Here is a 115,343-nt window from a genome sequence, read left to right as displayed (position 1 = left end):
AAGTGATCGTAAACGATCCAGAAGTGGATATTGTCGTTGAGGTTATGGGCGGGATCGAGCCTGCTTATACCTTTGTAAAAAGAGCTCTTCAGGCAGGAAAGAGTGTAAGCACATCCAATAAGGCCCTGGTAGCCAAATATGGTTCCGAGCTTATGGAGATCGCCAGAGAAAAAAATATCAACTTCCTTTTTGAGGCAAGCTGTGGCGGCGGTATCCCGATCATCCGCGCACTGAATTCCTCACTGACAGCAGATGAGATCGATGAGATCACAGGAATCCTTAACGGAACAACCAACTACATGCTTTATAAGATGAGCACGGAGAATTGTGATTTTGACACAGTTCTGAAAGAAGCCCAGGCGAAGGGTTACGCTGAGGCAGATCCGACTGCAGATGTAGAGGGCGCTGACGCATGCCGCAAGATCGCGATCCTTTCCTCACTTGCATACGGAAAATTCCTGAATTACGAGAATATTTATACAGAAGGAATCACAAAGATCACACCGGCAGACATGGAATATGCGAAAGAACTTGGCATGACCATTAAACTTCTTGCCACAAGCCGCAGAGTTGGAGATTCCTTCTATGCGATGGTAGCGCCGTTCCTGGTAGGACAGGAGAGGCCGCTCTACAGTGTAAATGATGTATTCAACGCAGTATTTGTACACGGAAATGTTCTCGGAGACGCCATGTTCTACGGAAGCGGAGCAGGTAAACTTCCGACCGCAAGTGCTGTTGTTGCGGATGTTGTGGATGAGGCAAAACATCTCCACAGAAATATCATGACAAACTGGAACAGCCATGCCCTGGAGCTTATGGATGTGGATGACGTAGAGGGACGCTTCTTTGTACGTGTGTCTGATACTACTATGGACGAAGTAGAAAAAGCTTTCGGTGATGTACAGACTATCGAGCCGGATGACCTTCCGGACGAATTCGGATTTATCACACCGGTGATGAAGCAGGCTGAATATAAAGAGAAGATCAGTAAGCTTACCGGAAAAGTACTGGCAATGATCCGCGTGAAGGATTGATGCCTGAGGAGAAATAAGAACATGTTAATCGTAAAAAAATTCGGCGGTACTTCTGTGGCAAACAAAGAGCGTATCTTTAATGTTGCCAGAAGATGTATCGAAGATTATAAAAAAGGAAACGACGTGGTGGTCGTGCTTTCCGCAATGGGTAAATATACCGATGAGCTGATCACCATGGCGAAAGATATCAACGACAAACCTCCGAAACGTGAGATGGATATGCTTTTTACCATCGGAGAACAGATGTCGGTAGCACTGATGGCCATGGCTATGGACAGCCTGGGAGTACCGTCAGTTTCCCTGAATGCATTTCAGGTGGCTATGCACACAACAAGCGCACACAGCAGTGCCCGTCTGAAAAAGATCGATGCCGCACGTATCCGCAGAGAACTGGATAACCGCAGAATTGTTGTGGTTACAGGATTCCAGGGCATTGATAAATATAATGATTACACCACACTTGGCCGTGGAGGTTCGGATACCACAGCCGTAGCTCTTGCAGCAGCGCTTCATGCAGATGCCTGTGAGATCTATACCGATGTGGATGGCGTTTATACTGCTGACCCCCGTAAGGTTCCGAAAGCCCGCAAGCTTAAGGAGATCACTTACGATGAGATGCTGGATCTGGCAACTCTGGGTGCGGGAGTGCTTCATAACCGTTCTGTGGAGATGGCGAAGAAATACGGTGTACCGCTGGTGGTACGTTCCAGTCTCAACAACAGCGAAGGAACTGTGGTAAAGGAGGAAGTAACAGTGGAGAGAATGCTGATCAGCGGTGTTGCTCTGGATACAGATGCAGTACGTATTGCTGTGATCGGACTTAAAGATTCACCAGGAGTAGCATTTAAGCTTTTTGATACCCTGGCCAAGAAAAATATCAATGTGGATATGATCCTTCAGTCTATCGGCCGTGCCGGAACCAAGGATATTTCCTTTACTGTTGATAAAAATGATCTGGACGATGCAATGGCAGTCCTGGAATCCAACCAGGCACGCATCGGCTATGATGAGCTTCATGCGGAGAAAAACATCGCCAAACTTTCCATCGTGGGAGCTGGTATGATGAGTAATCCGGGTGTTGCCGCAAAAATGTTCGAGAGCCTTTATAATGAGGGCGTGAACATCAATATGATCGCGACATCTGAGATCCGTGTGACTGTTCTCATCAATGAGAAAGATGGCGTACGTGCCATGAATGCGGTACATGATGCGTTTAATCTTGCAGATTAACCGGATAAACTGCGAAGCAGTTAATCGGTGTAGAGCTGCGTAGTGAATGCGGATTGCGAATTGCGAATATCCGTTTGACATTGCAGAAAAATGATCTGGCGTGCAGTTATGCAGCATAAGCAGCAGGATATGCCAGAGCGAAAATGAGAAATGACGGGGCGGAGGCTTGGTATAAGTCTCCGCCTTCTATAACGGAACGGTGCGTGCATTCGGGCTGTCCGCCGGAAAGATGTGGCCGTTCATAAGGAGAGAATTTTTATGAGAAAAAATCTGAAGGGCTGTAAGAAGCTTGCAAGGGAAACGCTGACTGGTAATTTTACGGTTCCGGTGATCGGCAGTATTGCGGTTGCGGCGATGAGTGTGGTTTCAAGCTACATTTCCACAGCACTTTTTCCGGGAGATTCCGCGTACGCGATCATCGGAGGAGAAGTATTCAGCTTTATCCTTTCTCTGGTGATCTGCGTTTTTTCCGCAGGACTTTACCGGATCTACCTGAATATTTCCAGAAGGGAAGCATATTCTTTTGGAGATCTTCTGTACTTTTTCAGCCACCAGCCAGACCATGTGATCGTGGCATCCTTTGTGCTGGCACTGATCAATCTGGTGACATCACTTCCACTGGCGTGGTTTTCGTTCACAAGCGATATGGGAAATACAGTGGAAGAGCAGATGAACTGGGCAGTGACTTATATGCTGCTGACACTTCTCGGGTTTGGGCTGAACCTGCTGATAGCCATGCCTTTCACCATGAGTTATTATATTCTGTCCGATAATCCGGACATGAAAGGAACACAGGCACTGAAAGCAAGTGCGAAACTTATGAAGGGGCACTACTGGGAGTATTTGAAAATGCTCTTAAGTTTTATACCGTGGATTATTTTTTCCATGTTTACGCTTTATCTGGCACTGATCTGGCTGGTGCCTTATATAGAAACCTGCATGGCAGTTTTCTATCGGAATATTTCCGGAGAATTTGATGAGCCACCGGCGGAGCCGTATCCCCCGGTGACACCGGTTCCTCAGTTTCATGATGAAACCGAAGCCTGATGCCTCCCGGCGAGGGCGCCTGGATGCGGCGGGCATCTTCTTTCCGGAGGGGATACTAGAGGCGTAGACTTTTCCTTTCCAGGGAGGATACTAGAGGCGTAGACTTTTCCTTTCCAGGGAGGATACTAGAGGCGTAGACTTTTTCCTTTCCAGGGAGGATACTAGAGGCGTAGGCTTTTTCCTTTCCAGGGAGGATACTAGAAGCGTAGGCATTTTTTCCTTTCAGGGGGACCATTTTGGCATGGGCAGGTACGAGGGGGAAAGCACTCAAAGTTGCGAAGCCCGCTTTTCCCCCTCGAGCTCCCCCTTTCCGGGCACGCAGTTGTTGTAGGCTGTGAGAATGTGTGAAAGTATTGGCGGGGCGATGGATTCTACTGTGTCGGCTGCGGAAAGTTGAGCCGATTTATGCTGACGTAAATATATTGACGAAGTGTTTTTTATTCGCTCCGTACAAAAAGCGGTCTGCGAAGCAGACCTGTTTCTGAATAACAGTGAAATAACAGCCATACAAGTTATACGCTGTAATTCAGGGAACAGGCCTGCTACGCAGGCCGCTTTCCCGTCCGCCCTGAACCAACAATCGGCTCAGCCTGACACTGCCAGTACAGCAGAATACAGGACTGAGCCGATAAAGTTACACATTCCATAACGCATCACAGCGGCGTGGCAGGAGGGGAAGAGCGCGAGAAGGGGAGACGGCCTTCGCAACTATGAGTGCTTCCCCTTCTCGCAAATTTCCTACTTTCATAAAGTAAAAACTATAATCCCAAAAAGAAACACACACACTTCAAAAATCCACTTCACAAAGTAAAAACCATAATCCCAAAAAAGAAACACACACACTTCAAAAATCCACTTCATAAAGTAAAAACTATAATCCCAAAAAGAAACACACACACTTCAAAAATCCGCTTCACAAAGTAAAAGCTATAATCCAAAAAAAGAAACACACACACTTCAAAAATCCACTTCACAAAGTAAAAGCTATAATCCAAAAAAAGAAACACACACACTTCAAAAATCCACTTCACAAAGTAAAAATCACAATCCAAAAAAGAAAAACACACAAACATTACAGATTCAAAGGAAGTCGTCCCACAACTTCCTTTGTCAAAACACCTATGAGAATCCCCGCCAGGACCCCGGCCACCAGCAGTGCCGGTGCATAAACCATCAGACTCGTATTACTCACCACGATCATGGCAACGATCAATTGCCCAATATTGTGCGTAACCCCACCAGCCACACTGATCCCGATCAGACTAAACCCGGAATGTTTTTTCAGCAGATTCATCACAGTCAAACTAAGCGCGGCGCCAGCCATACTATATAAAATACTGAACAGATTTCCAAACATAAACCCAATCACAAGTATCCTGACAACGGACACAAGAGCCGCCTCTTTCGCAGAATACCGATCCAGGATAAAAAGCACTGCCAGGTTTGCAAGTCCGAGCTTGATTCCCGGAATTCCTGCAAACACAGGAATCAGGGACTCCACATATCCCAAAATGATCGCTACTGCGGAAAATAATCCAAGATAAGCTGTTTTTCGTTTCATAAATAAACCCTTTCATTTGTTACAGATGTGCCCCGGACCAAATGTCATCTGTCGGAGGAGAACTGCATGGCGAACGCACATTACGCATATATTCCGTAACATCTTCATCTTATGTCACCGCATCAATCTTCGGTGAACTCTTCGAATCCGAATCCTCCGTGGTATTTTCTCCTTCTATCACCACTTTGTTAGGAAGACAGATAATAGAACCGCCATGTTCATCCACAGCTTTCTGTTTCATACAGTAATGATCCGGACAGGTTGCTTCGATCATGGTAACTTTTCCGTTTTTGATCTCGCAGACATTGGTGTCTCCGATATGTATGACCTGATCCTGGGAAAGAGAATAAGTTCCGAATTCTTTTCCGTCAACGGTAATACGGATCGTATTGTGGGAACGTTTCCCTGTGATCTGAAAACCAAGCCAGAGAACCCCGGCCAGAATCAGGATCCCGGCAATAAAAATCACTTCTTTTTTCTTCAAAATAAAAACTCCGTTTCTGTCACAGATTCAGAAAAAATCATATCATACTCCCATTCAAAAGGCAAATATAAGTTAAGGATATCTAACCAATATCTGGAAAAGTTACAGCAAAAATTAAAGATACGGAGAAAAAAGTTACCGCGTACTAACAAAAAGTATAGACAAGAAAAAAATCAGGTGATATAATACCTAGCTGTAAGTTAGCAATATCTAATTAAAGAAAAATGATTAATTAGAACTAATCTATAAATATGAGTAAAAGATATATAACTTATTCAAAAAACGGTTATGTGCAGATGATAGGAACGGACTGTGAATATCTGACTGACTAAATACAGGGGAGAAAAGAGATGAAAAACCAGAATTTTTATATGAGAGTGATTTCTTTACTGCTGGTAGTTCTGGCTGTGCTTTTTTATAACAGCAGTATGAAAGCCCAGGCAAACGAAAAAGAAATTTCGGCTCTGACAGATAAGGTAGACACGCTTCAGGAGCAGCAGAATGAACTTCTCAGTGCACTGGAGACAAGCTATGCAAACCGTATGCAGAATCAGGCAGCATCCACAGGAACTGACAGCAGTAATGCAGATTCAACAGACGGTGACAAGGCAGCAGACACTTCGGACGGCAAGACATCCAATGCAAACGCGGAGGACACAGCAGCGCCAGATTCCGATAACGTATATAAAGATGGAACTTACACAGGAGAAGCTGATGGATACGGCGGAACCATTCAGGTGGAAGTGACACTTGCCAGTGATGAAATTACATCCATTAATGTGGTCAGTGCACCAGGTGAGGACAGCGCATATCTTTCACAGGCAGAGAGTGTGATCGATTCCATCTTAAGTGCGCAGAGTACAGATGTGGATACTGTATCAGGAGCAACTTTCAGTTCTACAGGAATCCTGAATGCGGTGGATGATGCACTTGGAAAGGCGGAAAATTCATGAAAAAAAGACAGCGGGAAGTAAGGCTGATGCGTGCGGGGATACAGCTGGCATTTTTTATTGCTGCCCCGTCTCTGTTTTCCACAGCTTTTGCGGGAATCAAATCAATTTTTCTCGCCATTGCGGCCGGTCAGCCGGTAGAGTGGAACTCCTTTCTGACTGTAACAGCAGTGCTTCTGATCTTTACGTGTTTTTTCGGAAGACATTTCTGCGGATATGCATGTGCATTCGGATCTTTTGGAGATGCCGTGTATGAAGGTTTTTCTCTGATCTGGATGAAATGTTTTCATAAAAAAAAGAAACCAGCTCTTTCTGAAAGAATGGTACACAGACTTCAGAAAGTCAAATATATCGTACTGGCCCTGATTTTACTTTCCTGCCTTACAGGAGTATACGGAAAGCTTACAGGAACCAGCCCGTGGGATGTTTTTTCCATGATTACAGCAGGACGTTTCCCTAACAGTAAATATCTGGCGGGAATCGTGATTCTGGTTCTGATCATGGTGGGAATGTGTACACAGGAACGTTTTTTCTGCCAGTTTCTCTGCCCTATGGGAGCGGTTTTTGCATTAATGCCGATCCTTCCGGGAGCACTTTTTCAGAGAAACCGTGAAAAATGTCCGCCGAAATGCGGTCTCTGTAAAAAAAGATGTCCGGCTCATCTGGATATTGACGGCGACACGGCCAGGTCCGGCGAATGTCTTTGCTGCCACGCATGTGCGGCAACCTGTCCGAGAAAAAATATTCACATTGGAACAAATGAGGGAAATTAATCTATGAGATCTCATGCTCTGAAAAAGAAAGCTTTTCTGGCAACGGCTGCAGCTGCAGGAATTACCATGGTTTTTCCTGTATTATGCGTAGCTTCGGAAAATGACATACAGACATATACCAATACAGATTTTGCCATGGATACTGTGGTATCAGAAACACTTTATACCACAGGAGACGATATAAACAGTAAACTGACATCTGTACTGACAGATGTGGAAACAAACCTTCTTTCATGGACCAATGAAAGTTCCCAGATTTACAAGGTGAACGCAGACAGCGGAAAAGATAAGGAGATTTCCGATGAACTTTCCGGATATCTGGAACGCCTTCTGAAAATTGCGAAAGATTCTGACGGAGCTTTTGATCCGACCATCGGAAAACTGATCCGTCTGTGGGATATTGGCGGGGAAAATCAGAAAATTCCTGAAGAAGCAGAAATCAAAAATGTTCTGAAAGATTCCGGATATCAGAAAGTTTCTCTTGACGGAACGACGATCCGCATGGACGAGGGATGTTCGCTGGATCTTGGTGCAGCCGGAAAAGGAATTGGCTGTGACTCGATTCTGGAATATCTGGAAACACAGAAGGATGTTTCTGCGGCACTTATGAACCTTGGGGGAAGCAGTGTCATGACCTATGGAAGCAAACCGGATGGTTCTTCCTGGAACGTGGCAGTGACAGATCCCCGTGCTGAAAATGACGACGATTATCTTGGTGTGGTTGCTTTAAATGGCACAGAATTTCTTTCCACATCCGGAGATTATGAGAAATATTTTATCGAAGATGGTGTAAGGTATCACCACATTATGGATCCGTCCACCGGTTATCCGGCAAAAAGCGGAGTGACCGGAGTTACGGTAGTCTGCGACACAGGCCTTGAGGCAGACGCACTTTCCACCGCATGTTTTGTGCTGGGGGTGGAAAAAGGTGCCGAACTGTTGAAAACTTACGGTGCGGACGGACTCTTTGTGGATGAAAATCACCATGTGTATCTCACTGAGGGGATGAAAGAGCGGTTCAGCCTGCTTGCGGATTCCTACAGCGTGGAGGATATCATCGAATAAACGTAAGTTTCAAAGCAGTTTGACGGTATTTACGGTAGTAACCCCTGGAAAGGTTTCTATAAATATTTCATATTTTTAGGAGGAATAAGTAATGCATAAGTGGAATTTACTGAAAAAAACGGCTCCCTGCATCTTAAGTCTTGCAGTGGCAGCAACAAGTTTTCCTACAGCTGTAATGGCAACAGACCTGGACAGCAGCATTGTAGCAGACGAAACCGAGCAGAGCGATGAGGAAGAGATTGCTGAGGTTTCCGATTACGAGGCAGCTGCGGGAGAGGCTGCTGATGCAGAAGAAATTGCGGCAGAGGACCAGAGCGCTGATGAGATCACAGAGGAAAGCGCAGCAGAGAATACGGAGGAAGAAGCTTCCGGTGCAGACGAATTTACAGCAGCAGAAGATGAGACAGAGGCATTTGCGGATTCTGATGAACTTCAGGGAGAGTATCAGTATGTGTATGCAGGCCTGACCTGGGCAGAGTACTGGGCATCTGAAGGTGTGTATGCAGCAGGAGATACAACTTCTTCTGAGGAATTGGACGGCCATAAGGAATTTGACAAAGGTGCTTTTGATACGGTAACAAGAGCAACTACAAACCATGGACTTCACAGAGGAAGCTTCCAGACAGAGACAACTATCGTGGCAGAGGACGGAAGCAGATATCCGATCGCAACATGGGTGGATCAGAATACTATCAAGCTGACAGACGGAAAAACTGTAGGATTTAAAAAAGGAACCATTACAAAAGCAGACGGAACAACCGTAGATATGGATCATTATGAAGTATATGGCCTGAAATACGTTCCGGTTGCTGTAAGAACAGAAGATTATGCAGCATTTTGCCAGAAATACAACGTAGTTACCAATGATGGTGTACTGGAAGGTGGATATGGTGAGGTACAGCTGAGCGCCTATACAGCAACAGCAGCAGTAACAGCAGATACCAACGGTCTGAAATATGCAGTGAAAAACGGCGACAGCTTTACATTTGAGGCAAGAAAAACAGGAGCAGATTCCGGAATCAAGGATCAGGCTCAGAAAACAGCGACAAATGTAACACCGACTGTAAAAGATGCAAGCGGAAGCTACGGAGAATTCCTCCGTGTAGATATTACAGGAGACGGATACGGAGATCTTGGAGCAAACATGCAGGCAGTACGTTGGGATTACTGTGGAGATGACGCTACAGGAACAAAGGTGCTGAGATCTTTCGGAACCAAGTTTGCGGCAGATAACTGGATGCATAAAGCCATGGGAATCCAGCTTGGACTTACCGATTCTTTAAGATGCCAGCTTCCGGAAGGAACAGACGGAACCGGATACTGGAGACTGACCGTATATGCACTTGGCTATGCAGACTACAGCTTTGTAGTACAGGCTACAGATGCAAATATTGTAAAACCAGCGGAAGATCCGGCAGACACAACAGCTCTTACAAAAGAGGTCGAAACAGCAAAAGCACTTGCGGAAAACGATTATACAAAAGAATCCTGGACAGCAATGCAGACAGAGCTTCAGGAGGCAGAGGAGCTTCTTGCAAGAGAAGACGCAACACAGGCAGAGGTTGATGAGGCACTTGAGCATCTTAAGGCAGCAGAAGCAGCTCTTGTAAAAGTGACAGTTGCTCTTGACAAAACATCTGCAACCATTTACACAGGAAAAACAGTTACTCTGAAGGCAGCTTCAAATGATACAGCTAAGACAGTAACATATACAACCAGCAACAAAGCAGTAGCAACAGTATCAAGCACAGGTGTTGTAAAAGGTGTGAAAGCCGGAACTGCAGTGATCACTGCAAACTGCGGAAACGCAACAGCAACCTGCAAAGTAACTGTAAAAGCTCCATCTGTAAAATTCGCAAAGAAATCTGCAGTTGTTTACAAAGGAAAAACAGCCACTGTAAAAGCAACACTGGCCGGAGTATCCTCTGTAACATATAAGAGCAGCAATACAAAGATCGCAACAGTAAACAGCAAGACAGGTACCGTAAAGGGAATCAAAGCCGGAACTGTAACGATCACAGCAACAAGCGGAAAACTGAAAGCAACCTACAAGCTGACAGTTAAGAACCCGACCTTTACACTTACAAAATCCTCTGCAACAATTGCAAAAGGAAAAACAACAACCATCAGATCCAAAGCAACACCAGTATCCACTGTTACATACACAAGCAGCAACAAGAAAGTTGCAACCGTAACAGGCAAAGGTGTTGTAAAAGGAATCAGCAAAGGTAAAGCAACCATCACAGTTAAATGCAACGGAATTACAAAGAAATTTGTGGTAACTGTTAAATAATACAACGGTTCATCAAAGAGTAGGAACCTCTGCCGCAGGTATACGGAAATATCTGCGGCAGAGGTCTGCTCATTTTCTGTGGCGGTTCGGAAAATGACCGGAAACGCCGTAAAGAGCATATACCTGACAGAAGCCGCACAAAAAGAGGGGAGAAAAAGAATTATGGAAAAAGATTTAAAAGACAAAAAGCCAGCTGAAAATGGCACACCCAAAGTACCCTGGCCAAAGCTGATCCCTGCAGCTGCTGTCATTGCGGCACTTGTATTTTCAGGTATAAAAGCACAGGGCTCTGATGCAAATACGGAATCTGTCCAGAAAGCAGACACAACGGTCATGTCTGCTTCTGAACTGGAAAAATATCTCGGATATGAGGAGACTTCCGATTCAGCAGACAGCAGTACTGCAGCAAAAAAGAGCAGCACGTCCAAGAAAAGCACATCTAAGAAAAGTACGAAAAAAACAGCAGCAAAAAAGAGCTCAGGGAAAAGAACCGTATCAGAATCAGCCAGAAATAATGCCAGTGCAGCCGGACAGGGCTCTACCCAGACTCCTGTAGCAGATGTTCCGGCAAATGGATATAAAGACGGAACCTACGAAGGCTCCGGAACCGGATTCGGCGGAACCATCCGTGTTCGTGTAACGGTCAGTGGAGGAAAAATTGCAGCTATTGATATCCTGGACGCTTCCGGTGAAACGGCTTCCTATTTTGCATCTGCCCAGGGAGTGATCAGCAAAATGATTGCGGGAAATACACCAAATGTAGACGCAGTCAGCGGAGCAACCTATTCTTCCAACGGAATTATCCAGGCAGTCCAGAATGCATTATCCCAGGCAGCGGCAGATGGAAGCAGCCAGCAGGTCACCCCTGCACCTGTGGCAACCTCCACACCAACGCCAACAAAAGCCCCTTCAAAGAAACCAAAGCCAACCGCAAATCCAGATCCTGACAGCCCGAAAAAGTATCTGGATGGTACATACAAAGCATCCGCAAAAGGTTACAGCGGAGATGTAAAAGTGACTGTAACCATCAAGGATGGAATCATCACAGCGGTAAAACAGGAAAACTCAGATACTCCGATGTTTTTTGAAAAAGCGTGGAGTGTGCTGGAAGAGCAGATTGTGGGAACGAATTATGTAGACGATATTGATACCGTCAGCGGAGCAACCTACTCCTCCAACGGAATTCTGAATGCTGTGAAAAAGGCTCTGAAGTCTGCGCTTAATCCAGAATATGGAAAGAAAGTAACTCCAACTCCGACAAAGAAACCGACACCAAAGCCAACGGCAACACCGAAACCAACGGCAACGCCGAAGCCGACCGCAACTCCGGTTCCAACGGCAACACCGGAACCTACAACCGATCCGGATGACCCAAATGTAACACCGACTCCAGATCCGGAGAATCCTGATGTAACACCGGAGCCTACCGAAGATCCGGAACCGACCCCTGCAGGAATGTATAATGACGGAACTTATCAGGGCTCAGCTTTTGGATATGGTGGCAAAACAAGACTGACCGTAACCATCTCAGGAGGTCAGATTGTTGAGATTACACAGACGAATAATGATACTCCGGAATTCTTTAATGAGGCATGGAATACCATTTATCCGCAGATTATGGCAAACCAGACTGCAGATGGCATTGATACTGTCAGTGGTGCGACACTCTCATCCGAGGGCATTCTCGGAGCAGCGCAGAAAGCACTTGCACAGGCAAAAAAATAACCGAATTAACTGCAAAGCAGTTATTCGGTTATGAGCAAGTAGCGAATGCGGATTGCGAATATCTGCTTGACTATAACCAACACTCTTGATCTAAGTCAAAGTCCCCGGGAACTTCACAAAATCCAGGAAGTTCCCGGGGTTTTTATGTTCATGTATAAGGAGATATTCTACCTTTTTACCCTTATATCGACAAAAAAATAACAGATCAATACACAGAATAATAAAAAAAAAGACAGAATATATAAAAAGAAATTTGAATTACATCAATAATTAACGCAAAACATCCTGGAAAATACAGCCATAATTTTATTGCATACAACTATATTTTATGTTATGTTTGAATGTGTGTAATTAAAATTGTTATTTATGTGACAAACAACGCTGAAAGGAGAACAAACATGAGCAGTAAAATTACGATCATCGGAGCAGGAAGCGTAGGTGCAACCATCGCCTACACCTTATCACAGAAGAGCATTGCCTCAGAAATCGTCCTGATCGACATCAACAAACAGAAGGCAGAGGGCGAGGTCATGGACATTGACCAGGGAACCAGTTTCCGTGAACCGATCTCCATCGTGGCAGGAGATTATCCGGATGCAGCTGATTCTGATATTGTCATCATCACTTCCGGTATTGCCAGAAAGCCAGGACAGACACGTATCGAGCTGACACAGACTAATGTCAACATCATGAAAAGTATCACTCCGGAGATCGTAAAGGTGGCTCCTAAGGCGCTTTATATTATTGTAAGTAATCCATGTGACATTATGACGTATGCATTTGCAAAAATTTCCGGTCTTCCGGAGCGCCAGATCCTTGGTTCCGGAACTGCACTGGACACTGCCCGTCTCCGCTGCAGACTTTCCCAGCACTATGGCGTATCGGAGAAAAATATTCACGCCTATGTATTCGGAGAGCACGGAGATACCTCCTTTGTACCGTGGTCAAGAGCCTTTGTTGCAGGTGCGACCCTTGATGAATTTGACAAGATCGTTCATGAGGATCAGAAAGATCTGCCGCCACTTGACAGAGAGGAAGTTCTGGAGTATGTTCATACTTCAGGATCAACTGTTATTGCCAAGAAAGGTGCCACATTTTATGCGGTAGCCGTATCTGTCTGCAGACTTTGCTCGCTTCTTCTTGCAGCATCTGATACAATAGTCAGTGTATCAACCATGCTTCACGGAGAGTATGGCATTGAAGACGTATGTCTTAGCACTATGGCTTCCATCGGACCGAATGGTGTGAAACGAATTGTCCGCGTTCCTCTGACCGAGGAGGAGACAGAGAAGCTTCACGCAAGCGCTAATGCTCTGAAAGACGTGATCGCACAGATTGATCTTTGATAAATGTCAGAAGCTGTGTAAAGAGGGAAATGCAGCCTCAGGCAAATTTGAAACAACGGGAGAAAGATAAAAATGGATATTATTCAGGTAATTACCAGAGAATTGAACGTTGAGAAATGGCAGGTCGAGGCAGCAGTCAAACTGATCGACGAAGGCTGCACCATTCCTTTTATTTCCAGATACCGCAAAGAAGCAACCGGTACACTCAATGACGAACAGCTTCGTAACCTTAACGAAAGACTTGCCTATTTAAGAAACCTTGAGGACAAAAAAGCCCAGGTTCTCGGAAGCATCGAGGAACAGGGCAAGCTGACTCCGGAACTGAAGAAACAGATCGAGGCAGCGCAGACACTTGTAGTGGTAGAAGATCTTTACCGCCCATATCGGCCGAAACGCCGTACAAGAGCTATCATTGCCAGGGAAAAAGGCCTGGGACCGCTGGCGGATATCATTCTTCTTCAGATGACGAAGAAACCTCTTGAGGAAGAGGCGAAAGCATTTCTTTCAGAAGAGAAAGAAGTCAAAACTGTGGAAGAAGCCATCAGCGGCGCCAGGGATATCCTTGCGGAACATATTTCTGATGAGGCAGACTACCGTATCAGCATCCGTAAAAGAACCATGGATAAAGGAACGATCTGTTCCACTGCGAGAGATGAGAAAGAGCAGTCCGTATACGAGATGTATTATGATTTCGAGGAGCCGGTGAAGAAGCTTGCCGGCCATCGTGTCCTTGCCCTGAACCGTGGTGAGAAAGAGAAATTCCTCACTGTAAAGATCCTTGCACCTGAGGAAGAGATCATCCTCTATCTGGAGAAACAGGTGATCGTCCGCGACAATCCCAATACCACACCGGTGCTGAAAGAAGCCATTGAGGACAGCTACAAACGTCTCATCGGACCGGCCATTGAGCGTGAAATCCGAAGTGCCCTTACAGAGGCAGCAGAAGACGGTGCTATCCATGTCTTTGGCAAAAACCTGGAGCAGCTTCTCATGCAGCCTCCAATTGCGGGGCAGGTAGTTCTTGGATGGGACCCGGCGTTCCGTACGGGATGTAAGCTTGCAGTGGTAGATCCAACCGGAAAAGTTCTGGATACTACAGTGATCTATCCAACAGCGCCTACCAACGAGAACAAGATCCGTGCAGCCAAGGAAACCCTCAAAAAACTCATCAGCAAATATCACGTGACCCTGATTTCCGTAGGAAACGGAACCGCATCCAGGGAGTCCGAGCAGATCATCGTGGAACTTCTTAAGGAAATCCCGGAAAAAGTTCAGTATGTGATCACCAACGAGGCAGGAGCTTCCGTATATTCTGCAAGCAAGCTTGCAACAGAAGAGTTCCCGAATTTCGATGTGGGACAGAGAAGTGCCGCATCCATCGCAAGACGTGTTCAGGACCCGCTGGCAGAGCTTGTAAAGATCGACCCGAAATCCATCGGTGTGGGCCAGTATCAGCATGACATGAACCAGAAGAAGCTTGGCGAAGCATTGAACGGCGTTGTAGAAGACTGTGTTAATAAAGTCGGCGTGGATCTGAATACCGCATCCGCATCCCTTTTGGAATACATTTCCGGAATCAGCAAAACCATCGCAAAAAATATCGTCACTTACCGTGAAGAAAACGGCCGTTTCCAGACAAGAAGAGAACTTCTGAAAGTTGCCAAGCTGGGACCGAAAGCTTTTGAGCAGTGTGCAGGTTTCACACGGATCACAGGGGGCAAAAATCCTCTGGATGCAACCAGTGTCCATCCGGAGAGCTACGACGCAGCCAAAAAACTCCTGGAAAAACTTGGCTACACACCGGAAGATGTGGCAGAGCGTAAACTTACTGGCATTTCCAGACAGATCCGCGATTACGGAAAACTGGCAAAAGAGTTGGAGATCGGTGAGCCGACTCTTCGTGATATCGTAAAAGAGCTGGAAAAACCGGCCAGAGATCCACGAGATGAGATGCCGAAACCGATCCTCCGTACCGATGTCCTGGATATGAAAGACCTGAAAGAGGGTATGGTACTGAAGGGAACTGTCCGCAATGTTATTGACTTCGGTGCTTTTGTAGATATCGGAGTTCATCAGGACGGTCTGGTCCATATTTCCGAGATGAGTGAGAAATTTATCAAACATCCGCTGGAAGCAGTCAGCGTGGGAGATATTGTGGATGTCCGTGTTCTTGGCGTGGATCTGAAGAAGAAGCGTATCAGTCTTTCCATGAAGGGAATTAATAAATAAAGAGAAACATTCAGTAAGGCGCAGCGGGCAGGAATGCTTCGCATTGCATTACGAGACAAAATATAACAGAATTGCGATACAGATGCAGCAGTGGTTTATACCCTATACTTTATGGAACCGGAGAAATCGGTTTTACAGGGAAAAACCGCTGCTGTATTATTATATTACCAGATGCGGATTATAGAGAAGATTTATATCAGGATAAACAATGAAGAGATGATGAGAACGTGATGCACCCTGAAAACCATATTTTGATCCGTACATATTGAGTGATCGATCAGACAGGAGGGATTTTATTTGGACAGTACTGTACAGACAGTGCAGGAGGTAGGAAGTCAGGTAAGCCAGTATAAGCAGATGTTTGAGAATTATCTTCCGGACATCACAAAATTTGGAATCAAGGTTGTCCTGGCTATCGTTGCTTTTTGGGTAGGAAGCACGGTGATCAAATGGATCGTAAAGTTTGTCAGAAAATCACTGACAAAATCCAGACTGGATACAGGAGTGGCACAGTTCATGTCATCTCTGGTCAAGATCGTGCTTTACATACTTCTGCTCTTTAACATATCCATAAGCTTTGGCGTAAAGGAATCATCCCTGGCAGCACTTCTTGGAACTGCCGGTGTTACTTTGGGTCTTGCACTGCAGGGCGGACTTTCCAACCTGGCAGGAGGTATGATGCTCCTTCTGTTCAAACCTTTCCAGGTAGGTGATTACATCATCGTCAACGGACAGGATGGAAGTGAGGGAACCGTATCCAAGATCGAGATCTGTTACACAACGCTTTTATCCATCGATAATAAGCACATCGTAATCCCCAACGGTACGCTTTCCAATACGACCATTACCAATGTAACAGCCAGAGACCAGCGAAGACTGGAGATCAAGGTAGGAATTTCCTACAATGCAGATATCCAGAAAGCCAAGGAAATCCTGGAAGACATCCTCACCGATGATCCGGACACCAGAGAGGACGAAGAGATGGTAGTATTCGTAGACGAACTGGCAGAAAGCTCCGTGATCATGGGCTTTCGTGTCTGGGTAGACACCGACCGCTACTGGGATACCAGATGGAGACTCAACCAGCGGATTAAGGAAGATTTTGATTATTACGGAATTGAGATTCCTTATAATCAGCTGGATGTGCATCTGCATAAATAAGAACGAAATTATTTTTGAAGAAAAAGCTCTTTTATATGGTAGGAAAACTGCTGTATGAAGGGGCTTTTTGTGGCTTGTATTGCGGACTTTTTTGTGTGAAAATAGAATATAAGAAAAAACAGGGGGATGGCAAATATTATGAAGATTATTAATTTTGGTTCTTTAAATATTGACAAGGTCTGCAGCGTGGAAGAGTTTGTTCAGCCTGGAGAAACCATCATGGCAACAGGATACAGTGTCAATGCCGGCGGAAAAGGACTGAACCAGTCAGTAGCAGCTGCCCGTGCGGGCGCGCAGGTACTGCATGCGGGAGCTGTTGGCAGTGACGGACTTTTTCTGAAAGAAATCCTTGCAGATGCTGGTGCGGATGTTTCCTGTCTGCGGGTCATGGATACAGAAAGCGGCTGTGCTTTTATTGAAGTAAACAGTAAGGGACAGAACCGTATTATTGTCAGTGCGGGAACAAACCGTATGTATACAGAAGAATATATCAAAAATGTGCTGGAAAAGGCAGAAGCCGGAGATTTTGTGCTTTTGCAGAATGAGATCAATATGGTTGGGGAAATTATCCGACTCAGTCATGAAAAAGGCTGCAGAGTTGTTTTTAATGCATCGCCGATTCCCGGGAAGCCGGAGGAACTTCCTCTGGAACTGGTGGATATCTTTATGGTAAATGAACTGGAGGCAGCAGCTCTGGCAGGGACTTCCACAGAAGGGGATTTCCGGGATATTCTGAAAGCACTTCAAAAGAAGTATCCAAAGGCAGCCATTGTTATGACACTTGGAAAAGAAGGGGTTTTCTACGGATATAAAGAAGAATTTTATTCCCATCCGATATTTAAAGTAAATGCTGTAGATACAACTGCGGCAGGAGACACTTTCTGCGGATATTTCCTGGCAGCACTCTGTGCGGAAAAATCAGTGGAAACAGCGTTGAGAGAAGCATCGGCAGCTTCCGCGATGGCAGTTTCGGCCAAAGGTGCGGCACCTTCCATTCCGGTACACAGTGCGGTGGAAGAATGGCTTTGTGGCAGATCATAGCAGCAGTTTTTATTGACAAACCAGTGCCACAATGCCATAATACCCCACAGAGATAGTATTTGGACTCAAAACTATACTCTGGCTGAAATCACTGGAATCTTATATAAATAACCAGCCGGAACCCGGGAAACGGGAACGGACGGATATATGAAAATTATAAAAGATACGAGCCTGTATCGATGATAACGAAGGTGTTACAACAGTTATGGAATTTTGAGAAACTGTTGAAGATCATGCTTTTCGTGTACAAAAAACAGGACTCAATATACAGGGAATCAATCAGAAGCGTTTCAGGGTCGAAGTGTATCCTGGAGCGCCTTTTTTGTGTCACAGAAAATCATTCCCTGCAGGAAAGGACTTATATAAGATGACAATAGAGATGTTAAAAGGAAAGATCCACAGAGCAACCGTTGTCCAGGCGGAACTGGATTATGTGGGAAGTATCACTGTGGATGAAGAATTGCTGGAAGCTGCCGGAATACTGGAATATGAAAAAGTTCAGATCGTAGATGTGAATAACGGCAGCCGTTTCGAGACATACACCATCTGCGGAGAACGCGGAAGCGGTATGATCTGCCTGAACGGAGCAGCAGCAAGATGCGTAAGCACCGGTGACAAGATCATCATCATGGCTTATGCAGGGTACGATCCGGAGGAAGCACGTACCCACAAGCCTGCAGTTGTATTTGTAGATGAAGAGAATAAGATCAGCAGAGTGACCAATTATGAAAAACACGGACTGCTGAAAGATATGGCCTGACAGAATTTTGTAACAGAAGAAATCAAGACACATACAGAAGTAAGACGAAGGTGAATTCAGAAAAGAGGCTATCTCGAAATCTATAAGGAAAACCGGTTCAGAACCGAGAAAGAGGAGAGAACAATGCAGGTAACAAAAACAGTAGAAGAAACAAGAAAACAGATTAAAGCGTGGAAAAAAGAAGGAAAAACAGTAGGTCTTGTGCCAACCATGGGATTTCTCCATGAAGGACATGCAAGCCTGATCAGAAAGTGCAGAGAGCAGAACGATATCGTAGTAGTATCGGATTTTGTCAATCCAACACAGTTTGGACCGACGGAAGATCTGGAAGCCTATCCGAGAGACTTTGAGCGTGACAGCAAACTCTGCGAAAGCCTGGGAGCAGACCTGATCTTCTGCCCGGAACCTTCCGAGATGTATCACGATCCCCACGCATTTGTAAGCATAGACACCCTGTCTGAAACACTCTGTGGAAAAACACGCCCGATCCATTTCAAAGGTGTATGCACGGTTGTGACCAAACTGTTCCACATTGTGGCACCGGACAGAGCATATTTCGGACAAAAAGACGCGCAGCAGCTGGCGATCATCCGCAAGATGGTGCGTGACTTAAACTTCGACATTGAGATCGTAGGTTGCCCGATCATCCGTGAGGAGGACGGACTTGCAAAATCCTCCAGAAATACATATTTAAGCCAGGAGGAAAGAAAAGCAGCACTCTGCCTGTCAAAAGCAGTAAAACTGGGACAGGAAACCATTCACACAGGAATCGCCGCAGAAGAACTTCTGGGAAAAATGAGAGCAGTAATCGAAGCAGAGCCTCTTGCAAAAATTGATTACGTTTCCATGGTAGACGCACTTACCATGCAGCCGGTTGAAAAAGCAGACCGGGATGTTCTCGTAGCAATGGCTGTTTACATCGGAAAAACAAGACTGATCGATAACTTCAGCTACGAGGTATAATATATGGAAAAAATCTTAAAAAAAATCGGAACCATCAGCAGCTTTGCATCCAGATATATAGGGATCATTATCATCGTTTTCTCCTGCCTGGCATTTTTCTGGCGGGATAGATTTGCCTGGATGACGAATTATACGTCGGTATTTCTGGGCGTGATCATGTTTGGAATGGGACTTACAATACGGATGGAAGACTTCCGGGCTATTTTTTCCAGACCCAAGGAAGTGGTGATCGGTGCGGTGGCTCAGTATACCATTATGCCGGTGATCGCCTGGCTGCTGTGCAAAGTGATGAACCTTCCGGCAGATCTGGCCCTGGGAGTGATCCTGGTAGGTTGCTGCCCGGGAGGAACGGCCAGCAACGTAATTACTTATATCGCAGGAGGAGATGTGGCACTTTCTGTGGGAATGACCATTGTTTCCACACTGGCAGCGCCACTGATGACGCCGTTTCTTGTGTATGTTCTGGCAGGCGCCTGGGTAGAAGTCTCTTTCTGGGCGATGGTACTTTCTGTGGTAAAAGTAATTCTGGTCCCGGTCCTTCTGGGAGTCTTTCTCCGAAGTCTTGCGGGAGAACATGTGGATAAGGTATCGGATGTTATGCCGCTGGTATCGGTTGTGGCTATTGTCATGATCATTGGAGGGATCGTGGCAGTAAATGCAGAAAAGATCGTAAGCTGCGGAGTTCTGGTGCTTGGAGTAGTGGCGATCCACAATTTCTGTGGTATGATGCTGGGATTTCTGGCTGCAAAAATCTTCCATGTGGAGTATTCCAGAACAACTGCTATAGCTATAGAGGTAGGCATGCAGAACAGTGGCCTTGCTGTCTCACTGGTAGCAGCTAATTTTGCAGCCAATCCGCTTGCAACACTTCCGGGCGCGATCTTCAGTGTATGGCACAATATTGCGGGTTCCATTTTTGCGGGGATCCGCCGTGCAGGTGCAGAAAACCTTGCAGAGCTTGACCGGATCAGGGAAATCGACTGCTGTAATTGCGAAAAGCAATAAGCAGTGAATGCGGATTGCGGATATCCTCCTGACGGGGAACAGCAAAGCTGTGGAAGAATGTCTGTAAAGAAAGATCGGGGGGAGTTTGAGAGATAAAATGGCAGATTATGTCGAAAGAAAAAGTCATAAAATGCAGAATTGTGGTTTACAAATTTTAGCCGGTATACTATAATAACCACATGGACGAACAAACGTCCCCAACATATGAAAACCGGGGGGCCCGCTGAAGCGAGCTGAGAGTAGACTGTAAATGTCTTGACCCATAACCTGATTTGGATAATGCCAACGTAGGGACATATGCACGAAGGATTCTTAAAGACACAGAAGATCAGAGAGTACAGAAGAGATCAGAAGTACAGAAGATTTTCATTAAGTACGTAAGATTAAGAGCCGGTTGCCGTGATGCGTATGCGTTGCAGCAGCCGGTTTTTTGTTGTATAAACACAAAGAATTTATGGAAGGAGATTTTTTTTACATGAGAAATTACAGTACACAGATGGAGGCAGCCCGTAAAGGCATCATCACACCTGAGCTTGAGATCGTAGCTAAGAAGGAACGCATGACAACAGAGGAACTGCTTCCGCTGGTAGCCTCCGGTAAGGTGGCGATCTGTGCAAATAAAAATCACAAATGTATCGATCCGGAGGGCGTAGGTTCCATGCTCCGCACCAAGATCAATGTAAACCTTGGTGTATCCAGAGACTGCAAGGACTACGATGTAGAGATGCAGAAAGTAATGGAAGCTGTAAACATGGGCGCCCATGCTATCATGGATCTTTCTTCCCACGGAAATACCATTCCGTTCCGACGCAAGCTGACATCCGAGTGTCCGGCAATGATCGGAACCGTTCCGGTTTATGATTCCGTTATCCACTATCAGAGAGATCTTGATACGCTGACAGCTAAAGATTTTATCGATGTAGTAAGACTCCATGCACAGGATGGTGTTGATTTCGTAACTCTTCACTGCGGAATCACAAGAAAGACGATCGATCAGATCCGTAACCATAAGAGAAAAATGAATATCGTTTCCAGAGGAGGTTCCCTTGTATTTGCATGGATGTGCATGACCGGTGAGGAGAATCCGTTCTACGAATACTATGACGAGATCCTGGATATCTGCCGTGAGTACGATGTGACGATTTCTCTTGGAGATGCCTGCCGTCCGGGATGTCTTGCGGATGCTACAGATGTATGCCAGATCGAGGAACTTGTACGTCTTGGTGAGCTGACCAAACGTGCCTGGGAAAAAGATGTCCAGGTTATGGTTGAGGGACCGGGACATGTGCCGCTCGATCAGGTTGAGGCTAATATGAAAGTGCAGCAGTCTATCTGTCAGGGTGCACCGTTCTATGTATTAGGACCGATCGTAACAGATGTTGCACCGGGATATGATCACATCACATCTGCAATTGGCGGCGCGGTAGCTGCCATGTCCGGAGCCGCATTCCTCTGCTATGTGACACCGGCAGAGCATCTTGCACTTCCGAACCTTGAGGATGTAAAACAGGGAATCATGGCCTCCAAGATCGCTGCTCATGCGGCAGATATTGCCAAGGGTGTCCGTGGGGCCCGTGAGATCGATGACAAGATGGCAGATGCCAGAAGAAAGCTCGACTGGGAGGCACAGTGGGAGTGTGCCATGGATCCGGAAACAGCGAAACGTATCTGGAACGAACGTAAGCCGGAACATGAAGATACCTGCTCCATGTGTGGTAAATTCTGCGCAGTACGAAGCATGAACAAGGCACTTGCAGGAGAGCATATCGATATCCTGTAAGGAAAAGCGAAAAATTAAGGCTTGTAATTGAAAAAAGAGTGAGTTATAATGAACTCATAAAAGAAAATTTCTTCGGGGCAGGGTGCAATTCCCTACCGGCGGTATAGTCCGCGACCCGCTTCGGCGGCTGATCTGGTGAAATTCCGGAACCGACAGTAAAGTCTGGATGAGAGAAGAACGCGCAGTATTTCATGAACGTGCTCAGTGCCCCGGGAAGAAGTTCCCGGGGCTTTTTATGTGAGGAAATATTTTTTCGCATAAAGATTTCTTGTAGAAATTTTCTTTGAATATTTCTAAAGAAGGAGAGAGAATTATGAGTGAACAGGTATTGCAGAGAGGAAATGCCGTGGAAAGGAGCAGAACAAGGACCATCGCGCAGGTAGCCATGCTTGGTGCTGTGGCAGGAGTATTAATGAATCTTGAGTTTCCGATCCCGTTTCTTGCACCGTCTTTTTATCAGCTTGATTTTTCCGAGGTACCGGTTATGGTAGGAACCTTCGCTATGGGACCTGTGGCAGGTATCCTGATCGAACTTGTGAAGATTCTCGTACATCTTGTGACTAAGGGGACCATGACTGCCGGTGTTGGTGATGTTGCCAATTTCCTGTTTGGATGTGCCTATGTGGTACCGGCCGGACTGATCTACCGTTTCCATCACAAGAAGAGCAGAGCACATGCTGTTGCAGGCATGGCAGTGGGTACAGTTCTGACAGCAATTCTTGCATGTTTTGTTAATGCTTTTGTACTGCTTCCGGCTTACGGTAAGGCTTTTGGAATGCCGATCGAGACATTTATCCAGATGGGAAGTGCGGTACACAGCTCCGTAAACGGACTGCTTACTTTTGCGCTGCTGATCATTGCGCCGTTTAATATCTTTAAATATGCACTGACATCCCTGATCGTATTTGTAATTTATAAGAAGATCCGTGTTGTACTGAAGGGTGACTGATCGTAAGCAGTTATCGGAAGATGACAGAGAAGATCAGGAAATAATGTCTTCGGATGAATATCTGAGGATGTGAAAAATGCCATGTAATATATTGCCGATGGGCAGTAAATTACATGGCATTTTTTATGTTATAGGAAATTACTCCGTAATGTTCCTATAACATAAAAAAGCCCTCCGGGCAGGATCGCACTGCGACGGAGAGGAATAATGTCGCTGAAGCGACCCGTCGCAGGCGGAGAATCCTGCAAGCAGGATTCTTTCTTGTGTCAGGCGTTTTGTTCTGCAGCTTTCATGACTCCAAGCTCACGTCTGGCAAAAACAACGGCCAGCACAAATGCAGAGGTATCTGCAATTGGTCCTGCGTACATGACGCCATCGATTCCGAAGAAGACCGGGAAGATGACAATCAGAGGCAGCAGAAAGAGCACCTGCCTTGTGAGGGACATAATCACACCAAGCCTAGCTTTTCCAATGGAGGTAAAAAATCCGGCAGACATAGGCTGGATCCCGTTGGCAAAGGTCATCAGCATGAAGATCCGGAGATATTTTTCCGCAAACTGAAAGTACAGGTCGCTTCCGTTTCCGAAAATGCTTACGATCTGGTGAGGGAAGAACTGGAAACAGATAAAAAATACGGTTGCGATCACAGTACATAAGGCCACGGAATAACGGTATGTCTGACGTACACGGCTGTATTTTTCGGCACCGTAGTTAAAGCCCCAGATGGGCTGGGAACCCTGAGAGATTCCGATGCAGATGGCCATAAATACCTGGTTGACTTTGGAAATGATCCCTGCACAGGCGATAGGAATGTCACTTCCGTAAGCGGAGAGCGCACCGTAATGGCGAAGTGTATTGTTCATGACGATCTGCACTGCGGCGATAGCGATCTGATTGATACAGGATGCCATTCCAAGGGAAAAAATAGCGGACAGGTTGCGGGTTTTCGGGATCAGCATGGAACGGTCCAGATACATGTTCCGGAGTCGGGCAAAGTAAAAAATAATCAAGAGTCCGGATACAACCTGACCGATCACCGTTGCCCAGGCTGCACCTTTGATGCCCCAGCCGAATCCGAAGATGAAAAGTGGGTCCAGTATGGTATTGATGATGGCGCCGGCCAGGATACAGGTCATGGAATATGTGGGACTGCGGTCTGCGCGGATCAGGTGATTGCCGCCGGTGCTTAAAACGTAAAAGGGCAGGCCGATAGCGGTGATTCCCATGTAATCAATGGCATAGGGCATAACATCTGCGGTTCCGCCGAAAAAATGGAGCAGTGGTTTCAGGAACAGAAGGACGATGACAGTGAGGATCCCGCCTGAGATCACCAGTGAGGAGAGGCCGGTTCCTGCAATGGAGCTGGCTTTTTTTTCGTTTCCTGCGCCCATTTCCAGGTTGTAATTGGAGGCGCTTCCGATTCCCAGGAGCAGTGCGGCTGCAGTGGATATGATGGTTACAGGAAATGCGATGTTTGTGGCCGCGTTTCCAAGCATTCCTACGCCCTGGCCGATGAAGATCTGGTCAACGATGTTGTAGAGTGCGCTGACCAGCATGCTGATGATGGCGGGAATGGCGAATTTGGCGATCAGGCTGCCTATGGGGGCGGTTCCCAGAGGGTTTTCGGCCTGGGCAGTGGTGGTCTGGTTTTTCAATGGGGTTTCCTTCTTTCTTGTTTTTTGTTTATGGGAGTTACTGGTGATGGTTGAAGTTTGAATTTTATAGTGGGTAATTATTATAACATTATTGTGGAGGGTGTGTAAGTATAAAAAATTGACCTTTGGTTTTGGATGGGATAAAATGTTTTTAGAAAAAATTTTCGGGAAGGAGCTTTTCAGATGGGTAAGATCAACAGTGTGAAAAAACTTACAGATAATAAGTTTGTGAATCTTTATGGGGTGGATGCGACCAGTGTACATGATACGCCGGTTTCTTATTTTGTGGCCTCCAGGGCGAAGTGTGTGGAGGATTTGAAGCTTTCTACGGGGGAGAATCATCCGGATGGGGTGATCATTTACAGTGTTTATGGAGAGAAGCGGGATAAGGTTGTGCTGATCCGTCAGTATCGGTATACGATCGGCGGATATATTTATGAGTTTCCGGCGGGGCTTGTGGAGTCTGGGGAGGATTTCCATGAGGGTGCTGTGCGTGAGATGTTTGAGGAGACCGGGTTGAAGCTGGAGCCGATCAAGGTTGCGGAGGCTTTTGAGAAGCCTTATTTTACAACGATCGGGATGACGGATGAATCCTGTGCTACGGTTTATGGGTATGCCAGTGGTGAGGTTAGTAAGGCTGCTCAGGAGGATAGTGAGGAGATTGAGGTTGTGATCGCTGACAGAGATGAGGTACGAAGAATCCTGAAGGAAGAGAGAGTTGCTATTATGTGTGCTTATATGTTGATGCATTTTTTGAAGGATGAGGAGCCGTTTGGGTTTCTTGGGGAGATTTAAGTGAGATGGAATAACTGACGGACGCCATGGAGGGGCTTCTTTCCAGGCGGGGGCTTCGTCGGGGGCTGGCTTCTAAGGTGCCGGAATTCTGCTAAAACCGCTTCAAAAATTCTCGAACTCGCGTCTGAAGCCGCTCAAACAGCGAGATTTTTTGAAGCAACGCAGAATTCCGCCACCTAAGAATCAGCTCCCCTCCTGCAGGGTCAGCCTGGAAAGAAGCCCCTCCATGGCTGTGCGTTCAGTGCGGTTGGATTAAATCTCGGGGGCGTGTTGGTAGTGTGGCGGTCGACGGGAGTTGGATGAGCCGTCAGCGCTGCGCTGGACGGCTGGGAGGAAAGGCTGAGTTTCCTTGTGTGGTTTGCTGGGAGGTTGAGAGCCATCGGCGCTGCGCTGGATGGCTGGGAGGGAAGAGTGAGAGTTGTCGGTGTTGCGCTGGATGGCGGAGTAAAAGGGGAATCTGCGGTTTGCGGATTCCCCTTTTGTGATTAAGAGATTAAAGTTCTGTGAGTTTGCCCAGGTCTTTGTTGTATTTGCAGTATTTGCCGTTTTCGGAGATGAATGGCTGGTAGGTGTCGGTTCGGGTGTCCTTGATGTAGACGATTCCTGTGGCGATCATCTCTACCAGGGAGAAGCGTTTGCTTAAGCTGGAGATCCAGCGGTAGGTCTTCTGATTGCCGTCATCTGCCATGAGGAGGTTGTAGCCGCCAGGACAGGCCTCCAGGGTGAAGTAGACCTTCTGGGCCCGGATGGAGGTGTTGAATACCTGACCGGTGATGTAGGTGGAGAAGTTGTTTTCTACAAATTGGCGGAAGGTGTAGAGATCGTAGATCACGCCGGTGGTCTCATCTTTGATCTTGTCGCCGCGTTCGATGCGGGCTTTCAGGAGCTTGAGGACTTCGATGGTCCAATTGATGAAGGAGATGCTGCTGTAGGTCATGCTTTCCTGAAGTTGATCGACCAGCTGTTTTGACAGGATGTTGGATTTTGATGCTTCATTAAAAAGTTCTTCGTTCATAAGGTTCCCTCCAGTGTTGGATTTTTATATGGTTTTCGCTCTTTTTTTGTATCTTTTATTATAAGTCTGAATTATATATAAAGCAATAAAAAATGCGTAAAATACAAAGATGATTATCGGGAAATGATATATAATTGACGATTATGTTTTGAAAATATCAGTGCTTTTGAGGGCTGGGTTAAATGTGGACTTTAAATATCGAGTTAATTTGGATAACTATAAATAATTATAAGGAAGAGTTTTACCAAATATTCTCATTTTATTGATAAAATTTTGTTGTATATCTCCCTTGACATAAAGCCTTCCTCCGGGTGTATCATATGCAGTGTTAAAGGAGGTAGACTATTATGTTTGAGACATTACAGGAAAAGACAGAAGAGAAAGCAATGGTGCAGTTCCTTGAACGCTTTACAGATTATCCATTTCTGGTAAAGTTCAAGAATTCCGAGTATCATATCGGAGAGGGTGAACCTACATTTACGGTGAATTTTAAGAAAGCGATTCCTCTTGCAGATCTGATGAAAAGTACGTCCCTTGCGCTGGGCGAGGCGTATATGAGAGGGGATCTGGATATTGAGGGAAATCTTTATGAGGCACTGGATCATTTTCTGGGACAGATGGGGAAATTTTCTACCAATGAGTCTGCTCTGAAGAAGATCATGTTCAGCTCAACATCCAAGAAAAACCAGGAAAAGGAAGTAACCAGCCATTATGATATTGGCAATGATTTTTATAAATTATGGTTGGATGAGACGATGAGTTATTCCTGTGGATACTTTATTCATGAAGATGATACATTGTATCAGGCACAGGTAAATAAAGTTGATTATATTCTTAAGAAATTACATCTGGAAGAAGGCATGAGCCTTCTGGATATTGGCTGTGGCTGGGGTTTTCTGCTGATCGAGGCGGCGAAGAAGTATAAGATCCACGGTACCGGCATCACTTTAAGCCATGAGCAGTATGCGGAATTTCAGAGAAGGATCAAAGAGCAGGGACTGGAAGATTACCTTACCGTAGAGCTGATGGATTATCGTGATCTTCCCAAGAAAGAGTATCAGTTTGACCGTGTTGTCAGTGTTGGTATGCTGGAGCATGTTGGCCGTGACAATTATCAGCTGTTTCTTGATTGCGTGGAGAAAGTTCTGAAACCAGGTGGACTGTTCCTGCTTCATTTTATCAGTGCCCTGAAGGAGCACCCGGGTGATCCGTGGGTTAAGAAATATATTTTCCCGGGCGGAACCGTTCCGAGTTTACGTGAGATCCTGAACCATATGGCAGAGGATAATTTCCATACTCTGGATATCGAGAATCTCCGTCTGCATTACAATAAGACACTGCTTCACTGGGAAAAGAATTTCCGTGATAACATTGAAAAAGAGAAAACCATGTTTGACGAAGAATTTCTGCGTATGTGGGATCTCTACCTGTCTGCATGTGCGGCAACTTTCCATAATGGAATTATCGATCTTCATCAGATCCTTATGACAAAAGGAATCAACAACGATCTGCCAATGACACGGTGGTATTGATCTTCCCTTAAGCAAGATCAAAATCAGTATCCGAAAAATAACATATATGAATATAAAAACCTCCCGGAACAGTCAGCAGTTAAAAATGCTGTACTGTTCCGGGAGGTTTTTTATCATAACAGATTGCTTCGGAGAAATGAGAGACTGACATCATACCCCCGGTGCAAGGAGCAGCTTTTCAAAATCTTCCTCACACATAGGACGGTAATACAGGAATCCCTGGATCTCATCGCAGCCTTCTTTTTTCAGAAATTCGGCAATATCTTCTGTTTCCACACCTTCGCATACAATGGATTTTCCCATGCGTTTCAGCATATGGAAGACTTCCTGAAGAACGATCTTTGCATTTTCCGTAAGGGAATCGCCAAGGAATTTCCGATCGATCTTTACTTCATTGAACAGCAGATCTTTTAAGGTATTCAGGGAAGAATATCCGGAGCCGAAATCATCCATGGAAATCTGAATATTATGCTGCTTCAGGCCACGGATCACACGGTTGACGGCCTCGGTATTGTTTACATAGGTGGATTCCGTGATCTCAAAAGTAAGGCGTGAAGTGTCCACCTGATAGGTGCGGATCAGTTCGCAGATCTTTTTGACAAAATTTTCCGGTTCCTCAAAGTGCAGTGGAGAGACATTCAGGGAAATGCGAAAATCTGCCGGAAGCTGAATGGAAAATTTCTGAAGCCATCGGAAGGTTTTTTCATAAACATAATAATCCAGACTGATGATAAAACCATTCTGTTCAAATAATGGAATGTACACAGCCGGGGACCAGAGCGTTTTTTCGTCACGGAGCCAACGGACGAGGACTTCCGCACTGGAGATTTTTCCGTTGGTGGGAGATACTTTGGGCTGAAAATAAATCTGAAATTCTTCATTTTTCAGAGCCTGATGGAAGGAATGGAGAATTTCTGCCTGCATTTTTTCCTGCCGGTCAATTTCCCTTGAATAGATGCAGCAGGGCGGAATCATTTTTTTGGAGAGCCGCCTTGCCACATTTGCACAGGACAGTACGGTTTCCGGTGAGGTTTCGGCATCCGGGATAAAGCAGATTCCGGAGTTTGTGCGGAAGAAATTAACGTGGTAGGTATTGCGGATGCGCTGGCTGATCTGCTGATCAAGTTTTGCGATCTGGGACAGAAGCGCTTCACTGGTAAGGTCCGTAATATCTGCAATGCTGACAAATACATCGGAGAAAAAGCGGGTGGTAAGGATCGTGAAGGAAGCACCAGCCAGTTCTTCATAGACAATGTTCAGGATTTCGTCTCCAAGGGAATATCCGTATTTGTCATTGATGTAATGAAAATTTTCTATGTCTGTGGAGATCAGGGCGATGGAGAGGGAACTTCCGGTACTTTTCTGGATCTGCCGGATCTTTTCAGAAAGGGCTTCCGAAGAGATGGCAGGGATTACCGTATTGCGGGAATGGGTGGAAGGGGCAAGTTCCCGGATAGCAGCAATTTTTTTGCTGGCTTTGTCCTGGTACATTTTTTTGTCTGCGGCATTGATCAGATCTTCCATCATAAAATAGTGATTCTGGAAACTGACTTCATATCCGATGGCATAACTTAAAGGCAGTGTAGTTCTGGTGTTGTATTCCTGAACAAGGGAATCCAGTTTCTCTGCCATATGCTGAAGCTCGGAGAGGCTGGTGTTCTGCTGGATCAGGATGAACTCATCTCCGCCATAGCGGGCCAGAAAACTGTCAGAATCCAGGATCCGGGTGAGACAGTAGGTGAAGGTCTGGATAAATTCATCGCCTTTTTCATGTCCGTAAGTGTCATTGACATATTTCAGATTGTTCAGATCAAACATCATGACGCCAACGCCAAAAGTGCTTGGGCGGTTACTTAAGTCCTGAACCAGCTTTTCCAGGGATGTTTTGTTGTGGACACCGGTGATATCCCGAAATGCCTTTACGATAAGACGGGAGAGAAGTTCTCTCTGGATCAGGGAAAGCGCCAGGGTCACAACCAGAAGTGCCAGAGCTGCTTCCATAAGATGAAGTATGGGATAGTAGGATACTTCCGGATCCTGAAGAAATTTCAGAAGATAAAGATCCATAATCAACAGGATCACAAGCGCAAGCAGGGTGCCTTCGCAAAGATGAAGTACACTTTTTTCTTTTTTCATGGGTAAAATAAGTCTCCTTGTTTATTGATAAATAAAATTGAGCAGGCTTTTTCAGGCCTGCACGATGATCATTTTTGTAAAATCCTGACTGATACCGATTTTGCTTTCCTGTATGCGGACGATGTAAGAGCCGAGAAGGATTGATACGATCCGTACAGTTGCGCCTTCGATAAACCCCAGGGTTTCCAGATAATGGCGGTCCCCTTCATTCCCGCATATTTTCTGAATGATATAATCGGTGTTGATATCAGCTAAATTCAGTGGCATGATTCCTCCATAAAAAGCTGTATGTGAACAGTGAAAGCGGAAAGATATCCGCCAACATAAATTAGTTACAACTAACATTATAACGCGCAGAGATTTTGTGTCAATGGTTTTGGAAAAATAAGAAACATTTTGTCATACAGGACGACAGGTGAAGGTGTTTGTGTTATGATAAAAAAGCATAGAGAAGATCCAATGCAGATAAAAAATAAGTTTAGAAACTGTTTAGTTTTTTCCGCTGTTGCTGTTTAGAAAAACGCTGTATAAGGAAGATGAACAAAAGCGTTTTGCGTCAAGCGGATATTCGCAATCCGCTTCGCTGCGTAGCTCTACACCAAATAACTGCAGGAGGGTGAAAACATGGAAAAGGGAACAGTAAAAAGAAGGATTTTTCTTTCAAATGCACTGATGGTGCTGGTGACGCTTCTGATCTTTCTGGCTATTAATCTGGCAGTGGTGAAGATTTATGCGGAATCAGTGGAAAAAGAACTGAAGACATCTATAGAAGACCTTATTGATGGAAGTGGCACATCGAATTTTTCGGATTCTGACAATGTAAAATACCAACATAAGGATGACCGGGAACTTCTCGGAGATCTGGATGATTTTCTGGAAAGCTGGACAATCCACAGAAATGAGTTTATCCTTTTATTTGGAGCAGATGGAATTATCTGTATCCTTGTACTTTTGCTGATCAGCCAGATTTTCACACGGAATCTGGAGAAAAATATTATGGAGCCTCTGGACCTTCTGGCACAGGGTGCAGACCGCATCCGGCACAACGATCTGACAACGGAGATCCGGTATGTGGGAGATGCGGAATTTGAGGATGTGTGCATCACCTTTAATCATATGCAGGAGCACATCTTGCGGGAGCAGGAGAAGAACCGGAAATATGAGAAAGCCAGAACAGATATGATCGCCGGAATCTCCCATGACCTGCGTACGCCGCTGACTGCCATCCGGGGAACGATCAAAGGACTTATGGACGGCATTGCGGCAACTCCGGAAATGCAGGAGAAGTTTTTGCAGGCTGCATACCGTCGGACCGGAGATATGGAAGGACTTCTGAACCAGCTGTTCTATGTTTCAAAGATCGAAACCGGAAATATGCCCCTTTCTGTTCAGAAAATAGAGATTGCTGATTTTATCCGGAATTATGTGAACGGAAAGCAGGAACTTCTGGATAAGGAAAAAGAGCAGATGCAGGCAGAAACAGGGGATATTCACCTGGATGTCGATGCAGATCCGGAACAGCTGCAGCGTATTTTTGACAATCTTCTGGAAAACAGCCGGAAGTATGCAGAACGTGATGTGCTGAAAACAGAACTTTCCCTGAAAAGAACAGAAGGTGGCGTGGAGATCTGTTTCCGTGACAATGGTGTAGGTGTTCCGGAGGAAAAACTGCCCTATGTATTTGATGAATTTTACAGAGGCGATGAGTCCAGAAACAAAAAAGAAGGAAACGGCCTTGGATTGTATATTGTGAAATATCTCGTGGAAGCAATGGGAGGAAATGTCCGCGGTGAAAATGCGGACGGTTTCGTGGTACGCATGGAGCTTCCGGCAGCAGGAACTCTGTCAGAAGTGCAGAAGGGAGAAAAAAATGGCGTACAATAAAAAAATCCTTATCATAGAAGACGATCCGGATATCAGTATGATCGAAGAAGCCTATCTTCAGGCGTCCGGTTTTGAGACAAAGATACTGGCAGATGGAATGGACGCGGCGCAGATCGCAGAGGAGGAGCAGTTTGACCTTGTTCTTCTGGATCTGATGCTTCCCGGAAAAAGTGGTTACCAGATTTGCCGGGAGATCCGTGACAAATTGGATATTCCCATTCTTATGGTAACTGCCCGTACAGAATCCGTGGATAAGGTGCGGGGCCTTGGACTGGGAGCCGATGATTATATTTCGAAGCCTTTTGACCCGGCGGAGCTGGTGACAAGAGTGAATGCAAATCTGCGCCAGTACCAGCGGATGGTGGAGAAATTTGCCAACAAAGGACCGGATGCGTCCGAGGAGATTCAGGTGCAGGATCTCCGGATCCGGGCAGGATGGGACAGGAACATCCGGAAATGTTGTAAATTCGGATGGAACAGAACTTACACAGACAAGAAAGGTCCTCAGTACCCAGGACTGGCATAAGAAATTTGCGGACAAATTTACCGATACAGTGGTTTCTACAGATACATCATACACAAGTCCCAATCTGTCCATTCAGATTTCTCATCATCAGTACGATTCCGGAACTGTGGATAACACACACGGTGGCAGTTATGCAAAATACGGAAGTAAAATTTCCTATGTGCTGGCGGATATTTATATTGGTGATATTACCTGCTTCCAGACTGCGTTTGCACAGGATACCTATGGAATTGGCTATACGGAAAAACTTACGGATATGTCTGCAAGAATGAAATCCATATTGTCGGTCAACGGAGATTCCTACAGCAACAACCGTCATAAGAATAATGGTACGATCATACGAAACGGTGTGATCTACCGCAGCCAGCAGTCCGGTGAGGAAACCTGTGTTCTCAACTGGGACGGAACAATGGATATCTATCAGCCGGGGCAGCTGGATGAGCAAAAACTGATCGGCAGAGGTGCTTATCAGAGCTGGATCTTTGGGCCAAGTCTGCTGGATGCAAATGGAAAGGCGAATGATAAATTCTGGACCTGGACTTACATTCGCCGGTCTCATCCGCGGACTGCCATCGGGTATTTTGAACCGGGACATTACTGCCTGCTTCTTGTGGACGGGCGGCAGCAGAACTCCAGGGGAATGTTCCTGGATGAGATGGCAAAGGTGTTTGAGGATCTTGGCTGTAAGGTGGCTTATAATCTTGACGGCGGCCACTGTTCTTTTATGGAAATGAACGGAAAAGTGGTCAATGATCCTTACAAACCGGAGCATGAGATCGAAGATGGAATTTTTATTACGGAGGGATCTTTATAAAGATATTAAGCACAATAAGAAAAATGCTCCTGCATGTCTGTGTTGTATGCAGCCTGGTTTCCATAACAGCAAAAATCCTGGACTGGTATAATCCGTATATGGATTTTTCCGGACATGTGGGAGGGCTTCAGATGGTGTTATATTTTGTGGTGATAGTGCTGGCAGTGACAGAAGGCGGAAGTATCATTTCAGGAAGAAAATCCCGCAGACATGTTGAAGAAAGAAGGTTGCATAATCATTCCGAAAGATTTATCATAAATCCTATGTAGAGTATCAGGGCAAAATTTCGTCCCCGGTATTCCTGTGATTATAAATACAAAGAAGATCAGGTTTCGGTTTCTCTGACATTTTCCTGTATGTCAGAAATCGGGGCCTGATTTTTGGCGTATGAGGATGATGGAGTGTAGCAAAATGTATTATGATCTGACAAAAGGCAGGATCGGCAAATGTCTGATCCTGTTTGCGCTGCCTATGATCGCGGGTAATCTTCTGCAGCAGTTTTATAATATTGCGGATACCCTGATCGTAGGACGTGTGCTTGGAAAAAATGCGCTGGCAGCCGTTGGTTCTGCCTATACTTTGATGACGTTTCTGACATCTGTTTTTCTGGGACTGAGTATGGGTTCTGGTGCTCTTTTTTCGATTTATAAGGGAAAGGGCAGTGACCGGGAGCTGCGGCTTTCTGTTGTCCATGCTTTTGGACTGATCATGGGTGTAACGGTGCTGTTAAATGTGCTGGTGTACCTTTTTACGGACCCGATCCTCTGGTTCCTGCGGGTGCCGGAAGAAGTGTACGATGGGATGAAAACATATCTGCTTGTGATCTTTGCAGGGCTTGTGGCAACATCCCTTTATAACTTTTTTTCCTGCCTTTTAAGGGCTCTTGGTAATTCCACGGTGCCTCTTGTTTTTCTGGCGGTTTCCGCTGTCCTGAATATTGGACTGGATCTTTTGTTTGTGGCGGTTCTTTCCTGGGGGATTGCAGGTGCGGCCTTTGCTACGGTGATCGTTCAGTATGTGTCAGGAATCGGGATTACCATTTATGTGCTGCATTCCTGCAAAGATCTTCTGCCTGGAAAAGAGGAGCTTTGTTTTGACCGGGGGATTCTTGGTGAGATCGTGAATCTTTCTTCTCTGACCTGTCTGCAGCAGTCAGTGATGAATTTTGGTATTCTGATGGTCCAGGGATTGGTGAACAGTTTCGGGGCTACGGTGATGGCTGCTTTTGCGGCTGCTGTGAAGATTGATACTTTTGCCTATCTTCCGGTTCAGGATTTTGGAAATGCCTTTTCTACATTTGTGGCGCAGAATTATGGTGCCGGGAATCAGGAGCGTATCCGCAAGGGTACCAGGGTGGCTTTTGCCATGAGTATCGGGTTTAGTGTGATGATCTCAGTGCTGGTGTGTCTGTTTGCCGGGCCGCTGATGAAGATTTTTGTCAGTGGGAAAGAGGTGGCCGTGATTGCTGCGGGGGTGAAGTATCTCCGGATCGAGGGTGCGTTTTATCTTGGGATTGGCTGTCTGTTTCTGCTGTATGGTTATTACCGGGCGATCAAGCGGGCGGAGATGTCGGTTGTGCTGACGGTGATCTCCCTGGGACTTCGTGTTCTGCTGGCTTATGTTCTTTCTGTTGTGTTCGGTGAGGTGGGAATCTGGGTGGCGATTCCCATTGGCTGGGTGATGGCAGATGTTACGGGGATTGTTTATATGCGGCGGACGTGGTAGTTATTTGTGGCCGTTGTCGTATAGCTGCTGGATGTCTTTCGGGAGGTTGTCCGGGAGCATCTGGCGGATCTTGTCTTCGTTTCCTTCTTTCATGGCCTGGTCGTAGTACCAGCATTTGTATTTGAGCATATCGAGGGTTTTATTGAGTCGTAGGATTTCCTGTTCTACGGCTTTTTTTCTTGTCTCGAAGAGTTCTTTGCGGTTCTGGTAGGTGCTGCTTCCCTGGTTGCACCATTCGAAGAATTGTTTGATGCCTTTGATTTCCAGGCCGGAGGCTTTGAGGCATTCGATCATGCGGAGGGCTTCCAGTTCGTGGTCGTTGAATTTGCGGATGCCGGATTCGCGTTTGAGGTTGGGGAAGAGGCCTTCTTTGTCGTAGTAGCGTAGGGTGGAGACGGGGAGATGGAACATCTCGGATACCTGGCCGATGGTGTACATGGGGATTCCTCCTTTGGGTTTTTGTTTTTATTTTATGATAAATGGTGGGGGGATGCAAGTATAGGACGTGAATAGGACGCCGTGGAGTGTGCATCGGTTCTGGCTGGGGCTTCGTCGGGGGCTGGCTTCTAGGCTGCCGGGAATCTGCTAAAAGCGTTTTACAAAAGTCCGAACTCGCGTCTTGCAGCCGCTCAAACAGCGAACTTTTGTAAAACAACGCAGATTTCCGCCAGCCAAGAATCAGCTCCCCTCCTGCAGAGTCAGCCAGAACCGATGCACACTCCACGGCTGGTTATTCAGGGCGGGAGGGTTGGGTGGCTTTCGCGGTTGGGTGTTCAGGTTGGGAGATTTAGGGTGGCTGCTCGGAAATTTGTATGGGAAGGTTAGGTTGAGTGGCTGCTCGGGGGTTGGATGAGGCATCAGCGCTGCGCTGGATGCCTGGGTGGAAAGGCTGAGTTTCCTTGTGGTTTGGCGGGAGTGGATGTCGGATTATGGGATAATTTTTGGAATAGTTTTGGATGATTTTTGGGGTGATGCGTGGTATGGTTATTATATCTTATAAGATCTTTGTCTGTATGGACATTCTTGGAGCTTCATGTTCTGGAGCGTTTTCCATTTGGAGTTACTGTAGAGTTTGTGAAAATCCATTTTATGGGGTTTTTATGTTTGGGTGATGTGGTATAATTTTATATACCAGTAGGAGTGTTAATGACCAACAATACTATATTCGATGATGTTTTCCGGACAATGGTGGAGAAGATGACTTATCTGGTGGTTCCGCTTATTAATGAGGTGTTCCATACCGCATATCCGGAGGATGTTAAGATTGTTCAGCTTCGTAATGAACATCAGTTGGAAGATGGGGAGATTATTACCGACTCCTGTCTGAGGATTGGCGATATGTTGTATCATATTGAATGCCAGAGCCTGGATGATGAAACAATGGCGGTCAGGATGGTTGAGTATGATTTTGCGATTGCATTGGAACACAGAAAAAAAGTTGATGGGAGATATTGCGTAGAATTTCCCAGATCTTGCGTACTATATTTGAGAAGCGGAAAAAGGACACCGGATTTTCTGGAGGTAGAGTTAATCCTTCCGGATTCTCAGATGTGTGTATATCGGGTTCCAACTGTGAAAGTGGAGCATTATACAAAAGATAGTATTTTTGAGAAAAAGCTTCTGATGCTGCTTCCATTTTATATTATGAGATATGAGAAGTCTGCGGATATAATAGAGAAAGATTCGGAAAAACTTCAGAGATTATTAAGTGAATATGAAGATATACGTAATAAACTGGGGAAGGAAATTTCGATTTCCGGGAGGTCAGAGTTGTATACAGATCTGAACAGGCTGATTATCAGAATATCGGATTATGTTTTCAGGAATAAAGAAAAAGTTCGGAAAGGAGTTGGCGAGGTTATGGGTGGAAAAGTTTTGCAGTTGGAATCTGAGAGGCTTCGCGAGGAAGGAATGGCGATTGGAAAAGCGGAAGGAAAAGCGGAAGGAAAAGCAGAGGGTGAAGCAAGATTGAGTGCACTGATCAATCGATTGTTTCTGGAGGGGCGGTCGGATGAAGTGCAGCGTGTGGTGACGGATGTAAAATGGCGTCAGAAGCTGTATGGTGAGTATAATCTGTAATAAGTGATGTGTGAGCTATAAACAAAAAGTTAAGGGGATATTTTATGTGGATTTGTGCCAATGATGAGAGGATTCGATATACAGGGAGGATTGACTGTAGGGTGGAGGCGGAGCCGGTCTGGGTGTTTCCGGGGTCTTCGGCGGAGTTTTGGTTTTCAGGGGAGGTGCTGAGGATTCATGTGGAGAATTTTAATGAGTACTGGCAGAATTATCTGGGGTGTATTCTGGATCAGGTGCAGTCGGCGTTTTATTTGAAAAAGTCCGGTGAGACGGTTATTGAGGTTAGGGTGCCGGAGAATGAGTCTGGGGTGCATCATGTGTTGTTTTTTAAGAGGCAGGATGGGTGTCATGAGCTGAAGATTCTGGGGTTTGAGATTGGGGATGGTGAGAGATTGATTGAGCTGCCTCCGGTTTCGGAGCGTAGGATTGAGGTTTATGGGGATTCGGTTTCTGCCGGGGAGTCGGTGGAGGCGATTGATTTTATTGGTAAAACGGATATGGAGCATGAAGGGGGTTTTTCTAATTGCTGGTTTTCTTTTCCTTGGATGACGGCGAGGATGCTTGGGGCGCGACTTCATGATATTGCTCAGGGCGGGATCGCGCTGATGGATGGTCATGGGTGGTTTCACAGGCCAGAGCAGACTGGAATGGAGACTGCGTGGGATAAGATTCATTATAACACCATGCTTGGGGAGATGACGGAGTGGGATTTTTCGAAATTTGTTCCCCAGGTGGTGATCGTGGCTCTGGGCCAGAATGATAATTATCCGGTGGATTATATGAAAGTGGAGGCTGAGAAGAAAGCACAGGGTGTCTGTGTTCACGAACAGGAACCGGATCAGGAGCAGGTGACGCAGGTGGAGAAGAGTTATTCATATTGTTGTGAGATGGCTGACAGGTGGCGGAGTCACTATGGGGATTTTCTGAAAAAGCTCCGTGGTGTTTATCCGGAGGCGTGGATCGTCTGCTGTACGACTGTTTTGCAGCATGATAAGAGCTGGGATGATGCTATTGACCGGGTTGTAAATTCTGTGAAAGATGAGAAGATCTCACATTTTCTGTTCAGCAGAAACGGTGTGGCTACGCCGGGGCATCCCCGTATTCCGGAGCAGTTTGAGATGGCGCAGGAAATGGCAGATTATATTGAAAATGTGCTGGGTGTATATAAAAATAAATGAGATACGTAATGTGCAGCTGCAGACAAAAGAGATTATATTTTTGAAACTGAATTGCGTAAGATCAAGGTTGACGTAAAAAATCGCATATAGTATACTGTGGATGTTCATCGGAGGGGTGATTGTTCGACGGAAACAATGGCTGGATAAGATGACAGGCTGAGATGTCTGTTGCTTATCCAGCTTTTTTAACGTTTATTAAGAAGAGGAGGATAAGAATAGAAAAAAACAACACTTTTACACAGGGCAAGATCCTGATGACGCTTACCAATCTTGTGAGCAGTTTTGCCATGGGAACGACAGTGCTCCTGGGACAGCAGATTGGCTGTGGAGAGCGGAAACAGGGAGGACGGACAGTAGGAACGGCTATTGTGATGTTTACGGTGATCGCACTGGTCATGACTGCGGTGCTTGTGATTTTTGCACCACAGGTAAGCAGCATTATGAATGCGCCGGAGGAAGCTTTTGACAAAACAGTTGCTTATGTGCGGATCTGTGGCGGCGGTATGCTGGTGATCGTGGCGTACAATCTGATCGGCTGTATTTTCAGGGGGATCGGGGATTCCAGAACGCCGCTGTTTACGGTTGCCGTTGCATGTGTATTCAATATTGCAGGGGATCTGATCCTCTGTGCGGGATTTAAGATGGGAACGTCAGGAGCTGCTTTTGCAACTGTATTTGCACAGATCATCAGTGTGATCGTTTCCTTTGGCGTTATCCGCAAAAAAGAGCTGCCTTTTGAAATGCATAAAACGGATATCGGGGTCCACGGCCGGACTCTCCGGAAAATGGTGTGGCGGTTTCTTTTGCCATTGGTGTTGGAATGTTTTTCCTGTCATTTTTCCATGGAAATGTGCTGGCGGGAATTTTTTCCTCCGATGCAATGGTCATCGAGGCAGCGGCAGATTACCTGAAAGCTTATGCCATTGACTGTCTGTTTACGGCAATCTTTTTCTGCTATATCGGATTTTATAATGGAATCGGTATGACGAAGTTTGTAATGATCCAGGGAATCATAGGTGCTTTCTGTGTGAGAGTTCCGGTGTCATGTTTTATGAGCTGCAGAGCCGGTGCGACGCTGTTTGATATCGGGCTGGCAACACCGTTTTCTTCGATCCTGCAGCTGGTGCTGTGCCTGGGATGTATGTTGTATCTGAGAAAGAAAAAATGGGTATAGGATACCGTGTAAACGTTTTCAGGAATGTGGTCTGTCCGTCTGCAAAAAACTGTGCTAAAATGAGCAAAGAGGATTTTGTCAGAGAAGGATATGATTAAAGAGACAGAATGTGGAAGTCCCACTGACAAAATAAAACCAGAAAAGTAATGTAGATCATAAAGACGAGGAGGAAATATCATGGAGAATATTTTTCACAGAGTAAGTATCCGTAAATATGAAGATAAACCCGTGGAGAAAGAGAAAATCCTTCAGATCCTGAAAGCCGGTATGCAGGCGCCAAGTGCATGTAATCAGCAGCCGTGGGAGTTTTATGTTGTGACAGATAAGGAGAAGATCAGGGAACTTTCCAAAGCGACTCCTTATTCCGGATGTGCGGCAGGTGCGCCGGTTGTGATCGTTCCGGTATATCGGAAAGAGGGACTGGTTGTGCAGGACATGGCGCAGATCGACATGTCTATCGCCCAGGAAAATATCTGGCTGGAAACGGATGCGCTGGGACTTGGCGGCGTTTGGATCGGAATCGCGCCGATGCAGGATCGCATGGATCTGGTCCATGATATTCTGAAACTTCCGGAGAATGTGGAAGTTTTTTCCCTCTTTGCCCTGGGATATCCGGCAGAGAGCAGGAAGCAGCAGGATCGTTTTGACGAGAGCAGGATCTACTTTGTAGAATAATGTATGCATCGGGCTGTGTCAGAATACAATGAAGAATGGCAGAACATATGGTTTTCTGGTACAGCAAGACAGATGTGATAGATAGTAGAACAGAATCGAGGACAGAAAAATGGAACATATAGCAAGAGACGAAGCATTTGCATTATTAAAAAAATACAACAAAGATCCTTTTCACATCCAGCATGCACTGACTGTGGAGGCAGTGATGAAATGGTATGCAAAAGAGCTGGGCTATGGCGATGACGCAGAATACTGGGGCATTGTAGGTCTGCTCCATGATATTGATTTTGAACTTTACCCGGAAGAACACTGCCTGAAAGCACCGGAACTTCTCCGTGAGGCAGGTGTGGGAGAAGATATCATTCATGCGGTGGTTTCTCATGGATATGGAATTACTGTTGGCTGTGGAGCTACCATTGAGACTGCGCCGGAGCATGAGATGGAAAAAGTCCTTTTTGCAGCGGATGAGCTCACCGGTTTGATCTGGGCAGCGGCGCTGATGCGTCCGTCCAAGAGTACCAAGGATATGGAGCTGAAATCCCTGAAAAAGAAATATAAAAGCAAAGGTTTCGCGGCAGGCTGTTCCAGAGAAGTGATCCAGCGAGGCGCAGATCAGCTGGGCTGGGATCTTGCGAAACTTCTTACTATGACACTTCAGGCTATGGCAGAAAGCGAAGATGAGATCCAAAAAGAGATGGATGCGGAAGAAGCCTGAATATAGTGAAAGACACCAATAAATCTTCTGATATTTTGTGCAGAATACATTTTGCAGAGCCGGGATTTTTGCGATAAAATATAAGTATAGGAACCGAAAAACTGCGTTATGAAAGAGGTGAAGGGTATGAAGGAATACGAGATCATTATTGAAACTATTAATCCCTGTGGTGGTGATCGCCATTCTCAGCAAGAGATCGTTGAAGCAAAGATTGAGAGTCCGGAAGCTTATGTCAAAGAAAAAGGAAGATTTCCAATCATTGATAAGATTGAGAATCCCGACGGCGGGGTTGTGATCGTGACCGGTGATGGAAAAGGATACATGGTAAGATATACATTTTCTGAATAATGGGTAATGCGGCGTATGTGACGGAAAACGGATCATAAAGTGGAGTATGGATCTGTTTTACATATATGCCGCATTTTTATTGCTTTTTCGTGATCGGGCAAAAAAATCCTTGACTTAAAGCAAGGAGCTTGGAGTTGGTTTTAACACCCCATCCATTATCCGTTTTCCATTTGAAAAAATGGTGCGGGAGAATAAGAATGTAAATCTGGTGCGGCTGAACCTGGATGAGGCAGTGATACCGGAGAGCTTTGGTAAAAGGGGAATCGGGATCAACCGGGATCTTTGTGAGAGCTTGGATGATATCAGGAAGAATATGTAATAGGAGGGGAGAATCTTATGGAGCAGAAACAACGTCTCGATTATCTTGTAGAAAAATTTAAAGAGGATTCTGGAGAATACAGTGATCTTGCAGTACCGGATTCCGAGCCGGAGAAACGAAGGATCCTCCGGTCTTTAATGAATATCCGCATGCCCCGTCATCTGGATGCTGAGGTGCAGGAAGTACAGGATGCATTTCTTCAGGAAGATGCCCGGGAAAAAGGAATCGTGACTCTGGACCAGATTCCCACAGTAAAAGACAGCTGCAACAGCAGAGATGTTTTTGCAGAAAAAATCTCTATCTGGCAGGGAGACATTACCAGACTTCAGGTGGGAGCTATTGTCAATGCTGCAAACTCCCAGATGCTGGGGTGTTTTGTTTTTGGCATGATGAGCCCTCCTTGTTTATTGAATGAAAGTATGAAATAGGATTTCAGCACAAAAAAAGACACCAAATATGCCCCGGCCATCAGACATCAGCCAAAGCGATATTTAGTGTCAGAAAAATCCATATTCAATTTGCGCGAGGATTATTATAGCAGATTTTTTCAGGAAAAGTAAAGAGAAAAATTCTGCGAGAAATAGATGCCTTTTATTTTTGAAATTGAAATGTGCACAAAAAAACGTATGCAAATTTATAAAATATGTATAAATTATTTGTTGAAATTTTATAAAAAAAGGAGTAAAACATTAGATAAATAAAAAAGAGAAATGCATGGAACAGGACAGACCACAAAAAGTATGCCGGATTACAGAGAGCCGCAGGCTGATGAGAAGCGGCAGAAGGTATTTTGTGATATCACCTGGGAGCATCCCGCTGAATAGAAAGGTTAAGTAAGCCGGGACGTAGTCTTCACGTTACAGAAGAGGCTGTTTGATATGACAGTAATAAGTGGTCGCGTTTAGCAATAAATACGATAATACAAAGTGGTACCACGGAACATTCCGCCTTTGTTATCCGAAAGGATAGCAAGGGCGTTTTTTGATGCAATAACTGTTTTACGGTCATTGTATCATGTATAAAAAACACAAAGGAAAGAGAGTTGATATTATGAACGGAATAACAATGATGATCATAGCCATTGTAGTTCTCGGAGGCGCATATCTTCTGTATGGCCGTTATCTCCAGAACAAATGGGGTATTGATCCAAAAGCAAAAACTCCTGCTTATGAGCTGGAGGACGGAGTTGATTATGTACCGGCCGATACAAATGTAGTATTTGGCCATCAGTTTGCATCCATAGCAGGTGCGGGCCCGATCAACGGACCTATCCAGGCCGCAATTTTCGGCTGGCTGCCGGTTCTGCTCTGGATCCTCATCGGAGGTGTATTCTTTGGAGCTGTGCAGGATTTTGCATCCATGTACGCATCTGTAAAGAATAAAGGACGTACTATCGGATATATCATCGAAGCGTATATCGGAAAGCTTGGAAAAAAATTGTTTCTTTTATTCTGCTGGCTGTTCTGTATTCTGGTTGTTGCCGCATTTGCAGATGTTGTAGCAGGAACCTTTAACGGATTTGTCGCAAATGATGCAGGAGCTGTTACAAAGGTAGCGGCAAACGGAGCTGTTGCAACCACTTCCATGTTATTTATATTTGAGGCTGTTGCACTTGGATTTTTCCTTAAATATACAAAGTTCAATAAATGGATCAACACTGCAGTAGCAATTATATTACTGGTAGCCGCAATTGCACTGGGACTTAATTTCCCGATGTATGTAAGCCTTGGAACCTGGCATATCATCATCTTTGCATATATCCTGATCGCCAGCGTTGCTCCTGTATGGGCACTGCTTCAGCCACGTGACTATCTGAACAGTTATCTGCTGATCTTTATGATCGTTGGCGCAGTTATTGGTGTATTTGTAGCCAATCCGTCCTGTAACCTGAAAGCTTTTACAAGCTTTAATGTGGACGGACAGTACATGTTTCCGATCCTGTTTGTAACCATCGCCTGCGGTGCTGTTTCCGGTTTCCATTCACTGGTATCCTCCGGTACTGCATCCAAGCAGATCAAAAATGAGAAAAATATGCTTCCTGTTTCCTTTGGAGCAATGCTGATGGAAAGTATGCTTGCCATCATCGCGCTGATCGCAGTTGCATCTTTTGCAGATGGCGAGGCAGCAGCACAGGGACTTACAACACAGCCGCAGATTTTTGCGGGAGCCATTGCAAACTTCCTTTCTGTAGTTGGCCTCCCACATTCTCTGGTATTTACACTGATCAACCTTGCAGTATCTGCATTTGCACTGACATCCCTTGACTCTGTAGCCAGAGTCGGACGTCTGTCATTCCAGGAATTTTTCCTTGATTCTGATACAGATGAGGAAAACATGAGCCCATTCCTGAAAGTCGTAACAAATAAATATTTTGCAACAGTTATCACACTGGTACTTGCCTACATGCTTACAAAAGTAGGCTATGCGGAGATCTGGCCGCTGTTCGGTTCCGCAAACCAGCTGTTATCTGTACTTGCCCTTGTAGCCTGCGCGGTATTCTTAAAGAAAACAAAACGTCAGGGCTGCATGCTCTGGATCCCGATGGTATTCATGATGGCAGTTACCTTCACAGCACTTGGCATGACCATCACAAAGCTTTCAAAGGCACTGGTAACAACAGGGCTGGATCTTGGAAACACCTTACAGCTTGTATTTGCAGTATTACTGCTGATCCTTGGTGTATTGGTAGCGATCCAGGGCGTGAAGAAACTGCTTGAGAAGACAGATGATAAAAAAGCAACGGCATAACATTATCGGATAAGATCACGGATATCTGTTTAGCTGAAGAGGCATGAGTCATATAAAAGGCTCATGCCTTTTTACATCCATGGAATTTTGAGATATCTAGAGACGATTTATGACCCCATGCGCCTGCATTCATTGGGAGTCATTCCGAATTGCTTCTTAAAAGCAGTCTGAAAGTGACTTTGGCTGGAGAAACATAAAAAGGTGCTGATCGTACGGATGGATTTGTTTGTATATTGCAACAATTCTTTACCTTCTTCCAGTTTACAGCGCAAAATAAATGCGCTGACAGAAAAACCGAGTGTTTTTTAAATAATCAGGAAATGATGGCTGCGATGATGGAAGGAATGCCGCTTCGTCAGTTGTTAAGCTTCGTTCCCGGAATTAAAAGAGAAATGCTGGAACAGATGGTTGGTGCTTTAAACGAAGGTTTTGCATATAATAAAAAAAATGTATCAATGGAAATGAAAGCCTTATGCCAGATCAGAAATTAGAGAATCTTCTTAATCTTGCCATGAATGCCCTGCCGCATGAGCGGGCGAAATCGGGAAATCTGAATGTGGGATATGATCCCACCACCAGGCTGTGGGATGTGATCGTGAAGTACAGTGGCCCGGAAAGCGGACTTGGTGGTGAGAGGATCCAGGTGGTCCCGCTGCTTGGTGGTTATGCAGTAGTGACATTGCCGGAAGTGGAAATTGCTGCATACTCAGTCAGAGAGCAGATCGAGTTTATAGAAAAGCCCAAGAGACTTTATTTTGAGACCTTTGAAGAGCGGGAGGCAAGCTGCATTTTGCCGGTGCAGAATGGAGCCGATGGCTTAACCGGCAAGGGGATTTTGGTGGGTATTGTGGATTCCGGAGTGGACTATTTCCATCCGGATTTCAGAAATGAGGATGGAAGTACCCGGATCCTGCGACTGTGGGATCAGAGTGTAGCTGGAAATCCACCGGAAAACTATGTATCAGGAACTGAATATACGAAGGAAGAAATTGATGAGGCGCTTACACTCGGGGAAACCGAAGGCAGGCGCCTTGTTCCGTCTGGGGATTTCAGCGGACATGGAACAGCAGTTCTTGGAATAGCAGCAGGAAATGGGAGAGCATCGGAGGGAGTGAATCGAGGCGTTGCGTATAGAAGTGATCTTCTGGTGGTAAAGATGGGAAATCCACGGGAAAATTCATTTCCGCGGACAACGGAGCTGATGGAGGGTATTGATTACCTGATACGGCAGGCAGTGAAGATGAGAAAACCGATCGTTATAAACGTCAGCTTTGGGAATAATTATGGTTCTCACAGAGGGGATTCTCTTCTGGAAAACTATATTGATACAGTTGCGGCCATGGGGCGGACTGTGATCGTTACAGGAACCGGAAATAACGGCAGCCAGCCCTGGCATGCAGGAGGAATCCTGCAGCAGGGGAAAACAGAAGAAATCCAGTTGGCGGTGGGAGCTTTTGAGCCCACATTAAATGTACAGTTATGGAAGGATTATGAAGATGAAATGGAAATTTATCTGGAAAGTCCGTCCGGAGAACGGATCGGTCCATTATATGAAAGGCTGGGTCCACAGCGGCATCTGCTGGAAAATACAGAGCTTCTGATCTATTATGGAAAACCCGGTCCCTATCAGCTGTCCCAGGAAATCTACATAGATTTCATTCCTGAGGGTAATTATGTGGACAGCGGTGTCTGGAAAGTTCTTTTAAGTGGAAAACGTGTGCGCTCCGGACAGTATTTCCTCTGGCTGCCGGGTGGAAATGTACTGAATCGCGGAACCGGGTTTTATTCTCCGCGGGCTGTGGGAACTTTGACGATTCCTTCCACTGCCGGAAAAGTTATTTCTGTTGGAGCTTATGATTCCAGACAGAACGCCTACGCAGATTTTTCCGGAAGGGGAAGTCAGTTCCTGCCGATCCGGAAGCCTGACCTCGCAGCTCCCGGTGTATCCATCTCCGCCCCGGTTCCCGGCGGAGGCTACGCCACTGTCACCGGAACCTCCTTTGCGGCACCCTTTGTCAGCGGAAGCGCAGCTCTGCTTATGGAATGGGGGATCGTGAAAGGAAATGATCCGTTTCTTTATGGGGAAAAGGTGAAGGCGTATCTGAGGAAAGGCGCACAGAGTGTGGGCGGATATGAGGAATATCCGAATGTGGAGGTGGGATGGGGGGAGGACGTTATAATAAGGTTACATTGAATAAAGTCAGTAAAATCAAGTGTTTCCGTTCATTTTCCCAACACAGAAACGAAGCACTTTTACCATGATTTTGAAGAAAATCTGCCCGGGTTGGATTCAAAATGATATGGAAAGAAAGATTTGTAGCAATGACGTAACATGAACAGTTGGTTCTGTTACAGACAACAGTTTAAACGAAAGAGAGGTCATAGGGATATGAAACTGACTTATACAAATGTAAATGGATACCTGATTCCGAATCTCACCTATAAATCCGGTGAGCAGATGGAGCAGCTTGACAAATATGGATTCTTACGCAGAGATTATCTGAAGAATCATCGTAATTCAACGTATCAGGTGATGCTCTTACAGGATACCATTGGAGAGCATCTTCTGGAAGTGGACAAGACAGCCAGAGAGCGGGAAGAAGTGATTCTGAAGCAGTTGGAAGAAAAAGAACCACTACCGGATAAAGAGAAAGATCAGATGGCATGGGTAAGAGCTGCCAATCAGCACAGAGCGATTGCGGAAGAGATTATCCTGAAAGAATTGATTTATGTATAAGGATTGCCAGTGATCAATCTGGCAGGTAACTGATAAAAATAGAATATTGTGAGTGAAGTAAGGCGTGAGTCATAAAATATGGCTTGCGTCTTTTTCTTTGCCTGAAAGGAAGTGATAAGTTTGAACAAGAAGTTTTTGAAGCATTATATGGAAACCAATCCAGAAGGGACAGCACAAACCTATATCTTTCTGGTGGACAATCAGGATATAGCGTTGAATATTGTAATGTCAGGATATCAGGCAATCTGTCTGGTGCAGGAAGATGACGGATATTATTTCAGTGCAGATTCTTTTATAGAGGAAATGAGGTCTATTCAGTTTACTGGAAGCTGTCAGAGTGCCTATCATTATGTGGCTGCCTGTACAGTGAAGTGGATGAATGATAAGTTACAGACATTTTTCAAAGACGCTGGTCTCGACGGAAAAGCAGGCTGGCAGTTGTTCAAAGAGAAAGAGTATCTTGGCAAACTGGATAATCAGAAAGAAGTTGAGAAATTACTGGAACAGTATATTCTTCGGTTTGAGCGAGATCCGAAAGAAGAACCGGAACTGAGCCGTTTTCATTTATTTGATGCAAAAGGGAATGTGAAAGGTGTCCGGGATATGGAGATTGTAGATTACCTGGTGGAGAATGTTCAGTTTTTTGTGGTGGGAATCACACCGTATTATTATGAGCATGGTGTTTTCCTGGAAGACCATGATGGGGTAAGAATGAAATACCGTATCCAGAAGCTGATCTATCGTGACCAGGTACAGAGTGGAGTGATCAAAAGAATCTATAATCTGCTGATCACACAGCCAAAAGTTCACCGAGAGGCATATGAACTAAATAAACAGCCTGTGCGGTGGATCAACTTCAAAAATGGATATTATGATCCGGTTACGGGTGAAATGTTGGAACACAATCCAGATTATCTGACAATCAATCAGATACCATTTCCCTATTATCCGGAGGACAGGGAGCAGGTGTTGCAGGGTGGAGAAAATATCAAAAAGTATCTTGCATCGTCTCTTCCTGACAAAGAAGAACAGCAGACATTCTGGGAGTATTTTGGATACTGCATGACACAGGATACGCAGTTTCAGAAATTTCTTACACTGAAAGGAAATGGTGGAACTGGAAAGTCGGTGGCAGTATCGCTGATCCAGCATGTAGTTGGAATCACCAATATGTCCAGCATTTCTTTACAGGATTTGAACAAACGATTCTATGCGACTGGAATGTACGGAAAGCTGTTAAATGCCTGTGCGGATATTCCCTGCAAAGCAATGGAGAACACAGATGTATTAAAGAAAGCAGTCGGTGAGGACACACTGATTTATGAGAAAAAAGGACAGGATGCAATTCATTTCCACTCTTATGCAAAGCTGCTTTTTTCTACCAATGAAATGCCGCAGAATCTTGAGGATAAGTCAGATGCTTTTTACCGTAGACTACTGATTCTTGATATGAACCGGGTAGTAAAAAGTGGTGAAAAAGATCTGCACTTAAAGGAAAAGGTACAGGCAGAATCCGATTATGCAATTCATATGGCGATGATTGCATTGAAAAATCTGTACGAACAGGGAAAGTTCACGGAGAGCGAACACAGCAAAGAATGTGTAAGAGAGGTACAGCGGTCATCTGACAGTATCTGTGCTTTTATTGATGAGTCATTGGTGCGTGCCAAAGGAAAACGTCTGAAACGAAGTGAAGTGTTCCATATGTATGAGGAATACTGCAAAGAGAATGGCCGACAGGGGCATGGTAAATCCAACTTTTTCAGGAATATGACAGATAAAGGTTTCCTTCTGAAACAGTACAATGGTGAGTTTTATTATCAGGATATTGCAGTTAAGGAAGAAGATTTTTGTCCTGTAGATCCAGAAGAAAGAATACCTTTTGAAGAAACAGATACAGATTATAAACAGTTACAGTTAAATATGAATCAGGGAATTAAGGGCATTTAGAGCAAAATAAGCAAAAAGAAATGTTACCGGAGCAGGAGAAATAACAAAGATAGCTGCCAGAGTACATAAAATTTTGCTTTTTTTACACTGACTGCCCTTTTTATGTATCAACATTTTAGCTGATACAAATATAGGTTTTTCCCGAATTTGGGAGAAAGTCAAAAATAAATATTAAGAAAGTATGAGGTATGATTATGAGAATGATGAAAAACAACAATAATGAGACAGTTATGGTGATCGGGATTGATCATGGGTATGGAAACATGAAAACAGCCACCAGATGCTTTCCATCCGGTGTAGCCAGATATGACAAGGAGCCAATCTTCCAGAATAATCTTCTTGTTTACAATGGCATGTATTACCAGATCGGAGAGGAACACAAGGAGTTCTGTGCAGAGAAAACGCAGGACGAGGACTATTATGTGCTGACACTGGCGGCTATCGCAAGGGAACTGGATGGGAAAGGTATGAACCGGGCAAAGGTACACATTGCAGTCGGACTTCCACTTACCTGGGTAGCTACACAGAAAGAAGATTTCCAGAAATATCTTCTCCAGAATGAATGTGTGGATTTTACATTCCGCAATAAAGAATATCATGTGGAGTTTGCAGGAGCTGATATTTACCCACAGGGATTTGCAGCAGCTTTTTACCGTTTACAGGATTTCAAAGGAATCAACATGCTTGTGGATATTGGAAACGGGACTATGAACATCATGTATATCAATAATTCCCGTCCATTAGAGAAGAAATGCTTTACAGAGAAATATGGAACGCACCAGTGTGTGCTTGCAGTCAGGGAATCCCTGCTGAAAGAACTGGGAACAGTGGTGGATGATCTGGTGATTGAGCAGGTGATCCGTACCGGGACAGCAGATATTGGTGAGAAATATCTGACAGTCATTCGTAAAGCTGCCGGAGATTATACGAAAGAAATCTTCCATAAGCTGAGAGAACGGGAATATAATCCAGAACTGATGCGTCTGTATGTGGTCGGCGGTGGCGGTTGTATGATCCAGAATTTTGGAGAATATGACAAGAGCCGGGTGACAATTGTACGGGACATCTGTGCCACAGCGAAAGGCTATGAAGCAATGACCGTAAGGAAAATCCAGAGAAACGGAGGGATGCTTGTATGAGAAAAGAACGGAAAATCATCAATACAAATATCCGTTTGAATCTTTGTGATGAACAGGACAGGCAGGCATGGGAATATTTGCAGACGATGGACAGGGAAAAATATAAATCGTACACCAGAGCAGTTGTAGTTGCTTTAAACGATTATTTTTCCAGAGAGTACAGGAATGAAGCAGATCCGTATCTGGAAACCAGAGAAAAGGAAGATGTGTTTCTGGAAAGGGTGGAAACAGCTATCCGGGATGGAGTGAAAGAATCCGTCCCGATGGCTATAGCGAAGAATCTGATGGAAATGCTTGTACCGTTTGTAAAAGAATCGGTAGGAGAAATTAATCTGCCGGACAGAACACTAACAATGGAGAAAACGGATGGAGAGATCGCAGAAGATAATCTGGACTGGGAGAAAGAAGCTGATATGGATGTAGCACTGGATTTTGCGGATAGTTTTTAGCTGTCTGTAAAAAGGAAAAGCAGTCCGGTTTGCATAAAATAAATCGGACTGCCTTAAGTGGAGCTATTCTTTTTTCTTGGGTAAGGACGTTTATCATCTGTCAGGTTTAGCAGATAGTCAACGCTGGTGTTATGAAATTCAGCCAGTTTAATCAGAATGTGAGTAGGGATATCGACATCACCACATTCATAATTACTGTAAATACGCTGACTGCAATTCAGAATTTCACCCATATTCTTCTGCGTAAGGTCACGATCTTCACGCAGATCCCGTATTCTCTGATACATGCGTTTCACCTCTAGCATAATAATAACTTAGCGAGATATTCACTATTGAAATATAGCGAGAAATTCGCTACACTGAATTTAAAAATGCAGGAGGGAGAAGTACAGAGTGAAAGAGAAAGTGAAAAAGGTGCTGGTGTGGATTTTTGAATTTGTTTTATTTTGTGGATATTTCTATGTTTTATTCGTGAATCTGATATGTGGATTTGGATATGGAGGGATAAGCAGCAGAGGACAGGCAATAAAGATTTTATGTGCTTCGTTCTTCCTTGCAGTGGGACTTCCCGGATTGATCTGGTATCAGCATCGCAGACTTATGAAACTGGAGAATTTATTGCATGACCTGTTTGAAATTTGCGACAAAATAAAATAGCAGTAATAGAAAAATAGACTGACAGTAAGGAAAGCTTTACGGAAACAGAATAGCAGAAAAAGGTAATGGCAGTGATGGCATTTCTATTGGTAAAAATCAGTGAAATGTTCATGACTGCTATTTTTATGCTTTTCAGCAGAAATGGAAAGTGATTCAGAAAAAGAAAAGCAGAAATAACAGCGAAATATGGCAGAGAGGCATTTGCAGATGGAAAACGTTGTATAAGCAAGGCAAAGAAGAAATATAGAGTGCCGGATACGGCACATGATTGTCCGATACTTCGCATCGGAGTGGTGCATGACTAGCCTGTTTCAGAAAGGAAAAATCTATGGAATGTGGAGATTTTCTCTTTCTTTTACAGTCAGTTCCTGCACCACAAAACCACTGTCATCTCAATTTTGGCTTAATAACGCAGAGGAGAATGTTGCTTACTTGGTGCTGGTTCAGTGGTGGGGAGATGACAGGCAAGTTTCGCAAAGTGGCAAGCCACTCTGCACCGGAGCCAGCCTTTGGGCTGCTCCTAAACTTGCCAGAGGGCTCTGCCCCTTGGAACCCCGGCACGTTAATGGCGTAAGTATTCCTGCGAAATGTCCACCGGACATTCCTACGGAACACTTACTGATTGACTAGGGTTTCACCCTGCACCCACCAAAGGGGCGTTGCCCCTTATGGAATCCCTGTAAATTTTAGCCGAAACGCTGTGTCTGTTGATAAAGAATGAAAATGAAGCAAGGAAGGAGACAAAAGCCTATGAGAAAACGAAATCATACAGTAACCATACGGATGAATAACGAGGAATATAATCTGCTTCAAAACAAAGTGAAAGAATCCGGAAGAACACAGCAGGAAGTTGTAATAAAAGCAATCGCAGATTTGAAGATAGCTTCTACAGAGGAAGTGGAAGAACTGAAAAGATTGAACCAGATGTTTGTAGATATTCTCAGTCAGCTTCGTGGAGCTACTACAAATATCAATCAGATTGCAAGAAAGCTGCATACAGATGGAGAAGTTCCCAATGACAGTACGCTGTATTTCCTCAATAAAAATATTCTTAAGTACCGGAAGGAGAGTGAAAAGATATGGCTATTAATAAGACGATTAATAAGCGGACAAATTCACACGGAGCAATGAGAAACTGTATCGAATATGTTCTGCGACCAGATAAGACCAGTGAGCTGCTTACTTATGTAACAGGCCCGTACCGCCACGATGAAATCAATTATGATCTAGTGTACAGAACCTTTCTAGAAGAAAAGAAGATGTGGGATAAAGACACTGGGAGAATGTATGCCCACAACATTATTTCCTGGCATAAGGACGAGCAGATTACTCCGGATCAGGCATTAGAATTTGGAAAAGAGTTTGCAGAAAAATGGTTCAGTGGATTCCAGACCTTAGTGGCTGTGCATAAGGATAAAGAGCATATTCACTGTCATCTGGTTACAAATTCTGTGAGTTATGAAGATGGAAGAAAACTGCATAACACCAAAAAGGATCTGGAACGTATGAAACAGCTTACCAATCAGATGTGCCGAGAACGTGGACTGACAGTAGCCGAAAAAGGAAAGCACTTTGATGGAAGTCAAATTGAAAAAGGGGAAGTCATTGCATGGAGCAAAGATAAATATAATCTGTTCCGACAGCAGGTGAAAGACAGCTTTGTAGCGGATTGTGCAATGGCAGTGTTAAAAGCACTGGAAAATTGTATCAGTAAAGAAAAGTTTATAGAAAAAATGAAACAGTTTGGATGGAATGTAAACTGGACAGAGAAGCGAAAACACATCATATTTCAGAATCAGGATGGAAAAAAAGTACGTGACAGTAATCTGTCAAAAACATTCTATCTTGATATCAGCAAGGAGGGTTTGGAGAATGAATTTAATAGAAATTACGAAAGGGTACGAGCCGAAGCAGAACGAACAAACGGAGCAGATGAAGAGCTTGCCGGATATTACCGACAAGTGGAAGCAGCTTGCGAAGGAGCAGGCGGCGTCACTGGAGCTAGTGACGGAAGAGAGAGACAAGTTACAGGTGAGAAATCAGAAGATGAACGAGTTTATCCAGAAATTTCAGGAAAGGACACACAAGCTGAAAATGGAAAAACAGAATTTATTCTTCGAGAATCACGAAATGCAAGACGAAATTCGGAAATTAAACGACGAAATTCATCGTTTGACAACCGAACTGTCCGAAACGCAGAAGTTGAATCGATCGCTTCAGCAGAGCAACGACGATTTGAGGAACAGAAACGGCTTGAAGAGCAGGAGCGAACAAGAGCAGCTCGAAGAAGAAATAAAAGACGTTCGGGACCAGAAATCTAAATTGCAGATACAGGTGAATAAATCATCTGTTGAGGCAGTAGATGAAGCACAGGAGAAACAAAAAGAAGCGGAGAAAAAGGCTAGAACAATAGAATACCAGTTTAATAAGGCACAAGAAGAAGTAAAGACTGTGAAGAAAAAAACAGATTGTGAAATAAAAAAGTTGAAAAATGAAGCGAAAGAAAAGGAAACATTCTGGATGATAGCTTATATGATCTTGGTTTTGTTGGCAGTAATAAAAAATACCGTATTTCAAAAAGATCTATTTGCTTGCATAATTGTTCCATTGAGGTTTTGGTATAGATATATAGAGTGGTTAATCCATCCATCAGAATTAAATATTTTAGGTGAGCGAGAGTATTTTTCAGCAGGATGGTCGTGGTTTTTGAGAATTATGGTTATTCTTATTTTTCTTGGACTAGGAATAAGTAGTGAGATATTTGTGTTGAGGAAGATAGAGCAGTATCGAAAAGCATGGGATAAATATTCTATATGGATTCTGCTTATCAGCGTGTCATCAATTGCTGTAATAGGTGATGTAGTGAGAAAATATTTTCCGATAAATCTTATATTGCTCTTGGGACTTATAAATATTGCTGCTATGGAAATAAAAATCTACTGTCATAATAAAAGGGAATTATATTAGAAAAACATTTATGGTTATGAAAAACCAAATTTGATTATTGACAATCAAATAAACAAATGCTATAGTGAACACAAGGAAATTGATTGTGAATAACCAAAGGAGGAAACAGGGTTGAATATTTCAGTTAAAGAGTTAAAAGAAAAAGAAAGCTCGAAAGTTGAAGAGATTAGTTGGAATATTTCAAATAGGATGAGAGAACTTGGAAATACATCCGTATATGGAGGCTTTTGCTTATCGTATGTGGCGTATTTATCTTTAAAAAATAAGATAAACGATGTATATCAGTTAGTAGAATATGTGGAACTGACTTTTTCACCGGAGAGAGTCAGTTTCATAAAAGGAAATATTGAAAATTTATGGAATGTGGCAATAGAAATCGGAGAAGCATATTCAGAAGAAACACTTTTAGCAGTAGTATTGTGGTGGCCATTGCAAGGAAATAAATTTATGGGAGAATGCGAAACCCCACAGAGTGTTGTAAAGTTGGCAAATGAGATACTTCAAATTTCAAATGATAAGGCAGCAGATTTCTGTAGTGGAATTGGAACATTTCTAGTGAATGCTATAGAAAGAAATCCAGAATCACAGTTTTATGGTGTGGAGCTTGTAACTGAGGTCAAAGAAGTGGCAGAAATCAGAACGGAATTAATTTCTGATCGGGTGAAAATTGAGCAAAAATCAGTTCTGAACATTGATGACAATTTGATATTTGATAAAATATTTTGTGATTATCCTTGGGGGATAAGGGTGAAAGAGAGCATTGGAAACAACGAGGAATTAGAGGCGATATATAATATTATACCGGAAGTACAGAAAGCAGCTGCGGGAGACTGGGTATTTATTATAAATGTCATGAATCATCTCAACAAACATGGAAAAGCGGTTGTTTCGGTGAGTAATGGAGTGACTTGGAACGGAGGAATCAATACAGTAATCCGCGAAAAATTTGTAAAAAAAGGATTTGTCGAGGCGGTGATAGCACTTCCATCCAATTTGTATTCGAATACAGGAATTGCCTGTTCATTACTGGTATTAAGCAGAAACAATAAAAATATAAGAATGATAGATGCAACGGAGATGGTCTCTGTTGGACGAAGACAGAATGTTCTTAGTGATGAAAATATTTCTAAAATTCTTGAACTATTGAATACAGATGACGATAACTCAAAGCTAGTTTTGGGTGAAGAGGTAGCAAAAAATGAATACACTCTTAATCCGTCAAGATATCTTCAAAAAGAGATGCTCATAAAAAACGGTGTAGTATTTGAATCTGTGATAAAGAACATAACAAGAGGAGCACAGATTAAAGCATCGGTTTTAGATGAAATTGTATCAGATGAACCAACGAACATACAGTATTTGATGCTGGCAAATATACAGGATGGTATTATTAGTGATGATCTTCCTTATTTGAAAGAAATGAATCCTAAATACGAGAAATATTGTATTAAAAATGGAAGTCTCGTAATTTCCAAAAATGTATCTCCGGTAAAAATGGCAATTGCATCCGTAAAAGAAGGAAAGAAGATTTTAGCGAATGGTAATCTTTATGTTATTGAGTTAGATGAAGATAAGATAAATCCGTACTTTTTGAAAGCATATTTGGAAAGTGAAAATGGAAAAGCAGCCTTATCTAGAGTAGCAGTAGGAGCTACATTATTAAATCTGCCGGTTGAAGGATTGAAAAAAATAACAATTCCATTGCCTGACTTAAAAAGTCAGAAGATAATTGCAGATAAATATTACGCCAAGATAAATGAAATAAAAGAATTGAAATACAAATTAGAAAAGGCAACAGCAGAATTAGAACATATTTATATGGAGGAAAAATAAATGGACGAAAATAATAAATTTGATGTAGTTGGAACTAATATAGCAGAGAAAGCGACAATGATCTGGAATGTAGCAGATATGCTCCGTGGTCCATTTAAACCGCATGAATATGGATTGGTAATTTTGCCAATGACAGTAGTAAAAAGGTTTCATGATTGTTTATTACCGACACATAAAGCAGTATTTTTTTGGAGTGCTATAGCAGGATTATGAAACAGGAATTGGGGATATCTTTTAAAGATTTTCTTACAAGGCTTCGTATCAGTCAGGCAGTGCGGCTTATGGAAGATCGGGAATTGTCGATTAATCAGATTGCAGAAAAGGTAGGGTACAGCAACCAGCACTATTTTTCTGCTGCATTTAAAAACTGTCAGGGTATGTCGCCCTCAGAATTCCGTAAAAATATGCTGCAGATTGACAGAAACGGATTATAACTATGAAGAAAATATGGAAAGTATGGACAGTGATACTGGTTGTGGCAGCAACAGTCTTACTTACGATCAGTACACAGTATAGCAAAAAAGAAGAGATATCTACAGATAGTTATCAGTATCTGATCGGTGTTAGTCTTCCAAATGTAATAGAACCGTGGCTAAATAATTTTGTTGACGTATTTACAGAAAAAGTATCCCAGGATAAAAAAATAAATGTAATTTTTCGAGATGCAGCTGGAAATCCGGAAAAACAGATTCAGGATATTGAGACGTTGATGGAGTACGGGATAGATATTCTGATTGTCTCTCCTGATGGAAGTGACAGCCTTTCTTCTGTTCTTTCGGAGGCTTTTCAGAAGATACCGGTCATTCTGACAGGTGTTGGTGCAGGGACAGAGGATTATACATGTCTTATCAAGTCAGATGATCAGAAGATTGGCAGGCTTGCAGGAGAATATATTCTGAATAATCTTTATGAAAAGAATAAAAAGATCGTGGTCTTTCAGGGGGTTGAAGAATCCCCGGTATCCAAACAGAGACTAAAGGGTTTTCAGGATTCTGTTCAGGGTACAATACCGGAAGAAGATATCACTTATTACTGTGGCGACTGGCTCCGGGATCGGGCAGAGCTCAGGATGAAAGACTATCTGATCTCGCATGATTCTGCTGATATAGTTTTCGCTTTTAATGACGATATGGCATATGGTGCATATCAGGCCTGTCAGCAGTACAGGATTGAGGGCAAGGTGCATCTGATAGGTGTGGATGGGTTTGAAGGAGAAAGTGCAGGGCTGAGTCTGGTAGACAAAGGTGTACTGGATGCAACGATACAGACACCGGACTTTGGTGGACTTTCTTATGAAATTGCAAGAAAACTTCTTGAGGGAAATAAGGTTGAGAAAAATATTATTATCCAGCCGGAATTGATTCTTCAGGGAGGAGCGGAAAGGAAAGAGTAATTGTAGATATGAAAAAGAGTTTGAGAATGACAGAGGGAAGTATCTCTAAAAAGATCATTTTTTTTGCCATTCCATTGTTTCTGGGGAACCTGTTTCAGCAGTTGTACAATACTGCGGATTCCCTGATCGTGGGAAATTTTTTAGGAAGCAATGCACTGGCGGCGGTCAGTTCATCTGGAAATCTGATCTTTTTGATGGTAGGTTTTATTAACGGTATTGCCATGGGGGCGGGTGTAGTTATTGCCAGATATTACGGTGCCAAAAAAAGAGACAGCCTGCAAAAGGCAATCCATACAACCGTTGCATTTGGTCTTGCGGCCGGTGCGGTCCTGACTGTTTTGGGAATGTTTCTGGCGCCAAAGATCTTGGTGCTGATGGGAACTCCTGCGGATGTTCTTCCGGAATCCATTGTGTATTTTCGTACGTATTTTGCGGGTTCTATGGGGGTTGTAATGTACAACATTTTTGTCGGAGTTCTGCAGTCGGTTGGTGATGGACGACATCCATTGATTTATCTGATCATTTCTTCCTGTGTTAATGTAGTGCTGGATATTTTCTTTATCGCAGGTCTTGGCATGGGAGTTGGTTCAGCAGCGCTCGCAACTGCTATTTCGCAGTTTGTCAGTGCAATTCTCTGTATGGTGCATCTGATGCGCGTGGAAGAAGAATACCGCCTGGAACTGCGGGAAATTCGTTTTGACAGCATTATGTTGAAGCAGATTATCCAGAATGGTATGCCGTCTGGTTTTCAGAATTCAGTCATCGCGATCGCGAATGTTTTTGTGCAGTCAAATATTAATGCATTTGGAAAAATGGCGATGGCAGGATGTGGATCTTATTCTAAGATTGAGGGATTCGCCTTTTTGCCGGTGACCTGTTTTACGATGGCACTGACAACATTTGTCAGTCAGAATCTTGGCGCAAAACAGTATGACCGGGCGAAAAAGGGAGCAAGATTTGGGGTTCTCTGTTCGATCATTATTGCAGAATTGATCGGCGTGATCATATATGCTGCCGCACCGGTGCTGATCGCAGCATTTAACAGAGATCCCGATGTTGTACATTATGGCGTGATGCAGTCAAGAACAATTGCATTATTCTATTGTCTGCTGGCGTTTTCTCATTGTATTGCAGCAGTACTCCGTGGTTCCGGTCACGCATCTGTTCCGATGATCGTTATGCTCTGTGACTGGTGCCTGTTCCGTGTAAGCTATATCACCGTTGCAGTTCGCATCATCCCGGATATCCGTGTGATCTTTTGGGCATACCCATTGACCTGGAGTATCAGCTCCGTGATTTTTCTGTTTATGTTCCTGCGAGGAAAATGGGTATATGGGTTTGAGAAAACATCACAGATGTAATTAAAAATTCAATCTTTTTAACGGAAATGAAGCTATGAAAGAAATCCATATTCGTAGTGGTGTTGAGCGTTTGAATCTGACAGCATTTACGATGCTGCCGGTGATCGAAACAATCTGTCTGGAAGGAATTGATCCGAATGTGATTGAATCTGACTGGGTGAATCTAGTAGACAGTAAATTAATTAGCTAGACCAATGTCTTCCTTTCCAAAGTTATCCATCTTATATTTCCAATGGTAGACTACTGGTACTTCATTCACCTCATCAAAGTATTTGTAGATACGGTCAATAAGTTCCTGTTTTGACGATACTCTGATTCCTTTCAACATCTGACGTGTCATCTTACCAAAAAAGCCTTCAATCATGTTCAACCATGATCCGTGCTTTGGTGTAAAAATAAATATAAATCGACCTGGCATAGTTGCAAGAAATGCTTTGACCTTTTTACTGGTATGAACTGTATGGTTATCCAGAATAACTCGGATAATATCTCCTTCCGGATATTTTTCGTTGAGAATCTTAAGGAAGTCAATAAAGTCGTCCGATGTATGTTTATCACGAACTAATGGAACAGCCTCTCCAGTAAGAAGATCTATAGCAGCTAACAGAGAAACCGTACCAAGTCGTTTATATTCATAATCACGCTTAATTGTTCCACAGTTTGTGGTTGGATTGAGATCCTTTCCTGTAGTGGCAATGGCTTGAATGCCTAGTTTTTCATCATATGAGTAAGTATGTACGTCATGCTCACCGGCAGGTATGAACAGCTCGCCATTTTCATCAAACAACATTTCAATCTGCTTATAAACGAGAAGAACCTCATGCATCTTTGCTTCAAAGTCTGGATCACGCTTTTCGCAATAATACTGGATACGAAATGGTTTTATTTCAGCTGCATCCAAAATGTTTTTTATGCTTGTTTTGGTAAGAGTTGACAGTCTTGTAAAACCGGCACTTTCAGCTGTTTTATTGATATGTTCCGTCAGCTTTGCATATGTCCACGTTTCTGCTGAGTAGCCAAATTCACCAGGACGTTGGCAGGCAATATTAATGATCCATGTTTTTTCATCATCAGTAATTTCTGCATTTCTTCCTCTTCCAGGAGCGTCATAAATGGCATTTTCAATGCCACCCTGATTATACTTTTTGAGGCAAAGAAGAACACTGTTGCGGTTCAGACCAACTTTTTCAGCAATAGCATCAATAGATTCACCATCTGCTTTCAGCAGGAGAATTCTTGCTCTGGTAACTGTCTGAGCTTGCAATGTTCTTGTTTTTGTAATGGTTTCCAAGCGTGAGCGATCTTCAAATGAAAGGGTAAGCGGTTTTGCTTTAGCCATGATATACGTCCTCCATATTTTTATGGAAATAGTATACCATAGAAATGAATATGAGTCCATTTATTTAATTTACGTTTCACTAGAGAACAGTAATCTTACAATTCTTGTACCGGAAGATACTTCAGACGAACAGCTGCAGGCTATCGGACAGAAGTTTCTTGAAGCTTATATAATTACAGATATTTCGCAGGTGAAGAGAGGTACCTGCTCTATGCCGGATGATCCGATGCCGGATATTGCAGAGATACTCAGTGCTTATGGAATCTGAAAGTGTGATGAATGAGCAATTTGCAGGTATAATGGTTCACGGACGTTTGTCCCTCGATATCTTATCTAAGAAAATATTGTGAGTATTGAACTGGGGCTGTCGGAAAGACAGCCCCTTTCCTCTACAGGTGGTACGCGAAAAATACAAGTCCTTTTATGCACGTAAGAAAAAACAAAGTGCAGAAAGGGCTTATATTATGGAAAAACAGAAAAAAACATGGAACAAAATAATAGGAGAAAACATACGAAGACTGCGAATCAGTCATAATGAGACTCAGGCAGAACTGGGGGAGAGCATTGGTTATGGTTCTACAACTATTGCTAATTATGAAAGCGGAGAACGTCTCCCGGATCTTATAACGGCATATGCGATAGCACAGCGTTATCATGTCGAAATGGAAAAATTGATGGAAGAAGACTTCACGAATCGTGAATACAAAGAGAATTAAAAAGAACTATACTTATAAAAAAGAATAAGTAAAGGAGAAGGAAAGCATGAAAGATAAGGAAATAAACAACTTTATCAGAGAAACAGGTAAAATGGGTGATATCTGGACGAAAGAGCAGGTCAAAGATGTATACCAGAATGTTTCATTGGAGGAGGCGCTGGCAGACCGTCAGAGATCATATGATAAGATGAAGGACATGCTTGACTAGATGAAGAAACTATGAAAGAAGAATCTTCAGACATAGAACTAAATGGACTATCAGATAAACAGATAGTGGATCTTTTGAGAGAAGTAAATCAGGAAGTAATCCAGTCGGCTGGTATTATTTACATGTGGTGAGGGACAAAATATGTTACAATGTAAAACAGATATTAAAATAGTAGCAGGTGATCAGCATAACAGTATTGACCTGTCATGAGCAGGAGAGGGATTGATGAAACAGAACAGCAAAGTAATACATGAAAAATATGAATTCAGAAACATTCATAAGGATGAAATTGAACAGGCTGCAGAGATTGAAAGCATCTGTTTTCCGCCAAATGAAGCGTGTACTTATGAACATATGGAGTCACGAATAAAAAAAGCATCGGATCTTTTTCTGGTTGTTGTGGATCGGGAGACAGGCAAGATTGCAGGTTTTCTTAACGGACTTGCAACAGACAGAGAACATCTGACAGATGACTTTTTTACAGATGCGAATCTACATGATCCGGAGGGCGTAAACATTATGCTTCTTGGGCTGGATGTGCTCCCAGAGTACCAACACCAGGGGCTGGCAAGAAAACTGATGGAACAATATAAGGAAAGAGAGCGCGCCAGGGGAAGAAAGAAGCTGATCCTGACCTGCCTCCCGGATAAGGTTGAGATGTATAAGAAATTTGGCTTTAAAGACCATGGGATCGGCGATTCTGTGTGGGGCGGAGAAGCCTGGCATGAGATGGATAGTATTCTGAACTGATTTTAGCTTACGAAATAAAAAGGAAAATCATAATGGCAATCAATGTAAAAAATAGAATAAAGAGAAATTGCTGAGAAAGCTCCTATGGTGTCGAAAGGCATTGTAGGGGCTTTTTATATTCTTTAAAAACCGCGAAATTGTGAATAATATACAAAAATAATTTGATAAAACCATACATAATGCATGAAATGAAAAAAGCATATTTACAAAATAAAAATTAAATGATATATTAAAAAAAACAAACAATATGAAACCGGTTGACATATGGAAAAAGTCACAATACGAAGGGAGAACAAAATGAAGAAAAAGGTAATTGCACTTGCATTAACAGCATGTATGGTACCAGTTGGTAGTGGGGTGGATGTAATGGCTGCCAAGGGAGATTCCGGGGATAAAATTACATTAAACTGGCAGAGCTATGACAGCTATGATAAATATCAGAAAGTTGTCGAAGCTTTTGAAAAGGAAAATCCGGATATTGAAATTAATTTTGAAGAAGTATCAGATTATGCAACTAAAATTTTGACAGAAGCTACAGCGGGTGACCTTCCGGATCTTATCAACTGTAATACAGGAACTACACAGATTCTTGCAAATGCCGGGGCATTACAGAAATTCGATGTAGATGCACTGAAAGCAGATACAGAATATAAATTTGATGATTTCTGGGATGCTGCAGAAAACTATTGTACATATGATGGTGACTGGTATTCACTTCCATTGGACGGAGGAAATTATGGATGGGTTTACAACGTCGATATGTTTGACAAGTGTGGAATTGAAGTTCCGGAAGATGGATTTACATGGGATGAGTTTACAGATGCATGTAAAACATTAATGGAACACAAAGATGAACTTGGAATCGAATATCCGACAATTATCAATGATCTGTCTTCCGCAATCGATACTATGTATCCATGGATTACAGAAGCTGGTGGAAGCTACTTGAATGATGATGAAACCTGTGGATGGAATTCAGATGAAACCGTTGCGGCTTTCGAATATGTCAAGAGTCTTGTAGATGAAGGTTATGTGCCGGCAATAGAAAAACTGGGAGACGGTTATGATGCACTGATTACAAAATTTAATGCGGGTCAGATTGCTATGTGTCGTGTGGCTCTCTGGAATTCAACATATCTTCAGGACGATGTAAACTGGAAAGCAATGAATGCGCCACGTGCAAATGATGGTACACAGGCAGAAGTACTTTTCCTGAATGGTATTGGCATTTCAAGCAGCTGTGAAAACCCGGAAGCAGCAGAAAAGTTTATTAAATATCTGACCAGCGAAGAGGGGCTTGCATTATATCTTGAAGATAATACATCTCCACAGATTGCAGTAAGAAAGTCTCAGGCAGATCTTTCCGTATCTATGTTTGACGAAAACCATGATATGAAATTGTTTAATACAGGACTGAAATATGCAGGATATATTGACCTTACAGAAACATTTGCAGACCAGCAGACGATCATTGGACAGTATTTTGATGAAATCTGGCATAATGATGCTGATATCAAGAGTACGCTGGATAGCATGGCAGATCAGTTAAATGGTTTACTTGCTCAGTAACTAAGAATAAAAGGATGATATGGAAAATACTCTGTATCATCCCTTGGATTTAACTAGGAGGGATTCATGTGAGTAACGCAAAAACAGTAGTAAAACGTAAAAAAGGAGACTGGCGGATTGCTGTTTTGTTTCTGTTGCCGTCCCTGATTTTGCTGGGATTGTTTGTATTTTGGCCAATGGTAGATTCCATCCACATGTCATTTTATGACTGGAATCCATTAAAAGGTAAGATATTTACAGGATTAGAGAATTATCAAAATCTGCTGAAAGATAAACTCTGGTGGACAAGTCTGGGCAACACGATCAAGTATATCCTGATGAATGTTCCGCCAATTGTCATTTTTTCTATCATTATGTGTGAACTTGTGTTGTTTGCAAATAATAAAAGTGAAGTTATTTCGAAATTTATCAGAGGCAGTTTCTTTTTACCATGTGCACTTTCTCTGGTTGCAACCGGTGTTGCATGGAGATATCTGATGGGAACGAATTATGGTGTTATCAATAACTTCCTGAGTGTATTGGGATTCGAAAAAATTGGCTGGCTGACAGATGGCAAGATTGCACTGGGTTCTATGGCAATCGTAACAATCTGGAGATGGGCAGGATATTACATGGTTATGGTTGTTGCAGGACGTCTGGAAATTTCGCAGGAATTTTTTGAAGCGGCAGATCTGGACGGTGCAAATGCATGGCATAAATTTGTTTATATTACATTGCCGCAGCTGAAACCAGTTCTTACATATATTATTCTCATGTGTGTAATCGGTACTTTCCAGGAATTTGATCTTGTTTATACGATGACAAATGGTGGACCTGGAACAAGTACGTATTTAACTGGGCTGACATTATATAAGACTGCTTTCTCATCTTTGAAAATGGGATATTCCTGTACAATGGCAGTATTTATCTTTATTCTTTCGATTATTATTTCGGTTGTACAGTTAAAGTTGACAAGTGACAAAGATTGAGAAGGGAGAAGAGATTATGACCAGAAAATTAAGAAATAAAATTCTGGGAGACAGCTTAATCTGGGTAATTATAGCTGCATTTGTAGTAATCATGCTGTTTCCATTTGTTTATATATTATCTACTGCATTGAAATCGGATACAGATCTTGCAACAAGTGTTGGAAGAATTTTGCCGAAAGCAGCGCAATGGGAGAATTTTACAAAAGCATGGCAGCTGCTGGATTTTCCCAAGTGCTTTTTTAATTCATTTATTGTTGCGATAGCAGTGACCGCACTTACTATTTTCCTCTGTAGTTTAGCTGCATATGTATTTACCAGACTTGAGTTCAAAGGCAGAAATATTGTTTTTATTCTTTATTTGTCAACGATGATGATTCCGATTACTGTAAGACTGATTCCGTCTTATAATCTGTGTAGAAATCTCAATATGCTGGATACATATATGGGGATGATACTTCCGCAGGTAGCATGGTCCATTCCGTTTGGAACATTTCTTATGCGCCAGTTTTATATGGGAATACCGAAGCAACTGGATGAAGCAGCAAAAATTGATGGAGCAAATCATTTCCAGATATTCTGGAAGATCTTACTGCCAAATACGAAATCAAGTATGACAACATTAGGAATTTATACATTTATTTCTGCGTGGAATAATCTGATCTGGATGTTGTTATCCGTCAGAAGTGAAGGCAAATGGACAGTAACATTGGGAATAAGTTCAATCTGTGGCGCATCTGTAATCAAACAGCCGACATGGAATCTGATCATGGGTGTTATCGTGATTGGAATGATTCCTGTTCTGATTCTGTTTTTTGCATTCCAGAAATATTTTATGCAGTCTGTAGCTGCAACCGGCATTAAATAGTAAAAAGGAGATCAGTTATGAAAGGTTTAGTGGTAACAGAAGACAATAAACTGTACCTGGAAGAAAAGCTTCCGATTCCGGAGATCGGAGAGTATGAAGCACTGGTAAAAAATGAATGCTGTATGATCTGTAACGGAACGGATCTGGGAGTTATTGGAGGAAAAGTCAGAGAAGTAACGAGATATCCGGCGGTTTTAGGACACGAAGATGCAGGAAGAGTTGTTAAAATCGGCAAAAAAGTTACTTCTTTTAAAGTGGGAGATCTTGTAGTCAGGGCAGGACAACCGGATAATGAGAAATTTTCCAGCGCTTGGGGCGGATTTGCTGAATATGGAATTGTAAAAGATTATAAAGCAGCCATGGCAGACCAGGCCGATGTAAAAGATATTAATCTTGGAATTACACAGCAGGTGTGCCCGGAAGGAATGCAGGCAGAAGCTGCTTCTATGCTGATAACTTTAAAGGAAACATACAGTGCATTAAAAAGAATCGGCGTTGAAGATAAAAAGAAGATGGTCATACTCGGAGACGGACCGGTTGCACTTGCTTTTCTAAGCTGTGCAAAACTGATGGGAATTCAGGAGATTTATGTCCTGGGAAATCACAGAGACAAGCTGGAAACAGCAGAAAAACTGGGAGCAGCAGGTACATTTCTTAACAAAGACGAAGAAGAAAAGAAAAAAGCTTCTGATCTGTTTGACAGAAAGTCCGATATCTGTATAGATACGATTGGATCAAATCAGACAATCACGCAGTGTCTGGACTATATTAAAGAGACAGGGACAATTGCTGTATATGGCTTAAAAAGCGGAGAAAATCTGAATGTACCATTACCGGAACTCAGGAATTTCAATATTCAGTATGTGCAGTGGCCGGTGCCTGAGGTAGAAGCAGAAGTACATAAGCCGGTTTGTGATGCGATTATGGATGGGAAAATAGACATCGATTTATTTGTGACACATAGATTTTCAATAGATGATTATGAAAAAGGATTTCAGGCAGTAAAAGACAGAACTGCATTGAAGGTAGTTTTAAATTTTTAAGGCAACTCAGGAGGAACGCATGATGGCAGGTTATCGATTCAATAAAGAAGAATATTTTAAAGAGACCAAAGAGGTATATTCTAATTATCCAACCGATGTTTCCAGAATGGAAGAAGAACTGGACCGCCTCCAGAAAGAAAATCCAAAGGCAAGCTCTTTTCAGAAAAAAACATGGATCTACAGAATTGCAGCCAGGGATGCTGAAGTGATTCTTTTTCCATCCAGTCCGTTTTATGCAGAAATTGATACAGGAAGAGAACAGAACAGTGTTACGGCATCGTTCCCGCCACAGCCAGGCATTGGATGTTGGCTAATGAAGCAATACCCAGATTTTGTAGATGAATATGGAGAATGGAGTGGATACTACGGAAAATATGGTGTCATGAACGGACCACAGTTTATGGATGCGGCGCATCACTATGCAAATTGTGAAACTGTGTTGAAATATGGTCTATCAGGAATAATCAGACATGCAATGATGCGTCTGGAAGAGAAAAATCTTACAGATCATCAGCAGGATTTTTTAAAATGTATGGTCGATGTATGCCGAAGTCTGCAAAAAATTTCTGAAAGATTTGCAGAAAAAGCGGAGGAAATGCTGAAAACAGAACACGATGAGGAACATGTAAAGGCACTTAAAATGATTGCTGTTACGGCACGCCGAATTCCATCTGAACCGGCAGAAACATTTTATGAAGCAATGTGTGCAATCTGGTTTACGCGTGAGATGTGCAATGCGTTAGATGGTCTTGGATTTGCTGTGATTGGCCATTTGGACAGAATCCTGATTAGTTATTATGAAAGAGATTTGAAAAATAATCGAATAACGCCGGATGAGGCGCAGGAACTGGTTGACTGTTTTGTATCAATGACAGATGCAAGATGGGATCTTGAAGCAGACCTGCCAGGGGGCACAAATGCAGATATTATTATAGGCGGATGTGATAAAAATGGCAATATTGTTTATAATGACATAAGCAGGATGATCATAAACAGTTATAAAAAATATCATTTTGCAAATCCGAAACTACAGGTGAGAATATCGGCAAAGCATCCGGATGAATTTCTGATGCAGGTTGGTGAATTGGCAGGAATGGGTCTGAATGTGCTGTCTGTCTTTAATGATGATGTGATAATTCCAGCAAATCAGAAGCAGGGAAAAAGTCTGGAAGACTGTCGACTTTATGTCGCAGGTGGCTGCCAGGAAATCTGTCTTTCTAATGAAGTCAACAGCAGAGCATATACCTATCTTAATCTTGTGCAGATGTTAAATGGATCCTTATATCCAGAGTACTGGAATGACGTATTTAAAAGGGATGGATTTAAATTTATTCCAGCTGCGAATGCGAGCGATTTTGAAGAATTCTATCATATTGTAATTGAAAATTATAGAAATGAACTGAATTTCTTTGTGAAAAAATATAACGAATATGGTTCATGGTGGAAAATAATAAATCCGTCGTTGTTCTTTTCTGCAACTATGCCATCATGTACTGAGACGGCAAAAGATGTCTCAGAAGGCGGTGCTGTCTATAATACAGATAATTTTGCTGCTGCGGGTGCAGGGACAGTAATTGATTCGTTATATGCGATAAAGAAGGCAGTATATGAAGATAAGATTACGACATTTGGTCACCTGCTTAAAGCGATGAAAGAAGACTTCAGAGATGATGAGATCCTTCGACAATATTTGCTTCATAAAGTCCCAAAATTCTGCAAGGATAAAGATGCTACAGAATTTGGAAAAAAGGTTATGGATGATCTGGCTGAATGTCTTGGAGGACAGGCAAATTACAGAGGCGGAAAATTTGAGCCGTCATTATTTGCTTTTTATTCTTATAACTGGTTTAAAAATGTAACGATTGCAACGGCCGATGGACGAAAAAGTGAAAGTGCTCTCTCACGAGGCGTTAACCCAAGTGAAAGTACAGAAAACATCAATATTGCAGCATTACTTGATGCAATAAAAACAATGGATTACACGAAATATCCGGGTGGGGCAGTTATTTATATGGACATTCCACTGATGTATAAAACTCCGCAGCCGTCATTGTTTGCAAGTGTGATGCGGGCCTTCTGTGAAAATGGCGGAAGCATTATGGATTTTAATGTTATCAGCAGGAATGCACTTTTAGAGGCACAGAAAAATCCGGAAACACATAAAAATATTGTAGTAAGAGTGTGTGGATACAGTGCATATTTCCATACATTGACTGCGGAAATGCAGAATGAGGTAATTCAGCGTACACAGAGGTAAGCGGTAAAATGAAGCAAAAATTACTGGTAAGTCAGATACAGAACTTTTCTCTGCATGACGGACCGGGAATACGGACAACTGTATTTTTACAGGGATGTAATTTGCGGTGCAAATGGTGTCACAACCCGGAGACATGGAAAAAGGAAAGTATACTGAGTTATACGGAAAATAAATGTATTGGCTGTGGTCAGTGTATTGAAATCTGTCCCTCAGGAGCACAACAGATACAAAACGGGCAGCATATTTATGAAAGAACTCTTTGTACTGTGTGTGGAAAGTGTGTGGAAATTTGCTGCACAGAAGCATTGGAAATCGTAGGAAGTTATTATTCTGCTGAAGAATTATCGGAACTTTTGCTCAGAGACAGAAGACTCTATGAAATTTCAGAAGGTGGTGTTACTTTTTCCGGTGGAGAACCAATGATGCAGGCAGAGATTCTATATGATTTGTGCAACAGACTTCAGAAAGAGCATATTTCAGTTGCTTTTGAAACAGCACTTGCTTTTCCTTGGAAAGTGATACACAGAATGACAGAATGTGCAGATCTGTTTCTTGTAGATTTTAAGATGTTTGACAATGAAAAACATAAAGAATATACAGGAACAGAAAATACCCTGATCAAAGAGAATCTGAAAAAACTGGTGAATTACAGACCGATCATGATCAGGCTTCCAATTATAAAAGGAATCAATGATGAGATAGAAAATGCTGTTGCAACAGCAGATTTTTTTGCAGCTCTTGGAAGAAACATCAAGAGTGTGGAATTTTTGCCGTATCATGATTTTGGAGTTGAAAAAGCAAAACATGTCGGAGTGAATCAGCAGATGTTTGAAGCACCTGATGAAAAACAGCTGGAGCTGTTGAAAGAAGTTTACAGAAGTAAAAAGATTGACGTAGTGGAATAAAGAAGATTGCTAACAGAAAGGAACAGAGACAGAAATGAAAAAGCATTTTCTGAAAAAGCACGAAGAAAACTGGTTGCGCATTCCTTATGAAGAGAATGCAGATCCATGTATTATAACTATTTCAGACAGTACTGGAAAAAAAGAAACTATTCAGATGAAAGTATCTAAGACAAGAGTGGACTATTGGATGGCATATCCCCTGAAAGATTTTTTCGGGGACGATATTCAGGCAGAAGGTCCGGCGAGCAGATGGATCAATGCAATAGAACTTTCTGATGATCCGGAAAAACAGAGAAGAAGAGAACTGTCTAAGTCTGTCATTCATTATATGCCGCCAACCGGATGTATCCGGGAACTGAACAGTGTAAAAAAAGCAGGAGAACAGTGGGTTTTAGATTGTGTAACCGATCCATGTTCACTGACAGGAAATGAAGAAAATCAAACAGCTATGAGACTTGTAAGCAAGGATCTGCTGCACTGGAAATCCGAGGAGAATGAGTTAGAAGAAATTGAAATCAACTGCCGGAAATCAGATAAATGGATTGGAGATGTCGAAAAACAAATAGAATTTGAAGAAGATGGAAAAATCTGGATTCTAGGTCAGACTGCGAAAAAAACGTGTGAAGGTGTTGCATCATCTAATGCAATCAGTATTCCATCCGTTTTTTCAGGAGAACAGATAAAGCCAGCTGCACAGATGGATAATCTGCGAGTGTGGGTTAGACAGTGGCATAATGAGCATATTGATAAAAAGTTTGAATTTCTCATGAGATTTCGTCAGGGACCAGACGTATGGCCGGAAGTCCGACTTCTGGCACCTGAAAATATTTTATCTGATATTCAGACAAAGGCCTGTGAGGTAGAACTGGAGATGTTTGTCGGACAGGAACCGGAAATTGAGTTTGAGCTGTGTGGAGTGAAGTGGGTCTGGAAGGCATTAGATCAGACACTGAACTGTCAGGGATATAAAATGAAAATTCCAACGGAAAAAGGAAGACTGTATCTGCATTTCTACAGGGACATGGCAATTCAGGAATTATATGCAGACAGAAAGAATGCAATGCTCATAGTACAGGATAATGGACCGAAAAAAGAAGATTATAAGATTCGAAGTGAGCAGGTGGAAAATATCAATAATCCATCATTTTATCTGCAATATAATGCGGACCCGTATTTTGAAATCCATACGAATGGAAAAACAGCCTCTGTCATTTGTCTGAATATATGGGGTTTAAGATCTACGAGATATGAAGAAGAAAACAGAAGGCTGATCGAACAGGAAGAAAAAGGACAGCCGTTGTTTAAATCTGAATCTTACACAATATATGAGAAATGTGTAGAAGATCGTATTTATGGAGAACCTGCAGCATGGGCACTGCGTGGTGGAAAAATAGTTTTATCACCTGTACGCGCGGTGGAAGAATTCTGCTGGAGAGATACTCCGTGGGGAGACATGACAAGAATCCAGAACCGAACCGAGCGTTGGGACGCACCGGAAGATTCAGCCTACCCGAAATTACATACAGAGCATAACGTCATAAATGCAGCATTTTCGCTTGCAACAGATATTATGTGTCAGAACAGAAATAAAAAGTATGCCTTGCCAGGACAAGAAGGTCTGATGAATGCGGCTGTTTTTCAAAGAGAAGGAGAAGGTTTTGGAAGTTGGGTAAGAGATACCTGCCATGCAGCATTTCGATGTCAGAATCTACTTGCACCGGATGAAGCCAGGGAGTCGTTATCCTATATTTCTGAACATGGATTTAATAATGGTGTTGACTGTGCTGCCATGCCGGCGATTGCAGCATGGGATCATTATATAACAACTGGAGATATCCAGCTTTTGTATGAAATGTTACCTGGAATTATAAAATATGCAGAAGAAGCGGATGCACGTTATGATGAAGAAATGCAGCTGGTTCATGCAACCATGTGTCTTGCGCAGGATGCTTTTGAAGAACCGGAGAATGGCGGATACTGTCTTGGAACAGAAATTGCATTTGCCCTGATGTATCAGGATGTCGCCAGAATATGTGAGGTGACAGGATGCTATCCGGAGAGAATTAAGTTCTGGGAAAGTCGTTCGAAGGAAATGCTTGCATCCATAAAGGAAAAATACTGGAATGAAGAAAAAGAATGCTTTACAAGTGGACCAATAGGAAGTGAAGCATACGAAAAAGGCTGGTGGGAGACGACTGGGGCAGAAATGGTTTTGTGGCCACGATTTGGTATTGCAACTGAGAGACAGAGAAATCTGTTTTTGAAGACAATCGAAAGTAATCCAGAGGCATTTTCTGAGTTTGGAATTAACTGGTATCCGTTCCGCAAAGAAAAAAACCATTTCTGGAGAGCATGCTGGGTATCATGGACGCTTGGGTTATCAGAGGCAGCTGGTGAAAGTGGAAATAAAGAGTTTCTGAAAAAGCTTATTTATGCACAGGTGAGAAATGTGCTCCTGAATAAATCTTTTCATGAAGTAATGGATGTTGATACAGGAAGAGCGTGGAGATGGCCGCACCTGCCATGGCATGCGGCAGGTTTTATTGGATTTATTGTTAATGGAATTTTTGGAATACGTTATAGTGAACAGGGAATTCAGATACATCCATGTATTTTGGATGAATTTGAGGGAGCAGTACTTGATTCTGTTCCATATCAGAATGCAAAATTTGTATTTGAGATACATGGGCATGGTGACAGCTATACAGTAAAAATGGATGGAAATCTGGTGGAAGGTTCCTTTGGCAAGGAAATGACAGGAGAGCATAAGGTGGATATATATGCTTATGAAACTGAATAAAATCGGTATGGTAAGAAATAACTGTGAGGATAGAACATGAGCATAAAGAAAGCAATTGCAGCCGGACATATCTGTTTGGATATTACACCGGCTTTTAAGAGCAAGGAAGAAAAAAACATCAAAGACCTTTTCAGACCGGGGCAACTAATCGCAATGGATGCGGCCAAAGTAAGTCTTGGCGGATCGGTATCCAACACAGGTGTTGGCATGAAACGTCTTGGCGCAGATGTAGAACTAATGGGAATGGTCGGAGATGATGCATTTGGTCAGATGGTTCTCAACGAACTGGAAAAATATGGTGCATCTCCGGAGAGCATGATTGTAAGAAAAGGAGTCGGAACTTCTTATTCTGTAATCCTTGCACCGGCAGGCATTGACAGGATCTTCCTTCACTGCTCAGGTGCTAATGATACATTTACTCTGGATGATATCGATCTGGAAAAGGTAAAAGGAGCAAATCTGTTCCATTTTGGCTATCCATCGCTGATGCGGAAGATGTATATTGATGGCGGCAAAGAACTGGTTCGTCTTTTAAAGGCTGTTCATGAACAGGGAGTTGCAATCTCTGTTGATATGGCAATGTTTGAAGAAAGTACAGAAGCAGGTACCCAGGATTGGAACGAAGTTCTGAAATCTGTGATTCCGTACATTGATTTCTTTGTGCCGAGTGTTGAAGAACTCTGCATTATGCTGGACCGTGACCGTTATCATGAATGGAACGAAAGGGCAAATGGTTCAGATGTAACGAACTTCCTTGATGTTGAAAAAGATATCAGGCCACTGGCAGATAAGCTTCTCTCCTATGGTGCAAAAGTTATCCTGATCAAATGTGGTACACCGGGCATCTATTTTCGCACAGCAGCCAAGGAACAGCTTCTGAAGATTGGTGGTGGAATCGGAGAAGAGATTGCGGAGACATGGGCAGTCAAAGAAGCTTTTGAGAAGAGTTATTTCGTAGAAAAAGACAAAGTCGCATCTGGAACAGGCGCCGGAGATACGACGATTGCTGCATTCTTAAGTGCTATCCTGGAAGGCAAAAGCTGGGAGGATGCTCTTCATCTTGCAACAGCGACCGGAGCGCTCTGTGTACAGACCTATGATGCGCTCAGTGGAATCATTCCACTTGATGAAGTACAGAAGAAGATTGCCGCAGGTTGGGAAAAAAGAAAGTAAGAGGTAGAAAAAATGTTAGTTAATATGAATGATGTGCTTTATCCGGCAAAAAAGGGAAAATATGCAGTAGGACTATTTAATGCGGTAAACCTGGAACTGGCGCGAGGAATCATTGCAGCAGCAGAAAATTCTCAGTCACCGGTTATCATGGGAACTGCGGAAGTACTTCTTCCATACGGACCACTGGAAGAGGTTTCCTATTATCTTATTCCTATGGCTAAGAAAGCAAATGTTCCGGTAGTTATTCATCTGGATCATGGCCTTAAGAAAGAAACATGCCTGAAAGCTCTGGAACTTGGATTCTCATCCATTATGTATGACTGCTCTACAGATTCTTATGAAGATAATGTAAGAAAAGTTAAAGAAATGGCAGACATCGCGCATTCTTATGGAGCAACCATCGAGGGCGAACTCGGACATGTAGGTGACAACCCGGATTCTGCAGAGGGAAGCGCCCATATCAATCCGGCTGATTTCTATACAGATCCGAGGATGGCAAAAGACTTTGTTGACAAAACAGGTGTGGATGCTCTTGCAATTGCAGTAGGAACTGCCCACGGGGCATATAAGTTGCCTCCAAAGCTTGATTTTGAGAGAATTAATACCATTGCTCATACAGTAGATGTACCGCTTGTTCTGCATGGCGGTTCCGGACTTACAGACAACGACTTCAAACGTGCGATTCAGGAAGGTATAAGCAAGATCAATATTTTTACGGATATCAATGTGGCAGCAGTAGAGGCTGAATTCCGCAAATTTGAAAGTATGAATAAAGGTATCATTGATTTGATTCCGGCGGCAGTTGAGGCTGTTAAACAGGAAACCATGAAGAAGATGATACTTTTCTCAAGCAATGGAAAAGGTGTATTAGACCAGCCATCCCAGGATGAACTTGTAAAAGCTGTTGTTCAGGGTGTTCTCAAAGAAATTGTTGGAAAATAGGGTATTATTGATCCGAGCAGAAACAGAATAAGAGGTTGACTAGAGCATTTTGAAGATTTTGTGTGCAAAAGTAGAGTTTGGCTTGCGAAATACATGAATAAATAGTTATAATATAAAGAAACAAGCGAATCTGTAAAATCGCGGAGGATTGAATGGCAAATATTAAAGATGTGGCCAAACTGGCTGGAGTTTCTGTAACAACTGTTTCAAGAGTATTGAATAATAAAGGGTATATATCACAGGATACATACGAAAGTGTATATAAAGCAATTGATCAGCTTGATTATGTCCCAAATCAGATTGCTAGAAACCTTTTTAGACAAAAATCTTATTATATTAGTCTGATCGTGCCTGACAGCTCGCATCCTTTTTGGGCGGAAATAACGAAATACATCGAAAAAAAACTTTATAAACATCATTATAAACTTTTTTTATGTAATACCGGAGATACGGAAGATAAAGAAAGAGATTATATAAAAATGATGAGAGAAAATATGGTAGATGGTATTATTCTTGGAACGCATATGTTAGCAGAGTCCGAATATCAGAATCTGGATCTTCCTATTGTGGCACTTGATTATCGAGTTGCGGAAGAGATTCCAACCATCTATTCTGACCATAATAAGGGTGGTTTGCTGGCTGCAAATGAAATTATAAAGAATGACTGCAAATGCGTTTTAAATGTAACGGCTGTTGTAACAGATAAATCTCCTTCTATTAATCGTCATAGGGTTTTTTCAGAAACATTGAAGAAAAATGGTGTAAAATGTATCGATTATATCTGGAATACAAAACAAAGAACAGAAGAATATCATCAGCAAATGAATAAACTTTTTGATGAATATCCGGAAATGGATGCAATGTTTTCGGAAGATTTGATCATTATGAATGCGTTAAAATGTGCAGGTGAGAGGGGAATGTGTATTCCTGATGAATTTAAAGCAGTAGGATATGATGGAACGCTGATTGCAAAGATAAGTTATCCGTCAATGACTTATGTTTCACAGCCAATAAAAGAATTGGCAGATACATTGGTAGATGTATTATTAAAGAAAATAAATGGTGCAAAATTACATGAAGATATTATTTTGAAGGATGTTTGTCTGGTGAAAGGGCAAACGACAGAATAGAATAAAAAAAATTACAGAGAAAGTTCCTATAGTGTTGAATGGCATTGTAGGAGCTTTCTCTGTAATTTTTTTAAGGTGTACGATCCAGATGAGGGAAAAAGGGCGTTGATTTTATAGAGAGAATATCCACACCTCCGTTTGCAGACTTGAATTTACCTTCATTTGATATTATAATCAAAGAGATTGAAACGAATCCTGAAAACAGCGGGAACATCTAATTTTAAGGAGGAATCTTATTATGAGTACCTGGAACAACCTGGATACTCTTGAATCTTTCAAAGAACTTTCAAATGTAAAGAAAGTAAACCTTGTAGAAGCTATGACCGGAGAAAATGGTGCAGAACGTGTTAAAAAATACAGCGTACCGATGGCTGCTGGTCTTGCATATAACTATGCTGCAAAACAGGTAGATGACGACGTACTTGAAGGTCTCAAAAAGCTTGCAAAAGAAGCACAGCTTACTGAAAAATACGCAGCTCTCTACAATGGCGAAATGATCAATACAGGTGAGAAACGTCTCGTTCTTTATCAGCTGACACGTGGCCAGCTTGGTGATACTGTTACAGCTGACGGCGTTGACAAACGTGCTTTCTATGTAGAACAGCAGCAGAAGATTGCTGACTTTGCCAATAAAGTACATGCAGGTGAGATTACAAACGCAGCAGGAGAAAAATTCACAACTGTTGTTCAGATCGGTATCGGCGGAAGTGACCTTGGTCCGCGTGCAATGTACCTTGCACTTGAGAACTGGGCAAAGAAAAATGACAAATTTAAAATGGAAGCCAGATTCATCAGCAATGTAGATCCTGATGATGCAGCAGCAGTCCTGAATTCTATTGATGTTGCACATTCCATTTTCGTACTGGTATCTAAATCAGGTACAACTCTTGAAACACTGACAAATGAATCCTTCGTAAAAGATGCTCTTAAAAATGCAGGACTGGATGCTTCCAAGCATATGATCGCTGTTACAAGTGAGACTTCTCCACTTGCTAAGAGTGATGATTATCTTGCAGCATTTTTCATGGATGATTATATCGGTGGACGTTATTCTTCCACATCTGCAGTTGGCGGTGCTGTATTATCTCTGGCATTCGGACCGGAAGTATTTGCAGAATTCCTTGAAGGTGCAGCAGAAGAAGATAAACTTGCTAAAAACGAAGATGTTATGCAGAACCCGGCTATGCTGGATGCGCTGATCGGCGTATATGAAAGAAACATCCTTGGATATCCAAGCACAGCAGTTCTTCCATATTCACAGGCACTCAGCCGCTTCCCTGCACATCTGCAGCAGCTTGATATGGAATCTAACGGAAAATCTGTAAACCGTTTCGGTGATCCTGTAAATTATGTAACAGGACCGGTAATCTTTGGAGAACCAGGAACAAACGGACAGCATTCCTTCTATCAGCTTCTTCATCAGGGAACTGATATCGTACCGCTTCAGTTCATCGGATACAGAAATAACCAGATGGGCACAGATGTAGTGATCCAGGACAGCACAAGCCAGCAGAAACTCTGCGCTAACGTTGCAGCTCAGATCGTTGCATTTGCATGTGGTAAATCTGATGAAAACAGCAATAAGAACTTTGAAGGTGGACGTCCGTCAAGCATCATCATTGGTGATCAGGTAAATCCTGCAAGCCTTGGTGCACTCCTTGCACACTTTGAAAACAAAGTAATGTTCCAGGGATTCCTGTGGAACCTGAACAGCTTTGACCAGGAAGGTGTTCAGCTTGGTAAAGTTCTTGCAAAACGTGTTCTTGCACATGAGACAGATGGAGCACTGAAAGTATTCAGCGATCTGCTGAATATCTGATTTGAAAGTTAGATCAATCATGAAATAATACAAGCCCTTCGCTTACAAATTGTAGGTGGAGGGCTTGTGTTTTACACGTGGAAAATCACCTTGTAACTTGCCATTATGGCAATACGATCAGTAGAGTATCTGCAGAGTCTTGTTCGGGAGCTTGTAAAGCTTCCGAACGAGACTGAGTGGGTAGAATTTAAATGTAACAATAAGCAACCTCAAATGATTGGTGAATATATTTCGGCATTAAGTAATTCAGCAGCACTATGCGAACGACCTAAAGCATATTTGGTTTGGGGTGTAGATGATGCAACGCATAAAATTGTTGGAACTGAATTTCAATATCGTAAAATGAAAAAGGGAAATGAGGAATTGGAAGCATGGCTTTCCAGAATGCTTTCACCAAGAATTAATTTCCGATTTTTTGAGGTCCCGATGGATGAAGGAATGGTTGTGCTGATGGAGATTCCTTGTGCAGAAAAACAGCCGGTACAGTTCGCTGGTGGGGAATTTATAAGAATTGGAACGAACAAAAAGAATTTAAAAGAGTATCCTGACAAAGAAAGAGAATTATGGAGAACATTCGATTCTACACCATATGAACTTCGAATTGCGATGGGAAATTTAGATGAAGATGAAATGGTGTTATTATTGGATTACTCAAAGTATTATGATAAACTGGAAATGCCAATTCCGAGAAATCGGGATAAAGTATTGGAAGATTTACAGCATGAAAAGTTCATAAAGAGAAATGATGCTGGTACATGGGATATCACGAATATGGGAGCATTGATGATCGCAAAGGATTTGAAGAAATTTGAATCTTTGCATAGAAGAACTGTGAGGGTGATATGGTATAAGGAGAATTCCAGACTGGATGCTATCAGAGAAAAAGAGTTCTGTGCGGGCTATGCATTTTCGCATGAAGAAATCGTGCAGTATATTATGACAATTATTCCGCAGGAAGAGGTTATTGTAGAAGCAACAAGGAAATCTGTTGTCAGTTTTCCGGAAATTGCTATCCGTGAGTTGTTGGCAAATGCTATGATACATCAGGATCTGCAGCAAAGAGGTACAAATCCGATGGTAGAAGTGTTTAAAAATCGAATTGAATTTTCAAATGCTGGTGCACCACTGGTAGCAATTGAAAGAATTGTAGATTCGGTGCCGGTGTCCAGAAATGAAAATATTGCCGGATTTATGCATAAATGTGGTATCTGTGAGGAACGTGGCAGTGGATATGATAAGCTTGTTGAAGCAACCGGCAAAAATGAATTACTTGCACCGAGGATTGAAAATCAAAACAATCAATTTACAAAAGCAATATTGTTTGCGAAAGTACCGTTTGAATTAACCACGAAAGAAGATCGGATGCGTACTTGTTATATGCAGGCATGTCTGGCATATGTCAATTTTGAGGGGATTTCTAACTCAGATATTCGAAAAATATTTGGATTAGGAGAAAAAGAGAAAGCTAAAGCATCTCGACTTCTTACCAGTGCTGTTGACGGAGGCTATATTAAAGTAATGGATCCAGATACTGCACCAAGATATAAAAAGTATATTCCATATTGGGCATAATTTAGGTTTCGCTAAGTTTCACTTATATAGGCTGGATGAGGAAAATTCAATAGAGCAATATGAAAAAAGGCACTGAAAACCACTGAATTATTGGTTTTACAGTGCCTTCTCTTTGACTAACGAGAAAAAACATAATAAATTTAAGTTTTGCTAAGTTTCACTAAGTTCAGCATTAACAGATCGCCACTGCCTTTTTGGCTCAAATTTCCCACACCCATCACAGGTCTGCGGCCAGTTGATTTTCCATTCAAAATATTCATTTCTGGTAATTTCGCCAGATTTTAATTCTTTCTTTCTGAGAACCCACTCTTTCATAAAATCATTGAGAACCCCATAATTAAACCACATGCCGACAGGTGGATGAGCTGGCCAGCTATCAGAATCATGATAACGGACAGCAGTATCCTCATTAGAATTGCATTTTTCACCCGGATAAGTTTCTAATTGAAAGAGATTGATAGCTGCCGGGTTAAATTCATCAATCCAGAACAGGATTTCCATAAGTTCAGAAGCATCCATAGTCGTAGGCTCATGTAGTGCCAGTGGATTTACATCCAGAATCTTAGTCATTTCAGTTACCAGATCTTTGCGAGGAACCCGGTAATTTGTTTCGTATTGGGCAAGACGGTTTGCTCCTTTATCACCCCAACCGAGAGCAGCACCAAGTTCTGCCTGTGTCATATTCCGGAATGTCCGGATTTTTTTTATTTTATCACCGATTGTCATATCAGATTTCCCACTTTCTTTTTGATAAATCCATTTTACTATCAAAAACAGTGAATGTAAACAGAAAGATTCGCATTGAAGCGAATAAAACACTTGACATTCGCATGAATGCGAATTAAAATGGCAGTACGATAAAGATTCGCATGAAAGCGAATGTACAGATGAGGATAAATACTATTTGCAAATTATTGCAAAATGAGGTTGTAAAATCCTTCTGTCAGGCTTTATTAGTGAGAGGATTTTTTTGAAGAGAACAACATTTTGGTGTTTCTAGGCTGTAATAAGTGAAAGGATATTCAAAAAACTCTCTTTTGTACCTTGAAAATTACATGAGCTGTATAATCTGATTCCACAGATGCCATAACCCTGTAAAGGATTTTACGGGCGAGCGTCAAAGATACTCCGGAAACGGCTGGTAAGTTTGCGAAGAAGCTACCAGCATTCAGAAATATTCTGATAGAGGTTGGCAGTAACGCTGACAGCAGATTATACGAATGGAAGCCAACACGCCGAACGGAATATGCAATGCTATAACAATAGATAAACTGTGAGAACAAAATACGAAAAGGTAAGGTGATGCAATTGAGAAAATTGCAGGTATAGGACAACTGATACAAAGAATATGTTGGAAAAGAGGTGAGCATCATGGTGAATCAGTCAGTAATAGACTCCAGTGTTGATCTGGAGCAGTTAAAGGACATTGAAGATTTAATTCCTGATATGGATAAAGCTATTTCTGAAAAAGTGGAAACTTTTCTGGATAAATCTGGCGATCAGCCGTATGCTCACATGAATGAAGGGTATGTGGTAGTCGTGGAAATGACAGGAGAAATGGATGCTACAGATGCGATCAGTGATTATCTAAGAAAAAGAACGGAGTTGATGTATTAGATGCAAGTCTTGAAAAAATATCTTGCGAAGCTACAGATGTTATGTTAATGTGAAGTCAGGGAAAATGAACGTGATACATGGTTTCTGACTTCAAATTCAATGGAATAAGTAAGTTGGGAGCGATGTAAAATGGAACAGATGCAAATGAATATGCCAGATATGTACGATGCTGCATTGTATCTTCGGTTATCGAAAGATGATATGGAAGAGGGCGGTGCGAAGTCAGAGAGCAACAGCATTGCAAATCAGAGAGAGTTACTTCGGAGCTTTGTAAAAAGCCAGCCGGATATTCAGATCTTTGATATATATGTGGATGACGGATACTCAGGAGGAAATTTTGATCGACCTGAGTTTAAACGAATGACAACTGATATAGAAGCTGGAAAAGTAAATTGCGTGATTGTAAAAGACTTATCCAGATTCGGAAGAGAATATATAGAAGCCGGGCGATGGATCGAAAAGACCTACCCGGCTTTAAATGTGCGTTTTATTTCAGTTACAGACCAGTTTGACAGTAAAACAGCAGATTTTTCAGAGAAGTCATTTGTAGTTCCAATCAAAAATTTCGTAAATGAAAGCTATTGTCGGGACATTTCCGGTAAAGTGCGAAGCCACCAGAAAATCAAACGTGAAAAAGGTGAATTTATTGGAGCGTTTGCCCCGTATGGTTACTGCAAAGATCCAGAGAATAAGAATTGTCTGGTGATTGATTCTTATGCATCAGATATTGTAAGAAAAATATTTTCGTGGAAAATTGATGGATTCAGTCTTGGAGCAATCGCAGAAAAACTGAATGTACGTCATGTGCAGTCGCCAAAAGAATATAAAAAGGCAAATGGCGAGAATTACAATTCTGGATTTCACAGCTCAGACACACCGAAATGGTCGGCAGTGCAGATTAAAAGGATTCTGATCAACGAGGTTTACATTGGAAACATGGTGCAAGGCAAGCAGGAACGAATCAGCTATAAGGTAAAGCAACGTCTGGATAAGCCAGAATCAGAGTGGGTGAAAGTAGAAAATACGCATCCGGCAATAATCAGGCAGAATGATTTTGATGTGGTGCAGAAGCTACTTCAGTATGATGGCAGGGCATCGAAAACATCGGACAGTGCAAACTTTTTTTCAGGTTTTGTATTTTGCGGAGATTGCCATACACCGATGATACGCAGGGTAAATCAGTATAAGGGAAAGAAAAAAGCCTTTTATATTTGCCAGACAAAAAATAAAGGTGGAGATTGCACCAGACACAGTATTCCGGAAGAGGTGCTGAAAAGGATTGTATTGAAAGAGATTCAGGCATATACGGCACTTTTCGTAGACTATCAGATGATTATGGAAGAACTTTGTGAAATGAAAGTCAGTTACGATCAGGTAATCGGTTATGATACGCAGATTAGTAAGTTGCAGGAAGAATATAACCGTTATTACAGCCTGAAAGCATCTTTGGGTGATGACTTGAAAGAGGGATTGATCAGCAAAGAGGAGTTCGATGATTTTCGGGAAAGTTACGGAAGAAAATGTGAAGAACTGGAGCAGATGATTGAAAACCAGAAAAAACTGGTAAAGCAAATGTTTGAGGGTGGAGTGTCTGCAACTGTTCAGTTGGAGGACTGGAAGAAATCACTGGAAATCAAAGAATTGGATCGCACATTGCTGGCACTGACCGTAGATAAAATCTATATTTATGAAAACAAGCAAATTAAAATTCACATCCGCTATCAGGATATGATTGAGAAGATGAAAGTCATAAGACGGTTTTATGCGGAACACAGGACAGAGTGCAGGAAAGAGGTGGGATAAATGGCAAGAACAGCAAAAAGATATAAGAAAAACACAGAGAAGAAGATTCCTGGTATTCCGGTATGTATGGCTGCAATTTATGCCAGATTATCCGTAGACAATGATGAAAAAAAGTCAGAATCTATTGAAACACAGGTTACGCTGATAAAAGAATTCATTCAGAAGCATAATGAAAATCCGGACAAAGAGTATGAGATTGCTGTATATGATATTTATTCTGATTTGGGAAAAACCGGAACAAATTTTGACAGACCGGGATTTGAACGGATGATGAATAATGTCAGGGCAGGTAAAATAAACTGTATTCTGGTAAAGGATTTCTCACGATTTGGAAGAAATTACATTGAAACTGGTAACTATCTGGAAAAGATTCTTCCTTTTATGAAAGTGCGATTTATTTCTGTATGTGACAACTATGATTCATTTGCACCGGGTGCTAAGAATCAGGAATTATCCATGAATATCAAGAATTTGGTGAATGATGCTTATGCAAAAGACATTTCCGCAAAAGAACGGGCGGCGAAACGTATTGCACAAAAAAACGGTGAATATGTGGGATCTACAGCTCCATACGGATATTGTGTGGAAAAGATAAATGGAATTTGTAAGTTGATTGTGGAACCGGAAGCTGCAAAGATTGTCCGCAGGATTTTTGAAGAATATGCTTCGGGAGATGGCATACAGAGCATTATTGACAGGCTGTTTGAGGATAGGGTACATCGGATTTCGGACTATAACCAATATCATCATGTGTACTGTCAGGATGGAGAGAATCTTCATCAGTGGGGAAATTCTTCGATACGTGCGGTTTTAAATCGAAATAATTATTATGGTGATCTGGTTCAGAGAAAATACGAATCCAGATTTCAAAGAGGTGAAAAATGGTGTGACATACTGGACCAGAGTCAGTGGATTATTACGCCAAATGCTCATGAGCCGATTATCAGCAGAGAACTGTTTGACAAAGCACAGGTCAGGTTAAAAGTAGCACAACAGAAAGCAACAAAAACTACAGTAGGATGGGAAGAGGATGAAAGAGCATTTTACAATGTATTGTATTGTGGAGATTGTAAGCGAAAAATGTGTACACGTAGATACAGAGGCAATGTGTATTACTTTTGCAATGCTGCCTGGTATCGGGATGAAAGAAAATGTAGTCACAAATCTATTTCCGAAGAGAAGCTGCAGAAAATTGTCCGTTCAGAGCTGACCAGACAGTTTCAGTTATCTGACTTACGGAAAAAGGATATGTCTGCTATAAGCAGTGCAGTATTTCTTACCAAAATCAAAGAAATTCAAGCAGAGATCAGGAAACTGGATGCAGATATGGAAAGACGTTCAGAAAAACTGGCACAGGCATTTATGCAATATAAAGAGGGCGAACTTTCCAAAGAAGCCTATATAGAAATGAAAGATGACCGTAATAACTGGAAAGTGTTCTGTGAAGAGAGGAAGAAGTCTCTGGAGCAGACTATACGTAAACTGGAAAAACAGCAGAAAAAAGAAGCCAGATTTTTACGAAGTCTGTTGGAACTGGATGGGACAACCAGAATCAATGCGGAACTTGCGGAGAGCCTGATTGAAAGTATGTATCTATATGGTGATAACAGACTGGAAATCAACTTCGGGTTTAAGGGGGCGGTAGAATATGAGTAATCAGAAACTGATTATTGGATATTACCGTCTTTCTATGGAAGATGATTCAGAGGGAGAAAGCAACAGCATTATCAATCAGAGAAAACTGGTAAAAGATTATATTTCCAATATTCCGGAACTGGCTTCTATGCCATTTCAGGAGTTCTACGACGATGGATATTCTGGTTCTAGTATGGAGCGTCCGGCAATTAAACAGGTTTTGGAGCTTGCCAGAGAGAATAAAGTGCAGTGCATTGTGGTAAAAGATTTTTCACGTTTTGCCAGAAACTATATTGAGATGGGAACTTATCTGGAGCAGATTTTTCCATTCCTGGGAGTACGATTCATTTCTATCTCAGACCGATATGATTCTAAAGATTATAAAGGAAAGAGTTCAGACATCGAAGTACAGTTTAAAGGATTGATCGCAGACTTCTATGTGAAAGATCAGTCTGTAAAGGTAAAGGCAGCAGTCAACACCAGACGGGGAAAAGGTGAGTATTGTTGTGGTTCTGCACCTTATGGGTATCGAATCAATCCAGAAAATAAGAAAGAACTGGTGATTGTAGAGGACGAAGCGGAAGTGATTCGCAGAGTATTTGAACTGACCAATCAGCGATATTCAAAGATGGAGATTTGTCGGTTGTTTAATGAAGAGGGGGTACTGACTCCCTTGCAGTCTATGAGTAGACGACAGAAATCAGACAGCAAGAAAGCTGCATCAAGAGGACTGCAGTGGACGAGTGATATGATACGGAAGATTGTGGATGATAAAACTTATATAGGCTGTATGGTCTATGGAAAAACAAAGATTCCAGATCCCGGAACTGGGAAAGAAGTACCGGTACCGAGAAATCAGTGGAAAGTGATGGAAAATCATCACGAGCCGATTGTATCAAAAGAAGTTTTTGAAAAAGCACAGTCCCTTCAGATCAGATACACCAAGAAAAGCAAATTTGACAGGGAAACAACACTATTAGGTGGCTATGTAAAATGCGGGAATTGTCGCAGAAGCCTGACTTCAAGCAGTCCGATTCATGGTCATATTCTTTATAGCTGTGCTTACAGTAAAGGAAAAGAAGATACAGGATGTTTCGCCGGGAAAGCGGATAACAAAATGCTGGAGCATATCGTGCTGGCAGAAATAAAGGCTTACTTACGTCAGAATATCAGCCAAGAACAGATGCAGCAATCCATGAGAAAACAGCATGAGGACAGTATAGAAGCCTATAAGACGGAAAGTGCAGATTGTGAAAAGTGTCAAGAACAAATAAAAATCCAGAACCGCCAGAACTATGAGAAGTATCACGAGGGACAGATGAACCAGAACCAGTTTATGGAAGCCAAGAAGCAGTTGGAAGAAGAAAGAGAACGACTGCAGAAACGTGTACAGGAACTGGATGAGTTGATAAACGACGAGAAAGAAATCCTGATGAAAAAGAATGTTCCGGTGGAGCAAATGTTGAAGTATTTAGGCTATGAGAATCTGACACGAGAGATGCTGGAAGAATATGTGCAGGGAATATATGTGTATGATGACGGGAGAGTGGAGGTGGAGTATAAATAGCAACAAATTAGCATATAATAACAATAAAATTGTTGATAAAAAGCAATAATGATGTATAATTATATAAAGAAATGGAAAGGAGATGCAAAAAAAATGTTGTTAAACTTTAAAATGGAAAACTTTAGGTCATTTAAAGATGAGACTTTTTTTACAATGCTTTCAAGTAAACAGAAAACGCATAATGATTATGTGATAGATAAAAGTGTAAATGGTAATAAGTTAAGAGTATTACCAATGACTGTCATTTATGGAGCAAATGCATGTGGAAAATCCAACATTGTGTTGGCAATGGATATATTAAAAAAAATGGTTATGAAAGGAACCTTAAATTGCAAAGAGCTGGAATCTTATAAAAGTATGTTATCTTTTATTAGAGATACAAGTTGGTATGATCCGGTTTCTTTAGAAATTACATTTTCCACTCAAAATAATATTTATAGATACGGAATTAAGTTTACGGATATTGATGTATATAAAATTGAAGAAGAGGTTCTTTATGTTAATGATGACTTGTTCTTTTCACGAGATGATGAAAATCAAATTTATGTGGATGTAAAGAAATTAGTAAAAAAAGGTTATATTAATAAGGATGATGCGGATTTTTCTGAACGCTTGATTCACAAATTGAACCAGACATTGGATAAACAAAAGTTAGTTGTAGCAGGTGCAATTAGCAATTTGTTTGATAAAAAATATTTTGAGGATTTTAATTTATGGTTTGAAAAATTTAATGTTATTATGAATGCAAATGACATGAATTTTAGACAAAAAGACTTAAAGACGATATTTAATAAAAAACCAGGTAAAGATATTCGTAGAAATATTTTCGAAAGTGCCTCAGTTAAAGAAGTTATGAATATAGCTGAGTTTGGAAATCAAAAAATTGGATTTATGGCAGAAACAGATAATGATGAATTATCTATGTGTTCAATGTATCAAGTACCATTAAGAAAAGATGAGCAACCACAAAAAAAATATGCAATATCCATGATTGTAGATTCAGAGCTGATGGAATCGAGAGGAACTATCCATTTGATTAGATTGTTACAACCGTTTATAGATGTTTTAGATAATGGCGGGGTCATTGTTTTGGATGAAATGGATGCTTCATTGCATTTTGAAATTGTTGTATCGCTGATAAGAATTTTTAACAATAAAGATATCAATAAAAATAATGCTCAGTTAATTTTCAATACGCATAATCCAATATATTTAGACGGTGAATTGCTTAGACATGATCAAATTGTAATGGTTGAAAAGCGAAGGAATGATATGGTGAGCGAGATATATTCTTTAGCAGATTACAAATTACGTCCAGAAGAAAGAATATTAAAAAATTATTTGAATGGAAAATATGGAGCATTGCCACATATGGATTTGGAAATTGCATTTAAGCACATATTGGAAAGAGAGGCGAATAATCTTGAATCGTCCAAAGAACAATAAAATACGAAGACCACAATTCCTCTGCATTGTAGGATGTGAGGGAAAAAACCAGGAAAGAATATATTTTGATAAAGTAGCAGAATTAGTGAATTGCGTTGAAGAAAGAACGCATGATTTAGTATTTGATTATGCGGAACCATATGGCGGAAATCCTAAGTGTGTGGTAGAACGAACTATTCAGAAATCTATTGGTAAGGAAAACAAAGTATCTGTTTTTGATTATGACGGAAAAAAGGATAAGTATGAAGAAGCAATAGATTTGGCAATAGAAAATAAGATTGAATTAGGATATACAAATTATTGTTTTGATTTATGGCTGATTCTTCATAAAGAAGACTATTTTGATATAGTACAAAATCAGGATGCATATGCTGATAAATTACGACAAGTTTTTGGGTTAGCAGCAGATGCAAACATAAAAAAAGAAAAAAGGGTAACGGAAATAGTCAATCAAATCGGATTATCTGATATAAAGAATGCAATTCAAAGGGGTAAAAAAATATCAGAGGATAATCAGGGTAAAGAGGCAAATAAAACGCCAAAAGAAAACAGATATTATGATAATCCAGATACGCAAATGCATGTGTTGCTACAATTTTTATTTGCGAAAGTAGGAATAAATATTGACGCATTAGGATAGAAAAGATGTAGCAATGACGTTACATCCTCCCCACCTACTTTGTGACAATTATATAACGTCCTCTATACAGAAATATGCGGTTTTAAGCCATTTTCGTGGTAAAAAAGCCGCATATTTTTTGTAGCAATGACTTGACATCCTCGGGGAGACTCTGTTTGGAAAGGAGCCTGCCAGATTAAAATATTGTACTTATAGGAAAATATGTTATGATATATACACAATGTGTATATTGGGAGACGGGATTAATATGGAAATAAAAGATGAAATAAAAGAATTACGCGAAAGTACTGGAATGAACAGAAAAGAATTCTGTGAGTATTTCGGAATTCCTTACAGAACTGTAACGGAATGGGAAAGAGGAACAAGAAAAATGCCAGATTATGTTTTTAGATTATTAGCATATAGGATAAAAATGGAAAAATTTGCAGGAAAGGAAGAAGTGAATGAAGAATAGGATAATTAATGTACAAGATGTAGCAATTTCAATTTCAAAACAAGAACTGGATGATTATATTTGTATTACGGACATTGCAAAAGCAAAATCGGATTCAGCCAGAGCGGCAGATGTAGTACGAAATTGGTTGAGAAACCGTGGTACATTAGAGTATTTGTCAGTATGGGAGCAAATATATAATCCTCAATTTAAAGTGTTCGAATCTGAACACTTTAAAAAGCAGGTCGGATTATTGACTTTTACACCAAGTATTTCGGAATGGATTAATAAAACAAATGCTATAGGATTATATGTAAAACGTGGAAAATATGGTGGGACATATGCGCATAAAGATATTGCTTTTGAATTATAATTTTTGTTGTTTCAGATACAATCCTGCCATTGATGTGGAGATGAGTTCAGTTACTGTCAGAGGTGCTAGTGCAAATATTGAAGCATTCACGCATAATGTAGATAAACAAAAACACAACTATAAAAAGAAGGAGGATAGGGTATGGGTTTATTTGATAAGAAGATCTGTGATATCTGCGGAGAGAAAATAGGTTTATTGGGAAACAGAAAACTGGATGACGGAAATCTGTGTAAGGATTGTGCAAAAAAATTATCACCATGGTTTGAAGACCGGCGGCACAGTACGGTAGAGGATATCAAACGTCAACTGGAATATCGTGAAAAAAACAAAAAAGCCGTAATGGATTTTTGTATAACCCGTCAGATCAATACCAGAAATTATAATGTTTTTATTGATGATAATAAGGGGAATTTTACTGTTGCACGGAAGCTGGATGTCAATGAAAATCCGGACATAGTTCCTTTATCCGCTGTTGTGCAGTGCAGAGTTGATGTAGAGCGACAGCAGAACGAGGAAACATATACAACAAAGGATGGAGAAACCGTAAGCTATCAGCCACCGGTATATAAGTATGAATTTGATTATACTATGCGTATTAAAGTAAAAACTCCATGGTTTGATGATATGGATTTTCGTCTGAATACTTTTTCCATAAGCAGCGATAACAGAGGCGAATTGATGGAAGTGGAGCAGACAGGTCATCAGATCATAGCCGCTTTGACACCAAATGCGGCTGGAATGCAGGAGCCCGGGATGAATATGAACAACGGAATGCAGCAGCCTGGAATGCATATAAACAATGGAATGCAGCAGCCCGGAATGAACATGAATAGTGGAATGCAGCAGTCCGGAATGAACATGAACAACGGAATGCAGCAGTCCGGAATGAACATGAACAGTGGAATGCAGCAGTCCGGAATGAACATGAACAATGGAATGCAGCAGCCCGGGATGAACATGAACAATGGAATGCAGGAGCCCGGGATGAATATGAACAACAGAATGCAGCAGTCCGGAATGAACATGAACAATGGAATGCAGCAGTCCGGGATGAATATGAACAACGGAATGCAGCAGCCTGGAATGCATATAAACAATGGAATGCAGCAGCCCGGAATGAACATGAATAGTGGAATGCAGCAGTCGGGAATGAATATGAACAACGGAATGCAGCAGTCGGGAATGCAGCAGCCCGGCGGTTTGTGGAAATGTCAGTGCGGTGCAGAGAATACCGGAAGGTTCTGCGAATACTGTGGCCAGCCAAGACCATTTTGAGTGATGATAGACAGAGTGGACAGAATTGTTCACTCTGTTTGTGACAACAGGGTTGAGAATGGATGATTTCTCTGAAAACTATATAATAAAATAGAGTTTTATAGTATACTTGTCACAGGAATGTATTAATGAGAGAGGAATTTTCATGACATACAATAAAAAAAGGGCACTGTCGTATGGAGGAATCCTGATAAGTGTATTGCTGGCGTATTTCTGCAGGCTGGTAAGACCGGAAAATGTTTTTATGAGAAATCTGGCAGATCAGTGTCGTAACTGTATTTATCTGGGAATGTATTGTGCCTGGGTGATCTATCTGGAAAAGCATGTAGTGCATAGAAAAACGCGCAGATGCCTGACTGCAATTGGCTGTCTGATGGTATTCTGGTTCTTTGTGCGGACGGTAAAATTTCATATTCTTCATGATCCGCTTGGAGAACATATCTGCTGGTATCTGTATTATATCCCGATGATCCTGATACCGGTCCTTGGATTGGCAGCAGCGATGTTTCTTGGTGAAAAGGACGGCGAGAAAACGGGCAGAAAAATTATTGTTTTGCTGGTTTTTGCGGTGATTATGATCGTCTGTGTTTTTACAAATGACCTGCATCAGCTGGTGTTTCGGTTTTCCGGGCGGCCTCCGTTTTCGGACAGAGATTACAGCTATGGTATTCTTTTTATAGTGATCCAGGGATGGATCATATTTTGCCTGATATGGATGGAAATTATGCTGATCAGAAAAAGCAGGATTCCGGGAAGGAAGCAATTTTGGCTGCCTGTCATTCCGGGAATATTGCTGCTGGGATGGAATATCGGGAATTTACTCCGTCTGCCCCTGATCAAAACAATTGCCGGGGATATGACAGCAGTATGCTGCCTTTTAATGGCGGCAATTTATCAGGGGTGTATATTATGCGGCCTGATACAGACAAATAATCGATATTTTGAATTATTCCAGACCTCCGGAGGACTGGATGCAGAGATTACGGATGATTCTTTTCAGCGTTATTATCATTCCGGTGATTTTCCGGAGCTGTCACCGGAACTGCGTAAAATTGTAATAAACAGATCAGCTGTACAGGAACAGGGAATCCGGATCAACCATATTCCTATAAGAGGAGGACATTTGTTCTGGTCAGAAGATATTTCGGTGCTTCTGGATCAGTATCAGGATATCAGGGAACAGCAGGAGGAGCTGACTGCCAGAAATCGTCTGCTGCAGAAAACCTATCAGAAAGAGGCTGAGCGGAGAAAAACAGAAGAACAGAACCGGCTGCTGAACATGATACAGAATCAGACAGCTGGGCAGCTGGAATTGCTGTCACAGCTGATGGATGAGCTGGAAAGAACGGAGTCAAGGGAACACTATGACCGGATCCTGGGAAAGATCGTGGTTGTTGGTACATATTTAAAGAGAAGAAAAAATCTGGTATTGACACAATATGCATCAGATGGAAATCTGCTTACGATGGAGGATCTCAGACAAAGTCTGGCGGAATCCTGTGACAGCTTAAAATTATGTAAGATCCGGGCGGCTTATTATGTCGAAAATGGTGAAGTGCAGCTGAATGCAGATGATATACTGAAATGCTATGATACCTTTGAATGGCTTGTGGAACGATTGTTTGATACAATGCAGTCTGTTTTTTATCGTGTGTCGCAGATCGATGATGCTCTGCGTATTTCAGTTCATATTGTAGCAGAAGAAGATCTGCGGGGATTAATGTCAGAAAGACCGGAATTAGATGTGCAGCAGGAAGATGAAAACGAATGGTTTATCGGATGTATCGTATGCAGAAAGAGAGGCGGAAGATGACTGATTTTGCGGAATGCAGTATGGCAATGCAGGATTTTCTGATGATCCTTCTTGAAATCTGCCTGATTCTGGAATTGATCCTTCTGTTGATAAGGATAACCTGTTTTTACGGGAAAAAGAAAATTATAACAGCAGTGACTGTTTTTGCAGTTTCTTTTATGCTTATGGGATCTCTGATGAATGATCACAGATATTGTCATGGGGAAAGCGCATATCAGCCAATGCTCCGGGGGTGTCCGGTCAGCGTTTTGATGGCAGCGATGGTGGTATTGGTGTTTTATCTTTTCAGAGCAATCTGGAGAGAGAGACGCAGATATCATCATTCTCTGTCTTACTGGTCTGTGAATGAAGCTGTTGATGATGTTCCCTGCGGGGTGTGTTTTTCGGATCCGCTTGGAAGGATCGTTTTGTGCAATACCAAGATGCAGGAGCTGAGCAGGATAATGACAGGCTCCTATCTGCAGGATTATGAGGTATTGCGGAAAGTAATAGATGGAGGATCCGAAGCAAAGAGACTTCGCAGATTAAGCAGCGACAGTAATGTATTTTATTTTCCGGATGCTTCCGTCTGGATGTTTCAGGAATATCGTCTGCAGGAGCCGGATTGTGCAGGATATCTGCAGACAGTGGCAGTTAATGTATCAGAAATTTATTACAATGGTGAAAAGATCAGAGCAAATAATGAAAAGCTGGAAATCCTGAATCATAAGCTGGAGGAAATGTATGAAAAAATAGGAGATAAAATAAGAGAGCAGGAGACACTTGCCATGAAAATGCAGGTTCATGACAATTTTGGCCGAAGCCTTCTGTCAATACGCAGGATATTGGAAAGAAAAGAAAAGCAGGATAAAATGGATAAACAGTTATCTGCATTAAAGCATCTGGTCTATATTCTTACAGATTCTTCTGTTGAGAATATGGAAGAATTATGTGCGGATACGATCAGGCATGCAGAAGAGCTTGGAATTTATGTTCAGATCAGCGGAAATTTACCTCAGCATCCCTCCTACAGGCTGCTGACAGACAGAGCGATCCGTGAATGTGTGACAAATTGTGCCAGACACGCCCATGGCAGTACGGTTCTGGTGAAGATAGACAAAGGTGCAAATGAATACAGCATCCGGATAACGAATGATGGAGATGCACCTGAAAAAAATGCAGAAGAAGGTGGTGGTCTGTCTGCACTGAGAAAAGCTGCGGAGTCAGAGAAATGTATTATGCAGGTTTCTTTTTCGCCGGAGTTTTGTCTGGTGTTGAAAATGCCACTGACAGAAAGGATGGGAGTCTATGGTACGGATACTGATAGTAGAAGATCAGAGGATCATGCAGAAGTATTTTGAAAGTATTATTATGCGGGAACCGGAATTCCGACATGTTCAGACAGTTTCGGATGCCTGTGAAGCTGTAAAGATCTGCTCTTACTCGGCAATTGATCTTGTGCTTATGGATGTGCAGACATTTCATAATCATGATGGGCTGAGTGCTGGAAAGATCATCAGGGAAAAATATCCATATACAAAGGTATTGGTTGTTACTTCGCTGATCGATCCCAAGGTGCTGGAAAGGGCAAAGAGCGGATGCGCAGACAGTCTCTGGTATAAGGATCACGGTGAAGAGGAAATACGGAGTGTGATCTACAGAACGTTAAATGGGGAGCATGTATTTCCGGATGTGTCACCGAGGGTGGAACTTAACTGGATCACAAGCGGTGATATCAGTCCCAGACAGCTGGAGATGCTGCGCCTGTATATTCACGGGATGTCATATTCCGAGATCGCAAGGAAGATGGACTGCTCTGCTTCAGGGGTAAGATGGAATTTTCAGGAAATGATCGCCAAGGCGGGATACAGCTGTAAAGAGGATCTGATAGCAGCTGCACTGGAAAGTAAACTGATCGTAACCACACTGAAATAGAAGATCCGCAGAATGCAGAAACATATTCAGACAGAGGAAATTTGGCGTGAGCTGACGGAGCATTCATAAATACATCATAAAATTTTGAATAATAGAAGAAAGAGGAAACAGACATGAGTGATTTTTTGACAGAAAAAAATAAAAAAACAGGAATACTGGGGAAACTGAAATGGGTTCTTTGTGGCTTTTTTATACTTTTTTCCCTGGGAGCTATTGGCGCATCGGAGAAGTATATCCGTGAAGGGCGCTGGGGAATGGCAGCAACAGAGATCATACTTGGATTGCTGTTTCTGTATCCGACCTTCCGGGAGATACAAAAAACATTAAAGAAGAAAAAAGCCGGAGAAATCGCCTGCTGGTTTGAATCCTATGCTCAGAATACCGTCTCATTTGAAAAGCTTGAGCAGGAACTGGGAAAAGGTGCAGTGAAAAAGCTGGAAAAATTTATTGCCGGGGGATATATCCGGAATATCCAGATAGACAGAGAAGGAAATTATATTATGATCACTGCACCGAACAGACGCGTAAATGAGAAGATCTATATTACAGTTACCTGCCCCAGCTGCGGTGCAAAGAATCAGGTAATAAAAGGTCGTCTGAGCACCTGTGAATATTGCGGACAGCGTCTTACCCCATGACAAAAGACACCTTTCGGATCTGCCCTGTTAAAGATAAAATCCTTGTGCAATATGCTCAATGCATAAAAAGGATATTTTATAAACAAAATTATATAAGTTGCATATAACTAACGCATACGGCATAACAGAAGTTGTACAAATATCCGTACACCCATAGACGATTGGGATGAAATCATAGAATAATTTTATAAAAATGGCTAATAAAACTGGATAATATGTTCAAATTATGTTACATTTATTATAGCAGTCAGAGGAAATACTGCGGCCTTTTTGTGGTCGGGATTTCCGGAGGGGCTGAACAAATAACATAGAACTTATTTATTTGGTTTTATTGTTTCTTTCCTGGGAGTGCAGAGAAGGAGGGAACGGATAAGAGCAGATAATCATAAGGATATAATCTTTATAAGGAAGGTGAGCAATTGGAAAACTATACTAAGTACAAGCTGAAAAGCAGTGATGAGCTTGCATCAGTGCTGAACGGCAGGGACAATCTGTTCGTAATCGCCTGTAACAAGTGTTTCAAGGAATTTGAGACCGTTGACGAACCGGATTGCGAAGAATTCCTGAAATTTGCTGCGGAGCAGGGAAAAACCGTCACAGGCAGTGCGAAATTCGATTTTCTGTGCAACAAGATGCACACAGAAAGAAAATTACAGGATCTGCTGCCGGAAGGTACAGAGAATGTAGTTGTGATCTCCTGTGGTCTTGGTATCCAGACAGTTGCGGATCTGGCAGGCAAGCCGGTGATTGCAGCAAGTAATACCCTTAACTACAGAGGCCATCACGGCATGGCACTTACCAAAAAGAGCTGTGATGCATGTGCACAGTGCTATCTGAACATTACCGGAGGCGTCTGTCCTATCGTCGACTGTTCCAAGAGTCTTGTGAATGGACAGTGCGGCGGAGCAAAGAACGGTAAATGTGAAGTAGACCCGAATAAAGACTGTGCATGGGAAAAGATCTACCAGAGACTGGCAAAACAGGGCCGTCTGGAAGAGTTCCTGAACCAGCCGGTACAGGTACGTGATTACTCCAAGGTTAACTTCAAGGTGATCAACGATTACGTGAAGTCTATCAGAGAAGACAGACTGAACGGATACTATGGCGGCGTTCATCCGTCAGAGCACAAGGAATTCAGCGAGCATATCGCACTGAAGAAATTCCCGGATCCGAAGACTGTAGTGATCTCCATGTCCCAGCATCTTGGTGCACCTGCCAACCCGATCGTAGAGGTAGGCGACACTGTAAAAGTCGGACAGAAGATCGGCGAAGCTGCCGGATTTATCAGCGCACCGGTACACTCCAGCGTAAGCGGAACCGTAGTTGCCGTTGAGCCACGTATGCATGGCACAAGAGGCAGTGAAGTCATGGCTGTTGTCATTGAATCGGATGGAAAAAATACTCTGCACGAATCCGTACAGCCACATGGTGACCTTGATAATCTGACTCCGGATGAGATCATTGAGATTGTAAAAGAAGCAGGAATCGTTGGTATGGGTGGTGCAGGCTTCCCGACCTGTGTCAAACTGAAACCAGCCAAACCAGTTGATACCATTCTACTCAATGGATGCGAATGTGAGCCATATTTAACAGCAGACCACAAGGTTCTCCTTGAGTTTGCAGATGACATTATTTTTGGTCTGAAAGCGATCCTGAAGACAACAGGTGCCGAGAAGGGTATCATTGTCATTGAGGATAACAAGCAGGATGCCATCGAATTAATGCAGGAAAAAGTTGCCAATATCGGAAACATGGAAGTATTTGTCGCAAGAACCAAATACCCGCAGGGCGCTGAGAAGACTCTCATCAAGCGCGTTATGGGCAGAAAAGTTCCAAGTGGCGGTCTCCCGGCAGATGTTGGCGTTATCGTAGATAATATCAGTACCGTAAAAGCAATCTCCGATGCAATCCAGAAGGGTATGCCTCTGATCGAGCGTGTTACAACAATAACAGGCGAGAAGATCAAGAATCCTGGCAACTTTATCATCAAGATCGGTACCAGCGTAAAAGAGCTGATCGATTACTGCGGCGGATTTACAGATGACGATGTTCTGGTCAAGATGGGCGGACCTATGATGGGATTCCCTCTGAACACTCTGGATGTACCTATGATGAAGGGCTCCAACGGTATCATCGCCATTGATACAGACGAGACCAAAGAGCAGCCATGTATCAAGTGCGGACGCTGCGTGGATGTATGTCCGATGGAACTTTCTCCTCTGTATTTCGTTAAATATGCGAAAGAAGAGAACTGGCAGGGCATGAAAGACATGAATGTCATGGACTGTGTTGAGTGCAGATGCTGTCAGTATATCTGTTCTTCCAAGATTCCGATCATTAACAGTATCAAAGCCGGAAAAAATGCAGTAAGGGGGATGAAGTGATATGTTGATTACCCAGTTAAAAGCAAAAGAAACTATCGTATCACTGGCAGCCGGAAAGAAAGTTTTTATCATCAACTGCCATGGATGCAAGGAAGTTCGTTTTCCGGAAAAAGAAGCTGTTGAACTTCAGAAGGAGCTTTCCGCTGAAGGAAATGTGACAGGGATCATGACAACGGATTATATCTGTAATCCGGAAAATATGCAGTTACGTCTTCAGAAACATATGGATAAGATCAGGGAAGCGGATCTGGTCCTGGTATTCTCCTGTGGCGTTGGTGTACAGACCATCGCAGAATATCTGGAAGACAAAATGGTATGCGCAGCCTGCGATACATACCCGGTACCTGGTTTCCAGGGTGTAACACCGTTAGAATATAAATGTGACCAGTGTGGTGAGTGTTATCTGAACCTTACTGGCGGGATCTGCCCGATCACAGCATGCTCCAAGAGTCTTGTCAACGGCCAGTGCGGCGGTTCCAAGAATGGTAAATGCGAAGTGGACAGTGACATGGAGTGTGGATGGGAGCGCATCTACAGACGTCTGAAAGAGATCGGACGCCTTGACGCACTGAAATGCCCGACACAGATCCATAATTTCGCTACAGATGATGAAGTGAAATAATAAGCAAAGATTTATTAAGAAGCCAAATTAAATTATGATACGGTTTACCGGAAATATTCCGTAATGTGTATTGCAGAGCAGGTGGGCCGTACCCCAAATTTTAAATGATTGGAGCAAATATAATATGAAAATGAAAGAATTATTCGACCGTGGTGAATTTGTAGTTTCTGCAGAAGTAGGACCGCCAAAAGGGATCCATGTAGACGAACTGGTAGAGGAAGCCAAAACTTATCTGAAAGGCGTTCATGCAGTCAATGTAACAGATAACCAGTCTTCTGTAATGCGTCTTGGATCTCTTGCAATGTGTAAAGTCCTCAAAGATGCAGGCATGGACCCGATCTTCCAGCTGGCATGCCGTGACAGAAACCGTATCGCACTGGAGTCTGATCTTTTAAGTGCAGCTATGCTTGGTATCGAGAATATCCTCTGCCTCACAGGTGACCACACAAAGATGGGCGACCATCCGCAGGCAAAACCGGTATTTGACCTTGATTCTGTATCTCTTCTTCATACAGTACAGCTTCTTGAGTCCGGTGTAGACCTTGGTGGAAACCAGCTCGTTGGTGAGCCTCCGAAATTCTCCAAGGGTGCCGTTGTATCTCCATGCAGCGATTCCGTTGACGCTCAGCTTGCAAAGATGGAAAGAAAGGTTGCTGCAGGTGCAGACTACTTCCAGACACAGGCTGTATTTGAGCCGGAGAAATTCATCAAATTTATGGAAAAAGCAAAACAGTTCGGAAAACCGGTACAGGTTGGTATCATCATTCCGAAGTCTGCTGGAATGGCTAAGTTCATGAACAACAACGTTGCCGGCATTCATGTTCCGGATGAGATGATCGAGGAGCTGAAAGCTGACAAAGAGAAGACAAAAGCTGGTATCACAGGTGTTGAGATCGCTGCACGTATCATCAAAGAGTGTAAGCCATACTGCCAGGGTGTACATATCATGGCACTTGGATGGGAGTCCAAGATCCCGGCACTTCTGGAGCAGGCTGAGATCTGATCAGAACGATTGCTTTATAAAAAATAACCAGAAAAGCTGTCCGGAACCGGATGCAGGAGATGCACACCGACCGGGCAGCTTTTGTGTAAGAAAAAGCTTCTCTATACGGAAAAACTCTTCGGGAAGCCTGCGGGATCCACAGCGGAAGAATTCTAGCTTAAGAGGTAAAGAGACGATGGAAAGTATTATTATCGGGATCGCCGGAGGGTCAGGCTCCGGCAAATCTACATTTACAAACAGACTGAAGAAGCATTTCGGAGACGATGTGGTGGTGATCTATCATGATAATTACTACCGCAGACAGGACGGAATTCCTTTTGAAGAACGTGTGAAGGTGAATTACGATCACCCGGATTCACTGGAAACCGATCTTCTGGTCGAGCATCTCAAAGAACTCAAGGAGGGCAAAACCATCCAATGTCCGGTATACGATTACAGTCAGCACAACCGCTCCGACAAAGTGCTGAAGATCGAACCAAGACCGGTCATTCTGGTAGAGGGAATCCTGCTTCTTGCAGATCCCCGTATCCGAGATCTTCTGGATATCAAGGTTTATGTGGAAGCAGATGCAGATGAGAGGATCTTAAGACGGATCTCCAGAGATGTGGAGGAACGTGGACGGGATTTAAACGGAATCATCGATCAGTATCTTACCACAGTAAAACCGATGCATTATCTGTATGTGGAGCCTACACGGGCGAAAGCAGATATTGTGATCAACAGCGGTAAGAATAATGTGGCCTTTGATCTGTTTGTGTCAAAGATCGGGCAGCTGCTGAAAGAACTGAAAAAATAATAAGTAAAATAAAAAAAAGCATGTCATACCTTAGGACAGAGCGGATCAAGTTATATCCGTCTGGCTGTGTATGACATGCTTTTTTGAGCGGTTCAGGTGAAGCTGCCTGTATTCACACGCTCTGTATAAATTTTTCTACATAATATAAAGCTGCACCAATGGCAGGTGTATACTGTCCGTGGGTACCGACCAGAATCTGATCTTTATCCAGGGTAAAGGGTGCGCCTGTGTTGATGTGTTCCAGCAGATAAGTGATGTCTTCTTCCGTAAAATAAGGTGCCAGATATCCGCTGATGATGATCGGCGCATCGATGATCAGGTTCAGGTTTTTCATGGCAAAGGCCAGATGGTTCAGGTAATCTTCCCAGTGCTCAGCAAGCCGGGGAGATTTTTTTTCGCGGAGCAGCAGGAAAAATTCCTTCACAGGCATCCCCGCAGACTGTTCCAGAGCATTGGCAGAGCAGTAGGTCTCCAGACAGCCACGGTTTCCGCAGTAGCATAAAGGGCCGTCCGGGTTCACGCATATATGCTCAAGTGTTCCGCTGTGCATGGAGCTTCCCTGATGGATCTGATGATTGGTGATAATGGCACCGCCCAGATTCCGGTTCAGAAGGAACACGACAGCACTGTCGAGCTCCGGGTGATTCCACAGCTCCAGAAAAGCGGCGGATTTGGAATCGTGTTCCAGATGACAGGGGTAAGGAAGATGCCGGGAAAAATCCTCCAGCTTCATTCCGGTATTGTTCATGATGTTTCCATAGATCACAGTGGAATTATCCGGAGAAGTGATCCCCTGTGTGGCGATGGAAATACCCAGGATCTTTTCTTCCGGATAGTGATTCTCTGCGATGAATTCCCGTACTTTATCGGTCAGCTGTCTGTAATACTCTTCTGTGTTGGAATAGGGAAGAGCAATGGTTTCTGTATAAAAAGCATTTCCATATAAGTCGATGGCTGTGATATGGAACATGTTTTTCAGGATCCCGATGCCAATGGAAATCCGAAAATCCGAGGCGATCTGGATGGCCTGTGCCTTCCTTCCGCCTGTGGAATCAAAATATCCGTTTCTGTCAATAAGCCCTTCTTTTTCCAGTAGGTTCAGATTTTGGCTTACGGTGGAAAGCCCCATCTGAAGATCCTGGACGATTTGCATTTTGGAAGTCTGGTGTGTTTGGTATATATATTGGTAAACCTTGGAGCGGTTTATTTTCTTTAAATTGATGGTGGTTAATCCTTTTTCACTCATGAGATTCTCCTGATAAAAGTAATTATAGATATGTTTAAGTCTTAAATGTATTTTAGTATAAATCTGCGGGAAATGCAATGCAGGAGCGCCTGAGTAAAAGTAAACAAAAATATAAGAGGAAAATTAGGTGTTTTGTCAATGGATTTTTTAAAAAAATAGTTTTATACTCTACTTACAGTTAAGACATAAGCATAAGTGAAAGACATAAATAATAACGAAATATAAGAAAACAGGGAGGTTCAAGATTATGAAATTAACAAGAAATGGAATCAAGGAACGTGAAGCATGGAAGAAAGCAGGCATCGATCTTCCGGGATACGATGTAGAGGCTGTGACTGAGAAAGCGAAAAAAGAGCCAGGCTGGGTACATTTCGGAATCGGAAATATCTTCCGTGTATTTATCGGCGGTATTGCAGATGGTCTTCTGGAAGAGGGAGTTCTTGACAGAGGTATCACATGTGTAGAGACTTTTGATTATGACGTAGTGGATAAAATTTACGCGCCATATGACAACCTTGGCTTAAATGTCATCCTTCACGGTGATGGAACCCGTGAGTACAAAGTTCTCGGGGCACTTGCAGAAGCAGTGAAAGCACAGTCTTCTGATACTGAACAATGGAACCGCCTGAAAGAAATTTTTGCGGCTAAATCTCTGCAGCTGGTTTCTTTCACGATCACAGAGAAGGGCTATGCACTCCAGAAAGCAGACGGAACATGGTTCCCGTTTGTGGAAGCAGATATTAAAAACGGACCGGATAAGGCAACGGGAGCAATGGCAGTTCTTGTGGCTATGCTGAATGAGAGATATAAAGCAGGGAAATATCCGATCGCTCTGGTATCTATGGATAACTGCTCACAGAACGGCGCCAAGCTTCGTGAGTCCGTGCTGACTATGACAGAGGAATGGCATAAAGCAGGTTTTGTAGATGATGGATTTGTAGATTATGTAACGGATGAGAAGGTGGTTGCATTCCCGTGGACCATGATCGACAAGATCACACCTCGTCCAAGTGAGCAGATCGCAGCAGACCTTGAGAAGCTTGGCGTTGAAGATATGCAGCCGGTGATCACAGGAAAGAAAACATACATTGCACCATTTGTCAATGCTGAGAAGCCACAGTATCTTGTTATCGAGGACAGCTTCCCTAACGGACGCCCTGCTCTGGAAAAAGGCTTCGGCGTATATATGGCGGACAGAAATACCGTCAATCTTTCCGAGAGAATGAAAGTAACCGTATGCCTGAATCCTGTACATTCCGCAACCGGCCCTCTTGGTGTGGTACTTGGCTATGATCTGTTTGCACATATGCTGAACACGAACGAAGATATGATGAAAATGGCCCGTATGGTTGCTTACGACGAGGGACTTCCGGTAGTTGCAGATCCTGGAATCCTTTCCCCACAGGCATTTGTGGATGAACTCTTTAATGACCGTTTCCCGAATGAGTATCTTGGAGATACCAACCTTCGTCTGGCTGTAGATGTGTCCCAGATGGTAGGTATCCGTTTCGGTGAGACTGTAAAAGCATATGTGAAGAAATTTGGAGATGCTTCCAGACTGACAGCAATCCCGCTGGGAATCGCAGGCTGGCTGAGATACATGCTGGCTGTAGATGACGAAGGAAACAAATTTGAGCTTGCCCCGGACCCGATGAATGAGGAGATCACAGAGCAGCTTGGCGATATCGTGATCGGAAAACCGGAAACCTTCAAGGATCAGCTGAAGCCGATCCTTTCCAATGAGAGACTGTTCTTCACAGACCTTTATAAAGATGGTGTCGGAGAGAAGATCGAGGATATGTTCCGTGAGATGATCGCAGGACCTGGAGCTGTGAAGGCAACTATTCATAAATATGTAAATGAGAAATAAAAATCAGGATGCCTGCGGAGCGATCTGCGGGCATCAAATAAGAGAATAAGCAGAAAAGAGGTAAATGGAAAAATGACAGAACCGGTATTTGCGGCAGATCCGGCAAGACTGTTGATCGCGGCAGCGGCAGGAATTGTTTTACTGTTGTTACTTATTATTAAATTTAAGATCCACCCGGTTTTATCTTTGCTGATCTCTGCACTGTTTATCGGGCTTGGCGCAGGAATGCCGGTTCCGACACTGGTAAACACAGTCGAAAAAGGTGCAGGGGAAACATTACAGGGAATCGTACTGCTGATTGGTCTGGGATCACTGTTCGGCGGTATTCTGGAGGTGTCCGGAGGTGCACAGTGTGTTGCCCAGACACTGGTCAGTAGATTTGGCGAAAAGAAAGCGGGGATCGCTCTTGGAATTACAGGACTTGTTGTTGGAACAACCGTATTCTTTGAAGCAGGTGTTGTGATCCTGATTCCACTGGCATTTGGTCTTGCGAAAAAGACAAAAAGATCCACATTGTATTACGTAATCCCTCTTCTGGCAGGTCTGGCAACCGGATTTGCATTTATCCCTCCTTCAGCAGGTTCCGTACTTGTTGCGAATATGCTGAATGTGGAGCTTGGAATTATGATTGCAGTAGGTGTGCCGGTAGGTATTCTGTCACTGCTTTTCGCGGGAATCTTATGGTCAAAATTTATCGGCAGCAGGATCAACACAGGACTTCCTTCTAATATACAGGAAGTTCGGGAAGAGGAAGAGGCCAATCTTCCCCAATTTTCCACAGTGTTATGTATCATTCTTGTTCCGCTGGTACTGATCCTGTGCAGTACGATTTCCGAGTATATCCCGGGAATCGATCCGGTACGTCCTGCTCTGCAGTTCCTTGGAACACCATTTGTGGCACTGATTATAGCCGTTCTTTTTTCCATGTATTTCCTTGGAAAAAAGATGGGATATAACGGAGAGCAGTTAAAGAAGATCATGGACCATTCCCTGAAACCAACTGGTCTGATCCTGCTTGTGATCACAGGCGGTGGTATCATCCGATGGGTCCTTCAGGACTGCGGAATGGGAAATATCATCGGGCCTGTCCTGGAAAAAAGCGGGCTCCCGTTAGTGCTGGTGGCATTTTTGATCGCAGCTCTGATCCGTGCATCAGTTGGGGCGGCAGTTGTAGCCATGACCATGGCAGCAGGAATCATGGCGGCCATGCCGGGAATTGCAGGACTTTCCCCTGTGTATCTGGCAGCAATGGTCTGTGCCATCAACGGAGGCGCAACGGCATTCAGCCATGTAAATGATTCCGGATTCTGGCTGGTAGGTTCTCTTCTGGAGATTGATGAAAAAACAACTCTGAAATCCTGGACAATGATGGAAACCATTGTAGGAGTAACTGGCCTGGTCTGTGCTGTTGTGATCAGCCTGTTTGCATAGGAGAGTGGACAAAAATGATAGTAAAAGTAATTTTAGGGACAATGCAGAATGCAAGAAAGCTGGTAAGTATTGCAGAATCCATCCCATGTGATGTAGAATTATGTTATGGTCGTTATGTTGTAAATGCGAAGTCTATGCTTGGTGTCTTAAGTATGCCTGAGTTTGACGAGGGAGAGCTTCATGTACATACAGATAATGAGAAAGAATGCGAGAAGATCCTTTTTCAGCTGCTTGATCAGAACCTTATTGTGGACACAGGAGATGCTGTGAAAAGATCCATCTATGATATCACAACCTTTGGTGAGATCCTGATCGATTTTACATCTCAGGATATCAATGAGGATGGACAGATGCTGTATGCCAGAAATCCGGGCGGTGCACCAGCCAATGTTGCAGTTGCAGCCAGCAGACTGGGAGCTCATACTGCATTTATCGGTAAAGCAGGAAAAGATATGCACGGAAAGTTCCTGAAATCTGTTCTTGAGAAAGAAAACGTGGATACCAAGGGTATGCTCCTGGACGAAAATTATTTCACCACCCTGGCTTTTGTGGAAGTCAGCGAGACTGGAGAGAGGACTTTCTCTTTTGCAAGAAAACCGGGAGCGGATACGAAGATCCAGAAGGAAGAAGTGGATGTGGATGTGCTGGATCATACCCATATTTTTCATGTTGGATCCCTGTCCCTGACGGATCAGCCTGCAAGAGATACCACGTTTTATTCGGTAAAAAGAGCGAAAAACAAGGGCAGCGTGATTTCTTATGATCCCAATTACCGTGCATCTCTGTGGCCGGATGAAGAGACTGCGAAGAAGCATATGAGAAGCCTGGTTCCCTATGTTGATCTGATGAAGATTTCGGATGAGGAGACAGAACTTCTGACCGGTCATAAGGATGTTCGGGAAGCAGCAGAAGCACTGTACAGCCAGGGCGTGAAAGTTGTGGCAGTTACACTTGGCGGCGAAGGAGCATATCTTTACAGCAAAGATGGCGGCTGTGTAGTACCGGGATTTGTAGTGGAACAGATCGCAGACACGAACGGAGCCGGAGATTCTTTCTGGGGCGGTTTCCTGTACAAAGTCAGCACAGCAGAGAAACATCTGGACGAGCTGACCCAGGAGGATCTGAAGGAATTTGCCCGTTTCGGCAATGCAGTGGCCAGTCTCTGCGTGGAGAAAAAAGGTGCGATCCCGGCAATGCCGGAGCTTGCACAGGTGGAACGCAGAATTGCAGAGTGATCGTATTCATAAAACTGTAGCAGAGTTGAATCTAAATTGCGAAGCGATTGTGTTTATGAGTATGTCAGATTTATGAAAGGATGGGGTTTTGAAATGAATTTAAAAGATCAGATGAACGGAGTTCAGCACGTAGGTGTGCCGACCAATGACATTGAGACAACCATTAAATTTTATGAAGCACTGGGATTTGAGATTGCTTTTCAGACCGTAAACGAAGCTGCCAATGAGAAGGTTGCTTTTCTGAAACTGGGAAATCTTGTGATCGAGACTTACGAGAACAAAGCAGCAAAAATGGAATCCGGTGCCATCGATCATGTTGCCATTGATGTGAAGGATATCGAGAAAGTCCACGAGATGGTGACAGCAGCAGGAATGAATACTACCAATGATGAAGTCCATTTCCTGCCGTTCTGGGAGAATGGTGTGAAGTTCTTTACTATTGAGGGACCGAATAAGGAGAAGGTGGAGTTCAGCCAGTATTTATAAAATGTGTAAGTCAGTTAAGTCTCCTGCAAGAATGTGGGTACCTGTCTTAATGGGAATTTACAATACAGTAAAAATACGCTAGAATAGAATACTGTTAATATTCATCTAAATAAAAAAGATCTATAAGAACAGGAGTATATACATGCTGGGACTTAAACCAATAAAGACTTTACCCATAAGAGAAAAGATTGCGGCGAATCTCAGAGAGGCAATTCTTTCAAAAAAAATTCCGGCGGGGGAAATTCTGACACTGGAAAGTACTGCGCAGGAACTTGGAGTGTCCATTACACCTACAAGAGAAGCCTTTCAGATTCTGGCAAGAGATGGACTTCTGGAACTGGAGCGAAATAAACGTGCAGTAGTTCTTGGAGTGAATGAAAAAACGATCCGCGAACATTTTCAGGTGCGGGCGGCACTGGAAAGTGAAGCCTGTGTTTTGTGTTGTGAAAATAAGATCGATTTTCAGAGGATTGATCAGATCCTCAAGGTTTCCAGAGAAGAGATAGAAAAAGGTGATTTTGAAAGTTATTCAAGTCTCAATCAGACTTTGCACATGGAATTATGGACAGCAGCAGGAAATGATAAACTTAAAAATATGCTGTCAGAACTGTGGAACGGACTGTCCAGAGGCGTACTGGTAAATGAAGAAGAGTACGTAAGAAAATCTCTGAAAGAGCATGAGGAAATTGTAGAAAGTATTCGAAAAGGTGATGCTATGGAATGTTATCTGCGTATGCAGAAACATATAAAAAGCAGTTGTGAGAACTTTGTGCAACGGTATAATTAGGCTGTAGAAATTACCATTTTTCTGTAAAAAGTATACAAAAACAGAACAGATAATTTTTACAAAACGCCGAAATTGTTAATTGTTATTGACAGTTACGGCGTTTTTCACTATTCTTTATGTATACAATATAAAAAATAAAAAATAAAAAGTAAAAAAGTAAAGAAAGGCGCAATGAAATGAACGACAAGAACATAATTGTGAACAAGCCGGAACCGAAACCGGGTATACTTGAGCGTGGTGATCTTTTTGCGATCGCAGTAGGAATGGTAATCGGCTCCGGAATGGTAACTCTGATCGGACCGGCAATGGCTTATACCGGTTATTCTGTATGGCTTGCTTATCTGACAGCGATTGTCATGGGATTCTTTATGGTTTTTCCGTATATTATTCTTGGTGGGACCATGCGCGTGGCAGGAGGCCCGTATTCCATCGTAACGAACCTTTCCGGAGTCAGCACCGGAGGTCTGGTAGCTTATACGAAACTGGTAACGCCGATCCTCAACAGTTCTTTTGCGTTGGCACTGGGATTGTATTTGAATAATCTCCTCCCGGGAATTACAGTGAAAGCACTGGCAATCGCAGGTGTTGTTATCCTGTTTGTTCTGAATCTTCTGGGAATGGATATTTTTGCAAAGGTAAGCAAGATATTATCAACGGTTCTTCTGATCACAATGGTTCTGTATGTTGTTTTCGGACTTACACAGATCAGACAGCCGATCTTTGATTTTTCAGGAGATAAGATGTTTACCGGCGGCTTTAAAGGCTTTATGCTGGCGGCACTTCTTCTTATCAATTCCGCAAATGGTTACTACAATGTTCTGTGGTATGGTAAAGACGCGAAAAGAGCAACGAAAGATGTTCCGTTTGCGGCAATGTCCTGCGTGCCATGTCTGCTTTTTATTTATGTGGGCCTTGCGATGGTTACAGGTGGGGTGCTTCCTCACGATAAGGTTGCAGGTGTGGAAACAATCCTTCCGGCAGCACAGGAGATCCTTCCTGGTATTGTGTATAAACTTTTTATGATCGGCGGACCGATCATGGCAATCATCACTACTTTGAATGGTGTATTTAATGATGTACGATATCCGATCGCTCAGGCTGCCAAGGATGGATGGCTGCCGAAAGGAATTCTGAAGGAAAACCGTTTCGGAGCACCGTACCTGATCTATACCTACACACTGATCGTAGTGTTGCTTCCGATCATTTTTGATATGAGTATCGTGACGATCACAAATATTTTCCAGGTGATCACATTTTTTATGAATGTTACAGTTGTGTATGCAATTTCACGTCTTCCGAAGAAATATCCGGATACCTGGAAGAAGAACAAATTTCACCTTTCCAGTGCAGGACTTTACGTATTCTGTACCATCAGTATCATCATTTACACGATTATTTTTATAAAAGGAATTTTCAGTATTAAACTTGTATATGCAGTATCTGCTGTTATAGTTATGGTTGCATTGATCCTGATTGGTGTATATCTCACCAGAAAAGGTGGAATCCGTATCGAGACATCCATATGGCAGCCTGCAGAGGAGGAAAAAAATGAATGAATTAAATCCGTTCAAGCTGGCAAAAATGCTTGAGGAACTTGAGAACACCGTAGAATTACACAGTATTTCTGTACGGTATAAAGGAGAAAAGGTTGTTGAAGGAGCCTGGGCACCTTTCTCAATGGAAGAGCCGCAGATGATGCATTCTTTATCAAAGATCGGAACAAGTATCTGTGTTGGATTTGCGGTGGATGAGGGAAAACTTCATCTGGAGGATAAATTTCTGGATTATGTGAGAGAAGATCTTCCGGATGAATATGATGAAGCCCTGGAAAATATTACCGTATATGATCTTCTTACCATGCAGGCCGGTTCCCCGGAATGCTGTAATAATGTATGGTTTTCCAGACTGGAAAAAGACTGGGAGAAGAATTGGCTTGGACAGCCTAAGCTGAAAGAAGATATCGGAAAAGTTTTTCATTATGATTCCGGATGCAGCTATACACTTTCCAGGATCGTGACCAAAGTTATGGGTGAAAACTGTCTGTCCATTATGCAGAAACGTGTTTTTGACAAACTTGGTTTTGGAAAGATCAACTGGCTTACAAGTCCTGAGGGACATAATACCGGCGGCTGGGGCATGTATCTGACCGCAGATCAGATTTCCACACTGGCACAGCTCCTTCTCCAGAAAGGAAACTGGAAGGGTGAGCAGCTGGTGCCACAGTGGTGGATCGAAGAGATGGGACAGTCAAGAGTCGTAATTCCCGGAGATGAGAAAAAAGCACTGACTCATTATGCATATCACATCAAAGCAGGAAAAGAGATCTTTGCGGCAGAAGGAGCATTTGGACAGTATTTGGTGTGCTTCCGGGAACTTCCGGTTGCCATTGGCATTACCGCAGGTGCGAGAGAATATCTTGCGGCAGATATCTGCCTTAAATATATGAAGGAAGCAGTTTCCATACCTTGCCCGGAAGAAAAACGGGAAGAAGGAGAGAAATATCTGGAAGCAAAAATAAAAAGCCTTTCTCTGCCACAGCCGGAAGGCAGACTGAAAACTGCGGAAAAAGAACTCAGTGGATTATTTAACCGGGAGATTATTTTTACAGAAAATCCGAGAAACATTGAAAGTGCAAAGATCATTCCGGAAGGATGTAAACTGCGTCTGGAAATGATAGTCCAGGGTGAGAAAAAGATTGCTTATGCAGGATTTAAGAGCTGGAAACAGAACGATCTTTATCCGGATGATTTTACAAAGAGATATCACAGCATTGCTTATGGAATGGATCAGGAAACGTTATATCTGTCTGTGGGACTGCTCAACACTTCCTACAGGGAAGAGTATTCCTTCTGGGTCAATTCTAAAGATACCGTGATCGCGACCTGGAGACCTAACGTTACCTATCTTCCGGAACAGCCGGATATGGTATGGAAGTTTACAGGAAACTTTAAATCCTGAAGAGAAAAAACTCAAAGTATAGACCGATAAAAATATAGCAATTCCTCCAACCTTATGATAAAAGAAACGAACAACCCGCAGGATACTGACTTGCCATCAGTGGTCCGACGGGTTGTTTTTTGTTTGGAATAAGTCTACAATAGGAAACAGAAATTTTTATTATTGTGACATAGGGAAGAAAGTGTACGATGAAAATACATTACAGAATTAAAAATAATGCAATAGAGATCGTTCGGTGTTATGGTACCGATGACCGGATCGTGCTGCCGGAAGAGATCAATGGTCTTCCGGTAGTCAGTGCGGCGCCGTATGCGTTTTCTGCACATAAGGATGGAGAAGAAGATGCAGAAACCTGGGAGAGCGAAGATGTAATTTCGTTCGGAGAAGAGAGACTTCTTGCCGGAGAGGAAGTGCAGGAGATCGTTTTCCCGGATACGCTGAAGGAAATCGGAAGATATATTTTTTATGGATGCAAAAAACTGGAACGGCTGGAATTTTCGGATACGCTGATGCAGGTGGGAACCGGGGCGTTTACGGGCTGCAGCGGGCTGAAGGAGCTTGTAATCCATCAGAAAAAGGGGATCAAATCCTGTGCAAAGGAAATCCTTGGGGAGCTGTGGCAGAAGATCGATGTGGATTTTCTGTATGAAAATGGTGAGGCAGGTGGAAAACGTGCGCATATGGTTTTTCCGGAGCATTACGATGAGGCGGTGGAGAACACGCCTGCGAGAATTTTGTTTACGGAGTATCATGGCTCAGGGACTAATTACCGGCAATGCTTCTATAATAAAGAACTGGATTTCGCGGAGTATGACAGCCTGTTTGATATGGCAGTGGTGATGGATAAGCTGGAGGTCCTGGTGGATATGAGCTTCGGGCGGCTTCGTTATCCGTGGCAGCTGAGCGAAAAGGCGAAGAAGCAGTATGAGGATTATATCCGGGGAAATCTTAAGGATATCGGGGGATTTCTGGTGGAAAGCGGAAGCTTAAATGGTCTGGAGCTGCTTTCTCGGGAAAAACTCTGGAACAGAGAGGGCCTGGAACATAGTATTGATGTGGCGGCCAGGAAGAAGGATATGGAGATTTCCGCATTTCTGATGAATGAACGCAGCCGGATGCTGAAGGAAGAGCAGAAGGATGCCGGGGAGACAGAAAATGAGAGGTGCCCTGTTAAAAGGAGAAAGAAGTTTCAGTTATGAGTGATATAGAAACAACTGAAAACAATAAAAATAACTTCCTGCCCGGTCAGGGATCCAATCCCCAGGAGGCGGCCCAGCGTCTCCAGGACATCGGCAGCAGCATCCTCCGGGCGGCAAGAGACGAGCTGTATCTTGGCATGCGTTTTCTGGATGTGGCGCTGAGCAGCTTTATTTATCAGATGGATGGTTCGGTCAGTCCGTTTGGAACAGACGGGGCTGTGATGTACTTCCATCCGGCACAGCTTGGCGGGCTTTATAAAGAAAACAGGATTCTTGTGAATCGAGGATATCTCCATATGGTATTTCACTGCATTTTCCGGCACTTTGGGAAGCCGGGAATAGAGAAGCGTTTGTGGAATTTAAGCTGCGATATTGCAGTGGAGCATATGATCGACGGGATCTACCACCGCTCAGTCCGATATTCCAGAAGTCTTCTCCGGAGGGAAACCTACCGTCTTCTGGAAAAGGAAAAGAAGACGCTGAATGCAGAGAGAATCTACAAGATTCTGAAAGAAGAATTTCTGAAGGAAAAAGAACTGGCACAGCTTGAAAAAGAGTTCTACGTGGACGACCATAAATACTGGGCAAACCAGCAGTCTGACCGGAAACCCAATCCCCTGATGAGTAAAAAATGGGGAGATATCAGCGATGGGATCGAAACAGACCTGGAGACCTTTTCCAGGGAGGCAGGAGCGCAGGACGGAGATTTTCTGGATCAGCTGAAAGTGGAGAACCGGGAACGATATGATTATCGGGAATTTCTGCGGAAGTTTGCAGTATTTCGGGAAGAACTGACTGTAGATCCGGACAGCTTTGATTATAATTTTTATACCTACGGGCTTTCCCTTTACAGGAATATGCCGCTGATCGAACCCCTGGAAACCAGAGAAGTGAAAAAAGTTTCGGAATTTGTCATTGTGATCGATACCTCCATGTCCTGTTCAGGAGAACTGGTACAGAGATTTCTGGAGGAAACCTATGGGATCTTAAGCGACAGCGGGAATTTTTTCCAGAAGGTAAATATACACATTATCCAGTGTGATGAGAAGGTGCATTCGGATGTGAAGATCACCAGCAGAGAAGAACTGCAGGATTACATGGACAGCCTGGAACTTTATGGTGATGGAGGTACAGATTTCCGTCCGGCTTTTGCTTATGTGGAAGAGCTGATGGAAAAACGTGAGTTTGAAAATCTGAAGGGACTGGTGTATTTTACAGACGGTTACGGTATTTTTCCGGCAAAGATGCCGCCATACCGGACAGCATTTGTATTTATGGAGCAGGAGCCTGAGGATGTGGATATCCCGGCCTGGGCCATGAAGCTGGTGATCACGGAGGAAGAATTACAAGGAGAAGAAAAACCATGAATATAAAACGAGCAAAGCAGGAGATCAGAGATTCCATAGAAGCATATCTTTCAAAGGACGAATTCGGTGAGTACCGGATCCCGGCGATCCGACAGAGACCGATCCTTCTTATGGGCCCTCCGGGAATCGGAAAGACACAGATTATGGAACAGATAGCAAGGGAATGCGGGATTGCTCTTGTTTCCTATACCATTACCCACCACACCAGGCAGAGTGCTGTGGGACTTCCTTTTATTGTAAAAAAGAATTATGGTGAGGAAGAATTTTCTGTCACGGAATATACCATGAGTGAGATCATTTCGTCCGTTTACGACAAAATGGAAAAAACAGGCCTGAGAGAGGGAATCCTGTTTATTGATGAGATCAACTGTGTATCCGAGACACTGGCACCGATGATGCTGCAGTTCCTTCAGGGAAAAACCTTCGGAAACCAGAAGGTGCCGGAAGGCTGGGTAATCGTCACAGCAGGCAACCCGCCGGAATATAACAAATCCGTCCGGGAATTCGATGTGGTCACTCTGGATCGTATCAAGAAGATTGATGTGGAGGCAGACTTTGATGTATGGAAGGAATACGCCTACCAGCAGGGAATTCATCCGGCGGTGATCTCCTATCTGGAGCTTCGCAGAAAAAATTTCTACAGGGTGGAGAATACCGTAGACGGAAAAATATTTGCCACAGCCAGAGGGTGGGAGGATCTTTCCCGTCTGATCCAGGTTTATGAGATCCTTGGAAAAACCGTAGACCGTGAGGTGGTCAGCCAGTACATCCAGCACAGGATGATCGCGAAGGATTTCGCCAGCTATCTGGCTCTTTATTATAAGTACAGAACGGATTATAAAGTGGAGGACATCCTGAAAGGAAAGTGGGATTCCATTACTCTGGGTAAAATCCGCACGGCCTCTCTGGATGAGCATCTGAGCATTGTAAGCCTTCTCAATGGAAAGCTCAGCGAGCTTTTTACAGAATGCTATCTTACCGATGCCTATCTCACGAAACTGTATGATTATATGGTGTACTTCAGAGAAGCTCAGGACAGCCTCACAGCAAAAAATCTCATGGAAAAAGCAGAGGCGGATCTTGAAAAGGACAAAAAGAGTGAGCTTCTTACAAAACAGCAGGAGCGTATACAGAAACGTGTTGTGTCATTCTTTGAAAATGCGTCCGGATTGGAATCAGCTTCGGAATCAACCGGATCAGATAAAACCGGATCAGGTTCAGAGCCGGCAGGAGGCAGAAGTGCTGCAGCAGAATCGGAAGTTCTATCGTCAAACAGGAACTATGAGTTTGTGAAAGCCCTCTTTGAATCCGAAACCGAAGCCTACGAAAACCGAACCGACGAAATATCCTTTACTCTTCAGAACGTTTTCGACTTTATGGAAGCTGCCTTTGGGGACAGTCAGGAAATGGTGGCATTTATCACAGAACTGAATGCCAACTATTATAGTCTCTGGTTCATTCGGGAGAACGGTTCTGACCAGTATTACAGGCATAATAAAGGTCTTCTTTTTGACGACCGCCAGAAAATGCTTCTGGGTCAGATGGAGGAAGTGGAAAATATTCTCAATAATGGGATAAAGTGATAGTTTGTCTGACCAATTGCTTATTTACTATTGATTAAATTGGTAAATTACAGTATAATATTTACCATAAAAGTCCCAAAAGAAGGTGCGTAGATAGTCAAATTGCACAGATATTAATACATTCCGGGACTTTTAAAGACAACACAATAAAAAAGGAAGGCGGCCGAAACGGACGACATGTTTACAAAGATTACAGAAGAACGAGCATTTGACGGAATATTAGCGCAGATCATAGAAAATATCCGGCGGGGAGAACTGAAGCCGGGGGACACTTTACCTGCGGAACGTGTTATGGCAGAATCACTGGGAGTTTCCAGACCTGCTGTCCGTGAAGTCCTGCGGGCACTGGAGCTGATGGGAATTGTCACAACGGTCCGCGGCGGAGCCAACTATATCACCGAGAATATGGATCAGTGGCTTTCTGCACCACTGGCCCTTCTTTTTCAGCTGAATAACAGCCATGTACAGCAGGTGCAGGAGCTTCGTTCTGCGCTGGAGCAGGAGGCTGCTCTTCTTGCAGCCGGGAATTGTACGGAGAAGGACGCATTAGATCTGCGTTCCATTCTGGCACAGCTGGAGAGCGCAGAGGATGAGAAAGCTCGTGCAGGTCTTGATAAGAAGCTTCATACGAAGATCGGCAGGATCGCAGGAAATCCTATGATCTATAATGTTCTGGATGCGGCAGCACAGCTGACAGAGGAGATCATTTCCGGTACTCGAGCCTATATTATGCAGAAACATAATTCCGCTCTTGAGGTGGATGACCAGCACAGAAGACTGGTGGAAGCCATTATTTCCGGAGACCGGAACCAGGCGGAGAAGCTGATGCGCGAACATATGGAAACCATTGAGAAATATATAATTGAGATCGCACAGCAGCAAGGTGAGAACAGCCTTGTATTTCATCGCTGATCCACCTGACAAAAATTAAATAAAATTTCAGTAAAAATCCCGTTGATCTGGTAAGACCACTATTGATTTTGGTAAGACCAAGTGCTATAATAGGGACTGTATTGGTAATACCAAAAAAGTTTGGTATTATGGCAGTAACCTGCCGGAAATACCAGGAGAAAGGACTTACGATTATGGGATATGTAAAATGGAGTTATGACACACTGAACCGTTTCTGCGGAGACGTTTTCAAAGCGTTTGGCTTTTCTGAGGAAGAGGGAAACATTATTAAAGATGTTCTTCTGACTGCTGATTTATATGGAATCGAGAGCCACGGAATGCAGAGAATGGTTCGTTACCATAAAGGAATCGAGAAGGGGACTATTCATCCCCAGGCGAAACCGGAAGTTGTTTTTGAAACACCGATTTCTGCCGTGATAGACGGACATAACGGAATGGGCCAGCTGATCAGCCATTTTGCCATGGAAAAGGCAATTGAGAAGGCGAAGACAACTGGTGTGGGAATCGTAAGTGTACGAAATTCCAACCATTTCGGTATTGCAGGATATTATGCGAACATGGCCTGCCATGAAGGCCTTCTTGGAATGGCATGTACCAACTCCGAGGCGATCATGGTACCGACTTTTGGAAGAAAGGCTATGCTGGGCTCCAACCCGATCGCAGTCGCTATGCCTGCAGACCCGTATCCGTTTTTCTTTGACTGTTCCACAACAGTTGTAACCAGAGGTAAACTGGAAATGTATAATAAGATGGGCAAGCCTCTTCCAGATGGCTGGGCACTTGACAAAAACGGTCATGCCAGCAATAATGCACCGGATGTACTTGCAAACATCGTAGCCAAGAAGGGCGGCGGAATCATGCCTCTTGGTGGAAACGAGGAAGTCAGCGGAAGCCATAAGGGATATGGCTATGGAATGCTCTGTGAGCTGTTCAGCTCTATTCTTTCCATGGGAGTTACCTCCGACAAATGCTGTACCTTCCCGGATAAGACCGGTATCTGCCATGGATTTATGGCGATCAACCCGGCGGCATTCGGAGATCCGGATGCGATCCG

At 42.9% G+C, this 115,343-nt stretch carries 103 protein-coding genes, 1 pseudogene and 1 riboswitch (2 of these 105 only partly in view); of the genes and pseudogenes, 92 read left to right on the top strand and 12 right to left on the bottom strand.

Annotation, left to right across the window (positions count from 1 at the left end):
* The 3 genes from GPK81_RS13945 to GPK81_RS13935 form a co-directional block, all read left to right on the top strand.
* A protein-coding gene (locus GPK81_RS13945) for a homoserine dehydrogenase (protein ID WP_215707232.1) crosses the window boundary here: on the top strand, window positions 1–1,034 show its 3' portion. Its footprint begins 178 nt before the window's first position; only the last 1,034 of its 1,212 coding nucleotides appear in the window; its start codon lies off the left edge, out of view; it ends in the stop codon at window positions 1,032–1,034.
* A 21-nt stretch (window positions 1,035–1,055) separates the two neighbouring features.
* The gene (locus GPK81_RS13940) at window positions 1,056–2,264 is read left to right on the top strand and encodes an aspartate kinase (protein WP_118070900.1); all 1,209 of its coding nucleotides are present in this window, start codon (window positions 1,056–1,058) and stop codon (window positions 2,262–2,264) included.
* 258 nt (window positions 2,265–2,522) lie between these two features.
* Window positions 2,523–3,311 (top strand): DUF975 family protein, encoded by a 789-nt coding sequence (locus tag GPK81_RS13935; RefSeq protein ID WP_118070901.1) that lies wholly within the window; start codon window positions 2,523–2,525, stop codon window positions 3,309–3,311.
* 1,072 nt (window positions 3,312–4,383) lie between these two features.
* Here the strand turns inward: GPK81_RS13935 and GPK81_RS13930 are convergent.
* Together GPK81_RS13930 and GPK81_RS13925 are read right to left on the bottom strand one after the other, a co-directional pair.
* On the bottom strand, window positions 4,384–4,872 hold the full coding sequence (locus GPK81_RS13930; protein ID WP_118061806.1) for a Gx transporter family protein: 489 nt from the start codon (window positions 4,870–4,872) through the stop codon (window positions 4,384–4,386).
* Window positions 4,873–4,981: 109 nt separating this feature from the next.
* A complete protein-coding gene (locus GPK81_RS13925) occupies window positions 4,982–5,356 on the bottom strand; it encodes a NusG domain II-containing protein (protein WP_021977950.1) in 375 nt (124 codons plus the stop codon).
* Window positions 5,357–5,706: 350 nt separating this feature from the next.
* Between GPK81_RS13925 and GPK81_RS13920 the strand changes: the two genes are divergently transcribed.
* The 14 genes from GPK81_RS13920 (at window position 5,707) to GPK81_RS13855 (ending at window position 23,396) form a co-directional block, all read left to right on the top strand.
* On the top strand, window positions 5,707–6,309 hold the full coding sequence (locus tag GPK81_RS13920) for an FMN-binding protein (RefSeq protein WP_177968263.1): 603 nt from the start codon (window positions 5,707–5,709) through the stop codon (window positions 6,307–6,309).
* Entirely contained in the window at window positions 6,306–7,079 is a 774-nt protein-coding gene (locus tag GPK81_RS13915; protein ID WP_021977948.1) for a 4Fe-4S binding protein, read from the top strand. The genes GPK81_RS13920 and GPK81_RS13915 overlap by 4 nt, the downstream gene beginning before the upstream one ends.
* Window positions 7,080–7,082: 3 nt before the next feature.
* The gene (locus GPK81_RS13910) at window positions 7,083–8,144 is read left to right on the top strand and encodes an FAD:protein FMN transferase (RefSeq protein ID WP_215707231.1); all 1,062 of its coding nucleotides are present in this window, start codon (window positions 7,083–7,085) and stop codon (window positions 8,142–8,144) included.
* A 91-nt stretch (window positions 8,145–8,235) separates the two neighbouring features.
* Entirely contained in the window at window positions 8,236–10,437 is a 2,202-nt protein-coding gene (locus GPK81_RS13905) for a penicillin-binding Tp47 domain C-containing protein (RefSeq protein WP_215707230.1), read from the top strand.
* Between the two features lie 162 nt (window positions 10,438–10,599).
* Window positions 10,600–12,162, top strand: a complete 1,563-nt coding sequence (locus GPK81_RS13900; RefSeq protein ID WP_215707229.1) for an FMN-binding protein — start codon at window positions 10,600–10,602, stop codon at window positions 12,160–12,162.
* A 398-nt stretch (window positions 12,163–12,560) separates the two neighbouring features.
* On the top strand, window positions 12,561–13,508 hold the full coding sequence (locus tag GPK81_RS13895; protein WP_021977417.1) for an L-lactate dehydrogenase: 948 nt from the start codon (window positions 12,561–12,563) through the stop codon (window positions 13,506–13,508).
* 72 nt (window positions 13,509–13,580) lie between these two features.
* The gene (locus GPK81_RS13890) at window positions 13,581–15,737 is read left to right on the top strand and encodes a Tex family protein (protein WP_178706109.1); all 2,157 of its coding nucleotides are present in this window, start codon (window positions 13,581–13,583) and stop codon (window positions 15,735–15,737) included.
* A gap of 297 nt (window positions 15,738–16,034) precedes the next feature.
* Window positions 16,035–16,898 carry a mechanosensitive ion channel family protein gene (locus tag GPK81_RS13885; protein WP_021977419.1) on the top strand — a complete coding sequence of 288 codons (864 nt, stop codon included), beginning with the start codon at window positions 16,035–16,037 and terminating at the stop codon, window positions 16,896–16,898.
* Between the two features lie 138 nt (window positions 16,899–17,036).
* Complete coding sequence (locus GPK81_RS13880) at window positions 17,037–17,939, top strand: ribokinase (RefSeq protein ID WP_174087921.1); 903 nt, start codon at window positions 17,037–17,039, stop codon at window positions 17,937–17,939.
* A 367-nt stretch (window positions 17,940–18,306) separates the two neighbouring features.
* Window positions 18,307–18,699, top strand: a complete 393-nt coding sequence (gene panD / locus GPK81_RS13875; RefSeq protein WP_021977421.1) for an aspartate 1-decarboxylase — start codon at window positions 18,307–18,309, stop codon at window positions 18,697–18,699.
* A gap of 123 nt (window positions 18,700–18,822) precedes the next feature.
* Complete coding sequence (gene panC / locus GPK81_RS13870) at window positions 18,823–19,662, top strand: pantoate--beta-alanine ligase (RefSeq protein ID WP_021977422.1); 840 nt, start codon at window positions 18,823–18,825, stop codon at window positions 19,660–19,662.
* A gap of 3 nt (window positions 19,663–19,665) precedes the next feature.
* Complete coding sequence (locus tag GPK81_RS13865) at window positions 19,666–20,667, top strand: bile acid:sodium symporter family protein (RefSeq protein WP_215707228.1); 1,002 nt, start codon at window positions 19,666–19,668, stop codon at window positions 20,665–20,667.
* A gap of 475 nt (window positions 20,668–21,142) precedes the next feature.
* The gene (gene thiC, locus GPK81_RS13860) at window positions 21,143–22,447 is read left to right on the top strand and encodes a phosphomethylpyrimidine synthase ThiC (RefSeq protein ID WP_059086703.1); all 1,305 of its coding nucleotides are present in this window, start codon (window positions 21,143–21,145) and stop codon (window positions 22,445–22,447) included.
* Window positions 22,448–22,511: 64 nt separating this feature from the next.
* A riboswitch (FMN riboswitch) is annotated at window positions 22,512–22,629 on the top strand.
* A gap of 131 nt (window positions 22,630–22,760) precedes the next feature.
* Window positions 22,761–23,396: an ECF transporter S component gene (locus tag GPK81_RS13855; RefSeq protein ID WP_021977426.1), complete on the top strand. Its 636-nt coding sequence runs from the start codon at window positions 22,761–22,763 to the stop codon at window positions 23,394–23,396.
* 266 nt (window positions 23,397–23,662) lie between these two features.
* On the opposite strand, the gene GPK81_RS13850 is transcribed toward GPK81_RS13855, so the two are convergent.
* Window positions 23,663–25,051: an MATE family efflux transporter gene (locus GPK81_RS13850; protein ID WP_252196664.1), complete on the bottom strand. Its 1,389-nt coding sequence runs from the start codon at window positions 25,049–25,051 to the stop codon at window positions 23,663–23,665.
* A 183-nt stretch (window positions 25,052–25,234) separates the two neighbouring features.
* Between GPK81_RS13850 and GPK81_RS13845 the strand changes: the two genes are divergently transcribed.
* On the top strand, window positions 25,235–25,846 hold the full coding sequence (locus GPK81_RS13845; RefSeq protein WP_215707227.1) for an NUDIX hydrolase: 612 nt from the start codon (window positions 25,235–25,237) through the stop codon (window positions 25,844–25,846).
* A 493-nt stretch (window positions 25,847–26,339) separates the two neighbouring features.
* On the opposite strand, the gene GPK81_RS13840 is transcribed toward GPK81_RS13845, so the two are convergent.
* Complete coding sequence (locus GPK81_RS13840) at window positions 26,340–26,861, bottom strand: hypothetical protein (protein WP_215707226.1); 522 nt, start codon at window positions 26,859–26,861, stop codon at window positions 26,340–26,342.
* Between the two features lie 347 nt (window positions 26,862–27,208).
* Here GPK81_RS13840 and GPK81_RS13835 point away from each other — a divergent pair, with 347 nt between their 5' ends.
* Entirely contained in the window at window positions 27,209–28,393 is a 1,185-nt protein-coding gene (locus GPK81_RS13835; protein WP_021975817.1) for an SAM-dependent methyltransferase, read from the top strand.
* Window positions 28,394–28,543: 150 nt separating this feature from the next.
* Here GPK81_RS13835 and GPK81_RS13830 read toward each other — a convergent pair whose 3' ends face one another.
* Both GPK81_RS13830 and GPK81_RS13825 read right to left on the bottom strand, forming a co-directional pair.
* Window positions 28,544–30,529, bottom strand: a complete 1,986-nt coding sequence (locus GPK81_RS13830; protein ID WP_215707225.1) for an EAL domain-containing protein — start codon at window positions 30,527–30,529, stop codon at window positions 28,544–28,546.
* 51 nt (window positions 30,530–30,580) lie between these two features.
* Window positions 30,581–30,796, bottom strand: a complete 216-nt coding sequence (locus GPK81_RS13825) for a FeoA family protein (protein ID WP_021975815.1) — start codon at window positions 30,794–30,796, stop codon at window positions 30,581–30,583.
* Window positions 30,797–31,153: 357 nt separating this feature from the next.
* Between GPK81_RS13825 and GPK81_RS13820 the strand changes: the two genes are divergently transcribed.
* The 4 genes from GPK81_RS13820 (at window position 31,154) to GPK81_RS13810 (ending at window position 35,478) form a co-directional block, all read left to right on the top strand.
* Complete coding sequence (locus GPK81_RS13820) at window positions 31,154–32,413, top strand: HAMP domain-containing sensor histidine kinase (RefSeq protein WP_215707224.1); 1,260 nt, start codon at window positions 31,154–31,156, stop codon at window positions 32,411–32,413.
* Window positions 32,400–32,939, top strand: a complete 540-nt coding sequence (locus GPK81_RS13815; protein WP_215707223.1) for a response regulator transcription factor — start codon at window positions 32,400–32,402, stop codon at window positions 32,937–32,939. The genes GPK81_RS13820 and GPK81_RS13815 overlap by 14 nt, the downstream gene beginning before the upstream one ends.
* A 256-nt stretch (window positions 32,940–33,195) precedes the next feature.
* On the top strand, window positions 33,196–33,753 hold the full coding sequence (locus GPK81_RS18370; protein WP_118061825.1) for a phosphodiester glycosidase family protein: 558 nt from the start codon (window positions 33,196–33,198) through the stop codon (window positions 33,751–33,753).
* 411 nt (window positions 33,754–34,164) lie between these two features.
* Window positions 34,165–35,478 (top strand): MATE family efflux transporter, encoded by a 1,314-nt coding sequence (locus GPK81_RS13810; RefSeq protein ID WP_215707222.1) that lies wholly within the window; start codon window positions 34,165–34,167, stop codon window positions 35,476–35,478.
* Here GPK81_RS13810 and GPK81_RS13805 read toward each other — a convergent pair whose 3' ends face one another.
* Entirely contained in the window at window positions 35,479–35,916 is a 438-nt protein-coding gene (locus tag GPK81_RS13805; RefSeq protein WP_021975878.1) for a MerR family transcriptional regulator, read from the bottom strand.
* A gap of 708 nt (window positions 35,917–36,624) precedes the next feature.
* Here GPK81_RS13805 and GPK81_RS13800 point away from each other — a divergent pair.
* The 9 genes and pseudogenes from GPK81_RS13800 (at window position 36,625) to GPK81_RS13760 (ending at window position 44,714) form a co-directional block, all read left to right on the top strand.
* Window positions 36,625–37,557: a hypothetical protein gene (locus GPK81_RS13800; RefSeq protein WP_215707221.1), complete on the top strand. Its 933-nt coding sequence runs from the start codon at window positions 36,625–36,627 to the stop codon at window positions 37,555–37,557.
* A 44-nt stretch (window positions 37,558–37,601) separates the two neighbouring features.
* A complete protein-coding gene (locus GPK81_RS13795) occupies window positions 37,602–38,735 on the top strand; it encodes an electron transporter RnfD (RefSeq protein ID WP_118071806.1) in 1,134 nt (377 codons plus the stop codon).
* Between the two features lie 254 nt (window positions 38,736–38,989).
* Entirely contained in the window at window positions 38,990–39,646 is a 657-nt protein-coding gene (locus GPK81_RS13790) for an MATE family efflux transporter (protein WP_215707220.1), read from the top strand.
* On the top strand, window positions 39,556–39,909 hold the full coding sequence (locus GPK81_RS13785; RefSeq protein ID WP_215707219.1) for an MATE family efflux transporter: 354 nt from the start codon (window positions 39,556–39,558) through the stop codon (window positions 39,907–39,909). The genes GPK81_RS13790 and GPK81_RS13785 overlap by 91 nt, the downstream gene beginning before the upstream one ends.
* A gap of 177 nt (window positions 39,910–40,086) precedes the next feature.
* Window positions 40,087–40,584: a nitroreductase family protein gene (locus GPK81_RS13780; RefSeq protein WP_118061831.1), complete on the top strand. Its 498-nt coding sequence runs from the start codon at window positions 40,087–40,089 to the stop codon at window positions 40,582–40,584.
* A gap of 109 nt (window positions 40,585–40,693) precedes the next feature.
* A complete protein-coding gene (locus GPK81_RS13775) occupies window positions 40,694–41,299 on the top strand; it encodes a hypothetical protein (protein WP_021977529.1) in 606 nt (201 codons plus the stop codon).
* A 126-nt stretch (window positions 41,300–41,425) separates the two neighbouring features.
* On the top strand, window positions 41,426–41,647 hold the full coding sequence (locus tag GPK81_RS13770) for a hypothetical protein (protein ID WP_092069892.1): 222 nt from the start codon (window positions 41,426–41,428) through the stop codon (window positions 41,645–41,647).
* Between the two features lie 336 nt (window positions 41,648–41,983).
* A pseudogene (locus tag GPK81_RS13765) lies at window positions 41,984–42,346 on the top strand (protein-ADP-ribose hydrolase); the annotation flags it as partial.
* A 670-nt stretch (window positions 42,347–43,016) separates the two neighbouring features.
* Window positions 43,017–44,714: a carbon starvation CstA family protein gene (locus GPK81_RS13760; protein ID WP_118061839.1), complete on the top strand. Its 1,698-nt coding sequence runs from the start codon at window positions 43,017–43,019 to the stop codon at window positions 44,712–44,714.
* 107 nt (window positions 44,715–44,821) lie between these two features.
* Here the strand turns inward: GPK81_RS13760 and GPK81_RS18575 are convergent, their stop codons facing one another.
* The gene (locus tag GPK81_RS18575) at window positions 44,822–44,956 is read right to left on the bottom strand and encodes a helix-turn-helix domain-containing protein (protein WP_442860747.1); all 135 of its coding nucleotides are present in this window, start codon (window positions 44,954–44,956) and stop codon (window positions 44,822–44,824) included.
* A 90-nt stretch (window positions 44,957–45,046) separates the two neighbouring features.
* Between GPK81_RS18575 and GPK81_RS13750 the strand changes: the two genes are divergently transcribed.
* From GPK81_RS13750 to GPK81_RS13725, 6 genes are all read left to right on the top strand, one after another.
* The gene (locus GPK81_RS13750) at window positions 45,047–45,205 is read left to right on the top strand and encodes a hypothetical protein (RefSeq protein WP_174088052.1); all 159 of its coding nucleotides are present in this window, start codon (window positions 45,047–45,049) and stop codon (window positions 45,203–45,205) included.
* The gene (locus tag GPK81_RS13745; protein ID WP_215707218.1) at window positions 45,187–46,908 is read left to right on the top strand and encodes a S8 family peptidase; all 1,722 of its coding nucleotides are present in this window, start codon (window positions 45,187–45,189) and stop codon (window positions 46,906–46,908) included. The genes GPK81_RS13750 and GPK81_RS13745 overlap by 19 nt, the downstream gene beginning before the upstream one ends.
* Window positions 46,909–47,103: 195 nt before the next feature.
* Window positions 47,104–47,451 (top strand): TnpV protein, encoded by a 348-nt coding sequence (locus tag GPK81_RS13740; RefSeq protein WP_182474257.1) that lies wholly within the window; start codon window positions 47,104–47,106, stop codon window positions 47,449–47,451.
* A gap of 111 nt (window positions 47,452–47,562) precedes the next feature.
* A complete protein-coding gene (locus GPK81_RS13735) occupies window positions 47,563–49,401 on the top strand; it encodes a DNA primase family protein (RefSeq protein ID WP_334300544.1) in 1,839 nt (612 codons plus the stop codon).
* Between the two features lie 194 nt (window positions 49,402–49,595).
* A complete protein-coding gene (locus GPK81_RS13730; protein ID WP_215707217.1) occupies window positions 49,596–50,540 on the top strand; it encodes a ParM/StbA family protein in 945 nt (314 codons plus the stop codon).
* Complete coding sequence (locus GPK81_RS13725; protein WP_215707216.1) at window positions 50,537–50,989, top strand: hypothetical protein; 453 nt, start codon at window positions 50,537–50,539, stop codon at window positions 50,987–50,989. Before GPK81_RS13730 ends, GPK81_RS13725 begins: the two co-directional genes overlap by 4 nt.
* 53 nt (window positions 50,990–51,042) lie before the next feature.
* On the opposite strand, the gene GPK81_RS13720 is transcribed toward GPK81_RS13725, so the two are convergent.
* Window positions 51,043–51,276: a helix-turn-helix domain-containing protein gene (locus tag GPK81_RS13720; protein WP_015540886.1), complete on the bottom strand. Its 234-nt coding sequence runs from the start codon at window positions 51,274–51,276 to the stop codon at window positions 51,043–51,045.
* Window positions 51,277–52,396: 1,120 nt separating this feature from the next.
* Between GPK81_RS13720 and GPK81_RS13715 the strand changes: the two genes are divergently transcribed.
* From GPK81_RS13715 to GPK81_RS13675, 9 genes are all read left to right on the top strand, one after another.
* Window positions 52,397–52,777, top strand: coding sequence for a plasmid mobilization protein (locus tag GPK81_RS13715; protein ID WP_215707215.1), 381 nt, complete (start codon window positions 52,397–52,399; stop codon window positions 52,775–52,777).
* Complete coding sequence (locus GPK81_RS13710; protein WP_252196661.1) at window positions 52,726–53,967, top strand: relaxase/mobilization nuclease domain-containing protein; 1,242 nt, start codon at window positions 52,726–52,728, stop codon at window positions 53,965–53,967. Before GPK81_RS13715 ends, GPK81_RS13710 begins: the two co-directional genes overlap by 52 nt.
* A complete protein-coding gene (locus tag GPK81_RS13705; protein WP_215707270.1) occupies window positions 53,882–54,613 on the top strand; it encodes a DUF6040 family protein in 732 nt (243 codons plus the stop codon). Before GPK81_RS13710 ends, GPK81_RS13705 begins: the two co-directional genes overlap by 86 nt.
* Window positions 54,614–54,724: 111 nt before the next feature.
* Complete coding sequence (locus GPK81_RS13700; RefSeq protein WP_252196660.1) at window positions 54,725–56,446, top strand: N-6 DNA methylase; 1,722 nt, start codon at window positions 54,725–54,727, stop codon at window positions 56,444–56,446.
* Window positions 56,447–56,659: a type I restriction-modification system subunit M N-terminal domain-containing protein gene (locus tag GPK81_RS13695; protein WP_182474258.1), complete on the top strand. Its 213-nt coding sequence runs from the start codon at window positions 56,447–56,449 to the stop codon at window positions 56,657–56,659. It abuts the gene before it with no gap.
* Window positions 56,656–56,880 carry a helix-turn-helix domain-containing protein gene (locus GPK81_RS13690; protein ID WP_243097246.1) on the top strand — a complete coding sequence of 75 codons (225 nt, stop codon included), beginning with the start codon at window positions 56,656–56,658 and terminating at the stop codon, window positions 56,878–56,880. The genes GPK81_RS13695 and GPK81_RS13690 overlap by 4 nt, the downstream gene beginning before the upstream one ends.
* Window positions 56,881–56,882: 2 nt before the next feature.
* Window positions 56,883–57,839: a substrate-binding domain-containing protein gene (locus GPK81_RS13685; RefSeq protein ID WP_118590866.1), complete on the top strand. Its 957-nt coding sequence runs from the start codon at window positions 56,883–56,885 to the stop codon at window positions 57,837–57,839.
* Window positions 57,840–57,847: 8 nt separating this feature from the next.
* On the top strand, window positions 57,848–59,200 hold the full coding sequence (locus GPK81_RS13680) for an MATE family efflux transporter (protein WP_118590864.1): 1,353 nt from the start codon (window positions 57,848–57,850) through the stop codon (window positions 59,198–59,200).
* Between the two features lie 34 nt (window positions 59,201–59,234).
* Entirely contained in the window at window positions 59,235–59,390 is a 156-nt protein-coding gene (locus GPK81_RS13675) for a hypothetical protein (protein ID WP_182474256.1), read from the top strand.
* Here the strand turns inward: GPK81_RS13675 and GPK81_RS13670 are convergent.
* The gene (locus GPK81_RS13670) at window positions 59,379–60,542 is read right to left on the bottom strand and encodes an IS630 family transposase (RefSeq protein ID WP_118609903.1); all 1,164 of its coding nucleotides are present in this window, start codon (window positions 60,540–60,542) and stop codon (window positions 59,379–59,381) included. The genes GPK81_RS13675 and GPK81_RS13670 overlap by 12 nt on opposite strands.
* Before the next feature lie 19 nt (window positions 60,543–60,561).
* On the opposite strand from GPK81_RS13670, the gene GPK81_RS13665 reads away from it, so the two are divergent.
* The 16 genes from GPK81_RS13665 (at window position 60,562) to GPK81_RS13590 (ending at window position 79,256) form a co-directional block, all read left to right on the top strand.
* A complete protein-coding gene (locus GPK81_RS13665) occupies window positions 60,562–60,807 on the top strand; it encodes a hypothetical protein (RefSeq protein ID WP_118609894.1) in 246 nt (81 codons plus the stop codon).
* 196 nt (window positions 60,808–61,003) lie between these two features.
* A complete protein-coding gene (locus tag GPK81_RS13660; protein ID WP_138270063.1) occupies window positions 61,004–61,255 on the top strand; it encodes a helix-turn-helix transcriptional regulator in 252 nt (83 codons plus the stop codon).
* A gap of 46 nt (window positions 61,256–61,301) precedes the next feature.
* A complete protein-coding gene (locus tag GPK81_RS13655) occupies window positions 61,302–61,463 on the top strand; it encodes a hypothetical protein (protein WP_021650642.1) in 162 nt (53 codons plus the stop codon).
* 225 nt (window positions 61,464–61,688) lie between these two features.
* The gene (locus GPK81_RS13650) at window positions 61,689–62,213 is read left to right on the top strand and encodes a GNAT family N-acetyltransferase (protein WP_021650644.1); all 525 of its coding nucleotides are present in this window, start codon (window positions 61,689–61,691) and stop codon (window positions 62,211–62,213) included.
* Between the two features lie 297 nt (window positions 62,214–62,510).
* Window positions 62,511–63,782, top strand: a complete 1,272-nt coding sequence (locus GPK81_RS13645; protein WP_044960957.1) for an ABC transporter substrate-binding protein — start codon at window positions 62,511–62,513, stop codon at window positions 63,780–63,782.
* 68 nt (window positions 63,783–63,850) lie between these two features.
* Window positions 63,851–64,750 (top strand): carbohydrate ABC transporter permease, encoded by a 900-nt coding sequence (locus tag GPK81_RS13640; protein WP_021650646.1) that lies wholly within the window; start codon window positions 63,851–63,853, stop codon window positions 64,748–64,750.
* A gap of 16 nt (window positions 64,751–64,766) precedes the next feature.
* Window positions 64,767–65,615 carry a carbohydrate ABC transporter permease gene (locus GPK81_RS13635; RefSeq protein ID WP_044960959.1) on the top strand — a complete coding sequence of 283 codons (849 nt, stop codon included), beginning with the start codon at window positions 64,767–64,769 and terminating at the stop codon, window positions 65,613–65,615.
* A gap of 17 nt (window positions 65,616–65,632) precedes the next feature.
* Window positions 65,633–66,658 (top strand): zinc-dependent alcohol dehydrogenase, encoded by a 1,026-nt coding sequence (locus GPK81_RS13630; protein ID WP_021650648.1) that lies wholly within the window; start codon window positions 65,633–65,635, stop codon window positions 66,656–66,658.
* Window positions 66,659–66,680: 22 nt separating this feature from the next.
* Entirely contained in the window at window positions 66,681–68,915 is a 2,235-nt protein-coding gene (locus GPK81_RS13625; protein WP_227589144.1) for a pyruvate formate lyase family protein, read from the top strand.
* A gap of 8 nt (window positions 68,916–68,923) precedes the next feature.
* Complete coding sequence (locus GPK81_RS13620; RefSeq protein WP_021650650.1) at window positions 68,924–69,820, top strand: glycyl-radical enzyme activating protein; 897 nt, start codon at window positions 68,924–68,926, stop codon at window positions 69,818–69,820.
* 34 nt (window positions 69,821–69,854) lie between these two features.
* Window positions 69,855–72,620 (top strand): hypothetical protein, encoded by a 2,766-nt coding sequence (locus GPK81_RS13615; protein WP_021650651.1) that lies wholly within the window; start codon window positions 69,855–69,857, stop codon window positions 72,618–72,620.
* A gap of 36 nt (window positions 72,621–72,656) precedes the next feature.
* On the top strand, window positions 72,657–73,793 hold the full coding sequence (locus GPK81_RS13610) for a carbohydrate kinase family protein (RefSeq protein ID WP_021650652.1): 1,137 nt from the start codon (window positions 72,657–72,659) through the stop codon (window positions 73,791–73,793).
* A 12-nt stretch (window positions 73,794–73,805) separates the two neighbouring features.
* A complete protein-coding gene (locus GPK81_RS13605; RefSeq protein WP_021650653.1) occupies window positions 73,806–74,735 on the top strand; it encodes a class II fructose-bisphosphate aldolase in 930 nt (309 codons plus the stop codon).
* A gap of 152 nt (window positions 74,736–74,887) precedes the next feature.
* Window positions 74,888–75,865 carry a LacI family DNA-binding transcriptional regulator gene (locus GPK81_RS13600; protein ID WP_215707214.1) on the top strand — a complete coding sequence of 326 codons (978 nt, stop codon included), beginning with the start codon at window positions 74,888–74,890 and terminating at the stop codon, window positions 75,863–75,865.
* 238 nt (window positions 75,866–76,103) lie between these two features.
* Entirely contained in the window at window positions 76,104–77,684 is a 1,581-nt protein-coding gene (locus GPK81_RS13595) for a glucose-6-phosphate isomerase (RefSeq protein ID WP_021650655.1), read from the top strand.
* A 105-nt stretch (window positions 77,685–77,789) separates the two neighbouring features.
* The gene (locus GPK81_RS13590; RefSeq protein WP_215707213.1) at window positions 77,790–79,256 is read left to right on the top strand and encodes an RNA-binding domain-containing protein; all 1,467 of its coding nucleotides are present in this window, start codon (window positions 77,790–77,792) and stop codon (window positions 79,254–79,256) included.
* 150 nt (window positions 79,257–79,406) lie between these two features.
* Here the strand turns inward: GPK81_RS13590 and GPK81_RS13585 are convergent, their stop codons facing one another.
* Window positions 79,407–79,982, bottom strand: coding sequence for a helix-turn-helix domain-containing protein (locus GPK81_RS13585; protein ID WP_118590854.1), 576 nt, complete (start codon window positions 79,980–79,982; stop codon window positions 79,407–79,409).
* A gap of 645 nt (window positions 79,983–80,627) precedes the next feature.
* On the opposite strand from GPK81_RS13585, the gene GPK81_RS13580 reads away from it, so the two are divergent.
* The 17 genes from GPK81_RS13580 (at window position 80,628) to udk (ending at window position 99,215) form a co-directional block, all read left to right on the top strand.
* Complete coding sequence (locus GPK81_RS13580; protein WP_008369874.1) at window positions 80,628–80,873, top strand: DUF6870 family protein; 246 nt, start codon at window positions 80,628–80,630, stop codon at window positions 80,871–80,873.
* A gap of 129 nt (window positions 80,874–81,002) precedes the next feature.
* On the top strand, window positions 81,003–82,676 hold the full coding sequence (locus GPK81_RS13575) for a recombinase family protein (protein WP_215707212.1): 1,674 nt from the start codon (window positions 81,003–81,005) through the stop codon (window positions 82,674–82,676).
* Window positions 82,677–84,332, top strand: a complete 1,656-nt coding sequence (locus GPK81_RS13570) for a recombinase family protein (RefSeq protein ID WP_101885099.1) — start codon at window positions 82,677–82,679, stop codon at window positions 84,330–84,332.
* The gene (locus GPK81_RS13565; protein ID WP_101885100.1) at window positions 84,325–85,878 is read left to right on the top strand and encodes a recombinase family protein; all 1,554 of its coding nucleotides are present in this window, start codon (window positions 84,325–84,327) and stop codon (window positions 85,876–85,878) included. The genes GPK81_RS13570 and GPK81_RS13565 overlap by 8 nt, the downstream gene beginning before the upstream one ends.
* Window positions 85,879–85,971: 93 nt before the next feature.
* On the top strand, window positions 85,972–87,324 hold the full coding sequence (locus tag GPK81_RS13560; protein ID WP_242972183.1) for an AAA family ATPase: 1,353 nt from the start codon (window positions 85,972–85,974) through the stop codon (window positions 87,322–87,324).
* A complete protein-coding gene (locus GPK81_RS13555) occupies window positions 87,302–87,964 on the top strand; it encodes an RloB family protein (protein WP_008706409.1) in 663 nt (220 codons plus the stop codon). The genes GPK81_RS13560 and GPK81_RS13555 overlap by 23 nt, the downstream gene beginning before the upstream one ends.
* Before the next feature lie 247 nt (window positions 87,965–88,211).
* The gene (locus tag GPK81_RS13550) at window positions 88,212–88,418 is read left to right on the top strand and encodes a helix-turn-helix domain-containing protein (protein WP_118168764.1); all 207 of its coding nucleotides are present in this window, start codon (window positions 88,212–88,214) and stop codon (window positions 88,416–88,418) included.
* Window positions 88,408–88,770: a KilA-N domain-containing protein gene (locus GPK81_RS13545; protein ID WP_252196658.1), complete on the top strand. Its 363-nt coding sequence runs from the start codon at window positions 88,408–88,410 to the stop codon at window positions 88,768–88,770. The genes GPK81_RS13550 and GPK81_RS13545 overlap by 11 nt, the downstream gene beginning before the upstream one ends.
* A 141-nt stretch (window positions 88,771–88,911) precedes the next feature.
* On the top strand, window positions 88,912–90,045 hold the full coding sequence (locus GPK81_RS13540; RefSeq protein ID WP_215707211.1) for a DUF4428 domain-containing protein: 1,134 nt from the start codon (window positions 88,912–88,914) through the stop codon (window positions 90,043–90,045).
* 145 nt (window positions 90,046–90,190) lie between these two features.
* Window positions 90,191–91,858, top strand: a complete 1,668-nt coding sequence (locus tag GPK81_RS13535) for a histidine kinase N-terminal 7TM domain-containing protein (RefSeq protein ID WP_215707210.1) — start codon at window positions 90,191–90,193, stop codon at window positions 91,856–91,858.
* Window positions 91,855–93,198, top strand: coding sequence for a sensor histidine kinase (locus GPK81_RS13530; protein WP_252196657.1), 1,344 nt, complete (start codon window positions 91,855–91,857; stop codon window positions 93,196–93,198). Before GPK81_RS13535 ends, GPK81_RS13530 begins: the two co-directional genes overlap by 4 nt.
* Window positions 93,146–93,772 carry a response regulator transcription factor gene (locus tag GPK81_RS13525; protein ID WP_178704724.1) on the top strand — a complete coding sequence of 209 codons (627 nt, stop codon included), beginning with the start codon at window positions 93,146–93,148 and terminating at the stop codon, window positions 93,770–93,772. The genes GPK81_RS13530 and GPK81_RS13525 overlap by 53 nt, the downstream gene beginning before the upstream one ends.
* 113 nt (window positions 93,773–93,885) lie before the next feature.
* Complete coding sequence (locus tag GPK81_RS13520) at window positions 93,886–94,410, top strand: hypothetical protein (RefSeq protein WP_118752731.1); 525 nt, start codon at window positions 93,886–93,888, stop codon at window positions 94,408–94,410.
* A gap of 419 nt (window positions 94,411–94,829) precedes the next feature.
* Window positions 94,830–96,794, top strand: a complete 1,965-nt coding sequence (gene rsxC / locus GPK81_RS13515; RefSeq protein ID WP_118168771.1) for an electron transport complex subunit RsxC — start codon at window positions 94,830–94,832, stop codon at window positions 96,792–96,794.
* Between the two features lies 1 nt (window position 96,795).
* A complete protein-coding gene (locus tag GPK81_RS13510) occupies window positions 96,796–97,416 on the top strand; it encodes a methylenetetrahydrofolate reductase C-terminal domain-containing protein (protein WP_021976351.1) in 621 nt (206 codons plus the stop codon).
* 124 nt (window positions 97,417–97,540) lie between these two features.
* Window positions 97,541–98,419, top strand: a complete 879-nt coding sequence (locus tag GPK81_RS13505) for a methylenetetrahydrofolate reductase (protein ID WP_015526188.1) — start codon at window positions 97,541–97,543, stop codon at window positions 98,417–98,419.
* Window positions 98,420–98,594: 175 nt separating this feature from the next.
* Window positions 98,595–99,215, top strand: coding sequence for a uridine kinase (gene udk / locus GPK81_RS13500; RefSeq protein ID WP_021976352.1), 621 nt, complete (start codon window positions 98,595–98,597; stop codon window positions 99,213–99,215).
* Window positions 99,216–99,327: 112 nt separating this feature from the next.
* Here udk and GPK81_RS13495 read toward each other — a convergent pair whose 3' ends face one another.
* The gene (locus GPK81_RS13495) at window positions 99,328–100,461 is read right to left on the bottom strand and encodes an ROK family protein (protein ID WP_215707208.1); all 1,134 of its coding nucleotides are present in this window, start codon (window positions 100,459–100,461) and stop codon (window positions 99,328–99,330) included.
* Window positions 100,462–100,708: 247 nt separating this feature from the next.
* On the opposite strand from GPK81_RS13495, the gene GPK81_RS13490 reads away from it, so the two are divergent.
* The 12 genes from GPK81_RS13490 to GPK81_RS13435 all read left to right on the top strand — a co-directional run.
* Window positions 100,709–102,331, top strand: a complete 1,623-nt coding sequence (locus GPK81_RS13490; RefSeq protein WP_215707207.1) for a mannitol dehydrogenase family protein — start codon at window positions 100,709–100,711, stop codon at window positions 102,329–102,331.
* A gap of 72 nt (window positions 102,332–102,403) precedes the next feature.
* Window positions 102,404–103,762: a GntP family permease gene (locus GPK81_RS13485; protein ID WP_215707206.1), complete on the top strand. Its 1,359-nt coding sequence runs from the start codon at window positions 102,404–102,406 to the stop codon at window positions 103,760–103,762.
* A 278-nt stretch (window positions 103,763–104,040) separates the two neighbouring features.
* Window positions 104,041–104,997 (top strand): carbohydrate kinase family protein, encoded by a 957-nt coding sequence (locus GPK81_RS13480; protein WP_442860748.1) that lies wholly within the window; start codon window positions 104,041–104,043, stop codon window positions 104,995–104,997.
* Between the two features lie 93 nt (window positions 104,998–105,090).
* Window positions 105,091–105,483: a VOC family protein gene (locus GPK81_RS13475; RefSeq protein ID WP_215707204.1), complete on the top strand. Its 393-nt coding sequence runs from the start codon at window positions 105,091–105,093 to the stop codon at window positions 105,481–105,483.
* A 142-nt stretch (window positions 105,484–105,625) separates the two neighbouring features.
* The gene (locus GPK81_RS13470) at window positions 105,626–106,270 is read left to right on the top strand and encodes a GntR family transcriptional regulator (RefSeq protein ID WP_173739759.1); all 645 of its coding nucleotides are present in this window, start codon (window positions 105,626–105,628) and stop codon (window positions 106,268–106,270) included.
* Between the two features lie 176 nt (window positions 106,271–106,446).
* Window positions 106,447–107,826, top strand: coding sequence for an APC family permease (locus GPK81_RS13465; protein ID WP_110102972.1), 1,380 nt, complete (start codon window positions 106,447–106,449; stop codon window positions 107,824–107,826).
* Window positions 107,819–109,228 carry a serine hydrolase domain-containing protein gene (locus tag GPK81_RS13460; RefSeq protein WP_110102971.1) on the top strand — a complete coding sequence of 470 codons (1,410 nt, stop codon included), beginning with the start codon at window positions 107,819–107,821 and terminating at the stop codon, window positions 109,226–109,228. Before GPK81_RS13465 ends, GPK81_RS13460 begins: the two co-directional genes overlap by 8 nt.
* A 188-nt stretch (window positions 109,229–109,416) precedes the next feature.
* The gene (locus GPK81_RS13455) at window positions 109,417–110,427 is read left to right on the top strand and encodes a leucine-rich repeat protein (protein WP_215707203.1); all 1,011 of its coding nucleotides are present in this window, start codon (window positions 109,417–109,419) and stop codon (window positions 110,425–110,427) included.
* Complete coding sequence (locus GPK81_RS13450; RefSeq protein WP_215707202.1) at window positions 110,424–111,794, top strand: vWA domain-containing protein; 1,371 nt, start codon at window positions 110,424–110,426, stop codon at window positions 111,792–111,794. The genes GPK81_RS13455 and GPK81_RS13450 overlap by 4 nt, the downstream gene beginning before the upstream one ends.
* Window positions 111,791–113,377: an ATP-binding protein gene (locus tag GPK81_RS13445; RefSeq protein WP_215707201.1), complete on the top strand. Its 1,587-nt coding sequence runs from the start codon at window positions 111,791–111,793 to the stop codon at window positions 113,375–113,377. Before GPK81_RS13450 ends, GPK81_RS13445 begins: the two co-directional genes overlap by 4 nt.
* 177 nt (window positions 113,378–113,554) lie before the next feature.
* The gene (locus GPK81_RS13440) at window positions 113,555–114,289 is read left to right on the top strand and encodes a FadR/GntR family transcriptional regulator (RefSeq protein WP_118070577.1); all 735 of its coding nucleotides are present in this window, start codon (window positions 113,555–113,557) and stop codon (window positions 114,287–114,289) included.
* Window positions 114,290–114,417: 128 nt separating this feature from the next.
* Window positions 114,418–115,343: the 5' portion of an Ldh family oxidoreductase gene (locus tag GPK81_RS13435; RefSeq protein WP_330627641.1), read on the top strand. 250 nt of this gene lie beyond the right edge of the window; only the first 926 of its 1,176 coding nucleotides appear in the window; it begins with the start codon at window positions 114,418–114,420; its stop codon lies off the right edge, out of view.

The sequence above is a fragment of the Blautia sp. MCC283 genome (assembly GCF_018785565.1).
In the GTDB taxonomy this organism is placed as follows: Bacteria; Bacillota; Clostridia; order Lachnospirales; family Lachnospiraceae; genus Blautia_A.
This window is presented reverse-complemented; position numbering and strand designations above follow the sequence as displayed.

Bases quoted from the DNA above. Each gene is read 5' to 3' on its own strand.
- GPK81_RS13940 (WP_118070900.1), top strand. From the start codon at position 1,056: ATGTTAATCGTAAAAAAATTCGGCGGTACTTCTGTGGCAAACAAAGAG.
- GPK81_RS13935 (WP_118070901.1), top strand. From the start codon at position 2,523: ATGAGAAAAAATCTGAAGGGCTGTAAGAAGCTTGCAAGGGAAACGCTG.
- GPK81_RS13930 (WP_118061806.1), bottom strand. From the start codon at position 4,872: ATGAAACGAAAAACAGCTTATCTTGGATTATTTTCCGCAGTAGCGATC.
- GPK81_RS13920 (WP_177968263.1), top strand. From the start codon at position 5,707: ATGAAAAACCAGAATTTTTATATGAGAGTGATTTCTTTACTGCTGGTA.
- GPK81_RS13915 (WP_021977948.1), top strand. From the start codon at position 6,306: ATGAAAAAAAGACAGCGGGAAGTAAGGCTGATGCGTGCGGGGATACAG.
- GPK81_RS13910 (WP_215707231.1), top strand. From the start codon at position 7,083: ATGAGATCTCATGCTCTGAAAAAGAAAGCTTTTCTGGCAACGGCTGCA.
- GPK81_RS13905 (WP_215707230.1), top strand. From the start codon at position 8,236: ATGCATAAGTGGAATTTACTGAAAAAAACGGCTCCCTGCATCTTAAGT.
- GPK81_RS13900 (WP_215707229.1), top strand. From the start codon at position 10,600: ATGGAAAAAGATTTAAAAGACAAAAAGCCAGCTGAAAATGGCACACCC.
- GPK81_RS13895 (WP_021977417.1), top strand. From the start codon at position 12,561: ATGAGCAGTAAAATTACGATCATCGGAGCAGGAAGCGTAGGTGCAACC.
- GPK81_RS13890 (WP_178706109.1), top strand. From the start codon at position 13,581: ATGGATATTATTCAGGTAATTACCAGAGAATTGAACGTTGAGAAATGG.
- GPK81_RS13880 (WP_174087921.1), top strand. From the start codon at position 17,037: ATGAAGATTATTAATTTTGGTTCTTTAAATATTGACAAGGTCTGCAGC.
- panD (WP_021977421.1), top strand. From the start codon at position 18,307: ATGACAATAGAGATGTTAAAAGGAAAGATCCACAGAGCAACCGTTGTC.
- panC (WP_021977422.1), top strand. From the start codon at position 18,823: ATGCAGGTAACAAAAACAGTAGAAGAAACAAGAAAACAGATTAAAGCG.
- GPK81_RS13865 (WP_215707228.1), top strand. From the start codon at position 19,666: ATGGAAAAAATCTTAAAAAAAATCGGAACCATCAGCAGCTTTGCATCC.
- thiC (WP_059086703.1), top strand. From the start codon at position 21,143: ATGAGAAATTACAGTACACAGATGGAGGCAGCCCGTAAAGGCATCATC.
- GPK81_RS13855 (WP_021977426.1), top strand. From the start codon at position 22,761: ATGAGTGAACAGGTATTGCAGAGAGGAAATGCCGTGGAAAGGAGCAGA.
- GPK81_RS13845 (WP_215707227.1), top strand. From the start codon at position 25,235: ATGGGTAAGATCAACAGTGTGAAAAAACTTACAGATAATAAGTTTGTG.
- GPK81_RS13840 (WP_215707226.1), bottom strand. From the start codon at position 26,861: ATGAACGAAGAACTTTTTAATGAAGCATCAAAATCCAACATCCTGTCA.
- GPK81_RS13835 (WP_021975817.1), top strand. From the start codon at position 27,209: ATGTTTGAGACATTACAGGAAAAGACAGAAGAGAAAGCAATGGTGCAG.
- GPK81_RS13830 (WP_215707225.1), bottom strand. From the start codon at position 30,529: ATGAAAAAAGAAAAAAGTGTACTTCATCTTTGCGAAGGCACCCTGCTT.
- GPK81_RS13825 (WP_021975815.1), bottom strand. From the start codon at position 30,796: ATGCCACTGAATTTAGCTGATATCAACACCGATTATATCATTCAGAAA.
- GPK81_RS13820 (WP_215707224.1), top strand. From the start codon at position 31,154: ATGGAAAAGGGAACAGTAAAAAGAAGGATTTTTCTTTCAAATGCACTG.
- GPK81_RS13815 (WP_215707223.1), top strand. From the start codon at position 32,400: ATGGCGTACAATAAAAAAATCCTTATCATAGAAGACGATCCGGATATC.
- GPK81_RS18370 (WP_118061825.1), top strand. From the start codon at position 33,196: ATGTCTGCAAGAATGAAATCCATATTGTCGGTCAACGGAGATTCCTAC.
- GPK81_RS13810 (WP_215707222.1), top strand. From the start codon at position 34,165: ATGTATTATGATCTGACAAAAGGCAGGATCGGCAAATGTCTGATCCTG.
- GPK81_RS13805 (WP_021975878.1), bottom strand. From the start codon at position 35,916: ATGTACACCATCGGCCAGGTATCCGAGATGTTCCATCTCCCCGTCTCC.
- GPK81_RS13800 (WP_215707221.1), top strand. From the start codon at position 36,625: ATGACCAACAATACTATATTCGATGATGTTTTCCGGACAATGGTGGAG.
- GPK81_RS13795 (WP_118071806.1), top strand. From the start codon at position 37,602: ATGTGGATTTGTGCCAATGATGAGAGGATTCGATATACAGGGAGGATT.
- GPK81_RS13790 (WP_215707220.1), top strand. From the start codon at position 38,990: ATGACGCTTACCAATCTTGTGAGCAGTTTTGCCATGGGAACGACAGTG.
- GPK81_RS13785 (WP_215707219.1), top strand. From the start codon at position 39,556: ATGTTTTTCCTGTCATTTTTCCATGGAAATGTGCTGGCGGGAATTTTT.
- GPK81_RS13780 (WP_118061831.1), top strand. From the start codon at position 40,087: ATGGAGAATATTTTTCACAGAGTAAGTATCCGTAAATATGAAGATAAA.
- GPK81_RS13775 (WP_021977529.1), top strand. From the start codon at position 40,694: ATGGAACATATAGCAAGAGACGAAGCATTTGCATTATTAAAAAAATAC.
- GPK81_RS13770 (WP_092069892.1), top strand. From the start codon at position 41,426: ATGAAGGAATACGAGATCATTATTGAAACTATTAATCCCTGTGGTGGT.
- GPK81_RS13760 (WP_118061839.1), top strand. From the start codon at position 43,017: ATGAACGGAATAACAATGATGATCATAGCCATTGTAGTTCTCGGAGGC.
- GPK81_RS13750 (WP_174088052.1), top strand. From the start codon at position 45,047: ATGATGGAAGGAATGCCGCTTCGTCAGTTGTTAAGCTTCGTTCCCGGA.
- GPK81_RS13745 (WP_215707218.1), top strand. From the start codon at position 45,187: ATGCCAGATCAGAAATTAGAGAATCTTCTTAATCTTGCCATGAATGCC.
- GPK81_RS13740 (WP_182474257.1), top strand. From the start codon at position 47,104: ATGAAACTGACTTATACAAATGTAAATGGATACCTGATTCCGAATCTC.
- GPK81_RS13730 (WP_215707217.1), top strand. From the start codon at position 49,596: ATGAGAATGATGAAAAACAACAATAATGAGACAGTTATGGTGATCGGG.
- GPK81_RS13725 (WP_215707216.1), top strand. From the start codon at position 50,537: ATGAGAAAAGAACGGAAAATCATCAATACAAATATCCGTTTGAATCTT.
- GPK81_RS13720 (WP_015540886.1), bottom strand. From the start codon at position 51,276: ATGTATCAGAGAATACGGGATCTGCGTGAAGATCGTGACCTTACGCAG.
- GPK81_RS13715 (WP_215707215.1), top strand. From the start codon at position 52,397: ATGAGAAAACGAAATCATACAGTAACCATACGGATGAATAACGAGGAA.
- GPK81_RS13710 (WP_252196661.1), top strand. From the start codon at position 52,726: ATGGCTATTAATAAGACGATTAATAAGCGGACAAATTCACACGGAGCA.
- GPK81_RS13695 (WP_182474258.1), top strand. From the start codon at position 56,447: ATGGACGAAAATAATAAATTTGATGTAGTTGGAACTAATATAGCAGAG.
- GPK81_RS13690 (WP_243097246.1), top strand. From the start codon at position 56,656: ATGAAACAGGAATTGGGGATATCTTTTAAAGATTTTCTTACAAGGCTT.
- GPK81_RS13685 (WP_118590866.1), top strand. From the start codon at position 56,883: ATGAAGAAAATATGGAAAGTATGGACAGTGATACTGGTTGTGGCAGCA.
- GPK81_RS13680 (WP_118590864.1), top strand. From the start codon at position 57,848: ATGAAAAAGAGTTTGAGAATGACAGAGGGAAGTATCTCTAAAAAGATC.
- GPK81_RS13675 (WP_182474256.1), top strand. From the start codon at position 59,235: ATGAAAGAAATCCATATTCGTAGTGGTGTTGAGCGTTTGAATCTGACA.
- GPK81_RS13665 (WP_118609894.1), top strand. From the start codon at position 60,562: ATGGAAATAGTATACCATAGAAATGAATATGAGTCCATTTATTTAATT.
- GPK81_RS13660 (WP_138270063.1), top strand. From the start codon at position 61,004: ATGGAAAAACAGAAAAAAACATGGAACAAAATAATAGGAGAAAACATA.
- GPK81_RS13655 (WP_021650642.1), top strand. From the start codon at position 61,302: ATGAAAGATAAGGAAATAAACAACTTTATCAGAGAAACAGGTAAAATG.
- GPK81_RS13650 (WP_021650644.1), top strand. From the start codon at position 61,689: ATGAAACAGAACAGCAAAGTAATACATGAAAAATATGAATTCAGAAAC.
- GPK81_RS13645 (WP_044960957.1), top strand. From the start codon at position 62,511: ATGAAGAAAAAGGTAATTGCACTTGCATTAACAGCATGTATGGTACCA.
- GPK81_RS13635 (WP_044960959.1), top strand. From the start codon at position 64,767: ATGACCAGAAAATTAAGAAATAAAATTCTGGGAGACAGCTTAATCTGG.
- GPK81_RS13630 (WP_021650648.1), top strand. From the start codon at position 65,633: ATGAAAGGTTTAGTGGTAACAGAAGACAATAAACTGTACCTGGAAGAA.
- GPK81_RS13625 (WP_227589144.1), top strand. From the start codon at position 66,681: ATGGCAGGTTATCGATTCAATAAAGAAGAATATTTTAAAGAGACCAAA.
- GPK81_RS13620 (WP_021650650.1), top strand. From the start codon at position 68,924: ATGAAGCAAAAATTACTGGTAAGTCAGATACAGAACTTTTCTCTGCAT.
- GPK81_RS13615 (WP_021650651.1), top strand. From the start codon at position 69,855: ATGAAAAAGCATTTTCTGAAAAAGCACGAAGAAAACTGGTTGCGCATT.
- GPK81_RS13610 (WP_021650652.1), top strand. From the start codon at position 72,657: ATGAGCATAAAGAAAGCAATTGCAGCCGGACATATCTGTTTGGATATT.
- GPK81_RS13605 (WP_021650653.1), top strand. From the start codon at position 73,806: ATGTTAGTTAATATGAATGATGTGCTTTATCCGGCAAAAAAGGGAAAA.
- GPK81_RS13600 (WP_215707214.1), top strand. From the start codon at position 74,888: ATGGCAAATATTAAAGATGTGGCCAAACTGGCTGGAGTTTCTGTAACA.
- GPK81_RS13595 (WP_021650655.1), top strand. From the start codon at position 76,104: ATGAGTACCTGGAACAACCTGGATACTCTTGAATCTTTCAAAGAACTT.
- GPK81_RS13590 (WP_215707213.1), top strand. From the start codon at position 77,790: ATGGCAATACGATCAGTAGAGTATCTGCAGAGTCTTGTTCGGGAGCTT.
- GPK81_RS13585 (WP_118590854.1), bottom strand. From the start codon at position 79,982: ATGACAATCGGTGATAAAATAAAAAAAATCCGGACATTCCGGAATATG.
- GPK81_RS13580 (WP_008369874.1), top strand. From the start codon at position 80,628: ATGGTGAATCAGTCAGTAATAGACTCCAGTGTTGATCTGGAGCAGTTA.
- GPK81_RS13575 (WP_215707212.1), top strand. From the start codon at position 81,003: ATGGAACAGATGCAAATGAATATGCCAGATATGTACGATGCTGCATTG.
- GPK81_RS13570 (WP_101885099.1), top strand. From the start codon at position 82,677: ATGGCAAGAACAGCAAAAAGATATAAGAAAAACACAGAGAAGAAGATT.
- GPK81_RS13565 (WP_101885100.1), top strand. From the start codon at position 84,325: ATGAGTAATCAGAAACTGATTATTGGATATTACCGTCTTTCTATGGAA.
- GPK81_RS13560 (WP_242972183.1), top strand. From the start codon at position 85,972: ATGTTGTTAAACTTTAAAATGGAAAACTTTAGGTCATTTAAAGATGAG.
- GPK81_RS13550 (WP_118168764.1), top strand. From the start codon at position 88,212: ATGGAAATAAAAGATGAAATAAAAGAATTACGCGAAAGTACTGGAATG.
- GPK81_RS13545 (WP_252196658.1), top strand. From the start codon at position 88,408: ATGAAGAATAGGATAATTAATGTACAAGATGTAGCAATTTCAATTTCA.
- GPK81_RS13540 (WP_215707211.1), top strand. From the start codon at position 88,912: ATGGGTTTATTTGATAAGAAGATCTGTGATATCTGCGGAGAGAAAATA.
- GPK81_RS13535 (WP_215707210.1), top strand. From the start codon at position 90,191: ATGACATACAATAAAAAAAGGGCACTGTCGTATGGAGGAATCCTGATA.
- GPK81_RS13530 (WP_252196657.1), top strand. From the start codon at position 91,855: ATGACTGATTTTGCGGAATGCAGTATGGCAATGCAGGATTTTCTGATG.
- GPK81_RS13525 (WP_178704724.1), top strand. From the start codon at position 93,146: ATGGTACGGATACTGATAGTAGAAGATCAGAGGATCATGCAGAAGTAT.
- GPK81_RS13520 (WP_118752731.1), top strand. From the start codon at position 93,886: ATGAGTGATTTTTTGACAGAAAAAAATAAAAAAACAGGAATACTGGGG.
- GPK81_RS13510 (WP_021976351.1), top strand. From the start codon at position 96,796: ATGTTGATTACCCAGTTAAAAGCAAAAGAAACTATCGTATCACTGGCA.
- GPK81_RS13505 (WP_015526188.1), top strand. From the start codon at position 97,541: ATGAAAATGAAAGAATTATTCGACCGTGGTGAATTTGTAGTTTCTGCA.
- udk (WP_021976352.1), top strand. From the start codon at position 98,595: ATGGAAAGTATTATTATCGGGATCGCCGGAGGGTCAGGCTCCGGCAAA.
- GPK81_RS13495 (WP_215707208.1), bottom strand. From the start codon at position 100,461: ATGAGTGAAAAAGGATTAACCACCATCAATTTAAAGAAAATAAACCGC.
- GPK81_RS13490 (WP_215707207.1), top strand. From the start codon at position 100,709: ATGAAATTAACAAGAAATGGAATCAAGGAACGTGAAGCATGGAAGAAA.
- GPK81_RS13485 (WP_215707206.1), top strand. From the start codon at position 102,404: ATGACAGAACCGGTATTTGCGGCAGATCCGGCAAGACTGTTGATCGCG.
- GPK81_RS13475 (WP_215707204.1), top strand. From the start codon at position 105,091: ATGAATTTAAAAGATCAGATGAACGGAGTTCAGCACGTAGGTGTGCCG.
- GPK81_RS13470 (WP_173739759.1), top strand. From the start codon at position 105,626: ATGCTGGGACTTAAACCAATAAAGACTTTACCCATAAGAGAAAAGATT.
- GPK81_RS13465 (WP_110102972.1), top strand. From the start codon at position 106,447: ATGAACGACAAGAACATAATTGTGAACAAGCCGGAACCGAAACCGGGT.
- GPK81_RS13460 (WP_110102971.1), top strand. From the start codon at position 107,819: ATGAATGAATTAAATCCGTTCAAGCTGGCAAAAATGCTTGAGGAACTT.
- GPK81_RS13455 (WP_215707203.1), top strand. From the start codon at position 109,417: ATGAAAATACATTACAGAATTAAAAATAATGCAATAGAGATCGTTCGG.
- GPK81_RS13450 (WP_215707202.1), top strand. From the start codon at position 110,424: ATGAGTGATATAGAAACAACTGAAAACAATAAAAATAACTTCCTGCCC.
- GPK81_RS13445 (WP_215707201.1), top strand. From the start codon at position 111,791: ATGAATATAAAACGAGCAAAGCAGGAGATCAGAGATTCCATAGAAGCA.
- GPK81_RS13440 (WP_118070577.1), top strand. From the start codon at position 113,555: ATGTTTACAAAGATTACAGAAGAACGAGCATTTGACGGAATATTAGCG.